This window comes from Chryseobacterium sp. ZHDP1, assembly GCF_018603435.1.
GTDB classification, from domain to species: Bacteria; Bacteroidota; Bacteroidia; order Flavobacteriales; family Weeksellaceae; genus Chryseobacterium; species Chryseobacterium indicum.
In genome coordinates this window covers 1,960,833-2,076,175 of record NZ_CP075682.1, presented here as the reverse complement: position 1 = coordinate 2,076,175, position 115,343 = coordinate 1,960,833, and the positions used below count along the sequence as shown (strand labels likewise).

General features: G+C 36.4%; 108 protein-coding genes and 1 tRNA gene (2 of these 109 cut by a window edge). 71 read left to right on the top strand and 38 right to left on the bottom strand.

The genetic code is table 11. The annotated features are described in order from the left end of the window. On the bottom strand, positions 1-252 hold the 5' portion of the coding sequence (locus KKI44_RS09540; protein ID WP_214590787.1) for a hypothetical protein. Its footprint begins 255 nt before the window's first position; only the first 252 of its 507 coding nucleotides appear in the window; the start codon lies at positions 250-252; the stop codon falls past the left edge of the window. Positions 253-485: 233 nt separating this feature from the next. On the opposite strand from KKI44_RS09540, the gene KKI44_RS09535 reads away from it, so the two are divergent. After that, positions 486-1,490, top strand: a complete 1,005-nt coding sequence (locus tag KKI44_RS09535) for an LLM class flavin-dependent oxidoreductase (RefSeq protein WP_214590786.1) — start codon at positions 486-488, stop codon at positions 1,488-1,490. A gap of 68 nt (positions 1,491-1,558) precedes the next feature. After that, positions 1,559-2,680, top strand: coding sequence for a 3,4-dihydroxy-2-butanone-4-phosphate synthase (gene ribB, locus KKI44_RS09530; RefSeq protein ID WP_214590785.1), 1,122 nt, complete (start codon positions 1,559-1,561; stop codon positions 2,678-2,680). Positions 2,681-2,796: 116 nt separating this feature from the next. Here the strand turns inward: ribB and fmt are convergent, their stop codons facing one another. The 5 genes from fmt to folK all read right to left on the bottom strand — a co-directional run bounded on the left by fmt (position 2,797) and on the right by folK (position 8,878). Continuing rightward, on the bottom strand, positions 2,797-3,744 hold the full coding sequence (gene fmt, locus KKI44_RS09525; protein WP_214590784.1) for a methionyl-tRNA formyltransferase: 948 nt from the start codon (positions 3,742-3,744) through the stop codon (positions 2,797-2,799). Between the two features lie 99 nt (positions 3,745-3,843). Further along, positions 3,844-5,745: an ATP-dependent DNA helicase RecQ gene (locus KKI44_RS09520; RefSeq protein WP_214590783.1), complete on the bottom strand. Its 1,902-nt coding sequence runs from the start codon at positions 5,743-5,745 to the stop codon at positions 3,844-3,846. 78 nt (positions 5,746-5,823) lie between these two features. Beyond that, positions 5,824-7,284, bottom strand: a complete 1,461-nt coding sequence (locus tag KKI44_RS09515) for an OmpA family protein (protein WP_214590782.1) — start codon at positions 7,282-7,284, stop codon at positions 5,824-5,826. 41 nt (positions 7,285-7,325) lie between these two features. Then, complete coding sequence (locus KKI44_RS09510; protein ID WP_214590781.1) at positions 7,326-8,441, bottom strand: outer membrane beta-barrel protein; 1,116 nt, start codon at positions 8,439-8,441, stop codon at positions 7,326-7,328. Between the two features lie 17 nt (positions 8,442-8,458). Beyond that, positions 8,459-8,878: a 2-amino-4-hydroxy-6-hydroxymethyldihydropteridine diphosphokinase gene (gene folK, locus KKI44_RS09505; protein WP_214590780.1), complete on the bottom strand. Its 420-nt coding sequence runs from the start codon at positions 8,876-8,878 to the stop codon at positions 8,459-8,461. A gap of 20 nt (positions 8,879-8,898) precedes the next feature. Here folK and sppA point away from each other — a divergent pair, with 20 nt between their 5' ends. After that, complete coding sequence (gene sppA, locus KKI44_RS09500) at positions 8,899-10,656, top strand: signal peptide peptidase SppA (protein WP_214590779.1); 1,758 nt, start codon at positions 8,899-8,901, stop codon at positions 10,654-10,656. A gap of 77 nt (positions 10,657-10,733) precedes the next feature. Here the strand turns inward: sppA and KKI44_RS09495 are convergent, their stop codons facing one another. From KKI44_RS09495 to lnt, 6 genes are all read right to left on the bottom strand, one after another. Then, positions 10,734-11,003, bottom strand: coding sequence for a GlsB/YeaQ/YmgE family stress response membrane protein (locus KKI44_RS09495; RefSeq protein ID WP_214590778.1), 270 nt, complete (start codon positions 11,001-11,003; stop codon positions 10,734-10,736). 63 nt (positions 11,004-11,066) lie between these two features. Further along, a complete protein-coding gene (gene ftsY, locus KKI44_RS09490) occupies positions 11,067-12,020 on the bottom strand; it encodes a signal recognition particle-docking protein FtsY (RefSeq protein ID WP_087712363.1) in 954 nt (317 codons plus the stop codon). Positions 12,021-12,206: 186 nt separating this feature from the next. Then, positions 12,207-12,356: a DUF4295 family protein gene (locus KKI44_RS09485; protein WP_087712364.1), complete on the bottom strand. Its 150-nt coding sequence runs from the start codon at positions 12,354-12,356 to the stop codon at positions 12,207-12,209. Between the two features lie 20 nt (positions 12,357-12,376). Next, the gene (gene rpmG / locus KKI44_RS09480) at positions 12,377-12,559 is read right to left on the bottom strand and encodes a 50S ribosomal protein L33 (protein ID WP_027379950.1); all 183 of its coding nucleotides are present in this window, start codon (positions 12,557-12,559) and stop codon (positions 12,377-12,379) included. 3 nt (positions 12,560-12,562) lie between these two features. Continuing rightward, the gene (rpmB, locus tag KKI44_RS09475; RefSeq protein WP_002976757.1) at positions 12,563-12,805 is read right to left on the bottom strand and encodes a 50S ribosomal protein L28; all 243 of its coding nucleotides are present in this window, start codon (positions 12,803-12,805) and stop codon (positions 12,563-12,565) included. A gap of 191 nt (positions 12,806-12,996) precedes the next feature. Then, entirely contained in the window at positions 12,997-14,631 is a 1,635-nt protein-coding gene (gene lnt, locus KKI44_RS09470) for an apolipoprotein N-acyltransferase (RefSeq protein ID WP_214590777.1), read from the bottom strand. Between the two features lie 55 nt (positions 14,632-14,686). Here lnt and KKI44_RS09465 point away from each other — a divergent pair, with 55 nt between their 5' ends. Beyond that, positions 14,687-15,109 (top strand): VanZ family protein, encoded by a 423-nt coding sequence (locus tag KKI44_RS09465; RefSeq protein ID WP_214590776.1) that lies wholly within the window; start codon positions 14,687-14,689, stop codon positions 15,107-15,109. Positions 15,110-15,504: 395 nt separating this feature from the next. On the opposite strand, the gene proC is transcribed toward KKI44_RS09465, so the two are convergent. The 5 genes from proC to KKI44_RS09440 are packed head-to-tail and all read right to left on the bottom strand — an operon-like array spanning position 15,505 to position 19,616. After that, positions 15,505-16,308: a pyrroline-5-carboxylate reductase gene (gene proC / locus KKI44_RS09460; protein WP_214590775.1), complete on the bottom strand. Its 804-nt coding sequence runs from the start codon at positions 16,306-16,308 to the stop codon at positions 15,505-15,507. A 15-nt stretch (positions 16,309-16,323) separates the two neighbouring features. Then, positions 16,324-16,887 (bottom strand): hypothetical protein, encoded by a 564-nt coding sequence (locus KKI44_RS09455; RefSeq protein WP_214590774.1) that lies wholly within the window; start codon positions 16,885-16,887, stop codon positions 16,324-16,326. Positions 16,888-16,896: 9 nt separating this feature from the next. After that, positions 16,897-17,910, bottom strand: a complete 1,014-nt coding sequence (gene murB / locus KKI44_RS09450) for a UDP-N-acetylmuramate dehydrogenase (protein ID WP_214590773.1) — start codon at positions 17,908-17,910, stop codon at positions 16,897-16,899. A gap of 4 nt (positions 17,911-17,914) precedes the next feature. Then, positions 17,915-18,394 (bottom strand): hypothetical protein, encoded by a 480-nt coding sequence (locus tag KKI44_RS09445; protein WP_214590772.1) that lies wholly within the window; start codon positions 18,392-18,394, stop codon positions 17,915-17,917. A gap of 16 nt (positions 18,395-18,410) precedes the next feature. Then, positions 18,411-19,616, bottom strand: coding sequence for a pyridoxal phosphate-dependent aminotransferase (locus KKI44_RS09440; RefSeq protein ID WP_076390929.1), 1,206 nt, complete (start codon positions 19,614-19,616; stop codon positions 18,411-18,413). A gap of 199 nt (positions 19,617-19,815) precedes the next feature. Here KKI44_RS09440 and KKI44_RS09435 point away from each other — a divergent pair, with 199 nt between their 5' ends. From KKI44_RS09435 to KKI44_RS09405, 7 genes are all read left to right on the top strand, one after another. After that, a complete protein-coding gene (locus tag KKI44_RS09435; protein ID WP_214590771.1) occupies positions 19,816-21,000 on the top strand; it encodes a hypothetical protein in 1,185 nt (394 codons plus the stop codon). Positions 21,001-21,010: 10 nt separating this feature from the next. After that, positions 21,011-22,435: a hypothetical protein gene (locus tag KKI44_RS09430; protein ID WP_214590770.1), complete on the top strand. Its 1,425-nt coding sequence runs from the start codon at positions 21,011-21,013 to the stop codon at positions 22,433-22,435. A 737-nt stretch (positions 22,436-23,172) separates the two neighbouring features. Then, positions 23,173-23,445 (top strand): hypothetical protein, encoded by a 273-nt coding sequence (locus KKI44_RS09425; protein ID WP_214590769.1) that lies wholly within the window; start codon positions 23,173-23,175, stop codon positions 23,443-23,445. A gap of 76 nt (positions 23,446-23,521) precedes the next feature. Then, positions 23,522-24,370 carry a GLPGLI family protein gene (locus tag KKI44_RS09420; protein WP_214590768.1) on the top strand — a complete coding sequence of 283 codons (849 nt, stop codon included), beginning with the start codon at positions 23,522-23,524 and terminating at the stop codon, positions 24,368-24,370. 467 nt (positions 24,371-24,837) lie between these two features. Then, positions 24,838-25,296, top strand: a complete 459-nt coding sequence (locus KKI44_RS09415; protein WP_214590767.1) for a DUF1801 domain-containing protein — start codon at positions 24,838-24,840, stop codon at positions 25,294-25,296. After that, positions 25,271-25,930: a YiiX/YebB-like N1pC/P60 family cysteine hydrolase gene (locus KKI44_RS09410; protein ID WP_214590766.1), complete on the top strand. Its 660-nt coding sequence runs from the start codon at positions 25,271-25,273 to the stop codon at positions 25,928-25,930. Before KKI44_RS09415 ends, KKI44_RS09410 begins: the two co-directional genes overlap by 26 nt. Before the next feature lie 247 nt (positions 25,931-26,177). Next, positions 26,178-26,489 (top strand): NIL domain-containing protein, encoded by a 312-nt coding sequence (locus tag KKI44_RS09405; RefSeq protein WP_214590765.1) that lies wholly within the window; start codon positions 26,178-26,180, stop codon positions 26,487-26,489. A 479-nt stretch (positions 26,490-26,968) separates the two neighbouring features. Here the strand turns inward: KKI44_RS09405 and murA are convergent, their stop codons facing one another. Together murA and KKI44_RS09395 are read right to left on the bottom strand one after the other, a co-directional pair. Further along, a complete protein-coding gene (gene murA / locus KKI44_RS09400; RefSeq protein WP_214590764.1) occupies positions 26,969-28,276 on the bottom strand; it encodes a UDP-N-acetylglucosamine 1-carboxyvinyltransferase in 1,308 nt (435 codons plus the stop codon). Between the two features lie 2 nt (positions 28,277-28,278). Continuing rightward, positions 28,279-28,941 (bottom strand): DUF4290 domain-containing protein, encoded by a 663-nt coding sequence (locus KKI44_RS09395; protein ID WP_214590763.1) that lies wholly within the window; start codon positions 28,939-28,941, stop codon positions 28,279-28,281. A gap of 190 nt (positions 28,942-29,131) precedes the next feature. Here KKI44_RS09395 and KKI44_RS09390 point away from each other — a divergent pair, with 190 nt between their 5' ends. Continuing rightward, a complete protein-coding gene (locus KKI44_RS09390) occupies positions 29,132-30,568 on the top strand; it encodes an alpha-amylase (RefSeq protein ID WP_214590762.1) in 1,437 nt (478 codons plus the stop codon). 86 nt (positions 30,569-30,654) lie between these two features. On the opposite strand, the gene KKI44_RS09385 is transcribed toward KKI44_RS09390, so the two are convergent. After that, complete coding sequence (locus tag KKI44_RS09385; RefSeq protein ID WP_214590761.1) at positions 30,655-31,068, bottom strand: thiol-disulfide oxidoreductase DCC family protein; 414 nt, start codon at positions 31,066-31,068, stop codon at positions 30,655-30,657. A 12-nt stretch (positions 31,069-31,080) separates the two neighbouring features. Then, positions 31,081-31,542 carry a heme-binding domain-containing protein gene (locus tag KKI44_RS09380; protein ID WP_214590760.1) on the bottom strand — a complete coding sequence of 154 codons (462 nt, stop codon included), beginning with the start codon at positions 31,540-31,542 and terminating at the stop codon, positions 31,081-31,083. A 335-nt stretch (positions 31,543-31,877) separates the two neighbouring features. Here KKI44_RS09380 and katG point away from each other — a divergent pair, with 335 nt between their 5' ends. Further along, positions 31,878-34,157, top strand: coding sequence for a catalase/peroxidase HPI (katG, locus tag KKI44_RS09375; RefSeq protein ID WP_214590759.1), 2,280 nt, complete (start codon positions 31,878-31,880; stop codon positions 34,155-34,157). 139 nt (positions 34,158-34,296) lie between these two features. Then, positions 34,297-34,899, top strand: coding sequence for a hypothetical protein (locus KKI44_RS09370; protein WP_214590758.1), 603 nt, complete (start codon positions 34,297-34,299; stop codon positions 34,897-34,899). A gap of 57 nt (positions 34,900-34,956) precedes the next feature. On the opposite strand, the gene KKI44_RS09365 is transcribed toward KKI44_RS09370, so the two are convergent. Further along, a tRNA-Gln gene (locus KKI44_RS09365) sits at positions 34,957-35,027 on the bottom strand. A 310-nt stretch (positions 35,028-35,337) separates the two neighbouring features. Here KKI44_RS09365 and der point away from each other — a divergent pair. The 9 genes from der (at position 35,338) to KKI44_RS09320 (ending at position 43,238) form a co-directional block, all read left to right on the top strand. Continuing rightward, a complete protein-coding gene (gene der, locus KKI44_RS09360) occupies positions 35,338-36,648 on the top strand; it encodes a ribosome biogenesis GTPase Der (RefSeq protein WP_214590757.1) in 1,311 nt (436 codons plus the stop codon). An 87-nt stretch (positions 36,649-36,735) separates the two neighbouring features. Next, positions 36,736-37,389 carry a uracil phosphoribosyltransferase gene (gene upp, locus KKI44_RS09355; RefSeq protein WP_116097520.1) on the top strand — a complete coding sequence of 218 codons (654 nt, stop codon included), beginning with the start codon at positions 36,736-36,738 and terminating at the stop codon, positions 37,387-37,389. A gap of 132 nt (positions 37,390-37,521) precedes the next feature. Beyond that, the gene (locus KKI44_RS09350; protein ID WP_214590756.1) at positions 37,522-38,049 is read left to right on the top strand and encodes an RNA polymerase sigma factor; all 528 of its coding nucleotides are present in this window, start codon (positions 37,522-37,524) and stop codon (positions 38,047-38,049) included. After that, positions 38,039-38,323, top strand: coding sequence for a hypothetical protein (locus KKI44_RS09345; RefSeq protein ID WP_214590755.1), 285 nt, complete (start codon positions 38,039-38,041; stop codon positions 38,321-38,323). Before KKI44_RS09350 ends, KKI44_RS09345 begins: the two co-directional genes overlap by 11 nt. Beyond that, a complete protein-coding gene (locus tag KKI44_RS09340; RefSeq protein WP_214590754.1) occupies positions 38,316-38,765 on the top strand; it encodes a Spy/CpxP family protein refolding chaperone in 450 nt (149 codons plus the stop codon). Before KKI44_RS09345 ends, KKI44_RS09340 begins: the two co-directional genes overlap by 8 nt. Beyond that, the gene (locus KKI44_RS09335) at positions 38,762-39,439 is read left to right on the top strand and encodes an MbnP family protein (protein ID WP_214590753.1); all 678 of its coding nucleotides are present in this window, start codon (positions 38,762-38,764) and stop codon (positions 39,437-39,439) included. The genes KKI44_RS09340 and KKI44_RS09335 overlap by 4 nt, the downstream gene beginning before the upstream one ends. 22 nt (positions 39,440-39,461) lie before the next feature. Next, the gene (locus KKI44_RS09330; RefSeq protein WP_250902187.1) at positions 39,462-40,532 is read left to right on the top strand and encodes a cytochrome-c peroxidase; all 1,071 of its coding nucleotides are present in this window, start codon (positions 39,462-39,464) and stop codon (positions 40,530-40,532) included. 66 nt (positions 40,533-40,598) lie between these two features. Then, on the top strand, positions 40,599-41,945 hold the full coding sequence (locus KKI44_RS09325; RefSeq protein ID WP_214590752.1) for a YHYH protein: 1,347 nt from the start codon (positions 40,599-40,601) through the stop codon (positions 41,943-41,945). Between the two features lie 93 nt (positions 41,946-42,038). Continuing rightward, on the top strand, positions 42,039-43,238 hold the full coding sequence (locus tag KKI44_RS09320; RefSeq protein ID WP_214590751.1) for a cytochrome-c peroxidase: 1,200 nt from the start codon (positions 42,039-42,041) through the stop codon (positions 43,236-43,238). A gap of 40 nt (positions 43,239-43,278) precedes the next feature. On the opposite strand, the gene KKI44_RS09315 is transcribed toward KKI44_RS09320, so the two are convergent. Next, positions 43,279-43,932 carry a ComF family protein gene (locus tag KKI44_RS09315; protein ID WP_214590750.1) on the bottom strand — a complete coding sequence of 218 codons (654 nt, stop codon included), beginning with the start codon at positions 43,930-43,932 and terminating at the stop codon, positions 43,279-43,281. Between the two features lie 346 nt (positions 43,933-44,278). Beyond that, the gene (locus KKI44_RS09310) at positions 44,279-45,754 is read right to left on the bottom strand and encodes a helix-turn-helix domain-containing protein (RefSeq protein WP_214590749.1); all 1,476 of its coding nucleotides are present in this window, start codon (positions 45,752-45,754) and stop codon (positions 44,279-44,281) included. A 125-nt stretch (positions 45,755-45,879) separates the two neighbouring features. Between KKI44_RS09310 and aceB the strand changes: the two genes are divergently transcribed. From aceB to KKI44_RS09295, 3 genes are all read left to right on the top strand, one after another. Beyond that, entirely contained in the window at positions 45,880-47,454 is a 1,575-nt protein-coding gene (gene aceB / locus KKI44_RS09305; protein ID WP_214590748.1) for a malate synthase A, read from the top strand. A gap of 114 nt (positions 47,455-47,568) precedes the next feature. After that, a complete protein-coding gene (gene aceA / locus KKI44_RS09300; RefSeq protein ID WP_214590747.1) occupies positions 47,569-48,849 on the top strand; it encodes an isocitrate lyase in 1,281 nt (426 codons plus the stop codon). Between the two features lie 99 nt (positions 48,850-48,948). Next, positions 48,949-49,335 (top strand): acyl-CoA thioesterase, encoded by a 387-nt coding sequence (locus KKI44_RS09295; protein WP_214590746.1) that lies wholly within the window; start codon positions 48,949-48,951, stop codon positions 49,333-49,335. Here KKI44_RS09295 and KKI44_RS09290 read toward each other — a convergent pair. Then, entirely contained in the window at positions 49,327-49,830 is a 504-nt protein-coding gene (locus KKI44_RS09290; protein ID WP_214590745.1) for a TlpA family protein disulfide reductase, read from the bottom strand. The genes KKI44_RS09295 and KKI44_RS09290 overlap by 9 nt on opposite strands. A gap of 100 nt (positions 49,831-49,930) precedes the next feature. Between KKI44_RS09290 and KKI44_RS09285 the strand changes: the two genes are divergently transcribed. The 4 genes from KKI44_RS09285 (at position 49,931) to KKI44_RS09270 (ending at position 53,289) form a co-directional block, all read left to right on the top strand. Then, positions 49,931-50,377, top strand: coding sequence for a 6-pyruvoyl trahydropterin synthase family protein (locus tag KKI44_RS09285; protein WP_087706037.1), 447 nt, complete (start codon positions 49,931-49,933; stop codon positions 50,375-50,377). A 27-nt stretch (positions 50,378-50,404) separates the two neighbouring features. After that, positions 50,405-51,217, top strand: coding sequence for a UDP-2,3-diacylglucosamine diphosphatase (locus tag KKI44_RS09280; protein WP_214590744.1), 813 nt, complete (start codon positions 50,405-50,407; stop codon positions 51,215-51,217). Positions 51,218-51,371: 154 nt separating this feature from the next. After that, positions 51,372-52,352 carry an acyl transferase gene (locus KKI44_RS09275; RefSeq protein WP_214590743.1) on the top strand — a complete coding sequence of 327 codons (981 nt, stop codon included), beginning with the start codon at positions 51,372-51,374 and terminating at the stop codon, positions 52,350-52,352. 391 nt (positions 52,353-52,743) lie between these two features. After that, positions 52,744-53,289, top strand: coding sequence for a hypothetical protein (locus tag KKI44_RS09270; protein WP_214590742.1), 546 nt, complete (start codon positions 52,744-52,746; stop codon positions 53,287-53,289). A gap of 52 nt (positions 53,290-53,341) precedes the next feature. On the opposite strand, the gene aqpZ is transcribed toward KKI44_RS09270, so the two are convergent. Beyond that, a complete protein-coding gene (gene aqpZ / locus KKI44_RS09265; protein ID WP_214591129.1) occupies positions 53,342-54,076 on the bottom strand; it encodes an aquaporin Z in 735 nt (244 codons plus the stop codon). Between the two features lie 218 nt (positions 54,077-54,294). On the opposite strand from aqpZ, the gene KKI44_RS09260 reads away from it, so the two are divergent. The 6 genes from KKI44_RS09260 to KKI44_RS09235 all read left to right on the top strand — a co-directional run bounded on the left by KKI44_RS09260 (position 54,295) and on the right by KKI44_RS09235 (position 59,275). Beyond that, positions 54,295-54,915, top strand: coding sequence for a DUF5715 family protein (locus KKI44_RS09260; protein ID WP_214590741.1), 621 nt, complete (start codon positions 54,295-54,297; stop codon positions 54,913-54,915). An 80-nt stretch (positions 54,916-54,995) separates the two neighbouring features. Then, the gene (locus tag KKI44_RS09255; protein WP_214590740.1) at positions 54,996-55,739 is read left to right on the top strand and encodes a hypothetical protein; all 744 of its coding nucleotides are present in this window, start codon (positions 54,996-54,998) and stop codon (positions 55,737-55,739) included. A 19-nt stretch (positions 55,740-55,758) separates the two neighbouring features. Beyond that, complete coding sequence (locus KKI44_RS09250; RefSeq protein WP_214590739.1) at positions 55,759-56,367, top strand: hypothetical protein; 609 nt, start codon at positions 55,759-55,761, stop codon at positions 56,365-56,367. A 50-nt stretch (positions 56,368-56,417) separates the two neighbouring features. Beyond that, positions 56,418-57,143: a sensor histidine kinase gene (locus KKI44_RS09245; protein ID WP_214590738.1), complete on the top strand. Its 726-nt coding sequence runs from the start codon at positions 56,418-56,420 to the stop codon at positions 57,141-57,143. Further along, positions 57,112-57,789 (top strand): response regulator, encoded by a 678-nt coding sequence (locus tag KKI44_RS09240; RefSeq protein WP_214590737.1) that lies wholly within the window; start codon positions 57,112-57,114, stop codon positions 57,787-57,789. The genes KKI44_RS09245 and KKI44_RS09240 overlap by 32 nt, the downstream gene beginning before the upstream one ends. 136 nt (positions 57,790-57,925) lie before the next feature. Next, positions 57,926-59,275 carry a T6SS phospholipase effector Tle1-like catalytic domain-containing protein gene (locus tag KKI44_RS09235; protein WP_214590736.1) on the top strand — a complete coding sequence of 450 codons (1,350 nt, stop codon included), beginning with the start codon at positions 57,926-57,928 and terminating at the stop codon, positions 59,273-59,275. A 73-nt stretch (positions 59,276-59,348) separates the two neighbouring features. Here KKI44_RS09235 and KKI44_RS09230 read toward each other — a convergent pair whose 3' ends face one another. From KKI44_RS09230 to KKI44_RS09220, 3 genes are all read right to left on the bottom strand, one after another. Beyond that, positions 59,349-59,690, bottom strand: a complete 342-nt coding sequence (locus KKI44_RS09230; protein WP_214590735.1) for a hypothetical protein — start codon at positions 59,688-59,690, stop codon at positions 59,349-59,351. A 33-nt stretch (positions 59,691-59,723) separates the two neighbouring features. Next, positions 59,724-60,143: a hypothetical protein gene (locus tag KKI44_RS09225; protein WP_214590734.1), complete on the bottom strand. Its 420-nt coding sequence runs from the start codon at positions 60,141-60,143 to the stop codon at positions 59,724-59,726. A gap of 103 nt (positions 60,144-60,246) precedes the next feature. Continuing rightward, positions 60,247-60,780: a TetR/AcrR family transcriptional regulator gene (locus KKI44_RS09220; RefSeq protein WP_214590733.1), complete on the bottom strand. Its 534-nt coding sequence runs from the start codon at positions 60,778-60,780 to the stop codon at positions 60,247-60,249. 186 nt (positions 60,781-60,966) lie between these two features. Here KKI44_RS09220 and KKI44_RS09215 point away from each other — a divergent pair, with 186 nt between their 5' ends. The 7 genes from KKI44_RS09215 to KKI44_RS09185 all read left to right on the top strand — a co-directional run bounded on the left by KKI44_RS09215 (position 60,967) and on the right by KKI44_RS09185 (position 72,230). After that, a complete protein-coding gene (locus tag KKI44_RS09215; protein WP_214590732.1) occupies positions 60,967-62,898 on the top strand; it encodes an ABC-F family ATP-binding cassette domain-containing protein in 1,932 nt (643 codons plus the stop codon). Between the two features lie 157 nt (positions 62,899-63,055). Next, complete coding sequence (locus KKI44_RS09210; RefSeq protein ID WP_214590731.1) at positions 63,056-63,412, top strand: hypothetical protein; 357 nt, start codon at positions 63,056-63,058, stop codon at positions 63,410-63,412. Positions 63,413-63,710: 298 nt separating this feature from the next. Next, a complete protein-coding gene (locus tag KKI44_RS09205) occupies positions 63,711-66,095 on the top strand; it encodes a TonB-dependent receptor (protein WP_214590730.1) in 2,385 nt (794 codons plus the stop codon). 48 nt (positions 66,096-66,143) lie between these two features. Continuing rightward, the gene (locus KKI44_RS09200; protein ID WP_116097566.1) at positions 66,144-66,731 is read left to right on the top strand and encodes a hypothetical protein; all 588 of its coding nucleotides are present in this window, start codon (positions 66,144-66,146) and stop codon (positions 66,729-66,731) included. 153 nt (positions 66,732-66,884) lie between these two features. Further along, entirely contained in the window at positions 66,885-68,219 is a 1,335-nt protein-coding gene (locus KKI44_RS09195) for a trigger factor (RefSeq protein WP_214590729.1), read from the top strand. Between the two features lie 114 nt (positions 68,220-68,333). Next, positions 68,334-69,029 (top strand): hypothetical protein, encoded by a 696-nt coding sequence (locus KKI44_RS09190; RefSeq protein ID WP_214590728.1) that lies wholly within the window; start codon positions 68,334-68,336, stop codon positions 69,027-69,029. Positions 69,030-69,368: 339 nt separating this feature from the next. Then, positions 69,369-72,230, top strand: a complete 2,862-nt coding sequence (locus KKI44_RS09185; protein WP_214590727.1) for a M16 family metallopeptidase — start codon at positions 69,369-69,371, stop codon at positions 72,228-72,230. A 383-nt stretch (positions 72,231-72,613) separates the two neighbouring features. Here KKI44_RS09185 and KKI44_RS09180 read toward each other — a convergent pair whose 3' ends face one another. Both KKI44_RS09180 and KKI44_RS09175 read right to left on the bottom strand, forming a co-directional pair. Beyond that, positions 72,614-73,198, bottom strand: a complete 585-nt coding sequence (locus tag KKI44_RS09180; protein ID WP_214590726.1) for a DUF3109 family protein — start codon at positions 73,196-73,198, stop codon at positions 72,614-72,616. A gap of 5 nt (positions 73,199-73,203) precedes the next feature. After that, positions 73,204-74,109 carry a DUF6427 family protein gene (locus KKI44_RS09175; RefSeq protein WP_214590725.1) on the bottom strand — a complete coding sequence of 302 codons (906 nt, stop codon included), beginning with the start codon at positions 74,107-74,109 and terminating at the stop codon, positions 73,204-73,206. Positions 74,110-74,151: 42 nt separating this feature from the next. On the opposite strand from KKI44_RS09175, the gene KKI44_RS09170 reads away from it, so the two are divergent. Continuing rightward, positions 74,152-74,385 carry a DUF6341 family protein gene (locus KKI44_RS09170; protein WP_214590724.1) on the top strand — a complete coding sequence of 78 codons (234 nt, stop codon included), beginning with the start codon at positions 74,152-74,154 and terminating at the stop codon, positions 74,383-74,385. A 77-nt stretch (positions 74,386-74,462) separates the two neighbouring features. On the opposite strand, the gene KKI44_RS09165 is transcribed toward KKI44_RS09170, so the two are convergent. The 3 genes from KKI44_RS09165 to KKI44_RS09155 all read right to left on the bottom strand — a co-directional run bounded on the left by KKI44_RS09165 (position 74,463) and on the right by KKI44_RS09155 (position 76,798). Beyond that, positions 74,463-74,900: a universal stress protein gene (locus KKI44_RS09165; protein WP_214590723.1), complete on the bottom strand. Its 438-nt coding sequence runs from the start codon at positions 74,898-74,900 to the stop codon at positions 74,463-74,465. A 59-nt stretch (positions 74,901-74,959) separates the two neighbouring features. After that, positions 74,960-75,565 carry a fumarylacetoacetate hydrolase family protein gene (locus KKI44_RS09160; protein WP_214590722.1) on the bottom strand — a complete coding sequence of 202 codons (606 nt, stop codon included), beginning with the start codon at positions 75,563-75,565 and terminating at the stop codon, positions 74,960-74,962. An 834-nt stretch (positions 75,566-76,399) separates the two neighbouring features. Next, a complete protein-coding gene (locus KKI44_RS09155; protein ID WP_214590721.1) occupies positions 76,400-76,798 on the bottom strand; it encodes a hypothetical protein in 399 nt (132 codons plus the stop codon). Positions 76,799-78,738: 1,940 nt separating this feature from the next. On the opposite strand from KKI44_RS09155, the gene KKI44_RS09150 reads away from it, so the two are divergent. The 14 genes from KKI44_RS09150 (at position 78,739) to KKI44_RS09085 (ending at position 97,869) form a co-directional block, all read left to right on the top strand. Then, a complete protein-coding gene (locus KKI44_RS09150) occupies positions 78,739-80,340 on the top strand; it encodes a T9SS type A sorting domain-containing protein (protein ID WP_214590720.1) in 1,602 nt (533 codons plus the stop codon). 5 nt (positions 80,341-80,345) lie between these two features. Next, on the top strand, positions 80,346-83,741 hold the full coding sequence (locus KKI44_RS09145; protein WP_214590719.1) for a hypothetical protein: 3,396 nt from the start codon (positions 80,346-80,348) through the stop codon (positions 83,739-83,741). Positions 83,742-83,748: 7 nt separating this feature from the next. Continuing rightward, the gene (locus tag KKI44_RS09140; protein ID WP_214590718.1) at positions 83,749-87,498 is read left to right on the top strand and encodes a DUF6443 domain-containing protein; all 3,750 of its coding nucleotides are present in this window, start codon (positions 83,749-83,751) and stop codon (positions 87,496-87,498) included. Between the two features lie 2 nt (positions 87,499-87,500). Next, positions 87,501-87,818, top strand: coding sequence for a hypothetical protein (locus KKI44_RS09135; protein ID WP_214590717.1), 318 nt, complete (start codon positions 87,501-87,503; stop codon positions 87,816-87,818). 88 nt (positions 87,819-87,906) lie between these two features. Then, the gene (locus KKI44_RS09130; RefSeq protein WP_214590716.1) at positions 87,907-90,015 is read left to right on the top strand and encodes an RHS repeat-associated core domain-containing protein; all 2,109 of its coding nucleotides are present in this window, start codon (positions 87,907-87,909) and stop codon (positions 90,013-90,015) included. After that, complete coding sequence (locus KKI44_RS09125) at positions 90,015-90,443, top strand: hypothetical protein (RefSeq protein WP_214590715.1); 429 nt, start codon at positions 90,015-90,017, stop codon at positions 90,441-90,443. Before KKI44_RS09130 ends, KKI44_RS09125 begins: the two co-directional genes overlap by 1 nt. A gap of 28 nt (positions 90,444-90,471) precedes the next feature. Further along, the gene (locus KKI44_RS09120) at positions 90,472-92,193 is read left to right on the top strand and encodes an RHS repeat domain-containing protein (protein ID WP_250902186.1); all 1,722 of its coding nucleotides are present in this window, start codon (positions 90,472-90,474) and stop codon (positions 92,191-92,193) included. 77 nt (positions 92,194-92,270) lie between these two features. After that, positions 92,271-92,651 carry a hypothetical protein gene (locus KKI44_RS09115; RefSeq protein ID WP_214590714.1) on the top strand — a complete coding sequence of 127 codons (381 nt, stop codon included), beginning with the start codon at positions 92,271-92,273 and terminating at the stop codon, positions 92,649-92,651. Between the two features lie 212 nt (positions 92,652-92,863). Continuing rightward, positions 92,864-93,775 carry an RHS repeat-associated core domain-containing protein gene (locus tag KKI44_RS09110; protein ID WP_250902185.1) on the top strand — a complete coding sequence of 304 codons (912 nt, stop codon included), beginning with the start codon at positions 92,864-92,866 and terminating at the stop codon, positions 93,773-93,775. Beyond that, the gene (locus KKI44_RS09105) at positions 93,741-94,397 is read left to right on the top strand and encodes a hypothetical protein (RefSeq protein ID WP_214590713.1); all 657 of its coding nucleotides are present in this window, start codon (positions 93,741-93,743) and stop codon (positions 94,395-94,397) included. The genes KKI44_RS09110 and KKI44_RS09105 overlap by 35 nt, the downstream gene beginning before the upstream one ends. A gap of 258 nt (positions 94,398-94,655) precedes the next feature. Beyond that, positions 94,656-95,876: an RHS repeat domain-containing protein gene (locus KKI44_RS09100; protein ID WP_214590712.1), complete on the top strand. Its 1,221-nt coding sequence runs from the start codon at positions 94,656-94,658 to the stop codon at positions 95,874-95,876. Next, positions 95,876-96,325 (top strand): hypothetical protein, encoded by a 450-nt coding sequence (locus tag KKI44_RS09095; protein WP_214590711.1) that lies wholly within the window; start codon positions 95,876-95,878, stop codon positions 96,323-96,325. Before KKI44_RS09100 ends, KKI44_RS09095 begins: the two co-directional genes overlap by 1 nt. Positions 96,326-96,580: 255 nt before the next feature. Beyond that, the gene (locus tag KKI44_RS09090; RefSeq protein WP_214590710.1) at positions 96,581-96,757 is read left to right on the top strand and encodes a hypothetical protein; all 177 of its coding nucleotides are present in this window, start codon (positions 96,581-96,583) and stop codon (positions 96,755-96,757) included. Next, complete coding sequence (locus KKI44_RS09085; RefSeq protein WP_214590709.1) at positions 96,754-97,869, top strand: RHS repeat-associated core domain-containing protein; 1,116 nt, start codon at positions 96,754-96,756, stop codon at positions 97,867-97,869. Before KKI44_RS09090 ends, KKI44_RS09085 begins: the two co-directional genes overlap by 4 nt. A 497-nt stretch (positions 97,870-98,366) precedes the next feature. Here KKI44_RS09085 and KKI44_RS09080 read toward each other — a convergent pair whose 3' ends face one another. Further along, positions 98,367-99,131, bottom strand: a complete 765-nt coding sequence (locus KKI44_RS09080) for a 3'-5' exonuclease (protein WP_214590708.1) — start codon at positions 99,129-99,131, stop codon at positions 98,367-98,369. A gap of 74 nt (positions 99,132-99,205) precedes the next feature. Continuing rightward, a complete protein-coding gene (locus tag KKI44_RS09075) occupies positions 99,206-99,919 on the bottom strand; it encodes a CDP-alcohol phosphatidyltransferase family protein (protein WP_214590707.1) in 714 nt (237 codons plus the stop codon). A gap of 125 nt (positions 99,920-100,044) precedes the next feature. Between KKI44_RS09075 and KKI44_RS09070 the strand changes: the two genes are divergently transcribed. The 11 genes from KKI44_RS09070 (at position 100,045) to KKI44_RS09020 (ending at position 112,911) form a co-directional block, all read left to right on the top strand. Beyond that, positions 100,045-101,976, top strand: a complete 1,932-nt coding sequence (locus KKI44_RS09070; protein ID WP_214590706.1) for an LTA synthase family protein — start codon at positions 100,045-100,047, stop codon at positions 101,974-101,976. Positions 101,977-102,172: 196 nt separating this feature from the next. Further along, on the top strand, positions 102,173-102,589 hold the full coding sequence (locus KKI44_RS09065) for a DUF2147 domain-containing protein (protein ID WP_214590705.1): 417 nt from the start codon (positions 102,173-102,175) through the stop codon (positions 102,587-102,589). Between the two features lie 110 nt (positions 102,590-102,699). Continuing rightward, positions 102,700-103,680: a pyruvate dehydrogenase complex E1 component subunit beta gene (locus KKI44_RS09060; RefSeq protein ID WP_076396100.1), complete on the top strand. Its 981-nt coding sequence runs from the start codon at positions 102,700-102,702 to the stop codon at positions 103,678-103,680. A 123-nt stretch (positions 103,681-103,803) separates the two neighbouring features. Continuing rightward, on the top strand, positions 103,804-105,798 hold the full coding sequence (locus tag KKI44_RS09055) for a KUP/HAK/KT family potassium transporter (protein ID WP_214590704.1): 1,995 nt from the start codon (positions 103,804-103,806) through the stop codon (positions 105,796-105,798). Between the two features lie 67 nt (positions 105,799-105,865). Beyond that, entirely contained in the window at positions 105,866-106,339 is a 474-nt protein-coding gene (locus KKI44_RS09050) for a Fur family transcriptional regulator (protein WP_076396095.1), read from the top strand. A gap of 7 nt (positions 106,340-106,346) precedes the next feature. After that, positions 106,347-108,086, top strand: coding sequence for an OstA-like protein (locus KKI44_RS09045; RefSeq protein WP_214591126.1), 1,740 nt, complete (start codon positions 106,347-106,349; stop codon positions 108,084-108,086). 447 nt (positions 108,087-108,533) lie between these two features. After that, positions 108,534-109,709 (top strand): aspartate aminotransferase family protein, encoded by a 1,176-nt coding sequence (locus KKI44_RS09040; RefSeq protein ID WP_214591125.1) that lies wholly within the window; start codon positions 108,534-108,536, stop codon positions 109,707-109,709. 50 nt (positions 109,710-109,759) lie between these two features. Further along, positions 109,760-110,824, top strand: a complete 1,065-nt coding sequence (locus KKI44_RS09035) for a hypothetical protein (protein ID WP_214590703.1) — start codon at positions 109,760-109,762, stop codon at positions 110,822-110,824. Between the two features lie 61 nt (positions 110,825-110,885). After that, entirely contained in the window at positions 110,886-111,449 is a 564-nt protein-coding gene (locus KKI44_RS09030) for an outer membrane beta-barrel protein (protein WP_214590702.1), read from the top strand. 190 nt (positions 111,450-111,639) lie between these two features. Beyond that, the gene (locus KKI44_RS09025) at positions 111,640-112,026 is read left to right on the top strand and encodes an START-like domain-containing protein (protein WP_214590701.1); all 387 of its coding nucleotides are present in this window, start codon (positions 111,640-111,642) and stop codon (positions 112,024-112,026) included. Positions 112,027-112,101: 75 nt separating this feature from the next. After that, the gene (locus KKI44_RS09020) at positions 112,102-112,911 is read left to right on the top strand and encodes an aminotransferase class IV (protein WP_214590700.1); all 810 of its coding nucleotides are present in this window, start codon (positions 112,102-112,104) and stop codon (positions 112,909-112,911) included. A gap of 319 nt (positions 112,912-113,230) precedes the next feature. Here the strand turns inward: KKI44_RS09020 and KKI44_RS09015 are convergent, their stop codons facing one another. Continuing rightward, on the bottom strand, positions 113,231-113,779 hold the full coding sequence (locus KKI44_RS09015) for a YqgE/AlgH family protein (protein ID WP_214590699.1): 549 nt from the start codon (positions 113,777-113,779) through the stop codon (positions 113,231-113,233). 24 nt (positions 113,780-113,803) lie between these two features. Between KKI44_RS09015 and pdxH the strand changes: the two genes are divergently transcribed. After that, entirely contained in the window at positions 113,804-114,448 is a 645-nt protein-coding gene (gene pdxH / locus KKI44_RS09010) for a pyridoxamine 5'-phosphate oxidase (RefSeq protein WP_214590698.1), read from the top strand. Positions 114,449-114,510: 62 nt separating this feature from the next. Here the strand turns inward: pdxH and KKI44_RS09005 are convergent, their stop codons facing one another. Then, positions 114,511-114,822, bottom strand: coding sequence for an HU family DNA-binding protein (locus tag KKI44_RS09005; RefSeq protein WP_214590697.1), 312 nt, complete (start codon positions 114,820-114,822; stop codon positions 114,511-114,513). A gap of 399 nt (positions 114,823-115,221) precedes the next feature. Between KKI44_RS09005 and panD the strand changes: the two genes are divergently transcribed. Beyond that, positions 115,222-115,343, top strand: partial view of an aspartate 1-decarboxylase gene (gene panD / locus KKI44_RS09000; protein ID WP_048511083.1) — the beginning only. Its footprint extends 229 nt past the window's final position; only the first 122 of its 351 coding nucleotides appear in the window; it begins with the start codon at positions 115,222-115,224; the stop codon falls past the right edge of the window.

The following is a 115,343-nucleotide window of genomic DNA, read 5'->3' as shown; positions in this document are numbered from 1 at the left end:
TTCTTTAATATCTTTTGAGAAAATATCCTTCTCCTTACTTAAAGGATAATATTCTTTATAAGGTTCCATGCTCAAAACGCGGTATTCATATTTATTGCCATTTTCTTTCAGTTCTAAAATAATTTTTGAACCTAAAGGAAAAGTAAATGTTCCATATTCGGTGGGAAATGTAGTAGGAATATTCAGTTTTTTTTGAGAAAATATTTTTCCTGTAAAAATTAAAATGATAATAAGAAATAAGAGTTTTTTCATGGTTAAATTTTGAATTGAAATCAATACCAAATATACAAAAAGTGATTATTCAAAAAAGCAATTTAATATTAGCCTGATTTCTCATAGTTTTTCCCTGAACCTCACCATTAATCCTATCGATTACAAAAAGTAACTAATGCAGTTTATTAGTCTTATCTTTGTTGCGTAAAATTTAAAATAATGAAACCGACAAAAGTTTACGAAATGCTTTTGTCTAAACAGAATATCCCGATATGAAAAATTTTGAAATATCAGTATTGGATCTTGCTCCCGTAAAACAGGGGAAAACTGTTCATGATACCTTTCAGGACAGCTTGTCTTTAGCAATCCATGCTGAACATTTAGATTATAAAAGATTCTGGCTTGCCGAACACCACAATATGGAAAGCATTGCCAGTTCTGCAACCTCCGTTCTGATTGGTTTTATCGCCAACGGAACCAAAAAAATAAGAGTGGGCTCCGGAGGAATTATGCTTCCGAACCACAGTTCATTAGTGATTGCCGAACAGTTCGGAACCCTTGAATCACTTTTTCCCGGAAGAATTGATCTTGGTTTGGGAAGAGCTCCGGGAACTGATGGTTTAACCGCTCAGGCTTTAGGAAGAAATCCGGCAATGATCAACAAACAGTTTCCAAGACAGATTTTAGAATTACAGAAATATTTTTCCAAAGAAAACCGTGATGCCTTGGTTCGTGCCATTCCGGGAGAAGGACTGGATATTCCGATGTATATCTTAGGTTCCAGTACAGATAGTGCATTTCTAGCCGCGGAATTGGGACTTCCGTATGCTTTTGCGGGACATTTTGCGCCGGAGCAGATGGAAATGGCTTTCAATATTTACAGAGAACATTTTGAACCGTCAAAATACTTAGACCAACCTTATATCATTGCCTGTGTCAACGGAATTGCTGCGGAAACTTCGGAAGAAGCGCATAAAATGTCGACAACTTTGTTTCAGGCTTTCATTAATATTGTAAGAAACGACAGAAAGCCTTTTGCGCCGCCGGTTGATGATATGGACGACATCTGGTCGCCCATGGAAAAATCCATGGTGTTGCAGAAACTGAGATACACTTTCATTGGAGATCAGAGTGAAATAGAAGAGAAATTGAAAGGTTTTCAGGAAAAATTTAATGTGGACGAACTGATGATTAATTCTCATATTTACGACCATCAGAAAAGACTGGAGTCTTATCATATTTTCAGAAAAGCTAAAAACTCCGTATTTGGCGAATAATAAAGAATTTATAATATTGGGAGATGCATATTTTTATAAGTATCTTTGCAAAAATTTAAAAAGTAAAAATGTCTGATATTAAGTTAAATACTATTCCAGAGGCGATAGAAGACCTTAAAAATGGTAAAATAATCATAGTAGTGGATGATGAAGACAGAGAAAACGAAGGCGATTTTCTTTGTGCGGCAGAGCTTACAACACCTGAAATTATTAACTTTATGGCACTTCACGGAAGAGGGCTTATCTGTATGCCGCTTCCTGAAAAAAGATGTGATGAGCTTGGTCTTGAAGTAATGGTAAGCCGAAGCAGTGATCCGAAAGAAACAGCTTTCACCGTTTCTGTAGACCTATTAGGAAACGGAACTTCTACCGGAATTTCTGCAAGCGACAGAGCAAAAACCATTCTGGCTCTGATGGATGAAAAATCCAAGCCGACAGATTTCATGCGTCCCGGTCATATTTTTCCTTTAAGAGCCAAAAAAGGAGGTGTTCTGAAAAGAGCCGGGCACACAGAAGCTGCAATAGATTTAACTTGTCTTGCCGGTCTTAAAGAAGGAGGGGTAATCTGTGAAATCATGAATGAAGACGGTTCTATGTCGCGTTTGCCGGAGCTTTATGCTTTTGCACAGAAACATGATATGAAAATAGTTTCCATTGAAGATTTAATTCATTATCAGCTTAAAAAAGGAAATCTTATTGAAAGAATTGAAGAAAGAAAAGTAAAAACCGCTTACGGAGATTATGATTTCTTTGCTTTCAGAGAAACATCCAACGATCAGATCCATTTTGCTTTAACCAAAGGTTCATGGACGGTTGATGAGCCTGTTTTGGTAAGAGTTCAGTCATCAGATTCTTATTTTGATGTGTTAACGAGACTGAATAACGGAGAAAAACCTCAGTTGGAAAAAGTAACCTCTATGGTAAATGCAGCAGGAAAAGGAGCCATTGTTTTCATTAATAATGTTTCAAACTCTGAAAATACATTAAGAAAACTACAGCAGTTTCTTAATTATCAGGACGGACAACAGCAGCATCCGACTTTGGCATTCAATTACAGAGATTACGGAATCGGAACTCAAATTCTTAAAAATCTGGGAATTAATAAATTTAAAGTAATTACCCAGAATCCTAATGTGAAGCCGCAGGTTGGCGGATATGATGTTGAGGTAACTGAAATGGTGCAGCTATAAAATGTGAATTGTGAATGGTCAATTTTGCTCTGCAAGTGAATACAATGCTAAAATTGATAATGAAGTGAATTCACTGTTGACAATTCACTTCGACGAAATAAAAATGGCTTGATTTCTCAAGCCATTTTTATTTCGTCGAAATTCCTGAAACCGTTCAGAAAATCTTTTATGTTCATTCTCTTTTTTCCTTCAAGCTGTAATTCTGATGGAAAATATTCTCCGTCTTGGGTAAAAATCTTAAATCCGTTTTTAGAGATTTCCAAACTTCCGGCTGTTTTTCCATGATCCGAAATTTCAAATTTCCCACCGAAAATTTTAAGCCCTTTTTCTTCCTCGCCTATCTTTAAAGTGGTGAAAGCTGCAGGATAAGGAGACATTCCCAAAATAAACTGATGAATTTCTTTCGAATTTTTTGTCCAGTCGATTCTTGTATCTTCTTTAAAAATTTTAAATGCATTTTTCGGATGCTCAACTTCCGGCTGTGGTTTTTCTGTAATTGAGTTTTCTGCCAATCCGTTTAATGTTCTTACCACGAGTTCAGAGCCCATTTCCATGAGTCTGTCATGAAGGCTTCCTGCGTTTTCGTCCGGTAAAATGGGAAGTTCTTCCTGAAGCAGAATATTTCCTTCATCAATTTTTTCATTGATAAAAAACGTTGTAGCTCCGGATTTTTCTTCTCCGTTGATAATTGCGTAATTGATGGGTGCTGCACCTCTGTAATCGGGAAGTAGAGAAGCATGAAGGTTGAAAGTTCCCATTTTTGGCATTTCAAACAAAACTTTCGGCATCATTCTGAAAGCGACCACTACAAAAACATCGGCTTCCAGTTTTCTCAATTCCTCTAAAAACTCGGGATTTCTAAGCTTTTCAGGCTGAAAAACAGGAAGATTATTTTCTACGGCAAAAACTTTTACCGGAGACTGATTGATTTTCTGTCCTCGTCCGCTCGCTTTATCCGCAACCGTTACAACGCCCACAACTTCGTGATGAGAATGATGAATGGCTTCCAGAGAAGCTTTGGCAAACTCCGGAGTTCCTAAAAATACAACTTTCAATGATTTCATAGTGCAAAGATAAGGTCTTTGAAGAAGGATTGAAAGATTTGAATTTTAAAATTGGCAGTTGGAATCAGAAAAATGTAATGCCGAGCTTACTGAAGTATCTTAAGCCAAAGCATACGTTCTGAAATTCAGCATTTTTACTTTTCCGGTATCCAGAAGAAAAATTAAATTTTCCAGAATATTCTCTTTTGAATGATAGCTCAGCTGGATAGAAAGTTCTTCAATCGTTGCTGGTCTTTTGCCGAGCAGATTCAGAATCTGGTGTGAAATGTTTTTCCCGAAGATTGACTGTTTATTTCGCTCACAAACAGAGCATTGCCCACAGTTTTTAGTATTTTTTTCACCGAAATAGTTTAGGATGAGCTTCATTTTACAGTATTTTTCATCTTCGATATAAAATTTCATTTCTTCCCACTTTTGGATTTTATTTTTCTGAATATGTTCAAAAAGTTTCCAGTACACAGAGCTGTTTAATCTTTCATCTCTTGGTTTTAGAAATTTTACGCTGGTTAAAGCCCCATCAATATACTCCACATATCCTTTTTGCTGAAGCTCTTTTAGTCTTTCTTTTATTAATTCAACACTTGATCCGATTTTTCCGCTTACCTGCTGTTCACTGAACATCACTTTATGTGTAGTAATTCCGGAAATCGTACGAAGCATCAGTTCTAAAAAATAGGCATCTTTTCGAGGAAGCTGATCGATTTCATGGGCTTCCATCAAAAGTTGTAGTGATGAAAGACTTTTATGTTCGTTAAAATAGATAATTTCCTGATTGTGAAGAAAATTGAGAACATTTCTGATCTTCGCATTCGAAAGTTTCGTGAAATTATAAATTCCGTTGATATTCAGTTGAAAAACTTTTTCCGGAAGTTCAAATTCGGCAACCTGAAAAATAGAGTAGAGGTAAGTAACGATTTTTAAAAACTCAGCTTTATTTGGAATCTGGTTCTTTAAAATTTGGTCAAAGTTTAAAAGTTCCTGCTTATTCCAAAGCAGAAATGCAAAACTTTCTTTTCCGTCTCTTCCGGAACGACCGATTTCCTGATAATAATTTTCAATGGAAGGAGCAGGAGAGTAATGAAGTACAAAACGTACATTATCCTTATCAATTCCCATCCCGAAAGCATTGGTGGAAATTAAAACATGGTTACTGCTTCTGTTCCATATTTCCTGTTTGGTATTTTTTTCTTTTGTGGATAAACCTGCGTGAAAGTAATCTACATTTTTAAGCTGATTTTTTTTCAGAAATTCACTGAGAAGTTCAGCCTCTTTTCTGGTTCTTACATAAACGATTCCCGATTCGTTGGAGAATTTTAAAATATCGAAGACTTTCTGAAATTTATCCGAAACTTCTTCCATGAAAATTTTAATATTGTCTCTTTTAAAACTTTTCTGAAAAACCTGCGGATTTTTTAATTCCAGTTTTAATTTTATTTCCTCCAGAACTTTTGGCGTAGCGGTTGCCGTTAAAGCCAGACAAGGAATTTCAGGATTGTTTTTTCTGAATTCTTTGATATTCTGATAACTCGGACGGAAATCCTGTCCCCACTCTGAGATGCAATGCGCTTCATCTACTGCAATGAATGACAGTTCAATTTCTTCAATATTCTGCAGAAACTGTTTATTGGTAATTCGTTCAGGAGAAACATACAGCAACTTTGTCAGTCCTTCTTTGCATCGGTCATAGATATTTTCAGCATCATATTCATCCAGTTCCGAAGACAGATATTCTGCTTCAATTCCTCTTGATTTCAATTGGTTTACCTGATCTTTCATCAAGGCGAGTAAAGGGGAAATAACCAGACAGGTTCCTTCTTTTAATAAAGCAGGAAGCTGATAGCAAAGCGATTTCCCGGCTCCGGTCGGCAGAAGAACAAGAGTGTCTTTTTCATTGATAACAGAATCGATAATTGCTTCCTGAGAATCCCGAAAACCATCATAACCCCAGAAATGTTTCAGGGTTTTAAATTTTAGCTCTTGAAAATCTTGCTGAGAAATCATGGGATAAAAGTAATAAAAGTATTCCGACAAAAAAAGCCACGCAATGCATGGCTTTTATGTATTTAATAATAAATTTAATTATTTAGCTTCGAAGTAAACTCTTCTGTTTGCTCTGTTTTTCCATTCAGGGCATTTTGTAGCAGGGTTACATTCAGGATACTTAAGATCTTTTTCACCTCTACCTACTGCATTTAATTTACCAGATTGAACTCCGTTTTTAATTAAATAATCTTTTACGTTGTTCGCTCTTCTTTCAGAAAGTTTTTGGTTATATGCATCAGAAGCTCTCGTATCTGTTGCTCCAACTACTGTGTAAGATCCACTGGAAGAATTAATATAATTTACTGCGTTGTTAAGAATTGGAGTGTTAGAAGGTAAAATTCTGTCTGAATTCAGATCAAATTCAATTCCTTCCAGAGTTCTTGTAGAATCAGTTACAGGTCCAATCGGAGTAGGAGCTGTTGTAGGACAGCCTTGGTTTTCAACTGGTCCCGGAACGGTTACACACTTATCGTAAAGATCGATTACACCGTCAAGATCAGTATCAAGAGCTACACCTGCACCGTCCACTCTTGCACCTGCAGGAGTATCAAGCTGTCTGTCCCAATCGTCGCAAACACCGTCGTTATCAAGATCTCCTTTCTTACAAACTTCAATATCCTGGTTTTTGTTAGCCAAAACATCTAGTTTATAGTAGATCTCCTGAAGCGGATCATGCCACATTAAGTGAGATTCGTGTTTTCCAAGTTTTAGAGAAACCCCTAAAGTAGCATTAAAGAAGTTATCAGAAACCTGTTCTTCACGCTGGTTGATCGGATCGTATTTACGGCCTCCACCATCGAATTCATCATCTCCGGTCATTACATACATTAATCTACCTTCTATGTCGATTCTTCTGTTTACTTTAAATTTCACACCGGCACCTGCCTGAGCGAACATTGAACCAAGCTGGAACGGCTTAATTTCCGCAGCCAGTCTTTGTCCTTTTTCATCCTTCTGGAAAGCTCTGTATGCTATTGTTCCCACACCTGCATATCCGTGTAAAGCCCATCTGTAAGGAGAATGGTTATCAACTCTTCTGAATAGGTTTGAGAAGTTAATATCTCCTAATAATGAGATCGCATCATATTGCGTTCTTGCACCTACGTGCTGAGTTGCAGAGGCATCACTAGGGGCAGAATCTTTGGTATTGAACCATCCTTGTCTGGTTTCACCTCTGTCATATTGTAAATTAATACCAAAAGCATGAGTAATAGCTTTATCAATACTCACATATGCAGAATAACCAAAAAGGTTTTTACCGTTTCCGTTTTTTATAGATGTTAAATCTGAAGACTGCATTAAAGGTACACCAGCACCGAAAGAGATTGCCCAATCGTTAAAACGTTTAGATTTATTGGTAAACGGGGAAACATTTGCAGAGCCCGATGAGAACGTATTTGGATATTGCCCGTTTGAAACTACCGCAGTTGAGTCCTGTGCAAAGGCAACTGTAGGAACAGTAAGTGCTAATGCAACAATTGCTAAACTTAATTTCATAGTGTATTTTTTATTTAGTTAATTAAATGATTTAGTTATAGTTATTTAGTTGTAGTTGGACAACCTTGGTTTTCAACCGGCCCCGGAACCGTTACACACTTATCATATAAATCGATTACGCCATCCAGATCCATGTCTAAAGCAACTCCGGCTCCGTCTACTCTTGCTCCTGCAGGAGTATCAAGCTGTCTGTCCCAATCGTCACATACTCCGTCGTTATCAAGATCTCCTTTTTCACAAACTACAAGATCTGTACTTTTATTTTCCAGAACATAGGCTCTGTAATAAGCTTCCTGAAGCGGATCGTGCCATGCAAGGTGAGAATTGTGTTTTCCTAATTTGAAAGAAACTCCCAGGTTAACAGTCCATGCATTGTCTGATCTTCTTTTATTAAGCATATTATATTTTGAAACTTTTGAAGTAACATCATAATCTGCCGGACCTGCGTTACCGCCACCGTCGAATTCGTCGTCTCCACTGATGATATACATTGTTCTTGCTTCAATGTCGATAAGTTTCGAAACTTTATACTTCAAACCGGCACCAAACTGATAATAAACCGAGTTGATGTCTAATTTTTGGTTGATAAATAAAGGTATTCTGGCAGGAGTAGTGCTCCATCTGAACTCATTATTATCGTACAAAGAGGTATTATAGTTCATTAAACCGATACCTGCATAACCGTGCAATGCCCATCTGTATGGAGAATGATTGTCTACTCTTCTTAAGAGATTAGAAAAGTTAACATCTCCCATTAAAGCAACCTGATTATATTTTGTTTTTGCTTCTGCAACTCCGGCAGCTACACCTGCAGCACCTTCAAGCTGCCCTCTCTGATTGGTTTCACCTCTCTGATAAATAAGGCTGATTCCTACAACGTGGTTAATCTGTTTGTCTAAGCTTACATAAGTGTTGTATCCCCAGTTGATCTTTTTATCTGTAATAGATTTAAGATCGGAGTGTACCATAAAAGCAGCACCTCCACCTACTGATACAGACCAGTCGTTAAATCTTTTAGCTTTTGTGTCGAAAGGTTGAACATTGGCAGAACCTGAAGAGAATGTATTTGGATACCTATCATTTGAAGTAACAGCTATACTATCTTGTGCGTAAGCAGCGATAGGCAACGTAGCCAATAATAATAAACCTAATTTCATACAATATGTTTTATGTTTTATTTGATAAAATGCTTTAATAATGTTCTGGAAAATTCTCTTTCAAAAAGATGCTTTTTGTGAGGGATTTCCAATCTTTCTGAGACAAATTTTAATTCATTATATGTAACGATATCTATGTCTATTACTCTATCAGAATATCCTCCTGAAGCTTTAGAATCGTTAGTTCTTCCCATTTCTTGTTCAATACTTTTAACAAAATCAAGCAGTTGAATAGGCGAAAGATGAGTCAACATTATCAGTGCAATATTACAAAAAATATTAGAACTGGCAAATTCTACAGGCTCGGATATTAAAAATTCACTTAATTTTAATATTTCATTTCCACCATTTTGCAGTTTTTTTATAGCGGTTTCAAGATTTTTTTTTTGATCTCCAAGATTACTTCCGAGTAACAAAACGACTTTATGTTGCGACATATTATTAAAATGATTGATTTATGAAAAGTTTTTTTAAAAATGTACTGGCAAATATAGTGGCAATTGTCATTTTATGCGCTGTGTTTTTCTTCTTTTTCGTCATCATGCTTGTGTTCAGCGCGATGGGAAGTGAGAAATCCGTAGTGGTAAAGAAAAATTCTGTCCTTACGATTAATTTAAAAACCAATATAATAGATAGTCCTACAGAAGAGCAGAAAGGACTTTTTAATATTAGCGAACAAACAAAAAATGTGTTGATTTATGATGCTATTGAAGCCATCGAAAAAGCAAAAACCGATGATAATATTAAAGGAATAAGTATTGAAGCCGATTATTTAAATGCAGGAATTACTCAGATTGACGATCTCAGAAATGCTATTCAGGATTTTAAAAAGAGTGGGAAATTTGTTTATGCTTATGGAAATACGGTTTCTCAGGCGGCTTATTATTTAGGATCGGTTGCAGATCAGTATTATCTTAATCCTTCGGGAATGATCGAGCTTAAAGGTCTGGCAACGGAAGTCGCTTTTTATAAAGATTTTGCCGATAAATACGGAATCGGGATTGAAGTTATCCGTCACGGAAAATTTAAATCTGCTGTTGAACCTTTTTTGAGAAACGATATTTCTCCGGAAAATAAAGAGCAGTTAAGCACACTTTTAAATGATATCTGGAAAAACACTTCTTCAAGAATGGCGGTTTCAAGAAAAATAGATACGGCACAGTTCAGAACGGTTGTGGACAGTCTTTACGGAATGATTCCTGATTTAAGTTTAAAATATAAACTGGCAGATAAGCTTATTCAGAAAACAGAATACGATCAATTAATTAAATCGAAGTTAAATTTATCAGGAGACGATAAGTTAAATAAAATTTCTTTAGGTAAATATATTGCTTCTTATTCTGATGATGAAAAATCAGGAGACAGAGTAGCAGTTCTGTATGCTTCAGGTTCTATTAATGGAGGAGACGATTATAATGATATCCATTCCGAGAAATATATTAAATACATTAAAGAACTTCAGGATAATGATAAAGTGAAAGCGGTCGTTTTCAGAATTAATTCTCCGGGAGGAAGTGCAAACGCTTCGGATGAAATTTTGTTTGAACTTCAGCAGTTGAAAAAGAAAAAACCATTAATTGTTTCCTTTGGAGATTATGCGGCTTCCGGAGGGTATTATATAGCAATGGCGGCAGATAAAATTTATTCTGAACCCAATACACTTACGGGATCGATCGGAGTTTTCGGAGTAATTCCTTACTTCAAAGATATTGCGAATAAAAACGGAATCCGTTCAGATATTGTCTCTACCAATGCGAATTCTCAATATTATTCTTCTCTAAACGGAGTTACGCCTTATGGGGTGAGTTTGATTACAAGAAGTGTGGAAGGAACTTATAAAAGATTCGTGCATTTTGTAACGCAGAATAGAAAACAGACTTTTGAACAGATTGACAGTGTAGGAGGAGGAAGAGTATGGAGCGGAACAAGAGCCAAACAGATCGGTCTTGTTGATGAATTGGGAACATTGAATGATGCCGTAAAATTTGCTGCTCAGAAAGCAGGATTAAAATCTTACGAAGTTTCTTCTTATCCTAAAAGCATGACCCCTTTCGAGCAGATCTTTAAAGATCTTAATGAAGATGATATTTCTGCAAGAGTGGTGAAAAACAAAATCGGAAAAGCAAATTATGAACTCTTAGAACAGATCGTAGAGGAAAGAAAACTACAGTCTGAAGTGAAAATGGAAATGCCTTACCAGATCAAAATCAACTAACTAAATTATATATATTTTACAAGAAACGGCGGATTTGAATTTCAAATCCGCCGTTTTAATTTTTATCCTAATCAAGTTTAGCTTTTTTTGGTAAGCATTCCGTAGATCCACAGAACAATTAAAGCGCCTCCCACTGAAAATATAATGGGCCAGAAGTGAAACATTCTTTCGTCGCTTGCTCCGCCTCCTCCAAAAACAGCATTGGCAATAAATCCGCCTACTAAGGCACCTATAATTCCTAAAATACAGGTCATTAACCAACCCATGTTTTGTTTGCCAGGCATAATCATTTTAGCCAAAGCTCCTACAACTAGTCCAAAGATAATCCAAAGAATAAATGTAAACATAATAATTATTTTTTTAAAATTAGTGTTAATAGATACAACTAATTTATAAAAAAATATTAGTTGTTATCTTTTCTTGAAAAATGAATCTACAAACTCCGTACCATTAAACAACTGCAAATCCTGCATCTTCTCTCCAACGCCAATATATTTCACAGGAATTTGGAACTGGTCTGAAATTCCGATAACAACCCCTCCTTTTGCAGTTCCGTCTAATTTTGTTACCGCTAAAGCATTAACTTCCGTGGCTGCCGTGAATTGTTTTGCCTGTTCAAAAGCATTCTGACCGGTAGAACCGTCAAGAACCAGTAAAATCTCATGAGGAGCATCCGGAATAACCTTCTGCATTACTCTCTTGATTTTAGAAAGTTCATTCATTAAATTAATCTTGTTGTGAAGTCTTCCCGCCGTATCAATGATAACCACGTCTGCATTTTGGGCAACCGCACTCTGTACCGTATCAAAAGCAACGGAAGCCGGATCTGATCCCATTTCCTGCTTTACAATAGGAACTCCGACTCTCTGACTCCAGATCACCAACTGATCTACTGCAGCGGCTCTGAAGGTATCTGCCGCTCCTAAAACGACCTTTTTCCCTTCTGAGGTAAACTGATGTGCCAGTTTTCCGATGGTGGTCGTTTTTCCTACGCCGTTTACACCGACAACCATAATGACGTAAGGCTTTTTGGAAGTGTCGATATTTCCGGTTCCGGCGTGTGGATTTTCAAGAAGAAGACCTGAGATTTCTTCACGAAGGATTTTATCAAGTTCGTTTACACCAACGTATTTGTCTCTTGCAACGCGTTCTTCAATTCTTTCTATAATTTTGATGGTGGTAGATGCGCCGACGTCGGATGCAATGAGTACTTCTTCAAGATCATCAAGAACTTCATCATCTACTTTGCTTTTGCCGACTACGGCTTTCGTCATTTTTTCAAAGAAACCCTGGCTGGATTTTTCCAATCCTTTATCTAACGTTTCTTTTTCTTCTTTTTTAAAAATATTCTTAAACCAACTCATCTTATGAATTATGGAATTTAATGTTTATGGGAAGTAGGGGAGACCTGAAGTTTAAAACCTGATTTTTAAGTTTTATGATGAACTTCCGGCACCCGGCTTATGACTTCCAGATTAGATTAAAAGCAAAGATAACAAAAAAACTACCCAAAATATGAGTAGTTTTTTATATTGTAAATAAAGTGGAGATTATTTTTTCAAATAACCGTCAACTTCGTCTGCATTCATTACTTTTTCTTCGAAAACGTAAGCTCCTGATTTTGGAGACTTCACCATTTTCACCACTTTGGTCATTTTTTTAGACCCGGTTTGTAGGGTTGCTACTACTTTCTTTGCCATGGTAAATTATATTTTATAAATTACTTGATTTCTTTGTGAACTGTAACTTTCTTAAGAACAGGATTGTATTTTTTCAATTCCAATCTCTCTGTAGTGTTCTTTTTATTTTTTGTAGAAATGTATCTTGACATTCCTGGCATACCGCTTTCTTTGTGCTCTGTACATTCAAGGATTACTTGAACTCTGTTTCCTTTTTTTGCCATGATTTAGTTCTTTTTTATCAATCCGTTTCTAGTAGCTCTTTCAATAGCTTCCTCGATTCCAATCTTGTTAATCACTCTCAATCCATGAGCTGATACTTTCAGTGTTACGTGCTTATCCTGCTCCGGAAGGTAAAATTTCTTCTCTAATAAGTTAATTTCAAAACGACGCTTCGTTTTGTTATTAGCGTGAGAAACGTTGTTACCAACCATTGCACGCTTTCCTGTTATTTGGCAAATTCTTGACATATCTCGATGTTCTTATTTGTACTATAATATTTGAGTGTGCAAAATAACGAAGAATTTTTCAGATAGACAAATCTTTTACAAAATTATTTATAAATAATATACAGATTATTAATCCCGATTTCTGGTAATATCACTCACAGCACGCACTGGCTTTAAGAATGATCTGTTTTATATTCCGGAAATAATAATTTTTAAGCCTTCTGTGTCTTTCTCTGAAACCAGCGGATTAAAAAATAAAACAGCAGAAATCCTAAAGCAAAAACAGAAAATCTCGACAGAAGATCTCCTGATCTCGTATAAAAAGTCATCCCGTCATACAGGTTTATTTTAGAAAATAAAGCGGTTTTATCGCCGTAAAAAGTATCTTCCATGATTTCCCCTTTCGCATTAATATGTGCTGAAATTCCGCTGTTTGCAGCTCTTGCGATTTCTCTTCGGGTTTCAATCGCTCTTAATTTTGCGTAGGAAAGAAGCTGTTTATGCCCTTCTGTAACGCCCCACCAAGAATCGTTGGTCATGATGGCTAAAAAATTCGCTCCTTTTTTTACATACTCTCCCGTAAATTCACCATAAATGCTTTCATAACAAATGATCGGAGCAATTTTTCCTTTGTTGAAAGGATTCGAAAAAGCAACCCTTTCTTTATCGGTTCCCAGAGAAGCAACCGTTCCGCCCAGATTAATCATTGCATCGCCCAGAAGTGGTTTTAAATAATTCATATAGGGGAAGATTTCCACACCCGGAACCAGTTTTCCTTTGTGGTAGACTTCTACTTTCTGGTTCGGAATAACCTGCACCGCCGAATTAAAACTTTCCACCCAAAGTCCTGTATGAATCTGGTAAGCTTCTTTCGGCAGATTTTTTTCACTTGTAAAAAAACGATGCGAAGAAATTCCTGTTGCGAAAACCGAACCCGGATGTTTAGTTAAAAATCCTTTAAGATTGTTTAAAATAACACTCTTTTCAAAAGCGGTTTCTGAAATAGAACCTCTTCCCGGAAGCGCAGTTTCGGGCGCAATGTAATAATCTATTTTTGTTTTAGAATTTCTTTCGGCAAGACTTAGAAGATCGTTTTCGATGGTTAAGCTGTCCTGCGTATATTTTTCTGCATACGGATCCAGATCAGGCTGAAGCATCAGAACATTAACGCTTCCGATGGGTTTTTCGTCAAAATTATTATATTTCACCACAGAAATAATCATCGGAATAATGATTAAAGCGGCGACAATGGAGGTGTTCTTAATAAGTTCTTTTCTTTTTCTTCCTGCTTCCCAGATTCTTACAGTGTAGAAAATCAATACATTAATGAGCAGGATCCAGAAGCTTCCGCCGGTTGCGCCTAAAGTATCGTACCACTGGATAAGTTTAGGATAATCGGAAAAAACATTTCCCAGATTCAGCCATGGCCACGTTAATTCCCATCCTAAATGGAACTTTTCAAAGCTCATCCAGATCGCAATCAGAAATCCTAATCCCCAATACGTTCCCTGTGCATTTTTGTACCAGTGATAGCATTGGAAAACCAATGAATACAGGAAAGAATTGACTAGAACCGGAAATACAACCGCCATCATAGAATGGCTTCCGTCCGGATTTTTGGAACCATAAAGCCAGCCTGTTGTTACCACATTCCAGATCACAAAACAGAGGTAGGAAAGTCCGAAAACCACCCAGCTTTTTCTGTTGTAATCTGAAAATTTAGACACGCCGTGTTCCATCATCAAAAGCGGAACAAGCGCAAAAAATATAAAAAACGGAACGCCGTAAGTAGGCCACGAAACGGATAAAAGCATCGCTGAAATGAGCGTAAGTAAAACGTATTTCATTAAATTGATTTAACATACAAATTTAATGTTTTTGAAATGAATAAATTTGCAAACGATGTTAAAGAAATCTTATAAAATTATTATTGTTCCTTACACGCTGTTTTTGCTGTATCTCATGTTTTTCGGGATGGGCAGAACGAAGATGGAAGATAATCTGTTAACCATAGAGCCGATATTTTCTACCATCAATTTCATTAAAGGATGTATTTCATGGAAAGAAATAGTGACTATTGTTGCAGGAAATGTGGTAATGTTTATTCCCTTCGGATTTCTAGGCTGGATTTTTCCTAAACTTCAGGATTTACAGAATCTCCTTTTTACGTTTATTTCGGCAATTACCATTGTAGAGGCACTTCAGTACTTTTCCAGAATGGGGATTTTTGAAGTGGATGATATTATTCTGAATACTTTTGGCGTATTTTTAGGGTTTTTAATAAAGAATTTTATCGAAAAACGATTTCCAAGCGGGATGGTTTGAAATATTTAAGAATACATCAATAGAAATGGATTTTAGTTTATTATAATGATAAAAAAACTCAGTTTGGATAAGAAATAAGTTTAAATAATTGATTTGTAGTACTGTATTAATTTATCGCAAAGCAAAACAAAAGATTTTTTTACCTATTAAAAGTTGATAAGCTAAACAAAGGCACTTCGTTTATTTAAAAAAGACAAAATGGTATTACTTTGATCAGTTTTACGCCTTTGCATATCTTAAAAGCTGAATTCCTGATAATTGAATCTCTTTATTTAACCTTGCGGTTAAGAAGACTTATCCCGAACTCAGATTAAAAAAAGAAAATCGGCTTTAGCCGAAACTTAGTATAAATTCAGGCTGAAGTCGATTTTGATTTATCCTCTGAAAAAGTCTGATTATCCGTTAAGTTCCTTCGCACGTTTTTCTGCATTCAGGATACCGCTTTTTAGAATTTCTTTTAAATTATTTTCATTAAATGATTTCAGGGCAGCTTCAGTGGTTCCGCCTTTGGAAGCCACATCTTTTATAAGTTCTTCCAGACTTTTATCCGAATTGTTGATTAAATGATACGCTCCCAACATCGTCTGTTTCACAAAAAGCTGGGAAAGATTTTCTTCGATTCCCATTTCTACCCCTGCTTTTATCATCGCATCAATAATGTAGTAAAAATAAGCAGGTCCGCTTCCCGAAAGCGCCGTAACACTGTCCAACAATTCTTCATTTTCCAGATAAACAGATCTTCCGGTAGAATTTAATAGTCTCTCAATATTAATCAACTGGCTGAAAGAAATTCCTTCCGCAGAAGTGTAGCCTGTAATTCCCATTCCGAGAAGAGTAGGAGAGTTGGGCATGGCTCTTACAACCAATGGATGATTTAATAATTTCTGAATTTTTTCGATTTTAATTCCTGCCATAATCGATAAAACCATCTGGTTTTCTTTTAACTGAAACCGGAAATTTTCCGCAACATGCTGAAAATCCTGAGGTTTTACGGCAATGATAATTAAATCTGCATCTAAATCTTTCACTTCATCAAAAGTAGAGATCTTAGACTTTGGAAATTCTTCCGAGATTTTTGAAAATTTAGACTGGTTTCTTGTAATTAAATGCAGGTTTTCAGGCTTTATCAGTTCGTATTTCAAAAAAGACTTTGAAAAGGATAAGCCCATATTTCCGGCTCCGAGAATTGCTATTTTCATATTTGTGTGTTTTTATTATTCTTTTAAATATTTTCTGAAAGTTAATGAATACTTATCATTGAAAGTTACAAACTCTATATTTTTGAAAAATATTTTACTTGGTTTTTTATCAATTTTTCCGGTTGCGTCATAATTTTTTACAGTTACTGACTTTTCATTTACCTCCAGTATTTCTCCTATTGTAAAGGTAAATTTATCTTTTTTTATGCCTTCAATGATGCAGTGGAAATTTTGGTCTTTTATTGATTTAAATAAAGATTCAAAGTGTTTTAAAGAAGTGTTTTTTATAATGTCTTGATCGAATTTAATCAGCATTTCTTGAGAAAATATTCGTTCTGATGCTTTTTCGAATTTATTATGACGGAAGCCCGAAATTCTGTTATATGGAATCACTTTTATTCCGTCCAGAGTAAAGTGACATTCCTGAAGCATCAGAAAAGTATCAGAAAATTTAATGATGAAGCCCGATGTCAAATCTTCCGAACTATCGTCAAAAAAGTAAATTTTTATGTAATGTTTTTTACGAAAATGTTTTTCGATCTGCTTTTTGAATTCTTTTTCTGATAAATTTTGTGACATGATGAGTTTTTAAATAATATTCACCTCCCTTTCCAGTTCAATCCCGAATTTTTCTTTCACGGAATTAATAATCTCCGTCGAAAAATCAAAAATTTCCTTTCCGGTTGCGTTTCCTGTTGCGTTAACGATAACCAGAGCCTGCAACTTGTGAGAGGCAACATTTCCTATTTGTTTTCCTTTCCAGCCGGATTGTTCGATCAGCCATCCTGCAGGAACTTTTACAGAATTTCCGTTCGGATATCCCGGAATATTTTCAAACTTCTGCTGTAATGCTTCAAACTGAGCCAAAGGAATCGTCGGATTTTTAAAGAAACTTCCCGCATTTCCTGTTTCTTTCGGATCAGGTAATTTGCTTTGCCGGATATTGATAACCGCTCTGGAAACATCCTGAATCGTAGGATTTTCAATACCTGAACTTTCAAGTTCGGATTGTATTGCGCCGTACTCTGTTTTGATCTTATGATTTCGGAAGGTAAGTCTGAACGAAACTTCTAAAATCACATATTTACCTTTTCCTTCCTGCTTAAAAATTGAGTCTCTGTACCCGAATCTGCATTTTTCAAGATCAAAAGTTTCAATTTCCAGTGTTTCAAGATTTAAAACCTTGCAGTCATAAAAAACATCTTTAATTTCAGTTCCGTAAGCTCCGATATTCTGCATCGGCGAAGTTCCTACGTTCCCCGGAATTAAGGAAAGGTTTTCCAGTCCGCCAAAATTCTTATCCAGACAGAACATCACGAATTCGTGCCAGTTTTCGCCTGCTTTTGCGGTAACCAAAACTTCGTTCTCATTTACAGGCAGCACAGAAATTCCTTTCAGGTTTAATTTAATCACCAGTCCGTCAAAATCTTTTGTAAATAAGACATTGCTTCCGCCTCCTAAAAATAAAGTATTAAGCGAATGAGAATTGGAGAAACTAATGGCTTCTTTCAGTTCTTCAACGGTTTGTATTTCGGTAAAATATCTAGCTTTTACATCTACTCCGAAAGTATTGTATGGCTTTAGTGAATAATTTTCGTGCATTGTTTTAGTTATATTCTGTTGGAAGAAGGACGTTAATCTGGTCTTTTAATTTCTGAAGCTGTTGATAATAAATGGTATCTGAATACGAATTTACATAAACGTGGTATTTTTTCGGTGTTCTGATCTGGAAAGTTTCATCAAATCCGTCAACCGGCTGTTTGCTGGGAGAGCTTTCGATTTTGTCTAATGTTTTTATATTAAGAGACGCCGTTACTCTTTTCCAGATTTGCGGGGTTATTGCAGATTTCCATTCTTTATGGATTTTCTTTGCTGAAACTCCCTGTTCTGCAAAAACAGAATCCTTGTTGATTTTTACGATTTTGTAATTTCCGAGATCTCCGCCGATATCCGAATAGCTTATTGAAATAATTTCGTTGGGGTTTCCGGAATAATTTTCTTCCTTTTTGCTGTTACATGAAAAAAATATCAGCAATAAAATAAATAGTGAGAACAATTTCAAACTATGATATTTTATTGCTGACATATTATGTTAGTTTAAATTAAAGACTGAATTCTGATTTGTATTTTTCAAGAGCATCTTTAAGAATTGCTGCGCTTCTTCTTAAATCTTCCTCTTTCAGAACGTAAGCAATTCTTACCTGCTTTTTCCCCAGTTCCGGATTGCTGTAGAATCCTCCTGCAGGAGCCACCATAATGGTTTCGTTATTGTGGGAATAGCTTTCCAGAAGCCATTGTGCAAACTTTTCAGTATCGTCTACCGGAAGTTCCGCAACGCAGTAGAATGCGCCTTTCGGTTTTGGGCAGATTACTCCCGGAATGGCGTTCAGTAAATCGACAAGAACATTTCTTCTGTGGGTGTATTCTTCTCTTACCGCTCTGATGTAAGCTCCGTCATTCTGGTGAGCTGCCGTTGCCGCGATCTGTCCCAATAAAACAGGGCTTAATCTTGCCTGTGCAAAAAGCATTGCCGCATCGTGAATTTTTTTAGAACGCGTGATCATACATCCGATTCTTACGCCACACATTGAGTAACGTTTGGATTCTGAATCGATAATGATGCAGTTTTCTGCCAGTTCAGGAAAAGCCAGCATAGAAACCTGCTGTTTTCCGTCGTAAACATACTCTCTGTATACCTCGTCTGAAATAACTACGATGTCATATTTTAAAGCAATCTCTGCCAGTTTCTGAAGTTCTTCACGGGTGTAAAGATAACCGGTAGGATTTCCGGGGTTGCAGATAACGATGGCTCTTGTTTTTTCGGTGATTTTTTTCTCAAATTCTTCAACCGGAGGAAGCGCAAAACCAGTATCAATGGTAGACGGAATCGCTACTACATTTACATTGAACGTACTTGTAAATCCGTTATAATTCGCATAATAAGGTTCAGGAATAATAACTTCATCACCATCATCACATAAAGTAGAAATGGCGAAATTTAAAGCTTCTGATCCTCCGTTGGTTACAATGAAATTATCCGGTGTAAGATCTGTGAAATCCAAAGAATGATAATATTCTGTAAGTGCTTTTCTGTAGTCGATATTTCCTTCAGAAAGCGCGTATTCCAATACTTTTAAATCGATATTTTTTAAAGCATTAAGTGCCGTTTCCGGAGTTTCAATATCCGGTTGCCCGATATTAAGGTGATAAACTTTTGTCCCTTTCTGCTTCGCTTTTAGCGCAAAAGGAACCAATTTTCTTACCGGCGATGGCGGCATGTGGAGTGCTCTGTTTGAAATATTCGGCATTGTTCAAAAAATTTGTATGGCAAAAATAAGATATAATTTCGCAATAAAGAAATAAAGCTTATAAAGAAAGAATTTTAACGGGTTAAGTTGAATGTTTTGCTTTAAGGGTTCCTGTAAAATGAATATTTCCTTAATAATAGATACAGAAAGTGTTTTGTTAATAAATTATTTTACTTTTGCGCGGAACTTAAATAGATATATGAAGAAATTAAATTTACTTTTTCCTGTCGTTTTGTTTTCGGTTCAGTCTGTATTCGGACAGAGAATTGATAAAGAAACCATCAGTTTTCAGTTGCTGAAAGAGCCTGTTTTTACAACAGATCTTGCCAACAGAAATTACACCATCACGGTAAAATCTCCTTATAATATTACAAAAGATGATGTTTTAAGGATGTCTAAAGAAGAGTACCAGAATCAGGTAAATAATTATCAGACGAATGTAGAAACAGCAAAGATCGAACATCAGGAAAGGCTGAAAGATTATGAAGCTGAAGTAAAAAAGCTTCAGGAGAAATTCAAGCTGGAATCTGCCGAGTACAATAAATTATCTGCGGTTGAAAAAATAGCCGCTGTAAACGGAGCGCCAATTTTAAGACTGCCTTCAAGACCTGTTCTCAATATTCCGCCGATGCCTGTGTACAGACAGCCCGATCTTAAAGATGCTCTCATTGTAGACAATAAAATTCTTGCTTCACAGATGGATGTAGCGGGTTTTTCTAAAGGCGGGAACTATCTTGATGTGCTTGTTGAAATGGAAAGAACCAATTTTCAGGACAATCAGGGAAAAACATTTGCCAATCAGCCGGTGCGAATTGTCGGAAAACAGAACGGAGTGGTGAAATTAGACAAAACCTATTTTTCAGACTTTGCCGAAATTGCAAGTGTACCTACAAACGAAATCAACCTCAATGTCCACGAAAAAAGGTATCTGCAGAGAACAATGGACCGTACAAGGAATATCATCAACGACAATTTCGGATATCAGACCATCAATTCATCGGTAACTTTAGAAACGGTAAAAAATAAGGGGGATTACGACGATCTGGAAAAAGCATATATCTATGTAACCACCAATCTTAAAAAGCTTCAGGCAAAATCCGATTACGCTCCCAATAAGGTAGCCATGGAAAATATGCAGAAGGGAATCGAAATGTGGAAAACAGCGCTTGGAAAAGTCAATTACAACGATAAAAAAGCCCTTTACAACCAGAAAATAGGAGAGTACCTTTACTTCAATTTAATAAGGCTGAATCTTGCTTTGGGAAATTACACGGAAGCAGAAAAATATTTAAACGAACTTCAGGAACATTTGGTAGACATTAAGCTGTCTTATGATGCCAACCTTGAATTGAAAAGATTAGAAGAAAAAATTTATAATAACTAAAGAAAATAATATGATTAAACAGATTATTGCCTCTGTAATGATTACCGCTTCTGTATGCGCATTTGCACAGGTAAAAGTGGTGGAGGGAACAAAATTTACTACGGACGACAATCTTGAAACGGACGAAAAGCTGGTTTTGGCAGACGATTACAATTCTTATATGTTCAGCGCGATAAATATCGACGGATTGATGAGAAACGTATTCCCACACAAAAAGCTGCTGATGAGAAAACTCGATCAGAACGGAAGCCTTGTAGATACTTACATTCAGGATTACGCGAATAAAACCAATGGTGTTCTTCACAATTATCTGGGTTCTCAGCAGATTGATGAAGACCGATTTGTGGCATTTACGGAAGAATATTTCGGAAAAGAAAACAGAAAAGAAGTTTTTCAGCACGTCTTCAGTAAAAAATCGGGAACGTTTACCACAAAAAGTATCGCGAAATATACAATTGAATCTACGAACAAATCGGGAACGACCTACGTGGTTTTTTCTGAGAACGGAAAATATGCTGCCGTTTTCAACGACCGATATGCCACGAAAAAGACAGATAACATTAATGACGTTCTGGTTCTCGATTTAAGAACATTAACGCCGCTTTGGAACAAAGAAATTTCTTTAAGCAGCGATTATGTGGAAAAATCTTTGACCTTAACCAACTCCGGAAAAATTGTACTGCTTCGTAAAGCTGCAGGCTGGAAAGAATCCTATAAAATAGAGATGGTTTCCAACACGGAAGATAAAGATCTGCCTTTTAACGATAAATATATTCCTGAAAAATTATATGCCATCAGCAAAAATGACAGCGATTATCTGGTAACCTTCGGAAGAAAAAATCAGGCAGTTACGATGGGCGGAAGTACCTTCGGAACAGTGATGTTCTACGACATCAAATCCGGAAAAGCTGTAATCAGTAATACCAATCTTGCGGGTGCTAAAGATATGAACGATGTGAAAGTGATTAAAACCATCGTAAAAGGAGATGAGGTTTTAATGGCGGTTCAACAGGAAACAATTTCGAGACCGATGCCGACTGCAATGAACCGTTTTCCGGATCCTGAATATAAGCTTGATGTGGGCGTTTTAATGAAATTCAATAAAGAAGGAGAAGTAAAGCAGTTTGTACCGCTTGGAAGCAATCCTTCGGGAAGAAGAGTTCAGGTAATTGAATCCGGAGACAATCTGTATGTTTCTGCATTCTATCCGAAAGGAGCATTCGGAAATACAGGTTTCTCCATGAAATCTTTCGATTTTGGCAGTCTGGCTCCGAAAGAACTTACACTCGATTATAAAGGGAGAAATTTCTTCCAGAATTATGGTTTTACAGACGGAAACTTAGTGCAATTTGTTCCGGCAAACAATAAATTGTTGTTTCTGGACAAAAACGGGAAGGATGTTCAGATGTTCAGCGTTTACAATTTTGTAAAATAATTTAATCAAAATAATATTGAAAGAATCAGCCTTAAATTTTTAGGGCTGATTTTTTTTTTGACTTAAAAATAGTTTCAGTTTGAAGATGAGAAATCGTTTCAAAACCCTTATTCTTCATTAAGTGGAACGGCTTTGTGAAACTAAAAAGATTTAATAATTAAAAAATCCTTAGTGAGCATTGTGTTCAATTAAGCAATCGCCTTTCCAGAGCCACCGCCGAAAGGAGGAAGCTTTCGGGAACAGCCGAAACCATCTCGCCAAAAGGAATAAACTTTCGGAACTCTCCGAGTGTATTCCGCCCAAGATGATATACTATCGCGAACAGCCGAAATCATCTCGCCAAAAGGAATATGATTTCGGAAACCTCCGAAGCTAAAATGCCAGAGTGAGCATATTTTAGGAACTTGCTTAAATTAATTTCGGAATTAACCGCAAAAGATGCAAAAGATAATGATAAAGCGAATTTCCGGAATAATCAAAGCACTCAAAAGAATAAAAAGCAAAGATTTTTAAAAACTATTGTGATCTTTTTCATTTATAATCACCAGCTTTAAATAAACATTTAGTTTATCTTTTGTGACTTTTGTGGTTAAATAAACTTCTCATAAAAAGTTAGCAGTAAAATAAAATAATGTTTTAAAACGGCTTCTGTCAGGGGTTTAACATAATAAAATTTTTCTCTTTTGTTTGATTTATAGCCATATATTTGCTGTTCAATTGTAAAAAAATATACAATTATGAAAAAAGTATTTTTTGTCGCTATGCTTGGTGTAGCGGGTCTTGTTAGTGCTAAAGGAACACCTGTAAAAAACTTAAATCTTAAGGCTGCAAAAACAATAGTAAGTACTAAAGAGGTAAAAAAGACAAAAAAAGCGGCTAAATTCAAGAGCACCTTTGTTACTTATACTTCTTGTGGTGTAGCTGCTACCACAACTCAGGACTGGACTAATGAACAAGGACAAATTTGGGCTAATATGGTTGAAGCAATTTATTGTGGACACGGTTATTAATAGTTAAGACATAACAGATCTTCATTTGCACATATGGTTTTATATGTGCAATTTTTCATAATAAAAAGCAATATCAATGTCTTATCATAAAAAACTATTTCAACTATTCGTTTTATTTTATAGTATTTTATTTTATTCTCAACTGAATACTCAAGATTCATTGCGAGGAGATTTTATTTACTTATTGAAAGCTAAATTAAATACGTTAAATCCCAATCAGACAGATGAAGAACTATTCTCACTTCAGGTAGCTGATTATCGTACATTTTTTAGTAGTCTTAATTCTTTGAAAAGAGATTCTGTAGCCGGAATTGTTTCAAGAAAAGCAATTAATAATGGGGGAGGGGTTTTTGATTTCAGAGGGACATCAATGCCACAAACAAAGTTTTCTTATACGATCATACAAACCAATGAAAATATACAGTATTTTCAAAGAGTTGCCATGTCTTTACTATCATATAAAGAATCGGTAATAAAAGATTGGAAACTTATTGACGAAACAAAAATAATAAATACAATTAATTGCAAAAAAGCAGAGGTTTCATATAAAGGCAGAAATTGGACTGCATGGTATTCTGCAGAAATTCCATTGCCTTATGGTCCTTATAAATTCAGTGGATTGCCGGGATTAATCATAAAAATAACTGATGATAAAGGGGATTATGATTTTGAACTGGTAAGATCTGTATCTAATTCCAGATTGAAAGGCAGATTGGTAAATATATATGAAAACAGATACAATAATTCAACGGAAACAACTAAAACAGAATTAGAAAAAACGTTACAAAATTTCAGAGAAAATTCATTAGGAATATTGGAAAGTCTTGGAACAAGTGTTACTCCGGAACAAAGAAAAATCATCATGGAAAGACAGAAAGAAATGCAGTTAAGGAGAAAGGGAGATAACCCTATAGAATTAAATTAGTATAATAAAACAGGAATGAAAAATATTTTACTATTATTCAAAATGATAGCCTTTATTCAGTTAAAAATCGTTTTTCAGCTTTGTGTTCAATTAAGCATCAAGATTAAAACCTACGAATCAAAAAAGTTAAAACAAACTTTCCCTTATTCTTTGTTAAGTGTAACGGCTTTGTGAACCTAAAAACGTTTCATAATTAAAAAAAACTTCGTGAGCTTTGTGTTCAATGAAGCATCATGATTAAAGCTTTCGAATCAAAGAAAGTTAAAAAAATTACCTTATTCTTTGCTAAGTGTAACGGCTTTGTGAGCCTAAAACGTTTCATAATTAAAAAACCTTCGTGAGCTTTGTGTTCAATGAAGCATCAAGATTAAAACCTTCGAATCAAAAAAGTTAAAACAAAGTAATTCATTTAAAATCCTGTTCCGCTAAATTTTTGTTAATTTGAAGAATTATTAAAACTGAAAAATATGCAGATTCCATCCATTTTCGTTGACGACTATATTTCTCAAATTCCCGAAGAAAGACAGGAGATATTCAGAAAAATGTTTAATACAATTAACGATAATTTACCCGAAGGTTTTACGCAGGGCTCAAGCTACGGAATGATCGGTTGGGCAGTTCCTCTGGAAACGTACCCTGACGGTTATCACTGTACACCCGGATCACCTTTGCCTTTCATCAGCATTGCTTCCCAGAAAAATTTCGTTGCGTTGTATCACATGGGAATGTATGCGAAACCCGAACTGCTGAACTGGTTTGTAGAAGAATTTCCGAAACATTCCAAAAAAAAGCTGGATATGGGGAAATCCTGCGTCCGCTTCAAAAAAATGGAAGATATTCCGATGGAATTACTGGCAGAAATGAGCAAAAAAATGACTGTTGAAGAATGGATTGATATTTATGAAACCAATTTTAAAAAGAAATAATTTTTTATTGAAAGTTTTTACTGTTTTTTTCCTTTTTGTCCTGATTACAGTCTGTAAAAACTCGCAGGTTTCAGGTTTGAAAAACGGAGATTTACTTTTTGTAACGGCAAAAGAAACGGGACTTTCAGGGGCAATCAATAATGTCACCCAAAAGCAGAAAAATGCTTCCTTCGACCACATCGGTATTGTGGAAAAAAGTAAAGACGGAATTTTCGTGCTTCATGCCGCTCCAAAAGGCGGTTCGCAAAAGCAGGAGATAAAAGATTTCCTGAAAGACCAGTCTGAGGAAGGACAGCGGATTATAGTATACCGTCTGAAATCCGAATACCAGAAATCGATTCCTTCCGTGCTTGAAAAGGCAGAATCGATGGTAGGTAAACCTTACAATTTCAATTATATTCTGGACGAAAATTCCTATTACTGTTCAGATTTCATAGAAAGAGCTTTTCGGCAGGATCATATTTTTAAATTGGAACCGATGACGTTTATTGATCCGAAAACAGGAAAAACCAATGTTTTTTGGGAAGAATTCTATCAAAAGAAAAATCTGAAAGTTCCTGAAGGAGAGTTAGGCTGTAATCCAAATGGTCTGGCTGCTTCCGAAAAGCTGGAAAGAATAATGGAACTTAAATAAAAAATAAATTATATTCAGATTGAATAAGAACGGGCTAAGCTCGTTTTTTTTATGAAAAAAAATCAAATGATTTTAACCTAAAATTAAACATCACCGCAAAAATTTGAATAAAATTAAAAAATATTACCCTACTAATTTGGTAGACTAATATTTTTTTCTATTTTTGTCATACAATTAACGCAGAGAAATAAGATGCAGATTCTGAAACTCAGTTTTCTCTGAAAGTCTAACCTTAAAATATTGAGTTATGATTACACCAAATCCGGGACTACAGGTTTTGCCAAACCCATTAAATGTGCCAAAAAAAGAGTGGATACTTGAAATAGAGCTTAATGGTAAAATGAAATTTGAACATTTAATGAATACCATTTACCAACAGTTCGGGATTTGTCACAAAGTGTTATCTGCAAATGTTGAGTATGTGGACGGAAGAAGTTTCGGTACAGTTCAGTTATATATTAATGTAACTTCAGAAGATTTTAAGAAGTTAGAATTTTATCTTGAAAAAAATAGGCTTTTGAGTACTACTGTAGAATATATCTGCAGAAAGTACACTTAAGAGATTCATATAGTTTTAATTACGACAAACGACCGTTGCATTTTTGTGAACGGTCGTTTTTATTTTTCATTAAAAATTAAGATTCTCTTAAATTTTTTATAATTCTTTTTTACATCTTATTTTAACCTGAGTTCGGGATAAGTCTTTTTAACCGCAAGGTTAAACAAAGAGATTCAATTATCAGGAATTCAGCTTTTAAGATATACAAAGGCGTAAAATTGATCAAAGTAATACCATTTTTATTTTTCTTTGTGATAAATTAATATAATTCTATAAATCAATTATTTAAATTTATTTCTTATCCCGAACTGAGGATATTTTAGAAGAAAAGGCAAATAAATTTGCTTCACGAAGCCAGAGATCAGAGGCTGATCAAATCAGCTTATTCTTTACTCACTTTATAACAAGAAATGTAAGTGTAATTTTTGTGTAAAAAAAAGACCACTCAAAAAAGTGGTCTCAATATTTTAAAATAAAAATTAAATTCTTTCAATATCCGCTCCGATTGCTTTCAGTCTGCCGTCGATATTTTCATATCCTCTGTCGATCTGTTCAATATTGTGAATAATAGATTTTCCTTCTGCGGAAAGCGCAGCAATTAACAGTGCATTTCCTGCTCTGATGTCAGGAGAAACCATAGTGGTTCCTCTCAGCGGAGTTTCCTGATTAAGCCCGATTACTGTTGCTCTGTGCGGATCGCAAAGGATAATCTGCGCACCCATATCAATCAGCTTATCCACGAAGAATAATCTGGATTCAAACATTTTCTGGTGAACGAGAATGCTTCCTTTTGCCTGAGTTGCCACGACTAAAATAATCGATAATAAATCGGGTGTAAATCCTGGCCATGGAGCGTCGGAAATCGTTAAAATAGATCCGTCGATAAATTTTTGAATTTTATAATTTTCCTGAGCAGGAATAAAAATATCGTCATTGCTCTGCTCAAGCTGAATCCCGAGCTTTCTGAACGTATTCGGAATAACACCAAGCTGATTCCAGTTGACGTTTTTAATGGTGATTTCAGATTTCGTCATCGCAGCAAGACCAATCCAGGAACCGATTTCCACCATGTCCGGAAGCATTGTGTGTTCCGTTCCGTGAAGATGAGAAACGCCTTCAATAGTTAATAAATTGGAACCGATTCCTGAAATATTGGCTCCCATTCTGTTCAGCATTTTACAAAGCTGCTGAAGATAAGGTTCGCATGCAGCATTATAAATTCTGGTTTTTCCTTTTGCCAAAGCGGCAGCCATTACAATATTTGCCGTTCCCGTAACGGAAGCTTCTTCAAGCAAAATAAATTTCCCTTTCAGTTCCTTTGCCTTTAAAGAGTAAAAATACTCCTCCTCATCATAATGAAATTCAGCACCAAGCTCTACAAGCCCCTGAAAATGGGTGTCTAATCTTCTTCTTCCGATTTTATCACCTCCCGGAGTCGGCATGTACGCTTCACCATATCTTGCTAACATAGGACCCATCAACATGATCGAGCCTCTCAGTTTTGCGCCGTCTTTTTTGAACTCGCTGGATTTTATATAATCAAAATTTACTTTGTCTGCTTTAAAAGTATAATCTCCGTGTCCGTTTTTGGTAACCTTTACTCCAAAATCACCCAGAATCTCAATTAATCGATTAACGTCATGGATATCCGGAATATTTTTAATTCTAACTTCCTCATCAGTCAACAAAACAGCACAAAGAATCTGAAGAGCTTCGTTCTTAGCCCCCTGTGGAGTAATTTCGCCTTGCAGTCTTTTTCCTCCTCTTATTTGAAATGTTCCACTCATGTTTACTTTCTTTTATTATGATTGTTATTGTTGTTGTGTCTTCTTTTGTTGTTTTGGTTGTTTCGGTTGTTATTCCTGTTGTTATTGTTATTATTTCGGTTGTTATTGTTGGTGGTGTAATAGATTTTGCTCTTTTCAAGAGAATCTATTCCGGTAAGATCCAGCCTGTTTTCCGAAAGTTCTTTCAGATGACGGAAAATAACATCATCTGTTACGTGTTCCTTATTATATACATTGTAGGACTTCTTCATATTATTGGCAATCACTTCGATTAGCGCTTCCTTTTCGTCGCCCTGTTCCAGTTCGATTGCTTTTTCTATTAACTGAAGAATACTTTTCCCGTAAAATTTAAAATCTCCCTGAAGTTTAGGATATTCCATCCTTTTTGGTTTTTCTTCAAGTTCTTCCTTTGTAGGGAAAGGATAGGGAGAATCTACATCCAGATCATGGTTGGCTAAAATGTATAGATGATCCCAAAGTTTATGTTTATAATTTTCTTCGTCTCTCAATTGCGGGTTTCTCTGACCCATAAAATCAATGATTGCCATTGCCATTTCGCTTCGCTCTTCTTTTGTAGGAAGCTCTTTGCAACGTTCAACCAACTGTTGTATAATTCTGCCGTATTCAGGCAAATGAAGCTGAGTTCTTTGGGTATTGTATTCCATAGTATGCAAATATATGGAATAATGGAAAAATTGTACCGAAAATCTTAAAAGTTTATGATTTTTTAATGATTGGTCCTGTTAGCGATTTGATGGGATTTTTAAAGAAAAAATAAAATTATTTCACGTGGTTTAGAATTTTTTTAATAAAATTGTAATTTAGTTAATACTTTAATAATTAAAAATTTTTAACATGAAAAAAACACACATTTTACTTTCATTGCTGGCTTTAGGTATGGTAAGTTCTTGCCAGAACAATGATGAAACAATTAGCGAAAGCTCAAAACAGTTAGAAATTCATGATAAAATCGTGAATGTTACAAATCACGACGGGCGTCCTTTCAGTACGGGAGCCGGAACTTCTTCAACTTCAAAATTCGTAGCCGGACCGGGCGGAAGTGTTCTTATGCAGGGATTTTACTGGGATGTTCCCGATGGCGGAAACTGGTGGAATACCGTAAAAGCAAAAGTAACCGACTGGTCCAATGCCGGAATTGGCGCAATCTGGCTTCCTCCGGCGTCAAAAGCACAGAACGGAGCTTATTCTATGGGATATGATCCTACAGATTATTACGACTTCGGAAACTTTAACCAGAACGGAAGTGTAGAAACACGTTTCGGATCCAGAGCAGAACTGGAAGCATTAATTACGCAGGCTCACACTGAAAACATGCAGGTGTATGCTGATATTGTCATCAATCATAACAGCGGTGGTCAATCGGAGGCGAATCCTTACACGGGAACCAATACATGGACCAATTTTTCGGGTGTGGCATCAGGAAAGTTTACAAGAAATTACAACGATTTTTACAAGAATGCCTATGGTAATAATGATGAGGGCGCTTTCGGCGGTTTTCCGGATCTTTGCCATGCCAATCCCTATGTGCAAAGCTGGCTTTGGGAAAGAGATGATTCTGTTGGTAAGTATTATAAAAACGTTATGAAGTTTGATGGATGGAGGTTCGATTATGTAAAAGGTTTCGGACCATGGGTGGTGAATAAATGGAATGCGAATGTGGGAGGATTTTCTGTGGGAGAATTATGGGATTCTAACGTAAACACGCTGGAATGGTGGGCGAATAATGCCAACAGTTCCGTTTTCGATTTTGCAGCCTATTATAAAATGGATGAAGCATTTGATAATAATAATTTAAATGCTTTGAATGATGATATGATGTGGAAAAGAAACCCTTTCAAAGCAGTGACTTTCGTGGCAAATCATGATACGGATATCATATACAATAAAATGTTGGCTTATGCGTATATCTTAACTCACGAAGGGTATCCTACGATTTTTTACAGAGATTATGAAGAATGGCTAAACAAAGAGAGATTAAACAATCTGATCTGGATTCACAATAATAAAGCTACCGGAACAACTTCTATTCTGTATACGGATAACGACGAGTATATTGCAAGAAGAAACGGCTATAACGGGAATCCGGGATTGGTAGTCTACATCAACAATTCTTCAACGTGGCAGGAAAGATGGATTCAGACGAACTGGGCAAGTCAGCAGATTAAAGATTTTACCGGAAGTTCAGGCTGGTATCCTACAACTCAGGGCGATAAATGGGTGAAAATTCAATGCGCTCCGAAGTCTTATTCTGTATGGTCTTTAAACCAATAATAGAATCAAGGTTTTAAAATGAAAAAGACTGTTTCGTAATTGAAACAGTCTTTATTTATTTACAGCGTTTATCATTTAAAGATAAATCAGACTTCTATAAATTTTTTTCTTTCATCGGGAGTCGGAAGATAACATTTCTGATTTGACAGTTTCATTCTGTTTCTTGATACAGCATCATAAATTTGATCGCTTAAAAATCCGGGAATGATTTTTCCGATGGCTGAAAGTTTATAGATCCCTCCTAAAAGATGGGCAATTTGCAGAACGGCTTTGGATTTTTCGAGATAATAATGATTCGGTTTCCACAAATAAAGCGTATTGAAAACTTCCGTATTCAGTTTTCTTTCGGTTAAGAACTGTTGTCCGAAATCCGACTGTAACGAAGCAAAAAGAAACCGGTCTTTCTTATCTCTTTTAAGAATCCACTGAACCCAGAAATTGCAGACTCCGCAATCACCGTCAAAAAATACAATATGTTTCCCCATCCATTTTTCCTCCATGATTTTTGATTTTTAAAGAGCCATTTTTCTTTCAGTCTCAGCTTTTTCTTTTTTGAAATAATCTACCAGTATTTTTCGCTGCTCATCCGTAAGTTTTGCATCCTGATGTCCGATATAATACGATTCCAGAGGCATTTCTTTTTTTTCGATCATTTCAATACATTCATCAAGCTTATGAGCCTGCTGTTTGGGAAGGTACGTGGCAAACGTAGAGAAATTGAGTTCTTTTCTCCCTTCATCGATATGATGCTTCAGAATCCATGAAGCAGGGGCAATGTTAGAATACCACGGATATTTTGATTCATTAGAATGGCAGTCGTAGCATGAATTGGTAATCAGTTGAGCCACTTCCGGCTGTACATTTTTAATCTTCAAAAAATCCATTCCGGGAGTAGGAGCAGGATTTGTTTTGTCGATCGGAAAAAACTGTATGATGATAAAAGCGACAAGAACGATGACCAATATTTTTTTCATTGCTAAAATTTTATGTTTTCTGAATAGATAAAGATAGTCAAATTTTTGAGATATAAGAAGTTTAAAATGCAGTACACATTGCCTTGTCTTTAATGTTTCTAAATATCTGTATCAGAGATTGAATATTATTCAAATTCAGATAAAAAATGCTTACCTTAAATGAATTATTACAGATTCATCTATTTAAAGAATTGCAAAACAGTAATTTAAAATTAATTATTGTTTTTAGCTATCATAAAAATAATTTCAATAGATTGTATTTATTTTATAACAGTTGTATGTTTGCATTGTTCAATATTTAAAAAATTGTTAATCAACATAAAAATTTAAACGATATGGAAAATACTTCAGGAGACATCAGCAAATGCCCTTTTCACAACGGAACGATGAAAAAAGAAAATGTAGCAGGAGGTGGTACTAAAAATATAGATTGGTGGCCGGATCAGTTAAGAGTAGATATTCTTCGTCAGCATTCTGATCTGTCTAATCCGATGGAGAAAGATTTCAATTATGCAGAAGCTTTTAAAAGCCTCGATCTGGAAGAAGTAAAAAAAGACCTTCATGCTTTAATGACGGATTCTCAGGATTGGTGGCCTGCAGATTTCGGACATTACGGACCTTTGTTTATCCGTATGGCTTGGCACAGCGCAGGAACGTATCGTGTAGGTGACGGGCGAGGCGGAGCAGGAGCCGGACAGCAGCGTTTTGCCCCTTTGAACAGTTGGCCGGATAACGTAAGTCTGGATAAAGCGAGAAGACTTCTTTGGCCCATTAAACAAAAATACGGGAAGAAAATTTCCTGGGCAGATTTAATGATCCTTACCGGAAACATTGCCTTAGAATCCATGGGATTCAAAACGTTCGGATTTGCGGGAGGTCGTGAAGATGTTTGGGAGCCGGATCAAGATGTGTATTGGGGAACAGAGAAAACATGGTTGGGCGGAGATCTTCGCTATGCACATGGCTCAGACGGAGTGGTAGAAAACAGAGGAGTTCTTCCTACTGATGATAATGCAGACGGAGATATCCATACAAGAAATTTAGAAAAACCGTTGGCTGCGGTACAGATGGGACTTATTTATGTAAATCCTGAAGGTCCGGACGGAAATCCTGATCCTATTGCAGCAGCAAAAGATATTCGTGATACGTTTGGAAGAATGGCAATGAATGATGAAGAAACCGTTGCTTTAATTGCGGGCGGTCACACATTTGGTAAAACACACGGAGCAGGACCTGCGGATCATGTGGGAGAAGAGCCCGAAGCGGCAGGAATTGAAGCGCAGGGATTTGGATGGAACAGCACCTATAAATCTGGAAAAGGACCGGATGCTATTTCCAGCGGACTGGAAGTAACATGGACGGAAACTCCGACGGAATGGAGTAATTATTTCTTTAAAAATCTTTTTGAAAACGAATGGGAACTTACAAAAAGTCCGGCAGGAGCGCATCAGTGGGTTGCCAAGAACGGAGAAGAAATTATTCCCGATGCTTTTGATCCTAATAAAAAACACAGACCAACAATGCTTACAACGGATCTTTCGTTGAGGTTTGATCCTGTTTATGAGAAAATATCAAGAAGATTTTATGAAAATCCGGATGCTTTTGCGGATGCTTTTGCAAGAGCATGGTATAAACTGACGCACAGAGATATGGGCCCTAAAGCCCGTTATTTGGGACCGGATGTTCCTGCGGAAGAATTAATATGGCAGGATCCGATTCCAGAAGTGGATCACGCGTTAATCAATAATTCAGACGTTGAAGCTTTAAAATCAAAGATTTTAGCTTCAGGTTTAAGTGTTTCAGAATTGGTTTCTACAGCCTGGGCATCGGCTTCTACATTCAGAGGAAGTGATAAAAGAGGAGGAGCAAACGGGGCGAGAATTCGTTTAGCTCCACAAAAAGACTGGGAAGTAAATAATCCGGCACAGCTTCAGAAAGTTTTAAGTATTCTTGAAAATATTCAGAGAGAATTTAATGAGAACCAAACAGGCGGTAAAAGAATTTCTTTAGCAGATCTTATTGTTCTTGCAGGAAGTGCTGCTGTTGAAAAAGCTGCAAAAGACGGTGGCTATCAGATCATCGTTCCTTTTGCGCCGGGAAGAATGGATGCTTCACAGGAACAAACCGATGTAGAATCTATGGGATATCTTGAGCCTGCAGCAGATGGATTCAGAAACTATCTAAAGAAAAAATTCTCGGTATCTACAGAATCTTTATTGATTGATAAAGCACAGTTGTTAACGCTTACAGCTCCTGAACTTACTGTATTAATCGGAGGAATGAGATCTCTTAATGCGAATTTCGACGGTTCTTCTCACGGTATTTTTACGCAGAATCCGGGAGTGCTTTCCAATGATTTCTTTGTTAATTTACTGGATATGAGTACTCAGTGGAAATCTGCTTCTGATGATAATGAATTGTATGAAGGGACAGACCGAAAAACCGGAGAGAAAAAATGGACAGCCACGAGAGCGGATCTTGTTTTCGGATCGAATTCCGAACTGAGAGCTATTGCAGAAGTATATGCAAGTTCGGATGCCAAAGAAAAGTTTGTGAATGATTTTGTTTCAGCTTGGGTAAAAGTAATGAATCTTGATCGGTTTGATCTGATTTAGTATAATTAAAATATTTAACATAATAATTGAAAAGGCAACGGTTTTTGTTGTCTTTTTTTTGTTTTTATTTAATTTTAACAACTAAAAATTAGGATTTGTTTAAATAAAATATATTTTTGCTAAAAAAACAAATCTAAACATGATAAAAAAATTATTTCCTGCCTTATTATTGGTAGGCTCTTTTAGTTACGCTCAGATAGGAATCAATAATGAAAATCCCAGTGCAACATTAGACATTACAGGTAATCCGGCAGATCCGGCAAAATTTGATGGCATTATAGCACCGCGAATTACAGGAACACAACTAAGAGCAAAAAACTATACCGGCTCACAAAACGGAGCCGTTGTTTTTGTTACTCAGGAAGATACTTCTCCTGCAGGACAGACGGTAGATGTTACAGCTTCCGGGTATTATTATTTTGACGGAAGTTCCGGGAAATGGATAAAGCTATTGTCGGCGGCAGCAACTCAAAAAATAAAGTCAATGTCTTCAGGAACTGTTGCAGCAGATGATTATACTGTTTTAGTAGGGGGAAATATTACTTTACCTTCTGCAACCTCTACAAACAGAGGAAAAGTTTACCAGCTGATCAATGATACTTCCGGAAATGTAACGATAACAGGAACATTCAGGATTAATGGCGGAAATTTTTCAAATTACGGCTTAAATAACAGCGATTTGGGTAGAGGAATTGTCGTTCAGAGTACGGGATCGGCTTGGGTGATTATTTCGAGATATTAAGGAAGAAAAATTGGACAAATAAAAAACCGTTAATTATTTATAATTAACGGTTTTTTGTAGACCCACAGGGATTCGAACCCCAGATGACTGAACCAAAATCAGTAGTGTTACCGCTACACCATGGGTCTGTATTTCTATGACGCGAAATTATATAAATTATTTTAAAAATAAAAATGATATTGAAAGAAAAAGTGCTTAGTTATCGATTATTAATTGATTTACAAAGATTTATTTTTTAACTTTTTTATTCAAAATAAGCAGCATACGGTATTTTAGCTGAACTGAAGTAATACACACATCCCACATTACGATTTCTTGAACAGTCTACAGTACTGTTATTAACGGAATATCAAATTAAATAAAAAGCGTATCTTTGCAAAAAATTGGGCTCCAAAAGTTGGAGAAACCCATTAATAATCTTAATTATTAAACATTTTTATGTCGAATATTGTCGCAATCGTTGGGCGTCCCAACGTAGGAAAATCCACGCTTTTTAATCGTTTACTGGAAAGAAGAGAGGCCATCGTAGACTCTACAGCCGGTGTTACCAGAGACCGTCACTACGGAAAATCCGACTGGAACGGAGTAGATTTTACGGTAATTGATACCGGAGGATATGATGTAAACAATGATGACGTCTTTCAGGGAGAAATTTCAAAGCAGGTTCAGCTGGCGATCGATGAGGCAACTTCTATCATTTTCATGTTAAATGTGGAGGAAGGTCTTACAGATACGGATTTCGAGATCCACGAGATGTTAAGAAGATCAAACAAGCCGGTTTATATTGTAATCAATAAAGTAGATTCTTCCAAAGAAGAACTCGCTGCTACAGAATTTTATCAGTTGGGAATTGAAAAATATTACACTTTATCTTCTGCAACAGGTTCAGGAACAGGAGATTTACTGGACGATGTGGTAAAAGATTTCCCGACAACCGAATACAAAGATCCTTTCGAAGGTTTACCGAAAATTACCATTGCAGGTCGTCCGAACGTAGGAAAATCTACGATGACGAACGCTTTGCTGGATACGGAAAGAAATATCGTAACAGATGTTGCCGGAACTACAAGAGACAGTATTCAGACGCTTTACAATAAATTTGGACACGAGTTTGTATTGGTAGATACGGCCGGAATGAGAAGAAAATCCAAAGTTAGCGAAGATTTGGAATTCTATTCCGTAATGCGTTCTATCCGTTCCATCGAGTATTCTGATGTGGTAATTATCATGGTGGATGCTACTCAGGGATGGGAATCTCAGGATATGAACATATTTGGTCTGGCTCAGAAAAACAGAAAAGGAATCGTGATTTTGGTGAACAAATGGGATTTGATTGAAGGTAAGGAAACGAATACCATGCGTGATTTCGAAAAACAGATTAAAGACAAGATCGGGCAGTTTCAGGATATTCCTATTTTATTCGTTTCTGCATTAACGAAGCAGAGAATCCTGAAAGCGGTAGATATGGCAATGCAGGTGTATGAAGACCGTAAGAAAAAGATCAAGACATCTAAACTTAATGAAGTAATGCTTCCTATTTTTGAGCAGACACCTCCTCCTGCAAACAAAGGAAAATACATTAAAATTAAATATTGCGTACAGCTTCCGACGCCGTCGCCACAATTTGTATTCTTCTGTAACTTACCGCAGTACGTAAAAGAACCATATAAAAGATTTACTGAAAACCAATTGAGAAAAGAATTCGGGTTTACCGGAGTTCCTATCGAAGTGTATTTCAGACAAAAATAAATTACAGTCCCTTTCAGATTTTTCTGAGAGGGATTTTATTCTTCATTAAATATATATATATATTTTAGATAAAAGCTTTTCAAAATAATGAACACAATCGTTTTATCAGAACAATTTTCTTTAGTTAATTCATGGATCAATGAGCTTCGAAATGTTGAAATCCAGCACGACCGTATGAGATTCCGCAGAAATATGGAAAGAATCGGCGAAATTGCTGCTTTCGAGATCAGCAAAACACTGGAGCAGAAAGAAATTGAAATTCAGACACCTCTGGATACGATTAAAGTGAAGGAAATTGCTGTTCAGCCGGTTATTACGACCATTTTGAGAGCCGGAGTTCCTTTGTTTGAGGGAATTTTGAATTATCTTGATAAAGCAGACTGCGGATTTGTTGCCGCTTACAGAAAACACGACGCCAACGATTATTTTTCTATCAAGCAGGACTATTTAACGTGTCCGAATATCGAAGGCAGACCCTTAATTGTTGCAGATCCGATGTTGGCAACCGGAGCTTCTCTTATCGAAGCCATCAAAGATTTATTAACGCACGGAAAACCTACAGAACTGCATATTGTTGCAGCAATTGCTTCAAGACAGGGAGTTGAAACCATAGAAAAAGCGTATCCTGATGCTAAAATCTGGGTAGGAGCTATTGATGAAAACCTTACCTCAAAAGGCTACATCACTCCTGGATTGGGTGATGCCGGAGACTTAAGCTATGGCGAAAAACTACAGCGATAAATTTCTGATCATTTTTTTTCGGAATCATTTTTACATGTGAATTTCTTTTATTTTTACGGAAACTAAAAAAAACGAAGGAAAAAATATTTTTTTTCGTCTAATAAAAAAAGTGACCGTAATGAAAACCGGAATATGAATTTCGAGTTTATCTTCCGCCAGCATCAGAAGATGGTGTATAATCTCGCATTGCAGTATACCCAGAATACCGAAGATGCAGAAGAAATAACTCAGGATGTTTTTGTAAAAATATCACAAAAAATGGATGGCTTTAAAAACGAGTCATCCTTAAAAACATGGATTTACCGCATTGCGATTAACACCTCTTTAGATTTTCTTAAACATAAAAATTCCAGGAAAAGATTCTTTTTCGGTCTTTTCAGAGATTCGGATGCTGAAAACAGACAGAATGAACCGGTAGATTTCAATCATCCCGGTGTGGTTCTTGAGCAGAAAGAAGAAGTGATGAAAATTTTCAGTTTCATAAATAATCTTCCCAATGATCAGAAAACGGTGGTTATTTTAATGAAAATTGAAGGCAATTCTCAGCAGGAAACCGCTGAAATTATGAACCTCAGTCAGAAAGCAGTAGAGTCTCTTTTTCAACGTGCCAAAAAAAATCTTATCCAAAAACTAAATCAACAGAAGGAATATGAAAAATAAATCGTCTAAGTATGTAATGGAAGATCAGTTGCAGATATTAGAAAAAATTCAGAGCGTAGAGGCTCCTTCAGAATTGTACGGAAAGATTCTCGGTAAAATTGAGGATCAGAAGAAAGATATCGTTTCTCCAAAATGGATTTTTGCAGCGGCTGCCGTGATTGTTATTCTGATCAGTTTGAACGTAAAAGTTATTCAAAACACTAAAGATAATTCAAAATCAGATTTTGATACCTTATTTATGATGAAATCACAAAATACTTTTTCGTATGACTAAAAGCAGGTTTTACATTTTTATCATTATTGGTCTGTTGATTTCCAATCTTTTATTGGTAATCTTCATGCTCACGCGAAAACCTCCGCATCATTCAGGGCCGAGAGATCTCATTATTGAACGGCTGCATTTGGATGAAAAACAGATACAGCAATATGACGGGCTTATTCAGCAGCACAGAATGCAGATCCGGGAAAAAGAACACGAAATGATGGATGCGAAAACACAGTATTATTCATTATTAAAAAATAAAGATCAGAAAAACGGAGATTCTTTGGTACAGCAGATCGGGAAGATAAGCATGGAAACGGAGAAAATTAATTTTAAACATTTTCAGGACATCAGAAAAATATGCCGTCCCGACCAGTTGCAGGATTTTGATCATCTTATTGATGAATTTGAATCTCTTTTTGCTCCGGGACCGAAACCTCCACACGAGCGATGAAAAAAAATTATTTCGTTTTTATTTTCCTGGCTTCGGTGAATTTTCTCTTTTCGCAGAACATCTTTACCGGAATACAGTTCAGTCCGGTTTGGGCTTCTGAAAAGCTGGAAATAGAAAAAAAATATACATTAAAAGATGATGTTGTTTCCCTATCTAAATTAAAATTTTACGTTTCGGATATCAATCTTAAAAAATCAGGAAAAACAGTTTACAAAACACCGGAAAAATCTTATTTAATTGATTCTGAAAACAGATTGAAAATAGATTTTGATAAAAATATCACAGATGATTTTGATGAAATACAATTCAGTATCGGAATAGACAGTCTTACCAATGTTTCCGGAGCAATGGGAGGAGATCTTGATCCCGTGAACGGAATGTACTGGTCTTGGCAAAGCGGATACATCAATTTTAAAGTAGAGGGAAATTCAGAAAAATCCGGCGCTGTTCATAAAGATTTTCAATTTCATGTCGGAGGATATTTAAAACCTTTTGAAACATTGCAGACAGTTATTTTGCCCTTCAAAAGAAACCAAAATGTAATTTTTGTAGATGTTTCACGGTTTTTATCGGAAATTGATCTTAAAAAAACACATTCCGTCATGTCACCCGGAGAAAAAGCAACGGCTCTTGCCCATGTATTTCAGAAAATATTTTACACAGAATCTAAATAATTTTTCAGATAAAAGCATGATCATGAAAGATAAAGGTGAATCTCATCCGGTCATAAAAGGAATGCTGAAATACATTCCTGTTTTTTTATTTCTGGTTCCCTTATTGGCTTTTACCTTTAAAGATCTTTATCCTCTTTACATACCCGAATATTTTCCGAAACCCGTTTACGATTTTAAAAAAGAACCGTTAACCAAAGAAAAAGTGGAGTTGGGAAGAGTCTTATTTTATGATCCCATTTTATCAAAAGACGGAACAATTTCCTGTGCTTCCTGTCATACTTCATACAACGCTTTCGCACATAACGATCACGCCTTAAGTCACGGAATCGGAGATTCTATCGGAAAAAGAAATGCTCCGGCGCTGTTTAATCTGGCGTGGCAAAAAGATTTGATGTGGGATGGAGCGGTTAATCACATCGAAGTTCAGGCTTTGGCTCCGATAAGTAACAAAAAAGAAATGGGAGAATCGATAGAAAATGTCGTTAAAAAACTTCAGGCTAAAAAACTGTACAGAACCCTCTTTTATAAAGCTTTTTCAGACAGCACCATTACAGGACAGCATTTGCTGAAGGCTCTTGCTCAGTTTCAGCTTACCTTAATTTCTGCAGGCTCGAAATACGATCAGGTAAAAAAAGGGAAAGATAGTTTCACAGAGCAGGAACAGAAGGGCTATGAGATTTTTAAACGGAACTGCAATTCCTGTCATCAGGAGCCACTTTTTTCATCCTACCAATTTGCCGCTAACGGATTGCCGATGGATTCATACCTGAAAGATCAGGGACGATTTGGGATCACAAAACAGCCCAAAAACAATCAGATGTTTAAAATTCCTTCACTAAGAAATCTGAGCTATTCCTATCCTTATATGCATGATGGAAGATTCACAAGATTGAGTCAGGTAGTTAACCATTACACCAACGGAATACAGCAGAATTCAAAAGTTTCAAAAGAACTCAGAAAAAAAATCATCCTTACAGATAATGAAAAAGTTGATCTCATCGCATTTCTGCTTACTCTTAACGATAGAGAATTTGTGAAAAACCAAAATTTTCAGTTTCCGAAAGAAATTTTACTGTCCTCCGAAGGAAAATAAATGTATTGTCGTCTAATAAAGTAATGAGACTTTAATATTTTAAAGTGAAAACCTCAAAATATCGGCATGAGAAAAAAAATTACCTACTTGTTTTTATCTTTATTGGGAACTTTGATTAATGCTCAAGGGCCCGCAGTAACTTCATGGCTGCAAAACACAACGGCAACAGGAACTTACTACCCGAACGGAAACTCTACTCCGCAGGGGAACAGCATTCTCGTAAATTGTCAGGCGGTACAATATTCTGCAAGCAATGTTTATATTTCTACCAAAGGAATTCCGGCTTATCCTACAGGTCCTTTTCAGGATGGAAATCCCAATCAGGCAGGAAATCAGAATGCCATATTTAAATTTCCTTTGGCTCCGGTTCAGAATACAGGAACTCCAACGGCGACCGCACTTGGAAATATTGCTGTTTTTATCAATGGGGTCGCAGGTTTCGATCCTAAAGACGGGGTTTCATGGAAATCTTCCACAAACGCTTGGGCAGGAGGTCCAATCGGGGGAACCGGCGACGGGGTCTGGCAGCGCGATGCAATTGTTTATGAAAAGCTTGGCTTCGATTGTTCCAAAGGTCATCCTGCCGGTACAAATTATCATCATCATCAGAATCCTTCAGCTTTTAAATATGATCTGAATGTGATTTCTACGGTATGTAATCCTTATGATGCGAACGGATTATACACAATTAATACTTCACAGCATTCTCCACTTATAGGTTTCGCTTACGACGGATATCCGATCTACGGAGCTTATGCCTACAAAAATGCAGACGGAACAGGAGGAATTACCCGAATGAAATCCGGGTATCAGCTGAGAAGTATTACAACAAGAAATACGATTAACGGAGTTTCTGTTACAGCGGGACCTCCCGTAAACTCAACATATCCTTTAGGATCATGCATTCAGGATTATGAGTGGATTGCTCATACAGGGCAGGACGATTATCTCGATGAACACAACGGAAGATTCTGTAAAACACCAGAATATCCCAACGGAACGTATTGCTATTTTGCAACGGTGGATGCCAATCACAATTCAGCTTATCCTTATTTGATAGGACCAACTTATTATGGAGTTTATGCAAACCGAAAAGTAACTTCAATAACGGAAACAACAACAACTTATACTTCAAATCTTGCCGTATCCGAAGCTGAATTTAAAAATATCAGTACAGTTTTATATCCCAATCCGGTTAGCGATTTACTGCTTGTTCAGGTGGATCATTTACTGAAATATGATTTAGATATAGAGATGTATGATATATCTGGGAAGTTACTCATGAAAACCCAGATGATCAAAGGAAGTACAATTGCTTATTTCGATACGCAGACTTTATACAACGGAACTTATATGGTTAAAATTTCCAACGGTAAAAATACAATCTCAAAGAAAGTAATTGTAAAGCATTAAAATAAAAATAAATCTTCACAAAAACTCACAGATATTTCTTAATCCGGAATTATCCTGCAAAAACTTTTAAACGAACTATTCTAAAAACCTCTTATGAAAAAAGTTAAATTACTGCTTATTCCCGCTTTCTTCGCAGCATTAGCTGTATACTCCTGTTCAGGCGGCGATGTTTATGAAGCCACTCCTGTTACACAAGACAGCTATCCCGGAATTTTGGCTGCTTTTGGTTCCAATATCAATTTGAGCAGCCTCGAAAATTATGCAAATCAGCCCAAACCGGCTTATATTACAAGAGATAATACCGCCGGAAATCCTATTACTGATAAAGGGGCAACATTGGGAAGAATGTTGTTTTACGACAAAAATCTTTCAAAAAACAATACCATTTCATGTGCAAGCTGTCACAAACAGGAACTTGCTTTTGGAGATAATGCTGTTGCGAGTACCGGAGTAAACGGAACTACAGGAAGGCATGCCATGAGACTGGTGAATGCGAGATTCGGAAATGAAATGAAATTTTTCTGGGACGAAAGAGCCGCTAATCTGGAAGCACAGACTACATTCCCGATTCAGGATCATAATGAAATGGGCTTTAGCGGAACAAATGGCGACGGCACACTTCAGGATTTGATTACCAAACTTCAGAACATTAAATACTATCAGGAAATGTTCACTTTTGTTTATGGAGACGCTACGGTTACACAAACAAGAATTCAGAATGCACTGGCGCAGTTTATCAGAAGTATTCAGTCTTTTGATTCTAAATATGATGCAGGAAGAGCCGCAAGTGCAAATGATCAGCAGCCGTTTGCAAATTTTACAGCACAGGAAAATCAGGGGAAAAATCTATTTCTGGCTCCTCCTGTTTTTGATGCGACAGGAAACCGGACCGGTGGCGGATTAGGTTGTGCAGCTTGCCATGCCGCTCCTGAATTTGATATTGATCCGAATTCCAAAAACAACGGAATTATCGGTAAGATCAGCGGAACCGGAATCGACATTACAAATACCAAAGCTCCAAGTTTAAGAAACATTACCAACAGCAGCGGAATAGAAAACGGACAGTTTATGCACAACGGAAATTTCACAACGCTTCAGCAGGTGATTGGTCATTACGGAAATATCAATATTGCACCGGGAAACACCAATCTCGATCCTCGTTTAGCGCCTAACGGAAACGGACAAAAGCTAAACCTTACATCAACCGAAGTAAATGCAGTAATCGCATTTCTGAAAACACTTTCCGGAACCGATGTGTATACCAATAAAAAATGGAGTAATCCTTTTAAATAATTACAATTTCTTAAAGCTGTTCTTTGTGGAGCAGCTTTTTTTATTCATCAATCGCCATAACGAGAACACTCACTTTGTTATCTCCCGATTTCAGGATTTCCCACGCAATCGAAGCCAGCGTATTTCCCGTTGTAAAAACATCATCAATTAATAAAATATGTTTGCCTGAAATACCTTTAGTCATCGAAAATACATTTTCAGTTTTCAGCCGGTTCACTTTATCCTTTAAAGCCTGAGCTTTGGAATAATGATTTCTTTTCATCACTTCATGATCAAACGGAATAGCATAAAATTCTGAAAGCGTTTCTGCAAACAAATGCAATTGGTTATACCCTCTTTCTCTTAATTTTTTCGGATGGAGCGGAACCGTCACCAAAAGATCAGGCTTCTGATCATTAAAATCAAGTCTTTCGGTCGTCCATTCAGCTAAAGTTTTTCCGATTTTCTCTCGACTCCGATACTTCAGTTCGTGAATTAATTTCCGGCTCACATTCTCTTTTTCAAACTGCATTAATGCAAAAGCATTTTCGATGGGAAAGAGCAGTTTGCATTTTTCTTTAACGAAATTATCTTCAGAATAATTGTTGTGGGTAAAGTGGATCTGATCAAAACAAAGATTACAGACCGGAAAATCAGCATCAATAATCCGGCTGCACCGAATACAGCGATTCGGAAATAAAATATCGAACATCATTTGCGCATGAATAACTTAAGATGATTATTAATTTTTTATAGCAGGAATAGACAGACTTCTTATTGATTAAAGTAAATATCTTCAAATAATTAATTTGTTTTTTTATATCCCTAACTGGAGTAAAAATAATCATTTCAACTGAAAATGAACCGAAGAATTAAAAAATTGAAAAAAATATGATTGTCCGTAATTTGTCATAATTAGAAAACCTTTGAGTTCTTCGCTTTATGCTGAGCTTGTCGAAGCACCTTTGCGAACTTAAAAACAGTTGGTATATAAAAGAATCTTAGCGATTCTTTGCGTGAAAATTAAGCATTATGATCAATAACGGATAATCATAAAAAAATTACAAAATATCTTTCCTGATCTTTTCAATTGCATTTTTCATACCTGAATTAAAATACTCCTTTTCCAGACGGATAGGCGGAGATTGCCTTATTTCACAGTCTGCAATGCTGCACGATTCACAGGTAACTCCTACATTGATGGTTTTTAAAGTCGGAGATTTAATAAAATTGATTTTTTTGATGGTCTGAGAATTCAATAAAATTCCCAAACAGTAACTTCTATTGCTTCCATCGGAAAAAGGATTTTTCTGTGAAGTGGAAATCACCAGATAACTGATTCCCTGATCTTTGTAATGTGAAATCTGGGCGTCCGTTAAAGTTTCGTTTTCTTTTAAATGATGAAGGTTTTTCACGGCAATCCATCTTCTGCAATAATGCTCGTTGGTTGCATTCGCATGAGGAGCCTGCTGATGGTTGAGGTGTAACTCTTTTAAGATCTGTATTTTATCTGAATTTTTCTTTTTAACAAGGCATAAGTAAAACAAATCTTTTATTCCCAGTTCAGAAGAAAGAATATTGGTCAGGCGATAATAAAATGTTTCGGGAGAATTGGTGAAATTTTCGATGAGACTTTCAAAATTCTGAGGATTCCATTCGTTTTGCAGGAAAAAATCTGAAGTTTTTTCAATCGTTTTCTGTTTTGAAATCAACAAAGCTCCCGCAAAATACGAAGCATAAAAATTATTTAAAATTTCTTCAAAACTTCCGAAATCCAGCCACGAATAAGTATTCGGACGGTTTTTTAATTCCAGAACACAGAATCCTATTTCTTTGGCGAGAATAAAGGTTTTCTGATCTTTTTCTAATTTCCGGTTTAAAAGCAACAGCTTTTTTTCAGGGATAAACAATGACCGTAAATTATCCAGCGTTCCGTATCGTTCAAAATCTTCCGACTGAATCTGATAATTAAATTTTTCATTCAGAATAGTCTCCAGAACATCAGACTGTAAATTTTTGTCGATCTGCAGTCCGTTTTCCTCAGCAAAGAACTGGACTTTTTCTTCAATTTCGGGAAAATAATTATCATAAAGTTCCTGAAAAGAACGTAAAACGGCAAAGTAAAATCTTTCCTTTCCTAAATTATAATTTTGTGAAATTTCGATCAGGGCATTGATAAAAGCGGTGACTTTCTTTGGCGCATCACTAATGATACTGATTAGGTTATTTTTATTGATCCCGAAAAGATCCAGAGGAATTTCTTTAAAAAAATCAGACTGAAGAATCTCATTAAAAGGCGTAAGACTTTTGTCCAGCTTCGTGGAAACCAGATCGTCAAAAGTACAGTTCAGTGCTTCCGAAAGCTGAATGATCTTATCGTGTTTCGGATATTTTTTTCCGTTTTCAATTTCATTAAGGTAAGATTTGGATAAACCTGTTTTTACCGCAAGATCCTGCAAAGACCAGTTTTTCTTCTGTCTCTGCTGTTTCAGTTTCAGCCCGAAAACCGTTTTAATAAAGTCGCTGTCCGAATTCATAATTCAAAGATAATATTTAGAAGCGATTATTCGCATAATAATTTTTAAAATAATTTAGCGAACGTTCGCTATTTGTGAAAATTTTTGTTTATGTTTGCAATGTTGAATTACAAATTTAAAACGATATGGAAACTAAAATTCAATTGAGAATCAGCGGTGAACAAAACTTTCAGGAAGTTTTCACTACAGATTTAATCGATTTTTTGGTTGAACTTCATCAGAATTTTAATCCGAAAAGAATAAAACTTTTAGAAGACAGAAAAATCAGGCAAAAAGAATTTGATGAGGGAATTCTTCCGAAATTTTTAGATGAGACAGAAGAAATAAGAAACGGAAACTGGATCTGCGCTCCGCTTCCGGAAGATTTACTGGATAGGAGAGTGGAAATTACAGGACCGGTAGACCGGAAAATGATTATTAACGCTTTAAATTCCGGAGCTTCCACTTTTATGGCGGATTTTGAGGACAGCAATTCTCCGACATGGAAAAACTGCATAGAAGGTCAGCTGAATCTGTCTGATGCTGTAAATCGAAGAATTGATTTTACGACTGCGCAGGGAAAATCTTATCAGCTAAATGAAAAAACGGCTGTTTTATTGGTTCGTCCGCGAGGTTTGCATTTAAATGAAAAACATATTGAGATTAATGAGGAGCAGGCTTCGGCGTCATTAATCGATTTCGGAATTTATTTTTTCAGAAATGCTAAACAATTACTGGAAAACGTCAGCGGTCCGTATTTTTATCTCCCGAAATTAGAACATTATCAGGAAGCAAGATGGTGGAACGAAGTGTTTGTTTTTGCTCAGAATTACTTAGAAATTCCGCAGGGAACCATTAAAGCTACAGTTTTAATAGAAACAATTACGGCTTCTTTTCAGATTGATGAAATTTTATTTGAATTAAAAGATCACAGCTCCGGACTCAACTGTGGAAGATGGGATTATATTTTTTCTTTCATTAAAAAATTCAGAAACCTTCCCCGATTTATTGTTCCCGACAGAGATCAGGTAACCATGGCTTCTCCATTTATGAGTGCCTATTCAAAACGCGTCATTGAAATCTGTCACAAAAGAAATGTTCACGCGATTGGAGGAATGGAGGCACAGATTCCGGTTAAAAACGATTATGAAGCGAACAGCATCGCTTTCGGAAAAGTAAGAAGCGATAAAGAACGTGAAGTAAAAAACGGACACGACGGAACCTGGGTAGCGCATCCTGCTTTAGTTTCTGTGGCAAAAGATGTTTTTGATAAATATATGCCTGCCAAAAATCAGATCGATAAAAAATTTGAATACCATATCACCGAAAAAGACCTGCTTGAAGTTCCGAAAGGTGAAATCACCGAAAAAGGGATCCGAAAGAACATCAACGTCGGAATCCTTTACATAGAATCCTGGTTAATGGGAACGGGAGCAGCAGCCATTTATAATTTAATGGAAGATGCGGCAACCGCAGAAATCTCCAGAACCCAGATCTGGCAATGGCTGAAAAATGATGCGGTTTTAAATGACGACCGCACTTTAACCAGAGAAATGATCCTTCAGTGGGAATTTGAAGAACTGGAAAGAATTGAAAAGTATGTGGGTGAAGAACGTTTCCGTAAAGGGAAATTCAATCTTGCTAAAGAACTTTTTAATGAGCTGATATTCAGTGAGAAATTTGATGAATTTTTAACTCTGAAAGCGTATCCTTTTATTTAAGTGGAAGAGTAATAAGAGTGGGAGAGTTTTAGGGTTTGAGCGTTTAATGTGATTGCAACGATCAATTATCTAACATCCATCAACAAGTAACAATTAACTAAACAAAAAAATAGTATGAAAACAAAACAAGAACAAATTCAGGAGATCGAAAAAGACTGGCTGGAAAACCCACGCTGGAACGGAGTTAAACGTCCTTACACAGCGGAAGATGTTTTAAAACTTCGCGGTTCTTACAAACTGGATTATACCATTGCAACGGAAATGTCTAAAAAATTCTGGAATTTACTCAACACTCAGGATTTCGTTGCAGGGCTTGGTGCGTTAACCGGAAATCAGGCGGTTCAGGAAGTGGATGCAGGCTTGCAGGCAATTTATCTTTCCGGATGGCAGGTTGCAGCAGATGCCAATTTATCAGGAGAAATGTATCCCGATCAGTCATTATACCCTGCCAATTCAGTTCCTTCCGTAGTAAAGAAAATTAACAATGCTTTATTGAGAGCAGATCAGATACAGTCTGTGAACGGAGGCGGCGAAAAGGAATATCTTGTTCCAATTATTGCCGATGCAGAAGCAGGTTTTGGCGGAAATTTAAATGCCTATGAACTGATGAAACAGATGATTGAAGCCGGAGCTGCGGCAGTGCATTTTGAAGACCAGCTTTCTTCTGCTAAAAAGTGCGGTCATTTGGGCGGAAAAGTTTTGGTTCCTACACAGGAAGCCATCAATAAATTAATTTCTGCCCGTTTGGCAGCAGATGTTTTGGGAGTTCCAAGTTTAATTATTGCAAGAACAGATGCAGATGCAGCAGATTTGTTGACTTCTGATATTGATGACAGAGATAAAAAATTTGTAACAGGCGAAAGAACTTCCGAAGGTTTCTACGTCGTAAAGAACGGAGTGGAGCAGGGAATCGACAGAGGTTTATCTTATGCACCATACGCTGATCTTATTTGGATGGAAACCTCTAATCCGGATCTTGAACAGGCAAGAAGATTTGCAGAAGGTATTCATGCGAAATTTCCGGATAAAATGTTGGCGTACAACTGTTCTCCATCCTTCAACTGGGCAGCAAGACTTTCTGTGGAAGAAATGCAGAATTTCCGTGAAGAACTGGCAAAATTAGGGTACAAATTCCAATTTATTACTTTGGCAGGTTTCCACGCATTAAATACTGCGATGTTCGAGCTGGCTTTAGCTTATAAAGAAAAGGGAATGGCAGGATATTCTGAATTGCAGGAGCGTGAGTTTGCGTTGCAGCAAAAAGGTTTCAGAGCAGTAAAACATCAGTCGTTTGTAGGAACAGGCTATTTTGATGAGGTACAGAATATTGTTACCAACGGCTCTTCCGCAACGGTTGCTATGAAAGATTCTACCGAAACCGCACAATTTCACTAAAAAAGTTCCGTTTTTAATTAAATTTAATTGTTAGAACCTTCTCGATTTTGGGAAGGTTTTAATTTTTATGTACTAATTTTGAATTTATATTTGAAGGAGATGAGTTTGATTTTTGAAAAACAGATACAGGTTACAGAGCAGCATATTGATGGAAATAATCATGTAAATAACGTTCAGTATGTGCATTGGGTGGAAGAAATTGCAGCAGCGCACTGGGATTTTGTAAAGCATAAAACAGAATATCCGAAAGATATCTGGATGCTTCTGGATCATCATATTCAATACAAAAAGCAGGTCTATCTTAACGACATTATTACCATAAAAACCTATCCGAAAGCTCCTGAAGGAATTCGTCAGCCTCGAAAAGTGGAGTTTTACTGTAACGATCAGTTGGTGGTGGATTCTACCACATTGTGGGTTTTGGTAGACGTTGAAACGCAGAAAATCAAAAGACTGGAAAGTGACTGGCTGGAAAAGCTAAAATGATTCCTTTAAAATTGTTTGCAGGATGTCAAATTTTGTTTCCTCGATGGTTCCTGTGATTTCCAGAATATTTCCGTTTTTGTCAACAATAAAAGTCATTGGATTTCTCAGGATTGTAAAATAGGATTTCAGCTCCCGTCCGGAATCCGTAATGTGTTGAAAATCGAAAGGTCTTTTGGTTAAAAATTGATCAACTTTTTCTTTGCTGTCATAGGTAATAGCTATAAAATTGACTTTTTCTCCTGACAGTTCTTTCAGTTTATTAAGATAGGGAAGCTCTTTAAGACAGGGTTCACAGTGAGTTGACCAAAAATTGATAAAAGAGATTTTCCCCTTTAAATCATCCGGACTGAAATTTTTTCCTTCAGAATTTTTATAGTTTTCAATCGGGAAATGGGTTCCTATTTTGCTTTCCAGATCTGGGTAGGTCCAAAACTGTCTCTTTTGAGCATTAAAGATTACGCTGAAAAAGATTAATAAAAAGGTTATTGTTTTCATGATGAAGTAACGGTTCTTCTTCAATATTATTTTCAGGAAGATCATTTTCTTGTACTCAAAGAACATTAACAGAACAAACCAAATTGCTTATCTTTGCATTATGATACGTATTACAAAAATTTTTACATTCGAAACCGCTCACGTTTTATACAATTACGACGGGAAATGTAAAAATATGCACGGACATTCCTACAAGCTGTTTGTAACGGTGAAAGGAAAGCCTGTTAATGATTTGGAAAACCCTAAGAATGGGATGGTGGTGGATTTTGGTGATATTAAAAGTATCGTAAAGTCTGAAATTGTAGATGTTTGGGATCATGCCGTTCTCATCAACGGACTTTCGCCACACAGAGAACTTGGGGAAGATCTTGAGGAAAAAGGGCATAAAGTGATCTACTGTACATTTCAGCCGACCTGCGAAAATATGCTGTATGCTATTGCTGCAAAAATAAAATCGAAACTTCCTGAAGGAATTTCTTTGGCTTATCTTAAACTTCATGAAACCGAAAACTCTTACGGAGAATGGTTTGCGGAAGATAATCAGTAATTTTTTTATTCAGAAAAACTCAGAACGGTGTTAAAAACAACCATTAATTTAGAACCCGGAAAAAAAGTATATTTCGCTTCAGACCAGCATTTCGGTGCGCCGAATCCAAAACAAAGTAAACTGCGCGAAGAGCGGTTTATCCGTTGGATGGACGAAATAAAACATGATGCACAGGTTCTTTTTTTAATGGGAGATCTGTTTGATTTCTGGCACGAGTGGAAGCACGTAATTCCAAAGGGATATGTTCGGGTTTTGGGAAAAATTGCCGAACTGAAAGACCGTGGAATCCACATTTACTTCTTTGTGGGAAACCATGACCTTTGGATGAAAGATTATCTTGAAGAAGAAATCGGATGCACGGTTTTCTATAAAAAGCAGTATTTTGAGATGGGCGGAAAGCAGTTTTTACTGGCTCATGGTGATGGATTAGGACCGGGAGATAAAGGATATAAAAGAATGAAAAAAGTCTTTACCAATCCTGTCGCGCAATGGTTCTTCAAATGGCTGCATCCTGATATTGCGATGAAGATTGCATTGTATATGTCCCAGAAAAATAAAATGATTTCGGGAGATGAGGATAAAGAATTTCTGGGAGAGGATAAAGAATTTCTGATCATTTATTCAAAAGAAAAGCTTAAAACTCAGCCAATCGATTATTTTATTTATGGACACCGTCATCTTCCGATGATTCTGGATCTTGAAGGAAAAGCAAAATACATCAATCTGGGAGACTGGATTTCTTATTTTACCTATGGTGTTTTTGAGCATGATTTTGAGCTGAAAACGTTTGAAGAAAGCACAAAAAAAATTACCCCAAAAACTGAGGTAATTTCCGAATGAACCGAAATTCATTCATGTTTTTAATCCATATTCCGCATTACCCATTGCAATAACCTGACCAATTTTTTAGTTTTCAGATTAAAAAGTTATTAAAAATGATCTTTTTTATGGTAAGTGATTGTAAATGAGGTTGAGAATAAAAATATTTTTAGAAGTGAAAAATATATTCGGCATACAGACAGAGCAGGATTTTTTGGCTGCATCACTGGAAACCTTCCGTTATCAGTATGAAAATATTGAAGTTTACAGACGTTTTGTAGATTATCTTAACATCAAACCTGATCATGTTGATGAACTGACAAAAATTCCTTTTCTGCCCATTGAAATGTTTAAAAACCATCAGGTTTTGGATAAAAATGTAACTGCGGATCTTTTTTTTCAAAGTTCCGGAACCACACAGATGAATTTATCAAAACATTTCATTGCCAATCCTCAACTGTACGAAGAAAGCATCTATAAAAGCTTTGAACAGTTTATCGGAAAACCGGAAGACTTCATTTTCCTCGGACTTTTGCCAAGTTATCTCGAAAGACAAAACTCTTCGCTGATTTATATGGTAGATTATCTGATGAAAAAATCCGGAAAACCTGAAAACGGATATTTCCTGTACAATCATGAAGATTTATTTACCCTTTTAAATGAATTGCAAAGTAAGAAAGTTATTCTGTTCGGTGTTTCTTTTGCACTGCTGGATTTTTTAGATTTCTGCGACAGCAACTCAAAAACGCTTCAATTCTCCGACTCATTAATGGTAATTGAAACCGGAGGAATGAAAGGCAGAAAAGAGGAAATGACCAAAGACGAACTGTTGAAAATTTTACAGGAAGGTTTTAAAACCGATAAAATTTATTCAGAATATTCGATGACAGAGCTTCTTTCACAGGCATATTCTTTAGGAAATAACGAATATCAATGTCCAAACTGGATGCGCATCATGATCAGAAATGCAGAAGATCCTTTTAATTATGAAAAGGAGGGAAGAACGGGAGCGATTAATATCATCGACTTGGCAAATGTACATTCCTGCGCATTCATCGCCACGCAGGATTTAGGTAAAATTATCGGGAATAAATTTCAGGTTTTAGGCAGAATCGATCATTCAGATATTCGTGGATGCAGTTTGCTTGTTAGCTAATTGATGTTGTTTAAACTTCAGCTATCATTTGCTTAGTGAAAACGCCCTTGCGAACGAACTATGCAGAACAAATTTCAACTAAAATCTTTGCGACTTCCGCGTTAAAAACAAAGAGTTTTATCAAAACAGGATTTTTGTTTAAATTTAAAACTTCAGCTATCATTTGCTTAGTGAAAACGCCCTTGCGAACGAAATAGGGAAGACAATAGTAACTAAAACCTTTGCGACTTCCGCGTTAAAAACAAAGAGTTTTATCAAAACAGGATTTTTGTTTAAATTTAAAACTTCTGCTATCATTAGCTTAGTGAAAACGCCTTTGTGAACGAACTATGCAGAGCAAATAATAACTAAAATCTTTGCGATCTTCGCGTTAAAAACAAAAAAACAAAAAGTGTTAAAAATAGAAGAATTGGTTCACGCATTTATTCATTCTCAATGCAATTTTGAGAAAGAAATTGTTTTGACCAATCATTTTCAGGCAGATTGGGAAGCCGATATTCTGATTGTTGATTCAGAAGGATACAGTCATGAGATTGAAATCAAGCTTTCGAAGGGCGATTTCAAAAACGATTTTAAAAAATCCTATACCAATTCAAGTACAGGCGAAAAATTCTTAAAACACGATAAAATTTCCTGTGGAGATTATGCCTGCAATGCGTTCAGTTTTCTGCTTCCGATGGGAATGGTAGATCATGAAATCATTCCCGAACATTGCGGAATTATAGAATTTTACCATAACGTAGATTCTTGGGAAACTGAATTCTATGTCATAAGAAAACCCAGAAAAGTACATGATGATTCTTACTGGAAACTGAATGATAAAGATCTTTTTATCCGGAAAATGGCTTTAAGTTTACTATATAAGAAAATGGAAATCAAAGGAAAACACGAAGAGCTTATTTTTAAAAATCCTTTTGATATCAAAAAGTTAAAGTAGTCTTTCAAAATGTCAAACATAAAAAAATCCTGTCGGCTGACAGGATTTTGTTTTAGCTATCTAATTCTTCCGCGCCGTTTCGCTGCAGCAGGAATCTGTAAATTAATCCTCCTGTAATTCCTCCCAAAATCGGGGCAACCCAAAACAGCCAAAGCTGAGACATGGCATTTCCGCCTACGAAAATCGCCTGAGAAAGCGATCTTGCAGGATTCACGGAAGTATTCGTAATCGGAATAGAAATTAAATGGATTAACGTTAATCCTAAACCGATGGCAATACCTGCAAATTTTCCGTTGGCAAACTTATCTGTAGCGCCAAGAATAATGATCAGGAAAAAAGCCGTCAGTAAAAATTCTGTTAAAAATGCAGCACTCATGGAATAGCTTTTTCCAAAATATACCGCTTCACCGTAGAAATTGGTGGCAAAAGCTCCCGGTCCCGAAAAATCCGGAGTTCCGGAACCGCTCAGGATAACGTACAAAGCGCCTGCGGCTCCAATTGCTCCTAAACATTGTGCCACAACATACGGAACAAGATCTTTGGCAGAGAATCTTCCACCTGCAAGAAGTCCTACGGAAACAGCAGGATTGAAATGTCCTCCGGAAATATGCCCTACTGCATAAGCCATTGTAAGAACAGTAAGCCCGAAAGCCAAAGATACTCCCAGAAGAAGAATCCCTAATTGTCCATTAGATGCAGCAGCAATCTGTGAGGCGAAGATTGCACTTCCGCAACCTCCGAAAACAAGCCAGAACGTACCGAAAAATTCGGCAAAAAGTTTTTTTATCATATTGTTTATTTTAATAAATTATCTCAAATTTATAATTAATATGTTAAATAAGAAAGATTAATTTTAAAATTGTTATGGTATAAATTTATTTTTTATTGTTGATTTAGTAATTTAAAATTAAATTAACGGTTAATTATTTTCACATATATGTTTATTGAAGTTTATATTTATTTCATAAATGATTATTTTAGTTTATAAATTTTAAAACATCTTTCATGAAAAAGTTTCTGTGTGTGGTTTTTGCTTACGTTCTTCATGGTACTTGTTACGCGCAGGCGGCTCAAAAAACATTGCCTTGCTATGATCTTACAGAAGTTTTAAGAGTAGAACCTACGCTGCTGTACAAACCGCATCTTGATGCTTCTAAAAGTTTTGGGGTTAAAATTCTGAAGGATTCTAAAACGGTACAGAAATACATCAGCAACGGAAAATTTCATAAAATAAAAAAATCAGGAACTGGGTATCGCGTTGAAAAGCTGGATTACAGTAGGGCTTACATGGTTTCTAAAGGCAAACTTACACTGGAAAAAATGGGTGCCCGTTTCAGTAAAGAAACCAAAGGAAATGTTTTTACGGTTTCTTCTATCACCAGAACACTGGAAGACCAATGCAGACTGAGAAGGGTGAATTCCAATGCCGCACTTGGAATCAGTTCCCATAATTACGGAAATTCGTTTGATATCTCTTACGTTCGCTTTAATGGTGTTCTGAAGCATAATCCGAAAATGGAAGCTGCTTTGGAAAAAGTTCTGAAATATTATTATGATCTCGGCAAAATCTACTATATCAAGGAAAAACAGCAAAGTTGTTACCATATTACGGTGAAGAATTATTAACTAATTTTCAATTATGCGTGAGATACTTGCATAGATAATTTAGTTTCTATAATTTTATGCCTTAGAAAAACCGTGAAAATATGAATACATTCAACAGAGAACAATGCGAGATAGCATTTGCAGCGTGGGATAACTGCCGTGGAAATTACAATGCCATTAAAGATCTGATTCCTACCAATTATGTTTTTGATTTTGATGCAGAACAGATCAACTGGATGAAGACCGAAAATAAATGTACTGAGTTTTGTGCTCAGATCGGTATTTACGAGAATAAGATGGTTGCTGTTCTTTGTCCGATGGATGAAGGAGGACATAAAAAAGAAGTACAGGGCTATCCTTACAGCTTTTTAGCCGAACTGAAGGAAGATCTTAATCTGGTAGAAACGGAAGAATATACGCTTGTGAAAAATGCGGTTCTTTCCAAAGATCTTAAAACAGTCGATAACAGTTCGGATATGTTCTGGCCGATTGCCAATAAGCCGATGATGGAGCAGGATAAAGCAATCGAAGCAATTGAGTCGTGGAGAAACGATGCGATGATTTGGTTCTACAGAGAATGTACAGAATTTCAGGGAGCAAGAATTTTCAGACAGTTTTATGTACCTGCAGAAAATCTTAATCCGCCGAAAGCCGGGCTTTCTCATATGGTTTGCTCATTCGGACTGAAATTTTCTCAGGTGTATCAGAGAGTTTTGCCTACGCTTATTTTCATTTCTTTTTATACTACAGGTCTGGAAGGCAGTGAAAATGGAGTAAGCGTTGAAAAAATCTCCAATACATACGATTGGTCAAACGCATGCCCGCCTATCTGCCAGTTTACGTAATTTATAACTAAAATATATTGTGGATATTTACCAGGTAATACTTTATCTTAATAACAGTTTACTTGTTATTTGTGCTTTAATCGGGATTTTAAAGTACAAAACTCTTAGAAACACAGAAAAATGGTATGTATATTATATCATTTTTCTTTTTTTGATAGAAGCGGCAGGAAGAGTTTCTATAAGTCTCTTTCATGTAAAGGGTCTTGATTTTCTGTTTCCTTATTATGTGGCAGGAGAATTTCTCATCTTAGGAATTCTTTTCGTGAAAAAATTGGCATTGCCGTGGTATTGTTATATTCCGGTAGGATTATTGGCGCTCTTCTTTTTGCTGGATACGGAAATGGTAACCAATGAAGTAAAGAAGGTGATTTCAAATATTATTGTGATCTGCTTTGCCGGTTATGCGCTGCTTATGGAAATTAAAAATACTCAGGTGAATGACCGCTTCATGGCTGTAGACAGCCTTATTTTCCTGTATTATGGATTGTCGGTTTTTTTATTTTTCCTTCTTCGCCAGCTTGCGGATTTTGGGGTAAAACAGGCGGGAATGATCTGGAGTATCAATAATATTCTCTGCAGCTTTTTATATATATCAATCATATATACCTTTTTAAGATTAAAGAAATAACCTTAAATATCACTTTTTTTGTTGCACTGATTGCTGTTCTGGTAATCATTATGACTTTTATTCTGCTTGCGTACCGGAGTTTTATCCAGAGAATTATTAAAGAACAAAATGCACAGCATGAAGCGGAAGTACGGCATCAGAAAAATCTGGCACTGGAAAACATAAAGGCGCAGGAATCTGAGCGAAAAAGAATTGCGGTAATGATTCATGACGATATCGGAAACCGTCTGAATATTCTTTCCTTATGGCTGAATAATTTAGACACCAAAGGAGATGAGCTGATTAAAAAAAATATCACCACTCAAATGTCTTCTCTGATAGATTCTGCAAGAAGCATCTCTCATTCATTATATCCCGTAAATCTGGAATCCGTAGGTCTGGTTCTGTATATTGAAGAACTGATAGCCAATTTAGCAGGAAGAATAAACATTTCACTGAATGTAAGTCCGAAATTTCAGAAAAAAGAAATTTTTATAGAAGTTCAGCTGTACAGGATTATTCAGGAATTTACCACCAATGTTCTCAAACATTCGGAAGCATCAAGAATCTGGATCTATATTAAAGACAATAAAACAAATCTTGCGGTTATCATTTCGGATAACGGACAAAGTTTTGAATATGATGAGGTGAAAAAAGGGATGGGTATCAAAAATATCGAATCCAGAATAAAATCTATGAACGCGGCGCACAAATGGAAAAATACCTTAGGTAAAGGCAGCCGGTTAATTATAAAAATTCCATACCATGAACTCCCAGATCAAAATAGCGTTAATTGATGATGAACAGCTGATTCTCGAAGGCGTAAAAATGTTATTGTCTTCAGAACCCAATATTTCAGTAGGATCTACTTCTACCAATGGCCCGGATTTTCTGGAAACTTTAGAGAAAACCTCCGAAGAAGATTTCCCCGATATTGCATTGGTTGATGTACAGATGCAGCCCATGAACGGGTTTGAGCTGGTTGAAATTTTAAAAGAAAAATATCCCCATCTTAAAATCATTATTCTTTCTTCCCATTACAAAACAACCATTTTGGGATATATGGTGAAACTCGGCGTTTCAGCATTTCTGCCGAAAAATTCTAACAGGAATGCTTTTATCGAAGCCATTACAATGGTGTACAAAAACGGAATTTTCTTCACTCCGGAAGATCATCAGATGATTTTTTCTTACATGAACAGTCCTACCAAAAAAAGAACGCTCTTTGAAATGGATGACGAACTTTCCGACCGCGAAAAAGATGTGGTGAGGCTGATCTGTCAGGAATGCACCAATAATGAAATTGCAGAAAAACTATATATCAGTCCAAGAACTGTCGAAAGCCACAGGCAGAGAATTGTAGAGAAAATCGGCGCTAAAAATACAGTGGGAATTGTAATTTATGCCATTATCAACAATATTCATCCCCTGGAAAGAATCTGATTCCGTAGAAATACGGAATTTTTTATTTGGTACTTTCTACTCTATTATCACGGTTTTTTTCATCGTTACTTTGGAGTGTTCATATAATAAGTGCTTCATTTTTAATAATGAAGACAAGATAAAACCACAAAGTGTAATGGAAAACAACATCATCTCTGTCGGAATTTTCTTCGATGGAACAGGAAATAACGGGATGAATGCTACTTCTCATGAAAAACCACTTAAAAATAACGAAAGCTATTACGGTAATATTACCAATATCTATAAATTATTTAAGCTGTTTAATGGCAATGAGAAAAAATATGTAGAAGGAATCGGAACTGTTACAGGAAATGAAGATAGTGATTTTGCGATGGCTACGTGTAAAAATCCTGCGGGATACTACGGATATTCTTCTGATGATAAACTGGAAGACGCTTTATTATTTATTAAAAATACAGTTCACGAAAAGGATAAAGAATATCATTTATACGTCTATGGTTTTAGCAGAGGCGCCATGCTGGCAAGGAATTTTTGCAATGAAGTAATGCATCATACTTCCGAATTTTCAGGAAAAAAAGTTAAAATTAAATTTCTTGGAATTTTTGATACCGTAGAATCTGCCGCTTTCAGCGATTATGATGTGGCAGTTTTGCCCGAAACGGAAAAAGTTCTTCATATCTGTGCAGTGAACGAATGCCGTTACTTTTTTCCTTTAACAGGCATTTTCGAAGAATCGAAAGAAAGAACAGATAAAAAATGGGAGAACGGAGGCTCTGTCTGGAAAGAAATTTTTGTTCCGGGTGCACATGCAGATGTTGGAGGAGGATATTTAGAAGGCTCTCAATCGGTGTATGTTTCCCCGAATTTTATTAAAAATACGGAGTTGTATTATTATGTGGAGAACATCAGAGGAACTGCTTTAGATTCAGAAAAAAAGAAAATATGGAGTCATATTTTACAGGATTATAAAATTGATAAGGGCGAAGTTTTTTCTCAGGCATACGTTGCAAGAAATCTGGTGTACAGTGAGCTTTCAAAAGTGTATGGAAAACTGATGCTTATGGAAACAAATTCTCAGGAACCTGTATTTGATACGGATTTTGATGAGGACACATTTGCTGTTCATTCTGAAGAACATTCTTATCTGTCAGAACTTTCGGAGATTTTGGGAAATTATGTTAAAAACCTTTCACCGGATCTTAAACCAGATTACAATTACGAAAAACTGGCAGATTATATCCATATTTCGGCTAATTTCGGCTTATATCATCCTGCTTTGATGATGGATTCCAAATCGGAAACCCATACGGAAATCATCAATAACGGACTGAATGTTCCGAGCAATTCGGATGATCAGTTCAATAAAAACCAATCCAGATTACAGTCGGAAATACATCATATTGAAGATTCTGTGGTTGATTATGCCTACGGAACCAATATTCCGAATAACGATAATTGGAGCCGTACGATATTGATCAAAGAAAATTTTTATAATAAATGTTAGTACATTTTCAGTTTTAAATTTAGGTGTTGAGCTGTCTTTAGTGGACAGCTCAATTTTTATATCAGCTATATCGTTAACGACTTCCGATTAACGTTAATTTCAGATCTCCCTTTTCTTTTATCAATAGAAATAAAAAGTAAGGAGCAAAAACCATAATTCCTACAATGCTTGCTGTAATCGCAATAAAGACAGAGTTTAAACTGAATTTATTACGCCACACAATCCATAAACCCGAAAGAAGTAAATAACAGGAAAAATCCAGATTAAATTGTCCGCTCCAGCCAATAGCAGCAATGTTATTAACGAAAACACTGAGCAAATCTGCGCCTTCCTTTTGAAAACAGAATATTGTGTACACAAACAGTGTTAAAGATTGAACAATTAAAAGAATTTTAAGAAAATTTGAATTTTTCATTGATGAATTTTTTGACATAAATGGGTAAATATTTTAATTTTTAGCTTTTTTCCACAGAGGTCCTGTAGCAATGAGTAAAACAATAATATTAATAAAAGCATTGCTTGAATTCCCGGATGTTACAGAACCTGCACTGTCTAGAAAAAACCATGATAAAAGTCCGGCTAAAACAGACCTTCGGACTTCATCGGGAGCTTTTGGATAAACCCATTTTTGCAGAAACCATATACAAATTCCCCAACCGAATAGAAAACCTCCTGTTAAAGCACTTAAAAATCGTGTGGTAGGATCATGAAAAGTCTGCAATCCGTCCAAGGGAAGACTCAGAAGATCCAAAGACCATCTTGCAGGTTCGGAAGTAGGTAACATGGTTCCCAAAAAGAAAACAGGACCAAATGAACCTATGACAATTGCTGTTACTTTTAAGTAGAAATGATGAAGTTTTTGCGTCATGGAACGAATAATTTTTTTTGCAAAATTACTCAGGAAACAATGTTAATGTTAGACGCTTCCGTACAATATAAAGGATTTATAAAAAGTATGTGCGAAGGATTTTTTATTCAAAGTTTTTTGCAATTCTTTTTAAATTTTCAAAATAAGAAGTAAGCCATTCTTTAGTTATATTTTCAGGATTAATCTGTAGGAAAAAGTTTTCCAGAGCCAGTTCAAAAAGGCTTTCCAATTGTCGCTGAGAAAGTTTAAGCTGAAGATCTTCTGCCCAGATTTTTACAAACTCGTTTCCTACAATCTGGTTGGATTTCTCCAAAGTTTTCCGGAAATTTTGCTTCTGCTGATGAAAACGCAGTTGGCGGTTGAAAAGAAGGTCTATCTTATGTTCAGCCAGAATTTCAATAAGTTCAGGATGTATATTTCGGGCATTTTTTTCTTTTTCTGCAATAATCTCAGATCTTTTTAAGTGAAAACGGAGTAATTCTCCCATAAATCCTTCTGTATCTGCAAAATGATGATAAAAGGAAGATTTACTTTTTCCGGTTTCTCTGGCAAGCTGCTCTATTTTCAATGCATTTTCACCAAGAATTGCAAAAGCTTCATAGCCTGTTTTTATCCAAAGGGATTGAGTATCTGTCATTATTGAAGTTTGTGTTTTGTTGTATTCAGTAGTTTATGTTCTGAAACGGGAGTATAATTTTCTTCAAATTTAAAAATTAAAATTAAGGTTCAGCTCTATTAAATTTTTAACAAGTTTACAATTGCTTTATTTTCCGTATTTTTGCACCCGAAAATTCATTATTCACTATTAATCATTATTTAACACATGCTTTCGGTTCAAGGTTTAGGATTACATCATTCAGGAACATATCTGTTTCAAAACGTGAATTTCACGATTAAAAAGGATGATAAAATTGGTTTGGTCGGTAAAAATGGAGCGGGGAAATCCACTTTATTGAAAATGCTTTCCGGAGAAATTAATTTCTACGAAGGAAACGTGGTTCCGGAAGGAAACATCACCATCGGGTTCCTTAAGCAGGATCTCGATTTCGTAAAAGGAAGAACAGTATGGGCAGAAACCATGCAGGCTTTCGAACAGATCAACGCATGGAAAAATGAGCTTGAAGAGGTGAATCATCAGATGGCGACAAGAACCGACTACGAAAGCGATTCTTACACAGATCTGATTAATAAAATGACGGAACTGAACGATCTTTTGATGAACCACGATGCCTACAATCTGGAAGGCGACATGGAAAAAGTATTGTTCGGGCTTGGTTTCAAGGCGGATGATTTCCAGAAAATCACCGATGAATTTTCCGGAGGCTGGAGAATGAGAATCGAGCTGGCAAAACTGCTTCTGCAAAAGAACGACATCATGCTTCTCGATGAGCCTACGAACCACCTGGATATGGAATCCATCATGTGGCTGGAAAACTTTTTGAAAGATTATCCCGGAGCCATTGTTCTGGTAAGTCACGATAAGCAGTTTATGACTGCGGTTTGTAACCGTACTTTTGATATCAACAACAAAAAAGTTGACGATTATAAAGCCAATTATTCCAAATATCTTGTGATGCGCGAAGACCGCCGCGAAAAACTGATTCAGGCTAAAAAGAATCAGGATGCGGAGATCAAGCAGATGGAAGATAACATCAATAAGTTCCGTGCAAGTGCCACAAAAGCATCTTTTGCGCAGTCTTTGATTAAAAAATTAGACAAGATCGAGCGTATTGAAGTAGATAATGAAGACGTTTCTAAATTCAATATCCGTTTCGTACAGTCGCAGGTTCCCGGAAAAATTATCTTCGAAGCTGAAAATCTTGGAAAAGCTTACGGCGAAAAACAGATTTTTGATGATGTGGATTTCATCGTTCAGCGAGGAGACAGAATTGCGCTTCTTGGACAAAACGGACAGGGAAAAACAACGTTGGCGAAAATTCTTGCAGGAGACATTAAAGATTACTCCGGAACATGGAATCTTGGACATAACGTAAACATCGGTTATTTTGCTCAGAATCAGGAGGAAGTTTTAACCCCGAATAAAACCGTTCAGGAAGAAGCGGAAGACGCTGCAACCGAAGAAACAAGACCAAGAGTCCGTGATTTGTTAGGATCTTTCCTTTTTCAGGGAGAGGCGGTGAACAAAAAAACGAAAGTGCTTTCCGGAGGAGAAAGAAACCGTCTTGCGCTTTGTAAATTGTTGCTTCGTCCTTTCAACACGCTTATTATGGACGAACCTACGAATCACTTGGATATTCAGTCTAAGGAAATCATCAAACTGGCGCTTCAGAAATTTGAAGGAACGTTAATTGTAATTTCGCACGACAGAGAATTCTTACAGGGACTTTGCGATAAGATCTACGAATTCCGTGATGGAAGAATGAAAGAATTCTTAGGAGATATCAACGAATATCTTGAATTCAGACAAAAAGAATCGATTCGCGAAATCTCTGCTGAAAAAGCAAAACTTCATGGAGAAGATACTAAGGTTGAAGTAAAGGCAAAAAAAGAGGAAAAGCCTGCAACAGAAACTCAACAATCAACCATTGTAAGCAAAGAGCAGAAAAATATTCAGAATAAACTGAAAAAAGTAGAAGAAAAAATTACTGAACTGGAAACAAAAGTTGAGGAATTTGAAGCTTCTTTCACTAAAGAAAATCCTTCGGAAGAAACACTGGAAAAATACAACAATACCAAAGAAGAACTGGATCTTGCTTTGCAGGAATGGGAATATTTGGGGACTCAGTTGGATTAATTTCTAAGAAATACATAAAATAAACCTTATAGGTTTTTAAAACCTATAAGGTTTGATTACAGTTTGTAACAAAATTTCATATCAGCTTACTTATCAATTAATATATTTTAATAAAACTTTAATCTCAGTTTTTAAATTATTTTTATAATTTTGACGAATGATTTTTAAAGAAAACAGAAATCTGAAGAATTTTATTTCCAAATTATTGTTTGGAATCTATTTTCTTGCGATGTTTTCCCAGAATTTCCACAGTCACAGTTCTGAAGAAGTTTTTAAAAACTTCAGCTTCAAAAAATCAGAAAATACACTTACCAAAAATACAGCGAAGGAAAAAGCAGCAGACTGTCTTGCCTGTCATTTCTTAGCTACCGGACATACTTTAGTTCCTGAAGAATTCAGTTTTTCTTTTGCACATTACACGCATGAAGTAAAGCAGATTATTACCGTTCAGGAAAAAATATGGTCTCAGACCAAATTTACCTTTCAGCTTCGCGGTCCGCCCGCAATTTCATAATTCATAGATTTTTTCGGATTTTTTGCCAGATAATTTTAAATACATGATGTATTTTAATTAAGCCAGCTGATGTTTTTTAAGTCATTAAGATGATTTAGAAATTAAGTTTCGTTAAGAAAAATCATATAGATTTTTTGTATCCCTTAAAAGCAAGGTTAAACTTAATGACTCTAAATTCTTAAAATAAATCTTAACGGTTCAAAATTGAGCATTGAGATTCATCGTCTGAAGCTAAAAAATCCAATTCAAATTTTAACGAAAAAGTACCCTGAAAAGTACACAATCAATCTATTTAACAATGAAATTGATCTATAGCTTTATGCTTATCCTTTGCGGATTTGCATTCACCAACGCACAGCAGACTTATACGGTAGAAGGAACAGTTCAGGATTTTCACGATAAAACCATGCTGGAAAATGCATCCGTGAAAATTGGAGATTTTTCTGCAAAAACCGATAAAAACGGTAAGTTTTCAATCAATAAAATTCCTGCGGGAAAATATATACTCATTGCTAAACATCCTGATTGTAATGATTATACTGAAAATGTAGGAGTTACACAGGATTTGCATTTAACAATTACGCTTGAACATCATATTCAGGATATCGAAACGGTGACCATTCACGGAAACCATAAAAGCAACGGATCTTTAGTAATCAAAACACTTGATAAATCTGAAATTCAAAGAAATTCCACAGATAATTTAGGAAATTTACTGACGAAGATTTCGGGAGTCAGTGCTTTGAAAACAGGAAATAATATCTCAAAACCTATTATTCACGGGCTTTACGGAAGCAGAATCTCTATCTTAAACAATGGAGTGAGACTTGCCGAACAGGAGTGGGGAGTAGAACACGCTCCAAATGTGGATATTAATAATTTCCAGCATATCGACGTTATCAAAGGTGCTTCTGCATTGAAGTACGGAAGTGATGCGATTGGCGGAGTCGTGGTGATGGAACCTGAAATTTTCCCTAAAAAGGATACTTTAAAAGGTTCAGTCGGTCTTACCGGAATTTCAAACGGAAAAGGAATGGCTCTGGATGCGGATGTTGCGAAAATCTGGAAAAACGGATGGGCGGTAAAAACCGGAGGAAGCATCAAAAAACTGGGAGATCAGAATGCTCCAGATTATAACCTGATGAACACAGGAATGGATTTTTCTTCGTTTAATTTTACCGTTCAGAATAATACTTACGAGAGAGGAATTTCTTTTGATTATTATTTAACCAACCAGAATATAGGAATTTACAGAGGTTCTCACGTGGGAAACAATGAAGATTTTTACAACGCAACTACTACGAAAATTCCGGTTTACACAGGAACTTTCAGTTATGATATTGATAATCCGAGACAGGTAATCGAGCATCATATTGCGAAAGTTTCGGCTTTCAAAAGATTTGAAAATATCGGGAAAGTTTCTGCGACGTACAGTTATCAGTACAACCACAGACAGGAATATGACATCAGAAGAGGAGAACTGAAAGATACGCCTTCTCTGGATCTGGAACTGATGACGCATCAGTTTAATCTTAATGATTTGCTGGAAAGAGGGAAGTTTTCTCTGGAAACGGGAATTGATGCGAGTTTTCAGAACAATTATTCGGATCCGGCGACAAAAGCAAGACGTCTGATTCCGAACTATGATAAATATGCGGCAGGTTTTTATTCCGTTTTTAAATATAAAATCTCCGGCAATTTCAATGTGGAGGCAGGAGCGCGATACGATTTTACGCGTTATGATGTTACCAAATGGTACGATAAAAGCGATTGGGAGAAGAGATATGCAGATTCTTATCCTCAGTTTTATGTAAAAACGGATCAGAACAGGATTCTTACGCGTCCTCAACTTAATTATAACAATGTATCATTCAATGCAGGATTAGAATATCGTCCGAATTCATCTTTTGATCTGAAATTCAATTATGCAAAAGTGGGCAGAACACCGAATATTGCGGAACTATTTTCAGACGGACTGCACCATTCAGCCTCTGTGATCGAAATCGGAGATATGGGACTGAAAAATGAACAGGGACATCAGTTTAATCTTACGGTGGATTCAAAATTCAACGTTTTAAAAGGATTGAATGTTTCTGTAAATCCTTACTTTTTTATCACCAAAAATTTCATCAACGAAGTTCCTACAGGAGTTCAGAATACGATCAGAGGAGTATTTCCCGTGTGGTCTTATCAGCAGATCGATGCCAAAATGTATGGGGTAGATCTGGATGTTAATCTTAAACTTACGGATCATCTTACTTATGTAGGAAAGGGAAGTTATGTTTACGGACAGGACGACACAAACAATGTTCCGTTGATTTTAATGATGCCTCCGAATTTTTCCAATGCATTACAGTTTAAAAAGGAAAACTGGAATCAGTTCTATTTTACTTTAGAAAACCAGACTTTTCTTAAGCAGAACAGATTTCCGGTGTATAATGCAACCATACCTATATATATAGACGGAGATGAAGTGGAAAAAACGGTGGATCTGAGTACTCCGCCAAACGGTTATTCTCTCTGGAATATCCAGACAGGAATCAACATCAGCAAAAATCTTTCTGCGGGACTTATCGTGAACAATCTTTTCAATGTTTCGTACAGAGATTATCTGAACAGGATGAGATTTTTCTCGGATGAGGCAGGAAGAAACTTTATTCTCAACTTTAGATACAGATTCTAAAGATTTTTAAAACCATCAGACAAAATATCAACCTTAAAATTTAAAAAAATGAAATTATTCAATACTAAAAATATCATCAAATTATTAGCTGTTTTATTCATCGCCATTACCGTAGTTTCCTGTCAGAGAGACGGATCTGCAGCAGAAGACGATCTTCCTCAGGAAGACCTTACCAACATTATTTTGAATGTGAAAGATGTTGCGGCGGGAACTACCCAAACGTACAATTACAGCATGGGAGCGGGAGGAGCTCAAGCGATTAAATTAACCGACGGAAAAACCTATCAGGTAACTGCACAGTTTAAAAACGGAAACGAAGATGCCACTCAGGAAATTAAAGATGCAAAAGACGAACACTTTTTAATTTTCAATTTCCCGAATTCAGATATTACTTTAACGCGTACAGATGATGCTTCTTCTACAAGAGCAGACGGAAAACGGGTAGGTTTAAAAACAGAATGGGTGGTCAACAAAGCCGTTAAAAATCCTTCTGCAACAAGCCAGCTGATTTTCACTTTATATCATGAACCGGCAAGTGTAACTGAAGATTCCCAGACAACCACAAACGGCGTGATCTACGGAACTCAGGTAGGAGGAGAAACAGATGCACAGGCAAACTATACTATTACGAATTAAAATAACCTTTTAATATCTTTAATCTTGTTAGTAAAACCATCGGAAATTTTCCGGTGGTTTTTTAATTTAACAATATTTAGCTTTTAAGTTGATTTTAAATGAACGATTTTCATAAAATTTTTATATTTTTGCAACCTAAAATTTTAATCAATAATGAAGGTTACTGCAAAAAACCATGATGATGTAAGTGCATTGCTTACAGTGACATTGGAAAAATCTGACTATAAAGAAAAAGTTGATAAGCAATTGATTAATTATGCTAAAAATGCGCAAGTTCCTGGTTTCAGAAAAGGAAAAGTGCCTTTGAGTATGGTTAGAAAACAATATGAAGCAGGTATTGCTTTTGAAGAAATCAACAAGCAGGTTTCTGATGCTTTAAACAGCTACGTAAACGAAAACAAACTAAGATTAGTTGGTCAGCCGGTTCCACAGCCAGTAAACGAATTCGATTACAATGCGGATCAGCTTGAAGTTGCTTTTGAAGTAGGATTTGAGCCTGAATTCACTATTGACCTGGCTAAATATGAAGCTCCTCACTACAAAGTAGAGGCTTCTGAAAAAGAAATCAACAAAAGTATTGAGAACATGCAGAAGCGTTTCGCAGAGCAGGCTCCTCAAGAAAAAATCAATAAAGATTCTTACATTGCTTTAGAAATTTCTCAGGTTGTGGAAGAAGATGCAGAAGGAGAGCACCACCACCATCCGAAGAACGTTACCATTACTGCTGAAAACAAAGAAGCTTTCAAACTGGTAAAATCTTTGAAAATGGACGGTTCTGTAAAAGTTTCTAAAGAAACGCTTGCTGAAAACGAAGAACTGGCTAAAGAATTAGGATTCTCTAAAGAAGAAGTTGAGCATTTACACCACAACGAAGTGGAAGTAAAAGTAAAAGATTTCTACGGTCTTAATCTGGCTGAACTTAATCAGGAATTATTCGATAAAGTGTACGGAGAAGGAAACATTAAGTCTGAAGAAGAACTGAAAGAAAAAGTAAAATCTGAATTAGACGAATACTTCCAGCAAAATGCTGATGTTCACTTTGTGAATAAAGTATTGGAGCAGGTTTCTGAAAAAGAAGAAGTAAAGCTTCCTGAAACATTCCTTGTAAAATGGTTAATGTTCTCTAACCAGAACATCCAGTCTGAAGAACAGGCAAAAGAAATCCTTGAATCTGAGAAAAACCAGTTGAAATATCAGATCATCGAAGGAAAATTGATGAGTGATAACGATATCAAATTAGATTATGCTGATGTTTTAGGACAGGCTGAACAATTGGTAAGAAATCAATTGGCAATCTACGGAATCCACCATTTAGGAGACGAAGAGATCCAGAAATATGCTGTTGAAATGCTTAAAGATCAGGAGCAGGTAAGACAGATTTCTTCTGAAGTTGCGATGACGAAGCTGAAAGATGTAATCCTTGAAAAAGCAACGAAAAAAGAAACTGCAATTTCTCACGACGAGTTTTTGGAAGAGCTTAAAAAGTAATTTATTTTACTATAAATATTTGAAAACCACTGTTTTTACAGTGGTTTTTTTATTGATAAAACATCTGCATTTATTTGTTTAATATTCCTATATTTACGATTATAAACTTTATTTATGAAAAAGATCATCATTCCGTTTTTTTGCGCCGTGCTTTTTTCTACTTCGGTAGCTGCACAAAATACTACTGCTGCTCCGGCTAAAACGGAAGCTGTAAAATCTAAGCTTACTCCAAAAGAAGTTATCGATAAATATCTTACAGCACTTGGAGGAAAAGATAAACTTGAAGCAGTGAAATCCATTGTGATGGAAAATACAATTTCGGGGGCTGCGCTTCCGGGAGAAATCACAATGACGACCAAAAAACTGGGCAATAAGTTCAAATCTGAACAGTTTTTTATGGGACAGAAAGCGGCCTCTCAGTATTTTGACGGAGAAAAAGGGTACATGGAGCAGATGGGCAACAAAAGCGAAATTCCGGCAGAGAAACTGGGAGATTTAAAGAAAGGAAAAATTATTGATGCTTTAGGATACGATTATACGAAGTTCAAAGATGTTACTACGGAAAAAATAGACGGAAAAGATTATAATGTATTAACTTCGGATAAAGGAAAATTCTATTTTGATGCTTCTACAGGTCTTTTATATAAAGCAGATGCAAAAGAAGGAACTGCCTTTACGAAAGATTATTTAACGGTAGACGGAATTAAATTCCCGTCACTAATTGAAGCACAGGGAGGAGGGCAGACCATGACTATTAAAACAACAAAGGTTACTCTTAATGCAGGAGTTACAGATGCGGATTTTAAATAAAACAACTTTAATTTAACATAATAAAATCGGGTTTTGCCCGATTTTTTTGTTGATATACTATTTTTAACTAAAGTTTAACTAAAAAAAGAAATTCTTTACATTCTGAATTTATATTTTTGCGGTATTAAACACAAAAACATACTGATGAGAAAAGATGACATTACTTTGGCTTGGGCTTTCCCTTTTAAAGCTGTTCTCATTTTCTGAAATTCAAATCTTTTATCGGAAATTATTAACGATAATTAACTCAATTTTAACTTAAAATAATAATTTAAACATTTCCACGTTAAGTGAATAAATTATATTTTTGAACCATAAAAATTAATAATCGAAACAACTATGAAAAAAATGTTTTCGTCGCTTGCAGTTGTCTTTCTGATGTCTGCCAATGCATTTGCACAGAATATTCCTATGGATCCTTCTGTAAAGACCGGTACACTTCCGAACGGGATGAAGTACTATATCAGAAAAAATACATTACCCGAGAAGAAAGTAGATTTCAGACTGGCAATTAATGCAGGATCTATCCTTGAGGATGAAAACCAAAGAGGACTGGCTCATTTCATGGAGCACATGAACTTCAACGGAACAAAAAACTTTCCTGATAATAAACTTGTGGATTTTCTTCAGTCAATCGGAGTAAAATTCGGACAGCACTTAAACGCTTACACCAGCTTTGATGAAACAGTTTATATGCTTCCCGTTCCTTTAGACAAGCCCGGAAATCTGGATGCAGGTCTTAAAGTGATGGAAGACTGGGCATTTAACGCCACACTTTCCGATGAGCAGATCAATAAAGAAAGAGGAGTTGTTCTTGAAGAATTAAGACTTGGTTTGGGAGCAGACAAAAGAATGTCGGATAAATACCTTCCGAAATTACTGTACAATTCTCAGTACGCCAACAGACTTCCGATCGGGAAGAAAGACGTTTTGGAAAACTTCAAACCGGATGTCATAAGACAGTTTCATAAAGACTGGTACAGACCGGATCTGATGGCAATTGTAGTGGTGGGAGACATCAATGTGGACGAAGTTGAAAAGAAAATTAAAGATAATTTCAGCAAATATAAAAATCCTTCAAAACCGAGAGAAAGAAAGAGCTTCGATCTTCCGAACCATAAGGAAACTTTGGTGGCTGTCGAAACAGATCCGGATGCTACAAGATCTATGGTGCAGTTCATCATGAAAGATTCTGAAGCATATCAGCCGGATGTTACGGTAGAGCAGTACAACCAGAGTCTAGTAGAACAGCTTGCTTCCACCATGCTGAATAACAGATTAGGAGAGCTGGTAAACTCAAATAATCCTCCTTTTACGTACGGTTATGTTTATCACGGCGGAACCTATGCAAGAAGCAAAGAAGCTTTTCAGGGAATGGCAATGGTGAAAGACGGAAACCAGCTAAATGCGTTAAAAGTTCTTTTGGAAGAAACGGAAAGAGCGAAAAGATTCGGTTTCACCCAGACAGAATTAGACAGGGCAAAATCTCAGATAATGTCTAATATCGAAAGAACCTACAACAACAGAGACAAAACAGAAAGTGATGTTTTGGTTGATGAATATGTAAGAAACTTTCTGGAGCAGGAACCAATGCCGGGAATCGCATGGGAATATGAAGATACTAAAAAATTCTTACCTTCCGTAACGTTGGCTCAGACCAATGAAGTCATTAAAAAACTGGTAAAAGACGACAGCAGAGTAGTGGTAATCACCGGCCCTAAAAAAGACAACGTTCAGATGCCGACAGAAGCTATGGTACTGAATACTTTTGAAGGAGTGAAGATGGCAGATCTTAAACCGTATCAGGAAAAAGCTACCATTAAAAATTTAGTAAAACCTTTCAAATCTGAAGGTACAATTGCTAAAACAGAAACCGATGCCAAATTAGGAACCACAACATGGACACTGAGCAATGGCGCAAAAGTTACTTTCAAGAAAACAGACTTTAAAGACGATGAAATTGTTTTTGCAGCGAGAAGTCTGGGAGGAAGCTCAGTAATTAGTGATGCCGACTTTATTAAAACCCAGTTTGCTTTTCCTGCCTTATCAGAAGCCGGAGTTAATGGTTTCTCCAAAGCAGATCTTACCAATTATCTTGCAGGAAAGCAGGTAAATGTAAATCCGTCAATCGGAAACGTAACAGAAGGACTTTCCGGAAGAACAACCAGAAAAGATCTCGGAACAGCAATGGAGCTGATGTATGCTTATTTTACAGGTTTGAATTACAATCCTGATGCATTTAATGCGTACAAAACGAAACAGTCTGCGATGATGGATAACCTTTTGTCTAATCCTCAGTTTTATTTCTCGAGTGAGCATGCAAAATTCATGAATCAGAAAAACCCGAGATTCGTAGGAATTATCCCGACGGAAAAGGAATGGGCAAATACAGATTATAAAAAAGCGTACGATATTTATAAAGAGAAATTCTCCAATGCCGGAAACTTCCAATTTTATTTTGTAGGAAATATTGATGAGGCAACATTCAAAAATGAAGTGTTGCAGTACATTGCGAGTCTTCCTTCAAACGGAAAAACTTCAACGTTTAAAGATACCGGTTACAGACAGATTACCGGAGATTATTCTAAGGTCTACAAAAAAGGAAAAGATCCTAAAAGTATGGTAACGATCTCCTATACCGGAGAAACGCCTTACAACGAAAAAGAAGCATTGGCATTAGAAGCTCTTGGAGAAGTGGCAACCATTAAAGTGATTGAAAAGCTGAGAGAAGATGAAAGCGGAATTTACGGAGGCGGAGCAAGAGGAGGAATGTACAAAGTTCCGTTCAGCAATTACAGTTTCAGCATCAATTTCCCTTGCGGACCTGAAAATGCTGAGAAGTTAACAAAAAGTGCAATTGCAGAGCTTCAGAAGTTAATTGATAAAGGACCTGAACAGAAAGACCTTGATAAATATAAGGAAGGAGAGTACAATGATGATAAAACCAATATGAAAGACAATATGTATTGGATGAATGCGCTTACCAAAAACCAGTTGGACGGAAGCGATAAATATGAAATCCTTAACTATCAGGAAAAAGTAAAAGCTTTAACCGTAAAAGACCTTCAGGATGTAGCTAAGAAATATCTTACAAAAGGCAGAATCGTGGCAACCCTGATGCCGGAAGACGGTTGGGAAAAAGCCAAAAAAGAGGAAGCTAAAGCTGAAACAGCAGTCATAAAAGCCGGAGCAGCAAAATAATTTTCGATATAAAGTTCAATTAAAAACCGTTCTGTAGATTTTACAGAACGGTTTTGCTTTATTAAAGTAAGATTAATTTAGATCACCAAATTATTGCATTTTGTCAATTACCTAAGTTTTAATCTGATTTAAAACCTACAAAAATCAGCTTAAGACATAATTGATGATTAGTTTTGGCTAAAGCCAATTCCTATTGATATATTTATCTTGTCCTTCTATCAAGTCCATCTTTACTGATAAGGCTGAATGCAATTCAGTTAAAGTTGAAAAAAATCTTAAAACCTAAAAACCTTACAACTCTAAACCCTCAGACTCTCAGACTCTCAAACTCTTAAACTCTCAAATCCTCAAACCCTATCACTCTTTAAGCCTTTTACCCAAAATTAAGATCCATACTCCTTCTTCCATTCATCTGCCACTTCGCTCAGAACCTCGTAAAATTCTTCACCGTATTTTCGGATCAAAGGCGTTTTCAGGAATTTATACACAGGAACCTGCAATTCTTTGCCTAAAGTACAGGCATCGCTGCAAATCTTCCAGACATCATAATTCAATGCTTTAAAGGTAGAATATTCTTTAATACGGATCGGATAAAGATGACAGGAGATCGGCTTCTGCCAGTCTACTGCACCGTCCTCATATGCTTTTTCAATACCACATTTTGTAATTCCTTTTTCATCAAAAGTTACGTATGCACATTCGCGGTTTTCTACCATCGGTGTTACATACATTCCATCCATCGGATCGGTTGTCCAGGTTCCTGTTTTTTCGATGGATTTAATACCTTCCTCAGTAAGATAAGGCTTCACTTTTTCAAAAATACCATCTAAAATTTCCAGTTCGTCCTTATCCAAAGGAGCACCTACATCTCCTTCCACACAACACGCACCTTTACATTTAGAAAGGTTACACACAAACTCTTCAGAAAAAATATCCTCAGAGATCAATTTATCGTCTATCTGAATCATAATCTTTAAAATAAATTAAAATAAGTTCCGGCTTTAAAACCGATTAAACTGAAAATAAGCAGCCACAAACCAACTTCCTGCATCCAGTATTTTGGCAGAAACCGAAGCATTCTGCTGATGATAATAGTAGACGGAAAGGCAAGAAGAAGTAAATATTCATAATTTTTATTCATGTAAAGAATAATCGTAATCAGCTGCGCCATCGAAAAAACGAGCAGGAAAGTATATTTATATCGGCTTATCGGGCTTTTTTTATTATAATTTCTGAAATGATCGTACACAGCGTAGATCAGCATACCAATTACCGGAATTAAAGGCAGAAGCTCTGTGTAATCTGTCATAGGTTTCATCTTTCCGAAAGGAAAATAATCCATGTTCCAGCTTTTAAAATCAATAAAAAACATTACCGAAAAATAGCTGAACACAATTAAGATAATCCCCAGCAAAAACCTGAAAATATTCAGACTGATTCTCTCGGAAGTAGCAATGACGTGAATAATCACAAAAACCGCCATAGGCCATGTCGTCGGAAGAAAAATAAAATTCAGCGCAACAATAGAACCTACCAGAACGTAAGATTTCTTTCTGATATCTTCGTTTGTACTGGTTAAAAGCAGTAAAAGAAAAGAGTTGGTAAGAAGAGCGACTGCGATTCCTATATCTAAATGTCCCGGATAAAGCCCGAAAACAAAAAAAGTATACAAAAATAACGGAAGGTGCGTCTGGTAATTGAGTGCAATACTGTGAAAACAGAAATATCCCAGAGCAATTCCCAGAAAAGTAATTCCGGCAATAATCCCCTCATAAGTGTTGAAATTCAATAAATTAAAAGTTATTACTATTAAAAGAAGAAAACCAATATAAACAGGAATTGAAAAAATATTGCTTTCTTTTGAAAGTAATTTAAACATTTTTTATAAATTTGTACAAAGTTAATTTAAAAAAGGAAAATAATGACGTCTTTCTTTCTATTCTTAAGCAAAGTTTTCAAATGGTCTTTCGGTTTCTTTGATGCTTTCGGTAATGTTTTGAACTGGATTCTGTTTATCGTTTGCTGCGCACTGTTCACTTACTGGTGCTACGTTTTGGTAGTTACTCTGGGAGGTGATAAAGATAAAGACTACTATTCTCCAACGGAAGGTAAGCATCCTTACTACGATCCGAAAATCTACAAAAATGAAGGTTAATTAATTGGTTATATAGTAAAAAGCCGATCAAATAATTTATTTGGTCGGCTTTTTTATTTAACGGTTAAAATTACTTTTTAGTCATGTATCGGAAGAACCAGAACAGGAACTTTAGAATCCTTCGTGATTCCTTTTGTTAAGCTTCCCACGAAAACATCATAAATCCCGCTTCTTCCGTGTGATCCCATCACGATAAAATCTGCTTTTTTATCTTCTGCATGTTCCAGAATAATATCCTTGGCAATTCCCTGTTTAAGAATATGTTCGCAGTCTACATCATGAGCCAGAATTCTTTGCTGAATCTTGTTCAGCTGAACAAGCTCTTCCCGGATCTCGTTTTCCTCAACTTCCGGAAAATACTGAAACCCCATATCTCCTATGGCAAAGCCAATATCCGATGGCGCAACGTGAATGATATAAATTCTGCCGTTAACCTGCTTAGCAAATTTTACGGCTCCTTCCAGAAGCTGTTCTGTTTTGTCCCCAAAATCTACGGGTAATACAATATTTACCATAACCTTTAATTTTGTTTACTAAAGATAGGAAAATTATGCCAGAAATTATGTTAAATTACTTATAATATTCGGATATCAAGAACTTTTTCTTCTTCCAGATAAGCTTCCAGAATATCATTTTCCTCCACTTTACCTACCCCTTTCGGAGTTCCGGTGAAAATAAGATCTCCCACTCTTAAAGTAAAATACTGTGATACAAAAGCAATAATATCATCAATGGTGAACATCATGTCTTTCGTATTTCCGTCCTGTACCTTTTCCTTGTTCTTCAGTAAAGAAAAATTCAGGGAATCCAGATTAAAATTTTCCTTTTTAAAGAAATTTCCCACCACTGCAGAACCGTCAAAACCTTTCGCTAGTTCCCAGGGCAGTCCTTTGGATTTTAATTCACTCTGAAGATCTCTTGCGGTAAAATCAATTCCCAGCCCGATTTCCTCATAATGTTTGTGTGCCGTTTCTTTCTGGATGTATTTTCCGCCTTTTGATATTTTCACAACAACCTCCAGTTCGTAATGTACATCCTCTGAAAACTCAGGAATGTAAAAATCATTTCCCTTCAAAACCGCTGTATCCGGCTTCATAAAAATAACCGGTCTTTCAGGGATTTCGTTGCCCAGTTCTTTTGCGTGTTCGCTGTAATTTCTTCCTATACAGATTATTTTCATACTCTTTTATTTTGTCTTTGCGAGAATCGAATGCGACGAAGCAACCTCAGTCTCACATTATTTAATAAATTTTTATTTTAATGATCGTATACTTCCATCCTCCATCTTCCAACTTCCTTCTTTTTTAGGAGCTTTTTCCCGCTTTCCGCTGTATCTTTTGTTCCGCTTTGCTTCACAAAAGGATGCCGCTGCAATCGAGGCTATGAGAAGGAAACGGTTAATTTTTACGAGTTAATCATGAATTTTCCAATATATAATATTTATTTGTAAAAGAAAATTCATTCCTCATCGATTATAAATCATCAATTATCAGTCATCACTTATCACTTATCACTTATCAATTATCAATTATAATTAAAGACCACCCCGTCAAAAATTCATTCGAATTTTTGCCACCCCTCCAAAGGAGGGGAATTGTTGCTGCTTTTTTTCAATATTATCCTTATGATATAATAACAATAACAAAGATACTGTCATTTGCTGAGTGAAAAGCCTTTAGGAAAGGAAAATGTACACAATATTTTATTGTTTTTTTTAATTGATTTCTTGCTTTTCACTGTATCTTTCAATCATCAATCATCAATCATCAATTATCACTTATCAATCATAGTTAAAGACCACCCCGTCAAAAATTCATTTGAATTTTTGCCACCCCTCCGGAGGAGGGGAATTGTTACGTCTTTTTCAACATTATTTTGTCGTACAAATACGGAGAACAAATATACTGTCATTTGCTGAGTGAAGCGCCCTTGCGAACGGAAAATATCCACAATACCTTCAAAAAAATATTGCGATCATTGCGTTAAAAAAACATTACGTCACTTTCTAAAACCATTAATGCGTAAACTCATTCCCGCAATAATAACAGACAAATTTATGACTCGCTAAAATCGAAATTCCGAAAAAACTCGTTGCGCTGTCGTCCCTGTAAATGTGATTGGAACCACATTTCGGACAAACGAAATCAAATTCAGGATCTGCAATGGTGTGTTCCACCTCCAGAGAAAATTCTTCGTTTTCCTTGTAATCTTTCAATGCCTGATTGGCTTTTTCAAGATCCACTTCAAAAACCTGAAGCTGAATTCCGCCAACCGCCTGAGAAAGCAGCCAGTCCGACTGGATCAGCTGTTCATTCGCGATAAAGCTGTTGATGCCGCTTTCCGCCAGAATCTGTTTGTCACGGTTCGCCTGAAGCGCCGTTTCGTAAAATTTGAATTTAACCAATTCACTCATCGTCTTTTTACTTTTTCCATGTTTTTTATAAATATAGTTATTTTTATTTTTTTAAGTGAATGAACTTACGTAATGTAAGCGCAACAGATTCAAATTTATTTTCTTATAAAACTTTAAACAAATCATTGTAAACCCAACCACCACCGTGGGCTGAGCGGAGCCGAAGTGCACATCATTTTCACCCCATTTTAAACAGATCATTGTCAATCACACCCGCCACCGTACGCTGAGCAGAGTCGAAGCGCACATCATCCTGAATTAACCATTCCAAAATTGTTTAAACCCGCAAAGGACGCAATATTTTTTAACACACTCTATCTGTTTAGGGCGCAAAGATTTTATCTCCGATAAAATTTTAATGAAGATATTTCTAAGGCAACCGTACGCTTCGGCTCCGCTCTGCGTACTTTTTGGTTGATTTGTTTGATTGACTGAATTTCTGAAAATCTGTTTTTTTTGCTTGTTTTTGAATGATGTTTTTTGATGAACGGAGTAAAATTACCAAAGAAATGTCCATTCTCCACCATCATAAAAAATTCTGACTGGTTTTGACTGCTTTTGACCGGTTTTGACCGGTTTGAAAACCCATTTCTTCGGATCATGTTCGGGTCTTCTTCGGATTGGCTTCGGAAAAATGGGATTTTTTCCGAAGAAACACCGAACAACAGCCGAAGGATTCCGGAAGAATTTTATGAAAGTATTTCTGCTTTTGTACGCTTCGGCTCCGCTCAGCGTACTTCATTGCTACTCCATTTTAAACAAATCATTGTCAATCAACCCGCCACCGTACGCTTCGGCTCCGCTCAGCGTACTTCAATGATACTCCATTTTAACAAATCATTGTAACGCAAACCTGCCACCGTGGGCTGAGCGTAGCCGAAGCCTACGGTGTTGCAATTCCATTAAACGGATCATTGTACCCACACCCATTACCGTGCACTGAGCGGAGCCGAAGCACACATCATCCTGAATAACCCTCCCCAAAATTGTTTACAATCGCAAAGGCGCAAGATTTTTAACATCAAAGTTGTTTAAAGTAAAATGGCAGAAAACTCTATAGAGTTTTATCTGTGTAGACACCATATTCGCAAGGCGTTCTGCGTTCCGTAGGAACGCTATCTTTAGAAAATTTATCGTATTTAAGATATCAATCCTATGGATTGATTGACGGATTTATTCTTATTTCTACACAGATTCTGCTCCTAAAGGAGCAAACTCTTTACTTTAAACAACTTCATGCTCTATCTATTAAGGCGCAAAGATTTTATCTCCGATAAAATTTTAAGGCGGATATCTTTCGCTTCGACTCTGCAGAGCGTACATCAATGCAACTCCATTTAAACAGATCATTGTCAATCAACCCACCACCGTACGCTGAGCGGAGTCGAAGCGCACATCTTTGCCACACTATTTTAAACAAATCATTGTAACGCAAACCTGTCACTGTAGGCTGAGCGGAGTCGAAGCCTACGGTGCTGCAATTCCATTAAACAAATCATTGTCAATTACACTCACCATCGTGCGCTGAGCGGAGCCGAAGCGCACAATAAATAAATTTTGCGTTGAAAAATATTTTCTCTAATTTCGTTTCCAGATTATAACGGGAAAATGGGAAGCTCCACGCTTTCTTTTTTTTTCGATTAATTTCCAACCTTTTTAAAAATATTTGCATCTTTAAAATAAAACGACACCTTTTGTCGTTACAGGGGTGTAACTTTGCAGAAGATAAAAAGACTAAAAGCTTTTTACCATTCTGATTTTTAAAAAAACTAAAAACAGGCTGTCAAAAGCCGATAAAAAAACAAAAACCATGAATACAATAAATGATTTTCGAGCAGATTCTATCCGGGATAATTTTTTAAGAATGAGGGTTTCCTTATTTTTTTAACCCGTTCTATTCTTAATTTCACCTTTACAATAACGTTAAAATTACACTAAGTATGAAAAAACTCAGCATGAGTGTCTTCACTCTGTGCAGCATTCTGGGGGTATATGCCCAGGAAGTAGTCTGGCAGAAAGACATCCGGTCCTCTACGCAGGACTTTCTCTCACAGGTCACCACGACCATCGATCAACAGTATTTAATTACCGGAAGCAGCATCCGTCCTGACAACCATCAGCCAGCATCCGGCAGCCAAAAGCAGAACAACGGTTACGATTTCCATGTGGTAAAACTCAACCAGCAGGGCGAAGAGGTATGGGAAAAATATTTCTCTGGGAAAAACCATGATTTTTTGTCGGCAACGGTTAATACGCAGGAAGGAGGATTTCTTCTGGCAGGTTCCAGCTATTCGGGGAGAGGGCTTGATAAAAAAGACGATTCCAAAGGCGGATCGGATTTCTGGCTGATCCGCATCAACGAATTCGGCGATGAATTATGGCAGAAAACCATAGGCAGTGCTGCGGATGAAGAAGTAAGGGCGGTGATTCAGACCACAGATATGGGATTCTTTGTCACTGGCAATGTGCAGAACCCACCGAAAGGCTACGGCTCCAAAGATGTTCTGGTAGTACGGCTGGATAAAAACGGGAAGGAACTATCCCAATTGGTATTAGGAGGTAAAGGTCTGGATGAAGTGGAAAAGATGATTCCTACCAAAGACGGGGGAGCCCTGTTAGGGATCTATTCGAGAAGCGGGGCTTTGGTAGGAAGCGGGAAGGCAGAAGCTGGAAGTAAAGCCAAGCAGACAGAAAATTTTGGCGAAGGCGATTACTGGATCGTGAAACTTTCGAAAGACGGAAAAGTGGAATGGGAAAAGAATTTCGGAGGAAAAGGCGATGATCATGTAAGAACACTGGCACTAACTTCAACAGGCTATCTGATCGGTGGGGAATCCAGATCGGAAAGATCGGGAAATAAATCCGTCGGTATTGAAGAGGGTACAGACCTCTGGTTGATCTCCATTGATGAAAGGGGCGAAGAACTCTGGCAGAAATCCTACAGCTTTAAAAACAGGGATGTTCTGATGGGAATGAGCGTCATTGCCGGAAAGCAGGAAGACGGAGGCGGGAAGTCTAAGGGAATTCTCTTGGGCGGTTACACACAGGCGGAAGGCAGGATTGAAAATGATGACGAGACTTTCTGGATGCTGTATCTGGACCAGAACGGAAACGAGCAGTGGAGAAAGCACGTAAAAGGAGAATCCCGAAAGAAAGAGGAACGGTTATCTGATATTAAGCTGAACCGTGACGGATCGATTGTTCTCGCAGGAACCAGCGCAGAGGAGTTGGGCAAAGAAAACTGGAAGATCGTAAAGCTGGGTGACAAACAGGTTGACCAGCTGATCGAAAAGCAGGATATCAGGATCTACCCGAACCCGGTAACGGATTATGTGTATGTGGAGCTTGGGTTTGAGGGCTTGAGAGAAGGCGCATTTGAGGCTGAGATTGCGGTGTATGATATGGGCGGAAGAAAGCTCGAAACGGTAAAAACAAAAAACAAGATCACCAAGATCAATACCCAGCCTCTGATTCAGGGGGCATATCTGGTGGTGGTGAAAACCAATGACAAAACGGCGAATGCCAAATTGATTAAAAAATAATACAAATGAGAAAATATTTAATAGGAATTGTCTTTTGTCCTGTAATACTTATTTCAGGACAGGAGTTAAGCTTTATTCCAAGTTCTCCCCAGTCTTTTCAGTTTACAAGAGAAAAAAGTGTCTCTGAAGATGAGCATACCGGAAAATTAAATATAAATATTCCGCTGCTCAGCTTAAATGGCAATAAAATTTCAACCGCTCTATCATTACAATATTTTGGTGCCGGGGTTAAGGTAGATGACCTTCCCAATGATACAGGAATGACATGGATGATAAATGCCGGAGGAATTATAAGCCGCACCGTAAATGGACTTCCCGATGAAAACACTGATAGATTAACTAAAAATTATAATGAAATTACTCAGAATGCCGCTTCTGACTGCGCAGCAGATGATATCTTAAGAAAAGTCTGCTATCAGCCTACGGCAATAGATTCGGAAAGAGATGTTTTTAATGTCAAAGTACATAATATTTCTGCATCTTTTTATTTGGACGAAAACTTTAACCCTTACTTTATGAAGAATGATTCTGATGTAAAGATTAAGACAATTAACGCTGATCCCAACTTAGGAAACAGAAGCTTTACAGGGTTTGAAATGACGGATACAAACGGGATAAGATACATTTTCGGAGGTTCACTGGATTACAGAGAAATGACGGGATCTAAGATGATGCCTGCTCCCGGCGGAATAAGCAATTATGCCGATACTTCTTATTTCTTAAAGGAAATTATCCATCCTAATAATGAAAAAATCTCTTTTACATATGAAAACTCCGATTTTGAAACCCATACGGTTTTCGAAAATGATATCTGCTATTTATTTTCAGGAAACAATTTAGATCCATCTAATAATCCTGTTTCTGTTCTTTCACCGGAGATAAAAAAATCTTTTCAGACATTATATGTATTAAACAAAAAAAGAATTAGCCAGATCACTTCAACCGAAAGCAATCGGATGATAAAGTTCAATTATGATACAAAGATCAATTCTGAATTCAAAACATATTTATCGTCCATTGAACTGAAAGAAAATAATACGGAAAAAGAGAAGATAGTATTTAATTATGTTTTTGACGGTGCCAAAAATAATAACAGATCCCAACGTTTCTTTCTTACCTCTGTTCAGCTGTATAAAAATAATGTCTTTGAAAAAAAATATAATTTTTCTTACAATGATCCTTTAGAACTCCCCAAGAGAATTTCTTACGAACAGGATATGTATGGCTATTATAATAACAAAACCTTGAATCAGTCTTTAATTGCTTCTTTTCATAATTATATGCTGCCGCTTTCACCGGCATATACCCCTGCTGTTTTAAATTCTTTCGGAGAAAGAACACCAGATTTTTTCTATGCTTCCAAAGGTCTGTTAACCGAAGTGAATTATCCTACAGGAGGTAAAACCACCATTGAATATGAAGCTCCTCCTATGAGAGATCTGCAGCAGATAAACGGAGGAGTAAATCTGCTCTTCAATAATAATGTTATGGAGCCTGACCGTTTATATGGTGAGTGGATCATAGAAAATATTTATCAGCCTCAAACAGTTAATATTAATTATTCAATGGGTTCTGATAATTATAACGGGAATCATACCCAACAGTTTTCATGGAAATTAATTGATCTTGACACGGGACAGACACTATTAACCGGCGGCCGTATATTAGGATACAGCAGCCAGATACAAACCCAAACATTTCAATTTTTACCCGACAAACATTATAAGCTGATTGCACAGGCAGGAGCCAATAATCCTCCTATATCTGTAAACAGTTATGTTATGGCTAACGTTGCATTAAGCTACACCCAACTTTCTGACAATTCTGTAGACGGCTATGGAATAAGGGTAAAATCTATAAAAGATACCGATCAGGGAGTGGTGAAAAGCTATAAAAGATTATATTATAATCCTGCCGAAATTTACGATCATCAAAGTTTACCTGTTTTAAAAACAATTCCTCAGATAAGCACTGTTTCTATAGGAGATCATCATGCTGCCGGTCCTGCTATAACGTATGCTTTGCATAGTTCAAATAATACGAGTGATATGTACAACAGCAATCTTCAGGAGCGTTATGAGTTTGTAACGACCAGTGTGGGGGGAGACCATTTTGAAAACGGTGGTTATGAAAAAATGTTCAGAAAAGATTATAACGAGCCTAATCAGGTTTTAACAATTGATCCGGGACCCGGATATTGGTCTTCAAGTGTATCTACAGGACTTAACTATAGTGCTTTTATACAGAACGTTATTACAAGCGCATTTTTCAGTGCAAAATCCAACCGTTTGACGTTCAGTGGTAATGTGTTGAGAACCAGGGATTTTGTAAAGGTAGGCAATAATATTTTCAGAAACAGACAAACCAATTATTCCTATAACTATCAGATTTTAAAAGCACAGCCTAATCTCATTGTGTTTAAAATGTATGATGAAAGCACATTGGCGCTTTGCAGCTATGGAGATGTTCAAAGAATTTCTAATTATCATTTGGGATTATACAATCATTACACGATAGATGCTAAGCTTCGCAAAGAGGAAGTGGTAGAGTATATAGATTATATGCCTTTAGAAACCTCTCTTTCTGACCCATCCTATGATGATTATCTCAACCCTAACTACCGTAAACTGATTACCACAAAAAATTATGACTACTCTTCAATGCACAGCCAGGTTACCAAACAAACCCTCACAACCCCTGAGAACAGCATCACAGAGACAAATTATAAATACGCCCACGAAAAAAACAACCAGCTGATGATCTCTAAGAACATGATCGGTATTCCATTGGAAACCACCGTTACGCAAACCGTTGGCGGTGTTACCAAAACACTGGGCAAAACAGAAACGGTTTATCCGGTTTCCCTTCCTACGCCTCAGGCAGGAAACCTCGTGCTTCCGTTATCCCAGAAATCGTACGATAAACTCAGCGGTACTTCATCCACGGATGTTACCTACGACAAATACGATGAAAAAGGAAACATCCTTCAGTACACTACCAAAGACGGAATTCCGGTAGCCATTGTCTGGGGATACAACAAAACCCAGCCCATTGCCAAGGTGGAGGGAATCACTTACGATCAGCTGACTTCCTCAGTTCCGGTTTCAGGGATTGTAACAGCTTCCGACAATGATGCCGCAGATCCTGCACAGGAAAGCCTTCTTCTCGATGCCCTAAGCAGCTTCAGGAAACAGCCGGCTCTTTCAGGAAAGCTGATCTCCACCTACACCTACGATCCGCTGATCGGGGTAACCAGCATCACGCCACCGTCCGGAGTAAGACAGACCTACACCTACGATTCGGCAAACAGGCTGAAAGAAACAGGAGTAAGAGGAAAAAACAGCGCAGGAAGCTATATCAACAAAAAAATGTCTGAAAACAAGTACAACTACAAACCATAACACAAACATGAGAAAATACAGTACCACCAAAACATTCTCCCTGTTGGGGCTGAGCATTGCCGCGATGTCCTTCGCACAGTCCCAGAACGAGAACTACATACAGTCCCGGAGCTGTCTGAATGACGACTGCAGCCGGAAATCCGAGACCATCACTTACTTTGACGGTCTGGGAAGACCCAAGCAGATCATCAGTGTAAAAGCGACACCCGGCGGAAAAGACCTGGTAACCCCCGTTACCTATGACGGCTTCGGAAGACAGGTGAAAAACATCCTTCCCGTTCCTGCTACGACCCAGAACTCCTCCATCCATACCGGAATTACCGATGAAACGGCAGCCAACTCCTATTACGGGGTTTCCAATGCATATTCTGAAAAGGAAATGGAAAACTCCCCGCTGGACAGGGTATTGCAGCAGGCAAGCCCGGGAGAGCCATGGAAGATGAGCTCGGGACACACCCGGAAGCTGAAGTACGAAACCAACCTGGGAACAGAGGTGAAGAAATTTATCACCAGTACAACCACCAGTACCGTGAACAATGTTTCCACCATGGTTTCCACGCTTTCGGTTTCTACGGATAATTCGGGATATTATCCCGCATCAACACTGTATAAAAACACCGTAACCGATGAAGACGGAAACCCTGTAACGGAATTTAAAAACGGACAGGGACAGACGATTCTGATCCGCAGAAATGACGGGGCACAGAATGTGGACACGTATTACGTGTACAACGAATACAACCAGCTGGCTTTCGTCCTTTCCCCGAAAGCGGTAAAACAGATTTCAGATAACAGTAACCTGATTACGGATGCGATTTTAAACGAGCTCTGCTACCAGTACCGGTACGACGGCAGAGACCGTCTGGTTGAAAAAAGACTGCCCGGAAAAGAGTGGGAACTGATGGTGTACGATAAACAGGACCGTGTGGTGCTCACACAGGATGCGATCCTGAGAACAGTAAACAATAACTTCGGAAGCAAAGGCTGGCTTTTTACCAAATATGATGAGTTCGGAAGAGTGGCGTATACCGGTTTCTTCTCCAACACCGCATCGAGACAGGTAATGCAGAATGCCCTGAACAGCATGACCGCCAATCCTTACAATACCGAAAGAAGAACCTCCACCTCCTTTAATCTGCAGGGACTGGATGTGTACTACGACAAACAGGCATTTCCTACAGGAAGCATGACCCTGCTTTCGGTTAATTATTACGATACCTATCCTCCCGAAGCTCCGGCAGTTCCGGCAACGGTTCTGGGACAGCATACGATGAAACAGACGCTGGGAAGCAGTGAAGATGCTTCCACGATGGGAATTTTAACCGCTGCCTACGTTAAAAACATCGAGGACAACAACTGGACGAAAACCTACAGCTATTACGATTCGATGGGAAGAGCCATTGCCACCAAAAGCACCAACCATCTCGGAGGGTATACCAACACCGAAACTGAACTGGATTTTGTTGGGGTTCCTTTAAAAACCAATACCTATCACCTCAGAAAGCAGGGCGAAGTCGGGGTAACGGTACAGGAAAGATTTGAGTACGATTCCCAGAACAGGTTGGTAAAACATTACCATCAGGTAGATAATAATGCTGAGATTCTTTTGACCGAAAATACCTACAACGATCTGTCCCAGCTTGTGAACAAGAAAGTAGGCTCTACATCGGGTTCTGCGCCCCTGCAAAGCATCGATTACGATTACAACATCCGCGGCTGGATGACGGAGATCAACAAAAACCAGATGGCGGCTACCGATCTTGGAGGAAAACTGTTTTCCTACAAGATAAAATATACCAGTCGCGACGGGATCGAAAATCCGGATACAGCACAGTTTTCAGGAAAGAATGTTGTCCCGAAATACAACGGAAATATTGCCGAGGTAGATTGGAGAGCTGTAGAATCTATTGGTGCCAATCCATCAACAACCCCGAAAAGATACGGGTATGCCTATGATAAAATTAACAGGTTAACGGCAGGGTTTTACCAGAATCCCCAAAAACCAAACAGTAAAGAAAATACGGAATCGTTAGCGTATGATCTGAACGGAAATATCACCAGTCTGTACAGAACCTCGGTTCTGGAATATGGGAATACAACGCCGACCATGATTGATAACCTGCAATACATCTATGCTTCCGGCAATATCAGCAACAGGCTTACCAACATCAATGATCATGCACAAAATGCAACAGGATACGAAGGCGGCGGACAAACCATCGGGTATGATGTGAACGGAAACATGATCAGTATGCCGGATAAGGGAATCAGTATGATTAAATACAATCATTTAAACCTTCCCCATCATCTGGAATACAGCAGGGACGGCATTGAAATGGTGAAACTGGACACAAAATACCGCGCCGACGGAACAAAGCTCCGTAAGGTAAACACCACAACGATTTCCGGAATTAATGGCTACACAACCTCTGTAAAGACCATTGATTACCTTGACGGCTTCCAGTATCAGAACATCACTAATTCAGGTGGCGGAGGCGGAGGAAGCTCGTCTTTTTCAGCATCCAATCTTGAGAGTTCCAGAGCGATGGAGACGCAGGCGTTCAGTCTTGTGGACATCGGAGGTCTGGAACCTATCGGAATGATTAAAAATTCTGACCTACAATTTTTCCCAACTGCAGAAGGATTTTATGATTACCAAAAAGATCAATATATTTACCAGTATAAAGATCACTTGGGAAATACAAGGGTAAGTTTCGGAAGAAACAGCGCAGGCGCTCTTGAAATTGTGGATGCTAATGATTATTATCCTTTCGGAATGAATCACCTAAAAAGTGGAAATTCTTTCTTTGGATCAAGTTCGTATAAGAATTATAAATACAACGGAAAAGAGTTGCAGGAAAGTGGCATGTATGATTACGGCGCAAGGTTTTATATGGCAGACATCGGACGCTGGGGTGTAGTGGATGAACTGGCAGAAAAGTCAAGACGATTTACACCTTATAACTATGCTGTCAATAATCCGATTATGTTTATTGATCCTGATGGTAGAGAAGCTCAATGTTGTGGAAAATATTGGAATAGCGTTTGGACAGGCTTTAAACAGGAAGCAAAAAATATAGTCGTAGGTAGTATTCAATTGGCAGCAAGACCAGGGAAAGTAATTGGAACAACTATTGGCACAGCAATAAATGATGCAAAAGCTGGTAAATATAGTTCTGCTGTTGATAAAATAACCAATTTGACCCATATGGGTACGACGGATATGGTTAAAAATGTGTTTAAAGCAGCGAAAGGAGACGGTAAAGCTTTAGGTACTCTTGGAGCTCAAGGTTTAGCAGTAGCAGTAGCAGAGGGTACAGGGCGAATTGCTGGAGCTGCTAAAGGAGCGAGAGTAGTGGAAACTGAATCATCGACTAGCTCTTTAAATGGATCGCAACTTTCCAGATCACAAATGAATTCTTTAATTGGAGGTGGTGGTGCTGAAAGAGCTGCGCAGTATTCTTCTCAATGGGAAAGTGCTAGTTTATCAGAGACAATACAAAAAATTGCCCCAGAATCACAAGGAGTAACAACTACTACAGGGAAGACTATTTATAATAATTCTGAAACAGGATTACAGGTTGTTTATGATAATGCAGGAAATTACTTTAGAATAGAAGATACTAATTTATCTGGAAGAAGAGTATATTTGGATCTAGATGGAAATGTTCCGAATAATAAAACTGTAAATGGAAAACAATTAGGAAGAAGTCAAGGTGAATATAATCAAGTAACTCATTTTAATAATATTGATTAAATATGTCAAAAATAATAATAGTACCAAAAAATAAAGAAGCTGAAATTGCTTTGGATTATGATACAGCAAATCCAGATCAACTTGTAGAATTAAATCTTGAGAGTGATGAATTTGAAAAGCTATTGAATGCAAATATATTTACTCTTATTAATAAAGTAGCAAACAGTAATATTGATGATTTTGAAGATGAACATATTACAGATTTAAATTTAATACGTCTTTCATTGAATGAATTGAAGAAAACTAACGACGCAGAAGAGATCAATAAAATGTTTGAACTCGCTTTATTATATGAAACTAGTATTCATTTCTATTTTTAGGATTTGTAATCCGTGAGCAATAATAAATAACCCATCGCGAAGCAGTGGGTTTTATGTTATAAAGAGCAGCACAGCAGCACAAGATAAAATGCTTTTCATTTTTAACCTCAGAAAGCAGGGCGAAGTCGGGGTAACGGTACAGGAAAGATTTGAGTACGATTCCCAAAACAGGTTGGTAAAACATTACCATCAGGTAGACAATAATCCTGAAGAACTGCTTGCCGAAAACACCTACAACGACCTGTCACAGCTTGTGAACAAGAAAGTAGGAAATAATCTTCAGAGCATCGATTACACCTACAACATCCGCGGATGGATGACAGACATCAACAAAAACCAGATGGCGGCAACGGATCTTGGCGGAAAACTGTTTTCCTACAAAATAAAATATACCAGTCGCGAGGGGATCGAAAATCCGGATACAGCTCAGTTTTCAGGAAAGAATGTTGTCCCGAAATACAACGGGAATATTACAGAGGTAGACTGGAGAGCCGTAGAATCTATTGGGGCAAATCCATCAACAACCCCGAAAAGATACGGGTATGCCTATGATAAAATTAACAGGCTTACAGCCGGGTTTTACCAGAATCCACAGAATCCTTACAGCAAGGAAAATATGGAATCTCTGGTGTATGACCTGAATGGGAATATTTCCAGCCTTTACAGGACTTCGGTGATGGAAAACGGAAGCACTACAGCAACGGTAATTGATAATCTTACTTACGATTATACCGGAAACAGAGCAACTAAAATTAAAGACATCAGCGGAAACTCTACCGGATATGAAGGAACAGCGGGAAATACCATTGGGTATGATGTGAACGGAAACATGAAAAATATGATCGATAAAAGCATTACAGCCATCGGTTATAATTATATGAATCTGCCCAATTCGTTAACAATTAATCTGGGACAGCTAACCACCGATATTGCCACAAAATATAGAGCAGACGGAAGCAAGGTAAGAAAGGAAACTACGAAAACTTCGATAGGAATTATAGGGACAACTACCACTAAGGAAACAACAGATTATCTGGATGGTTTCCAGTATTTCAGTACAACAGGTGGAAATACAGGCGGTGGCGGAAGTACTGAAATGATGATGACTTCAAGAGCTTTTGAGCCGCAGGCTTTTAGCTTGGTTGATCTTACAGGCACCAATACACTGCTTACCATAAAGACTCCTGACTTACAATTCTTCCCGACGGCAGAAGGATTTTATGATTATGTAAAAAATCAATATATTTACCAGTACAAAGATCACTTGGGAAATACAAGGGTAAGTTTCGGAAGAAACAGCGCAGGAGTTCTAGAAATTGTGGATGTTAATGATTACTATCCTTTTGGAATGAATCACCTAAAAAGTGGAAATTCGTTCTTTGGGGCGAGTTCGTATAAAAATTACAAATATCAGTCACAGGAATTACAGGAGACTGGTTTTTATTCGTTTAAGTGGCGAAATTATATGCCGGATGTAGGAAGATTCTTTAATATTGATCCTTTAGCAGAATCCTTCCCATATAATTCTACTTATGCCTTTGCAGAAAACAGAGTTGTTGATGGTAGAGAATTGGAAGGTTTAGAATGGGTTGCAAGTAGAAATTTAGAAGATAAAACGGTCAATCTTCACCTTACTTATAAATTGACTAATAATACAATTAATGCTCTCACAAATCAGCAAGTAGCAACATTAGCAAAAGAACGAGAGCAACAAATTATTTCCTCTTTTGGGGGCAAGGATTCTGAAGGAAATCAAGTAAACATTACTTTCACTCAAAGCGATAAAGCATCTATTATCTGGGATTATAATATGGGATATGATTTAACAGGTGTAGAAGGAGCAGAGAATTTAAACGAAAATGATCGTACTAGAGTACTTGCAACTACAGATGGCTTGACAGATAAAATTGGAGATACACAATCAAATAGAACACAAATAGGTGTTGGAAGAACAACAGGAATAGAATGGACTAAAGACGGATATATTGATTTTACAAAAGATCGTTCAGCAGTTGCAGTTACAGGAGCTCATGAAGATGGTCATGTTTTAGGATTAAAACATAATGATAAAGAAACTGTAAAAAATCCAAAAAGTTTAATGCGAGAATCACAATCGCCAGGGGGTACTCAGATCAGTCCAACTCAAAGAACGCAAGTTATTAAATTAGTAGAAAAACAACAAAAAAAGACTAAATAATGAAAGTAAATAGTAAAATATTTTTGTTTTTAATTTTATTTTTAATAAGTTGTCAAGGTGTAAGATCAATTTATGAAAAGAGATTAAACGTCGATAAAAGCGATATTAATTCAGTTTCTTTACTTGAGAAAACAAAATTAAATAACAATCAGTCAATAATATATTTTTGCGAATCATTTGATAATAAACTTCAAATAGAAGTAAACGGTAAAATAGTATTCGATAGAAAGCTAAAAACAATTGAACAGTTAGGCTATGCAGGTTCTTGCATAGTAGAAAACGATAAAGATGTTTCAATTATAGTTGATAATAAAAAATATATCAAATTAAATTCTGAAAAATTGCCTAAATATAAATTTATATATGTTGCAAAAAATAAAAGGAATTATAAAATTGAATATACTAATAAAGCAAAATCTTTTCGATAGTATACCTGTTCTCGCGGATTTGTAATCTGTGAGCAACAAAAAGAACCCACCGCAATTCCGGTGGGTTTTGTTTCCGAAAAGATACGGGTATGCGTATGATAAAATTAACAGGTTAACGGCAGGGTTTTACCAGAATCCCCAAAACCCGAACAGTAAAGAAAATACGGAATCGTTAGCGTATGATCTTAACGGAAATATCACCAGTCTTTACAGAACCTCGGTTCTGGAATATGGGAATACAACGCCGACCATGATTGATAACCTGCAATACATCTATGCTTCCGGCAATACCAGCAACAGGCTTACCAGCATCAATGATTATGCACAAAATGCAACAGGATACGAAGGCGGCGGACAAACCATCGGATATGATGTGAACGGAAACATGATCAGTATGCCGGATAAGGGAATCAGTGTGATTAAATACAATCATTTAAACCTTCCCCACCATCTGGAATACAGCAGAGATGGCATTGAAATGGTGAAACTGGACACAAAATACCGCGCCGACGGAACAAAGCTCCGTAAGGTAAACACCACAACGATTTCCGGAATTAACGGCTACACAACCTCTGTGAAGACCATCGATTACCTTGACGGCTTCCAGTATCAGAACATCACTAATTCAGGTGGCGGAGGCGGAGGAAGCTCGTCTTTTTCAGCATCCAATCTTGAGAGTTCACGAGCCATGGAAACGCAGGCATTCAGACTTGTGGACATCGGAGGTCTGGAACCTGTGGGAATGCTGAAGAATTCTGAACTGCAGTTTTTGCCGACTTCAGAAGGATTTTACGATTACATAAAAAATCAATATATTTACCAGTATAAAGATCACTTGGGAAATACAAGGGTAAGTTTTGGGAAAAACAGCGCAGGCGCTCTTGAAATTGTGGATGCTAATGATTATTATCCTTTTGGAATGAATCATTTGAAGAGTGGAAATTCGTTCTTTGGATCAAGTTCATATAAAAATTACAAGTACAATGGAAAGGAGTTGCAGGAAAGTGGCATGTATGATTATGGTGCGAGATTTTATATGGCGGACATCGGTAGATGGGGCGTCGTGGATCCGCTCGCGGAGAAAATGAGAAGACACTCTCCATATAATTATGCGTTCAACAACCCGATTATGTTTATTGACCCTGATGGGCGTGGACCTTTAAAAATTGGAAATCCTGAAAGTGCCGATGCAAAAAGATTACAAGGTGCTCTATCTAAATCAGAGGCTGGAAGACAAACTTGGCAGAAAATGGTTGACTCAGAAAGGACTATCTATATTCATTATGTAGGTGGTAATGATACAAAAACTGAAGCAGGCTATCTTTCCCGATCTGGAGCTAATGGAGAAACAATGACAGGAAAAATGTATAATGAAATGAAGAGTACTGGAAGTGTTTCTTCAAAATCAATGAATACAATAGGGACATTTAACAAAAATACGGGAGAATATGATAAAACGTCTGATTGGAATGAGACACATATTGTTTTAAGTGAAAAACAAATAGGTATAGCTAATGCTGTAGGAGAGATGACTGATGGAGAAAAAGGAAATAATATGGGAGATATAAAAACAGGGGGAGAAGAAGCTGTGCATTCTATTCAAAATTCAATGGATTTTACGGAAAAAATAAAAAATTCTGATACAGGGGAATATATAGAGAATCAAAATAGTAAACCTTACAATGAGAGACAGCACGAAATAGATGCTAAAAAAGAAGCACAGAAAATGTATAATCAATCAATTAATTAGATATGCAACTAAGATTATTTAAGGTTTTTCTCTTTTTATTAAGTGGCATTTTTTATTCACAAAGTAAACAACAACCTATGAAAGACTGTATTTGTTACACAAATGCAGATTCTACTTTATCCAAACCTTATTATAACCCAGCTCATTCACTTGTCATTAAATCTAAAAAACCTAAAGTTTTTTCATTATCAGGCGGAAGAGTTTCTAAAATAATAAAAGACAATAATTTATATACTATTATTATACAGAGCAATAATTTATTTTACATATATTCAAATCTTGCTTTTATTCCTAAAAAAATAAAAATGGATAAATATATTAGGAAAAATAAGTGGCTTGGGAATGGAAGTTTATTAAAAAATAATTATTCAATAGAATTACAAATTTACAATAAGACAAACATATTATCTGATATAAAAAAATATGTTAAATGTACTGAAGCCCCCCAATCTCGCTGATTTGTAGTCCTTGAGCAATAATAATAATAATAATAATAATAATAATAATAATAATAATAATAATAATAATAACCCACCGCAAAACGGTGGGTTTTGTGTTTTATAGCGTAGCTTTGTTTTAGCAAAAAACTCCTGACTTAGAGTTTTTCCCGACGGCAGAAGGATTTTATGATTACAAAAAAGATCAGTATATTTACCAGTATAAAGATCATTTGGGAAATACGAGGGTAAGCTTCGGAAGAAATAGCGCAGGAGCTCTTGAAATTATAGATGTAAATGATTATTACCCTTTTGGAATGAATCACCTAAAAAGTGGAAATTCTTTCTTTGGGGCGAGTTCGTATAAAAATTATAAATACAACGGAAAGGAATTGCAGGAGTCCGGTATGTATGATTATGGTGCAAGGTTTTATATGCCCGATATTGGACGTTGGGGTGTAATTGACCCACGAAGCCAATACACCCACGAAGCTTACAGTTATGTTTGGAACAATCCAATTAATTTTTGGGATCCTACAGGAATGGAGGGGGAAGATCCGGATCCTAAAAAAATATATGGTCCTAAAGGAGGTAAGCTTATTGAAGAAGTTGTAGTTACCGCATCAAAACCTCTACAAAAAAACACAGCAGGACTTTCTTTTACACATAAGGCTTTTGCGCCAGCAATACCTGTTGCGGCTTATCTTTTGGAAGCTGCTTATTATGCATTAGTAGGGTATGCGGCTTGGGATATTGCTGATAAAGCTTCCGATGTCATTAAAAATAGAGATTTGTCTGAACAAAATGATGCAGAAGAAACTGCCTCTGGTACACCTGATGTATTTCCTGATGCTGGAGAGGAAACAGATATTAATGGCGTTCCTGTTCCTGTTGACGATAGTGGTATTAAAAAACCTATAGACTTTTTGGCTTTTTCAAAGGTCGCGAGAGGAAACCAAAGAGATACAGGATTAATTGGATGGTCGGATGAAGATATTGCTACAGAATTAGCAGGTTTGAAAGGTAATTTGTCAAAGGAACAAAAAGCATTAAAGCAAAGACTTGTCAAAGAACAAAAAGCACGTACAACCCGTAATAAACAGAAAAAAAGTGGAGAAAAAGGTACAGGAACAGGCAGAAGATAATAACTTGAAAACTCATTTTGAAAGCAGATATTTAAGTGAAAGAATAGATTTTTTGCAAGAGTATGATTTTGTTAAGGATGAGAGTAATTTTGAATATTTCAAATCCTTTATATTTGATTTTGAACTCACAAAAAATGATTGGTATAATTCTCTCATAATTAATTTAGCTGATGAATTAAATATTGTTCATAATAGTTTTTATAAACGATATTTAAATTATTTAACCAATAGGAAGTATTATCTATTTAGACTTTCAATTTTAGATTACTTTGCAAACAACCATATATTTTACAAGAAGATTTATAGACAAAAAGATTTTGAAATAATTAAAAATAGTCGAAACCTTAAGCGGATAGTCAAGAACCAAGTAATTGTTAATGATTTAATATTTGATTTAAAAAATAAAAGAATATACATTGATGAACTTAAGAAAAGTTATAGGGTAACACAAGATTACAAAAGTCATATAAGACTTTATAATTATATTATGAATTTTGAACTTGACGAGATAATCAGCAAAACTGATTTAAATTATTTAGTTGAAACTACTCAAAATAAAAAATTAGGAAGAGCGGTGGATCTTAAGCTTTTAGAATTTGCAAATTATTTTAATGGAAAATAAAAATAAGCAACACAAAAGAGGCTGCCCGATTACCCCGCTCTCGCGGATTTGTAATCCGTGAGCAATAATAAATAACCCACCGCAAAGCGGTGGGTTTTGTGTTTTATAGTGTTGCTGCGTTTTTGGCAAAAAAATCTTTAAACTTTTTATTGGTAAGCATTTTTTCCACGAGGCGAAAAATGGTTTGCTTGTCTTCCTCCTCGAGCTGCTGTATTAATCTGATCTGTTCGAGTTCCGTTTTATCTTCAAAATTATCCGATGGAAGCCATGATGATGATGACTCCCCAAAGCAGGGCTATGGAGATGCAGGCATTTAGTCCTGATGACATCGGAGGGTTTCAGCCTGTAGGTGCGTTTAACGTAATGAAAAATCCTGACCTAGAGTTTTTCCCAACCGCAGAAGGATTTTATGATTACAAAAAAGATCAGTATATTTACCAGTACAAAGATCATTTGGGAAATACGAGGGTAAGTTTCGGAAGAAATAGCGCAGGCGCTCTTGAAATTATAGATGTAAATGATTATTACCCTTTCGGAATGAATCATTTGAAGAGTGGAAATTCTTTCTTTGGGGCGAGTTCGTATAAAAATTACAAGTATCAGGGACAGGAATTACAGGAGACTGGTTTTTACAGTTTTAAGTGGAGAAACTATATGCCGGATGTAGGAAGGTTCTTTAATATTGATCCTTTGGCAGAAAAATATACTTACAATTCTACGTATGCATTTCAGGAAAATAAAATGGGAATGGGAGTCGAGTTGGAAGGCTTGGAACTATTGAAAAATCATACTGGATTTTTTGCAATCCATGGTAATGCAATGAGAGTTGTCCGAGCACCAATATCACAGATAAGTAATGGATATGCAACCTTCACACCAGCGGATATTGGATTATCCACGCAAGGATATAATCCGGGTGCTGCAAGAATGTCTGATGGCTCCAGCGGTTTAAAATTAAAATCTTATGCTTATAGCGGTCCTACTCCAAACGGAGGAACTATGGAAAATGTAAAGGAAATGCCGGAAAGTGCTGACAGCCAAAAATTTAAGACCTATAGAAGGAATAAAGAAAGGGTAATTACTAACCCAAGGATTAAATTCTATGATAAATTAAGCGCAGGACTGGGAGGCGCACAAGAATTGTTAGGATTATTAGATCTGGCTGCTAATGTTCCTGATGCCATTAAAAGTACAAAAGCATATGTACAGGCTTCTAAAGATGTGAAACTTATTAATTCTCAAGCTAAAACAATGGATAGAGCTATAGATTTGGTAAATGAAAGTGGAATTGAAATGAACCAACAAACAAGAAATGATGTGATCAATTTTGTTTTTGATGGAACTGTACCAAATCCGGGAGCAGGATTGATGCCAAATTCATTAATCATCCAAAATGGAACGCAAATTCTAAGAAATAATAATTTGCCTGTGCAGCCTCTTAACGAGCAGTTGAACACCAATAAAAAAGTTTTACCATAATGAAAACAATTAAATATATTTCATTTATCTTAATATTATTAAGCATCAGTTGCTGTGTAAATCAGAAACAAAAAGATGAAGAGCAAATCAAAAATACTGTTCGAGAATATTGGACTGCTGTTAAGAATAATGATTTGCAATCATATAATGGTTTAATCTACGAATCTGAAAATTTTCCTGGTGTAACAGCAGGTGATTTGTATTTTTTACACAAGCATTACAAAGCTTTAAATATACAAGAAAAATTAAAAGATGAAATAAAAATTAAAGATACAATAGGTTTATCACCAGATATAAAGATGAAATATGTACAATATATATTTAAAAAAGAAGATTATAGTAACATGAAAAAACCTTTGACTGTAACATTAATTTTTTATAAGCCAATAGGTTTTAATAAAATATCAGATCCGGTAATTTTAGAAAATCACATAGGTTGGGATAAATAATCCCGATGACGCGGATTTTTAACCCCAATCTCGCGGATTTGTAATCCGTGAGCAATAATAAATAACCCACCGCAATTGCGGTGGATTTTGTGTTTTATAAAGTTGTTTCGTTTTGTCATACAAAACGAAACTATAGCGTAGCAATATTTTTCTGTAGATAATCTTTAAATCGTTTTTTAGAAACGAAAGTTTCGATTAGTTTTAGAAGAATGTTTTTTTCTTCGGCATCGAGTTCATTGATAAGTTTTAACTGTTTTGTTTTTTTCCATTGAAGAAAATAATATCATCTACGGAAATCCCGAAATGTTTAGCGACAAAAACCAATTTATCAACAGGAATACTCCGATGGAAGCCATGATGATGATGGCTCCCCAAAGCAGGGCTATGGAAATGCAGGCTTTCAATCTTGTTGATTTAGGAGGTGTGGAATGATTAAAACTCCTGACTTAGAGTTTTTCCCAACCGCAGAAGGATTTTATGATTACAAAAAAGATCAGTATATTTACCAATACAAAGATCATTTGGGAAATACGAGGGTAAGTTTCGGAAGAAACAGCGCAGGCGCTCTTGAAATTATAGATGTAAATGATTATTACCCTTTCGGAATGAATCATTTGAAGAGTGGAAATTCTTTCTTCGGAGCGGGTTCGTATAAAAATTATAAATACAATGGGAAGGAACTGCAGGAATCCGGCATGTATGATTACGGAGCAAGGTTTTATATGCCCGATATTGGACGTTGGGGTGTTCAAGATTTATTAAGTGAATTTTACTATTCACACTCACCATATAATTATGTTGGTAATAATCCCATTATCAGGACAGATCCTACAGGAGCAGATTGGTACACAGACAAAGATGGTAATTACCAATATAATTCCAAACTTAATAAAGATAACGCAGATCAGTTCTTTAAAGACAATAAAATTGAAGGGGCAAAATATTTCGCGGCTAGTGGTAAAGCTGTTTCTGGATATAATTTAGGAAAAGATAATCAAGAAATTACTTCAAGTTATAATTTAAATAGCGATGGCTCGGTAACTGATAATATTTTAGGTAAAAACATTGATGCTGGTTCAACAGGACAATTAGGAGAAACAGGTAAATCTGTGACTGCTGTGGATGATAGACCGACAGGTGATTTAAATAAGAATGGTGATAAATTTTATTCGAATGATAAAAATACATATCAATTAAATAATAATCATTGGGTTAAATTATCTGGTCAAATGGTTGATGCAAATGCTCTTCATGCTGGAGGAATGGGATCTATTTATTCAACTTACAATTCTATTACCTTAGTAGATCGTGCTATTTATAATGATAATTTAGCAACCATTTTTGATTATACAATTGATTTAAAAGGATTGGCAGTTGGTATGGGTTTATCTTCTATAGAGAAAGGGAAATTTGAAAAACCTTCTATAAAAGGTCTTGTAATTGGGTTTATTTATAATTTTTATTCAGGAACCTTTAATCAATTAAATTCAATAAGAGAACATGATGAAAACGCTGAGAAAAATATAAATCAGAATAAAAAGTAATGATAAACGGTAGAATTATTATAAGAGCAATTATATATTTATTGAAATTTTGTGGAATTATCATAGGGATTGATATTATATATAATATTATAGTGCATCATCAATTAAAATCTGCTAATATAATATTTGATATTATTTTTGGTTTTCTTTTTTGGATACTATTTCTTTTTTCTGACAGATTTCAGTCTCATAAATTTTGATATGCCATGATCTCGCGGATTTTTAATCCGTTAGCAATAATAAATAACCCACCGGAAAGCGGTGGGTTATGTGTTTTATAGCGTAGCTGCGTTTTTGGCAAAAAAATCTTTAAACTTTTTATGGGTAAGCATTTTTTCCACGAGCCGGAAAAATGGTTTGCTTGTCTTCCTCTTCGAGCTGTTGTATTATCTGATCTGTTCAAGTTCCGTTTTATCTTCCAAAATTACTTCTTTAGGAATAGAACCGTCATAATCAATCGCTCATTAAAGCATCTTTTTAACCGGCTCACTTATCATTTAAAACTTGCTTGATAATTGGATTTTCGTGAAAACCTTTTTGGTATACAATGGGAAATCAGCGTTCTGAAGCCATCCGTAATAGCCCAGATCTTTCTGGAAAACAGATTTTACCGTTTGTCCCTTATATTTTCCGAAAGCAAAGATTTCCTGTCCGTTTTCGTTGAAGTGAATCATTCCGGCAAGATCTGCGAATTTGTTCTGAGACGAAAAATTGCTTAATTCTGCGATTTCGTTCGGTACATCATCGTATTTTCCGACCTGCGCATCAAGTACTTCGAAAGTTGCCATAACATCGGCTTCCGCAGAATGGGCGTTTTCCAGTGTTTTTCCGCAATAAAACTGATAGGCAGCTCCCAAATTTCGGGGTTCCTTTTTAAAGAAAATGGTCTGTGCATCAACCAGTTTGAATTTATTCAAATCAAAATCAAACTCGGCACGAAGCAGCTCTTCCGCTAACAATGGAACATCGAATCTGTTGGAATTGAAACCTCCTAAATCCGCACCGGTAATCATTTCCATCACTTTTGGAGCAATTTCTTTAAAGGTGGGCGCATCTTTTACATCTTCATCATAAATTCCGTGGATTTCGCTGCATTCTTTCGGGATCGGCATTTCAGGATTTACCCTCCATGTTTTGCTTTCTCTCGACGAATCAGGATTTACTTTTAAAATACAGATTTCAACAATACGGTCTTTCCCGATGTTCGTTCCTGTGGTTTCCAGATCAAAAATGCAGAGCGGTTTATGTAGTTTTAAATTCATTTTTTATAATTTGAAAATTTGAGAATGTGGTAATTTGAAAATGGATTTAAATGTCCATTATTCAACACATAAATTTATTTTAGTTGTTTTTGAAATATAATTGAGATTAAAATATAATAAAGAATCACCATCGGGATTCCGACCGTTTTAAAGATAGCTAAAATAATAACAGAACCAACCAATAACGCAATTTTAGGATAATTATCCTGCAGTTTCATCGATTTGAATTTCATCGCGATCATTTTTATCGGCGAGATCAAAAGCCAGGAAGAAATTACGTTTAAAACAATCAATGCAAGTTCATTATTCATGAGAAATTCAAAGCTCTGATTTTCTTTGAAAGCGTAAAACAGTCCGAAAATTAAAATCGTATTACTCGGCGTATTCAGTCCTTTAAAATAATATTTCTGATCTTCGTCTAAATTAAAAATTGCCAGTCTTAAACAGGAAAATAATGTAATCAGCAACCCGAAATATTGAATCCCAAACGGTAAGGTCATCCCAAAGAGATCCGTTCCAAACGGTTCAAGCATTTTAAACATCGTCAGTCCCGGAACCAGTCCGAAGCTCACCATATCTGCTAAAGAATCTAGTTGGGTTCCAAGATTGGAGTTTGCCTTTAACGCTCTTGCCGTAAAACCATCAAAGAAATCCAGAACCAGAGAAAGCACGATGCAAATCGCAGTCGTCTGATAATCTCCTGAAATAAGATGAATGGCGCCGATACATCCGGAAAACAGGTTTCCTAACGTTATCGCGTTGGCAAGATTATTTTTAATAAAATTCATAGGCACAAAATTAATAAATTAAAGTAACAAAGCGTTAATTAAACGGTGCATCAATTATTGTGGATTGATAAGCCGTTACAGGGAGATATTGTTAAATTAATTCGAATTTAATGTAAATTTGCAGCATGAAATTGTTTAAAGAATTTAGAAAACAGGAAGTTCTGGTGCTTTTGTACAGAATTTTTTTAGCCTATTTTTTCTATCAGATCGCAAGATTTTTATTCTGGTACTTTAATAAAGACTTAATAAAGATCGATTCTGTTTCAGATTATTTCAGTCTGTCTTTCCATGGGATTGCGTTCGATACAACGGCAATTTTATATGTAAATGCCCTTTTTATTCTTCTGAGCATCATTCCGGTCATCATCAATACTAAAAAAAGTTATCAGAAATTTCTTTTCTGGCTGTATTTTATCACCAACGGAATTGCTTATGCAATGAATTTCGGAGATATGGTGTATTTCAGATTTTCGCAGATGAGGCTTACTTCTGCCGCGTTGCAGGTTGCGCAGCACGAAAGCAATATTTTTAAGGTTTTTACAACTTCTGTTGCTCAGAATCCTTTTGTTCTGATTGGATTTGTTGGTTTAATGATCCTTTGGATTTTTCTTTATAAAAAAGTAAAAGTTCAGGAAAACAAACCAGAAAAGCTGGTTCCGTATTTTGTGTGGTCTGTGATAACGCTTTGCATAACGGCTGTTTTGGCTGTCGGTGGAATCCGTGGAGACTTTAAGCACAGCACAAGACCCATCAATCTGGTGGATGCCAATCGTTTCGTGAAAATTCCGGCGCAGGGAAATGTCGTTTTGAACAGTACGTTTTCCTTTTTCCGAACTTTAAATACGAATAATTTTAAGGAAGTTCATTTTGTAGATGAAAAATTTATTGAACAGAATATTCATCCTTATAAAGAATATAATAGGGAAGTCGCAGAAAAACCAAATATTGTTATTTTTATTGTAGAATCCTTCGGAAGAGAATATTCAGGAGCATTCAATAAAGACAAAAATATCAAAGATTACGTTTCTTACACTCCGTTTATCGACAGTTTGGCAGGGCAGAGTCTTATTTTTCCGAACACTTTTGCCAACGGAAGACAGTCGATTCACGGGATGAGTTCCGTTCTTGCCGGAATTCCGAGTTTAACCGACGCTTTTACAAGTTCGCCGTATTCCAACCAAAAAATCCAGTCCATTGTTTCCGTTTGCAACGAAATGGGATACGATACTTCTTTCTATCATGGCGCTCCGAATGGTTCCATGGGATTTTTGGGCTTTGGAAACATCTTAGGCTTCAAACACTATTTTGGAAAGACAGAATACAATAACGATAAAGATTTCGACGGAATCTGGGCAATCTGGGATGAACCTTTTTTACAGTATTTTGCGAAAAATGTAGGGAAAAAGCAGCCTTTTATGACAACCGTATTCACGGCATCTTCACATCATCCGTTTAAAATTCCTGAGAAATACAACGGAAAGTTTAAAAAAGGAAAAATTCAGATGCATGAACCGATCCAATATACAGATTATGCGATCAGAAAGTATTTTGAAACGGCTAAAAAACAACCGTGGTTCAATAATACCATCTTTGTTTTTACGGGAGATCATACCAACGAAATTTATTATCCCGAATACGATAAAACAATGAATCGTTTCGCAGTGCCTTTAATCTTTTATTCACCAAATCCTGCATACAATTTAAAAGGCGTAAATCCTGAACTCGCGCAGCAGATTGATATTTATCCTACGCTTGCAGATTTAATCGGTTATCATAAAAAAATCAGAAGCTGGGGAAGAAGTCTGGTGAGCGAGAAGCAGTATTCGCCCATTATTGCCAATTCAGACGGAACGGTGGAGCAGTTTATCATCGGGAATTACATCTACCGTTTCGATGGAAAAGAGATTGTGGGGATCTTTGATCAGTCTGATTTAGGATTGGAAAAAAATCTGATGGATCAGTTGAGATCTGATCCGGAAGCGCAAAAAGGAAAACAAATTGCCAAAGCCTGGTATCAGGATTATATGGATCGGGTAATAAACAGAAAAATGAATTAAATCATAATGAATTGATTCTCATTACTGAATGTTGTGCTGGATATTGCATTTTACCACTTTTTGTCCTGTTTTTTTGGTATATATCTTGTAATCTATGTGAAGGATAATAAAATTTTTTGTTGTTTTAAAATTAATTTATATTTTTAGCAATAATAGACAACGAAATTATTTTATTGAAATTAAAACTATAAGAAATATGAGAAAATTATTGTTAACCTTCGCGCTTTCATTATTCGGAGTAATGTCTTTTGCGCAGATTGAAGGAAAATGGAAAACCATAGATGACGAAACAAAACAGGCTAAATCTATTGTTGAGATCTATAAAAAAGGAGATCAGTATTTCGGGAGAATTTCCCAGTTGCTGATAAAACCGGCAAACCCGAACTGTACGGAATGTAAAGACGACAGAAAAAATAAGCCTATTCAGGGAATGGAAATCATCAGAAACCTAAAAAAGGATGGGGATGAATTTACAGGAGGAACCATTACAGATCCTAAAACAGGAAAAACGTACAAGTGTACGATCACAAGAAGCGGCGATAACCTGAATGTGAGAGGATATATTGGTTTATCTTTCATCGGAAGATCACAGACCTGGCAGAAAGTTAATTAACCGGAATTAAATAAAAATTAATAAGCGGCATTTCATTAAATGAAATGTCGTTTTTGTTATGTAAATAATAAAAAAACACTACTTTTGTACTCTAAATTTTTCAAATAAATATGGCAGAATATACTTTTCGTGAGGTAATTGCACAGGCAATGAGCGAGGAAATGCGTAAAGACGAATCCATCTATTTAATGGGGGAGGAAGTTGCAGAATATAACGGTGCATATAAGGCTTCAAAAGGAATGCTGGATGAATTTGGTGCTAAAAGAGTAATCGATACACCAATTGCTGAGCTTGGTTTCGCAGGGATTTCTGTGGGAGCTGCAATGAATGGTAACAGACCGATCGTAGAATTTATGACGTTCAACTTCTCTTTGGTGGGGATTGATCAGATTATCAATAACGCTGCAAAAATCCGTCAGATGAGTGGAGGACAGTGGAACTGCCCGATCGTTTTCCGTGGTCCTACAGCTTCTGCAGGTCAGTTGGGAGCAACGCACTCTCAGGCTTTCGAAAGCTGGTATGCCAACTGTCCGGGATTAAAAGTGGTCGTTCCTTCAAATCCTTACGATGCGAAAGGATTATTAAAAACAGCAATTCAGGATAATGATCCGGTAATTTTCATGGAATCTGAGCAGATGTACGGAGACAAAATGGAAATTCCTGAAGAAGAATACTATTTACCTATCGGGAAAGCAGATATCAAAAGAGAAGGTTCTGATGTAACGCTGGTTTCTTTCGGAAAAATCATGAAACTTGCCATTCAGGCTGCTGAAGACTTGGCTAAAGAAGGTATTTCTGTAGAAGTTATCGATCTTAGAACAGTTCGTCCGTTGGATTATGATACTGTTTTGGCATCCGTTAAAAAGACAAACAGACTGGTTGTTTTGGAAGAAGCGTGGCCATTTGGTTCTGTTGCATCTGAAATTACCTATATGGTACAGCAGAAAGCATTCGATTATCTGGATGCTCCAATTAAGAGAATTACAACTCCTGATGCTCCTGCTCCTTACTCTGCAGCATTATTTGCAGAATGGTTCCCGAAACTTGAAAAAGTAAAAGAAGAGATCAAAAAAGCAATGTACGTTAAGTAATTACACGATTATAGAGAAAAACTTCCGAAAGGAAGTTTTTTCATTTATTATATTCATGAAGAAAAATTCATGGGGATGTAAATTTGGCTTAAATTTGCGCGTTTAAAAATTAAATTAGCTGGTATGGCAGAAGTTACAGAAGGCGGTCATCATTTTGACATCAAAAAGCTTTCTTTCATTGGAATTTTAGTGTCACTCGGAATTGTATTCGGAGATATCGGTACTTCCCCGCTTTACGTTATGAAAGCGATTGTTAACGCAAGAGGAGAAGGAAGTACGATGCCTTTCAATGAGTATATCGAAGGGGCGTTGTCCTGTATTATCTGGACACTTACACTTCAGACAACAATTAAATATGTGATCATTGCTCTTAGAGCAGACAACAAAGGAGAAGGGGGAATTTTAGCATTGTTTTCTCTGGTTAAAAATCTTAAAAAAGGCTGGCTCTATCTTATTGCTATCGTAGGAGCTGCCGCGCTTATTGCGGACGGAGTAATCACACCTTCGCTTACGGTAATGTCTGCAATTGAAGGTCTTGAAATTTATAATCCGGATACACCGGTTGTTCCGATCACCATTGCGATTCTTATTATGATCTTCGTGGTTCAGCAGTTTGGTACGAGCTTTATCGGGAAATTCTTCGGACCTGTCATGGTAATCTGGTTCCTCGTTTTGGGAGGTTTGGGATTGTCTCATTTGAGCGAAAATCTTGAGATTTTAAGATCTTTCAATCCTTATTATGCCTATAAACTTATTGCCAACTCTCCGAGCGCAATTGTAATTTTAGGAGCGGTTTTCCTTTGTACGACCGGAGCGGAAGCTCTTTATTCCGACTTAGGACATTGCGGTGCCAAAAATATCCGTGTAAGCTGGGCATTTGTAAAAATCATGCTGATCTTAAATTATTTGGGACAGGGAGCGTGGCTTTTAACCAATTACGGTAAACCCGGCTTTTCGGTAATAAATCCTTTCTTCGGAATCATGGAAGAGTGGATGGTTGTTCCGGGAGTTATTCTGGCTACAGCGGCGGCAATTATTGCCAGTCAGGCTTTAATTACAGGATCATTTACCATTTTCTCAGAGGCAATGTCCTTAAATTTATGGCCTAACCAGAAAATTGATTATCCTTCCGGAGTAAAAGGACAAATGTACATCCCAAGAATTAACTGGGGGCTTTTACTATTCTGTATTGTGGTGGTTCTTCACTTCAAAGAATCAGGAAAAATGGAAGCGGCTTACGGTTTATCCATTACGGTAACCATGTTAATGACCACGGTTCTTTTAGTTTATTGGTTATTAAAACATAGAGTAAACAAAGCGTTAATCCTTGTTTTTGCGTTTGTTTATATGGCAATCGAATTAGGTTTCTTCAGTGCAAACGTAATCAAATTCATGGAAGGAGGATGGATTACGGTCGTATTGGCTGGATCTATCGGAGTTTGTATGTATGCTTGGTACAACGGAAGATCTATTAAAACAAAATTCATCAAATTTATTAAGCTTGAGACCTATATTCCGATCATTAAAGATATGAAGCTTGATGAAACAATTCCTAAATATGCGACTAACTTAGCGTATTTAAGCCGTGCGAAGAGAAATGATGAGATCGAATCGAAGATTATTTATTCAATCATCAAAAAACAGCCGAAAAGAGCCGATCATTATTTCATATTAAGCATTACCAATCAGGAAGATCCGTATACCTTCAAGTATGCGGTGGACGAAGTTCTTCCGGGAACGATCTATAAAATTAACTTCATGTTAGGATTTAAGATAGACCGAAGAATTAACGATTATTTCGACATGGTTCTCAGAGATCTGATGGCAGACGGAACAATTCCTTCAAGAAGCAGCCATCCTTCATTAAGAGCGCATAATATTCCGCCGGATCTGAAGTATGTGATTATAGACAATACCTATATCAACGATATTCTTCTTACGGTTAAAGAAAAAATCATTCTTAATATTTATAATTTTGTTAAATATATCGGAAGCGACGACTTTAAAGCATGGGGAATCACTTCCCACAACGTTGTGGTAGAATCTGCGCCTATGACGGAAGACTGCGTCGGAAAATCCAAAATCGAGCAGTGCGAATTTATCCGCCACAAAGGTTAAATTCTTTAACACAGTATGACAATTTGTATTTAAATAAAAATCAATAAATTTGTAGATAAATTTTTTGATGGATACGATACAAAAAGAAAAAAATATTGCGCTGATAAAGGATGTTTTAAGAAACTATTTATTGGAAAAAGGTTTCAGAAACACGCCTGAAAGATATACAATACTTGAAGAAATATACGGTATGGATCATCACTTCAATGTGGATGATCTGTACCTTTTAATGTTGCAGAAAAAATACCACGTTTCCAAAGCAACAATTTACAATACAATTGAAATTTTCCTTGATGCAGGACTTATCCGTAAGCATCAGTTCGGAGAAAAAACACTCACTTCTTCCTCTTACGAAAAATCTTATTTTGATAAACAGCACGATCATTTAGTCGTGTATAAAAAAGATTCAGATAAGGAGATTGAAGAGATCATCGAGTTTTGTGATCCGAGAATTCAAGGAATAAAAGAAGCAATTGAACAGGCATTTGGCGTAAAAATTGATTCCCATTCGCTGTATTTTTATGGCACAAAGAATGATTAATCAATTCATGAGACTATTTGCTTTATTCCTAGTCTCTGTTTCAACGTTTTTATTTGCACAGAACCAGCCGAAAACTCTGCAAAAAGATCCTTATTTTACCAACACGACTCCTCAAAAAAATGCTCCGCCTGCTGAAAAGGTGAAGCACATCCATTCTGATGAATTAAGAAAGGATGATAAATACGACGGAAATAATTATTTCGTGGGGAATGTACAGTTTTCGCATCAGGGTTCTTTGCTGAATGCAGATCTTGTGATCGTATATGAAGAACAGAATTTCATCAAAGCCATCGGAAATGTAAAACTGCAAAACGCCGATGGTTCAGTAATTACAGCCGATGAAATGGAGTACGATGGAAATACACAAAAAGGGATTGCCCGGAAAAATGTAGTTCTTACCGATCCGAAAGGAACGGTGATAAAAACGGAAACCATGTATTACGACAGACTTTCCAATCAGGCATATTACAACACCGGAGGAACCATTAACGACGGAAAAAGTACAACGTATTCCAAAACAGCAACCTATTTTCTGACAACCAGAACGATTGATCTTTCCGGAAGAGTGAAAATAGAAGATGCCCAGTACATTCTGGAAGGAGATAATGTGGTTCAGAATCAGAATACTAACATCGTAAACATCAACGGGCCGACAACGATCATCAACAAGAAAAATCCTAAAAACCGAATTGTTACCGATAAAGGAAATTACAATACGAATACGAAGGAAGCTTTCTTATACAAAAACTCCAGAGTATATTATAACGATAAAATCCTTACCGGAGATGAAATGTATTACAACCAGTTGTCAGGTTTCGGAAAAGCAACAGGGAATGTAACGCTGGATGATCCGAACGAAAGAAGATTCATAAAAGGAGGTTACGGAGAAATTTACGAAAAGAAAGATTCTGCCATGATGACCAAAAATCCGTATGCAGTAAAGGCTCTGGAAAAAGATTCGATGTATTTTGCGGCAGAAAAAATTATTTCTTTTCAAAAACCGGATCCAGAAGATATCAAGGTGAAGAAAAGTTTTCTTAGGGCGTATAAGAAAGGACGTTTTTATAAATCCAATGCACAGGGAAGAGCAGATTCCATTGCTTTCAATGAAACGGACGGAGTTCTTCATATGTATACCAATCCAATCCTTTGGAGCAACGGAAAACAGGTAACCGGAGATAAAGTTGAAGCTTATTTTAATACCCAAAAAGAAAATATAGATTCCTTAAAAGTTATCGGGAATGCTTTTGCCATCAGTAAAGTCGATTCTCTGAATATGAAAGACGAATTCAATCAGGTAAAAGGGAAACTGATGACGGTTTATTACGGAGAAGATAACAACATCAAAGAAGCAAAAGTAATCGGAAATGCTCAGGCAATTACTTATTCCGATGATGAAAACGAGCAGACAAAGGGAAAAGAAAGAATCGGGATTTCTCTCACTTCATGCGGTATTATTGATGCTGTTTTTGAAGAAAAAATGCTGTATGTTGTTGCCTGTAATATCGGAGCGGCATCAGATACCTATCCTATGAGTATGATAGAACCCGAAAGGCGGAAATTTCCGGATTTTAACTGGAATACAAAAGACAGGATTCTGAAATGGCAGGATATTCTCGTGGATACCCCTAATTATGAGGAAGTGAAATACGAAGCCGACAATACACTTTATAATAAAGCTCAGGAAGCAGTAGAAAAAGCTAAAGCTAAAGAAGAGGCGAAAAAACCGAAACGTGTAAGAAGATAATTCGTATTTTTTTAAGTTAAAAAGCCGAAAAATATAAATAGTCACCATTTTATTCATTTAAAATGGTGATTTATTTTTATAAAACTCCCTGAAATAAGTCGGTAGCTCATATTTTCTTTAAAAAAAATAAACTTTTTTAAAGTGTTTTATTCAAAAATCTGTGAAGCGGAAAGCCTGATGAATATTCGGTTTTTCAATTAATAAATTTTCATGGTTTGTTGAATTGATTTGCGATGTTGCTACTGAATGTAAATATTTTTTATTGAATGTGTATTTTAATTGTTTTTTTTCTATATATTTACCTAAGAATATATGAAACTATATTAATATTTTGTGATTTGGTGGTATTGCCCGCAGTTTTCTGCGGGCAATTTTTTTATTCTGTCCGTTTCATTTCGGTGTTTGCCGAATCTTTTATAGTTTTGCTAAAATTTTGGAACAATGGAAATGCAAAAGGATTTTTTTATATATCAGGCTCAGACGACAAAGTTTGCTGCTGGTTTTGAAGTAGAGAAGGCGGAAGGAAGCTATATTTATGGTAAAGACGGAAGAAGATATCTGGATTTTGTAGCGGGAGTTTCTGCCAATACTTTAGGACATTCCCATCCAAAAGTAGTTGATGCCATTAAAGAACAGGCAGAAAAATATCTTCACGTTATGGTTTACGGAGAATATGCACAGGAAAAGCCGGTGGCTTTATGTAAGCTGTTGGCAGAAGCTACTCCCGATCCTTTAGAAATTACTTATCTGGTAAACAGCGGTGCAGAAGCCATAGACGGAAGTCTTAAGCTGGCAAAAAGATATACCGGAAGAGAAGAAATTGTTTCATTCAAAAACTCTTACCACGGAAATACACACGGTGCGTTAAGTGTATCCGGAAATGAGTTTCATAAAAGAGAATTTCGTCCGTTATTGCCAATGGTTTCGTTCATTGAATTTAACAATGAAAAAGATTTCGATAAAATTACCGAGAAAACAGCCTGTGTTATTTTAGAAACCATTCAGGGTGCGGCAGGATTTTTAGTTCCTAATGATGATTATTTAATCAAACTAAAAAAGAGATGTGAAGAAGTAGGAGCATTATTAATTCTGGATGAAATTCAGCCGGGATTCGGAAGAACGGGAAAACTTTTTTCTTTTGAACATTTCGGTATCGTTCCGGATATTCTTGTCATGGGAAAAGGAATGGGAGGCGGAGTTCCTGTAGGAGCTTTTATGAGTTCACGGGAAATTATGGAAACACTGTCTCATTCTCCGAAATTAGGGCACATCACAACTTTCGGTGGAAATCCGCTTATTGCGGCTTCCAGTTATGCAACTTTGAAAGAAGTTCTGGAAAGCGGGCTGATGAATGAAGTGGAAGAAAAAGAACAATTATACAGAAGTCTTCTGGTTCATCCCAAAATAAAAAATATTAACGGTAAAGGTCTCATGTTAGCGTTAAATCTGGGATCTCCGGAGTATACTTTAGACGTAGCGAAAAGATGTATGGAAAAAGGACTGATTGTTTTCTGGCAGCTTTACAGAAATGAATATCTGAGAATTTCTCCTCCGCTTACCATTTCTAAAGAAGAAATAGCAGAAGGATGTAAAATTATCCTTGACGTATTAAATAATTTGTAGGAAACAAAAATTATTTTTACTTTCGCACCGTTTTAAAAAAATAATAACTAATGAAAAAAATTATTCTCGTTGCAGGACTAGGGTTTGCAACAATCATGGGAACTCAGTCTTGCAGTTCTTCTACGGATGATTCTATCCACACCACTACCGTTAATGAAGATAAAGCTAACATTAAAAAAACAATCGACGGTTTTTACAGCAAACTGAATACAATGGATGATGGAGATCTTTCAAAATTCATTTTGTACTCAATGTTTAACAATACCGCTCAGGAATTTGATGACAGTTATCTGAACAATGTTGTAGAAGGCTGGGAAAATCAGTTTGGAGAAGCGCTTATCAATAACAAGCTTCAGTTTGCCAACAGATTAGGAACGTATACTTACAACAATGCAAACGGAACCTGGACAAAAATTGCCAATTCTTCCAATGTTGTATTGAAATTTCCGTCCGTAGCCAATTCTTCTGTAATCGATAGTGAATTAACTCTTTCGTCGTACACAGATATTCAGACAAGTTACAATTCTGAAGTAGTATGGTTGCCTAAAACCTTTAATCTTGTATTGAAAAGAAGCGGAAATACAGTGTTTAGTATGGATTTATCCAATGTAACATTTGATAACAGTACGAATTTCAGTATGCCGATCAGTGCAAATATTCAGATTTTTGCATCACCAATGACGCAGAATATTGTATGGACAAGAAACAGTGCTAAAGATTTCCAGTTTAAGTATAACAATACAATTCCTCAGGGATCTTCAAGCGAAGTGATTGCCAATGTAATCTTAAAACATTCTGATTACGCCAATATCTCTTCAAAAGACGATTTTAAAACCATTTCAGGTTCTATTAAAGAAGGAGATCTTAAAATTGTTGCAACCATGAATGTTGAAGCTCTTGCTCCGCTTGCAGATCCTACCGATGCGCAGATTAATAATAATACAAAAGGAGAAGTATTTTATTTAGGACAAAAAATCGGAGATCTTGTTTACAAAACAGTGAATGGAGAAGGAGAGTTCTTTATTGTATATTTCGATGGATCATCGGAAAATACAGATGTTTACATCGGTGATTTCGAGCAAAAAGTTAAAGCTATTTTTGCTAATTATCTTTAATAATTAATACAAAAAACATACATCTCAAAGGTTTCACCAGATCTTTGAGATGTTTTTTATTATGAAACGAATTATTTCAATTTTTTTGCTGGTACTTTCTGCTTCAGTTTTTGCACAGGCTCAAAATGATAGTTTATTTGCTATTCCTAGAAATCAGGTCGGAATTAGTCTCAATAAATTTATTAAATCTGTATTTGCATCCGACGATAACGCAATGATTATTAACTATCGTTATTCAGGGAAAAACAAATGGTCTTACAGAACAGGATTTGATTTTAAGAATGATGACAGTGAAGGCGGATATTCTCAATTCGCTTTTAAACTTGGGATCGACAGAAATCTGAAAAGATACAGAAGATGGAATTTTTACTACGGAGCAGATTACTTCTTCAGATATTCCAATTACAAAAACATTAATAAACCGCAGTATGATAATGGTTTAGGCGTGTTTTTAGGAGTACAGTATTTTCTTTCTCCTCATTTCTCCCTTTCTACGGAACCAATGTTATATTACAAATATATTTATGTAGTAGACCGTTCGAGTTTTCAGAAAGATAATAAAACGGCATGGTCAGAAACAGGATTCGGGAGAATAGGTTTTGTGGAACTCAATTTTCATTTTTAAAATAATACAGCTCTTCATCCGAAGAGTTTTTTTATGCCCTTAAAGTAGAGTTATTATGTTAAAAGAATAATTAAACATCTATTTAAAAATCTCTGACAAATATCATGAAGATTGTGCAAAAAAGTAAACACATTTTTGTGTAATAAAAAAATTAATTTATATATTGCGGAACGATTAAAACAAAGATTATATGGCGAAACATAAAGTCCATTACGAATTCCCAATGCATTGTTTATCAGAGATTTTATATGAATATCTGGCAACGGCGGAAGGGTTGTCTGAATGGTTTGCAGATGATGTGACAGAGAAAGGTGATGACTTCTTTTTCAGCTGGGGTGGAGGTCCTTCTGAGAAGGCTACTTTAATAAGATATAAGCCTGAAGGTTTCGTACGTTTCCGATGGGAAGAAGATGAAGGAACAAAAAATTTCTTTGAAATGACGATCACAATTGATGACATTACGGAAGACCTGTCTCTGAACATTACCGATTTCTGTGAAGAAGGGGATGAAGAAGAAAATGCGATGTACTGGGAAAATCTTATCGAAAATCTTAGAATTAAATTAGGAGCAGCCTAAACGTAGGCACGCTGAATTATAAAACTGATGAACGATTTATCGTTCATTATTTTTTTGTAAATAAATCAGATTACAGTGGAAAATCAATATTTTACATCAGACGAAATCAATGTGAAAAACAGAGCTTTTCTTTCGGGGGACGCCGTAAAGGTTTCTTTTTTTATCAGAAACGGAAAATTAATCATGGATGAAGAATGCTATTTCTTCCTGATGGCTTCCATGAGAAAAATGAGACTGAATATTCCTTTAACCTACACACTTGAATTTTTTCAGACATTATTTCAGAAAGAAGTTATTGAAGGAAAAAGCATTCAGGATGCGATCATTAATTTTCAGGTTTTCAGAAATTCGGACGGAATTACCCTTTCCAAATCCTCAGTTTCTTACTATTATGAAATTACAGAAACCCAAGATCTGTTAGCATTGCATGAAAGAAATCTGGAACTTGATTTAATTAAGGAAATAAACGTTAATAACAACCTTTTAAGTAATATCAGGGTTCACAGTCCGGAAAATATTTACGGCGAAATTTATGCGCAGGAAAACGATCTTGATGATGTCATTCTTCTCAACCCGAATAAAAGAATTGCGCGTACAACTTTCGGGAATCTCTTGTTTCTGGAAGGTGATGTGATCAAAATCCCAAAACAGACAGAAGGAGCCTACATTTCGCCGCTTATGGAGAATTTTGTAACTTTTTTACACAAAAATAATCTTGCGGATATACAGGAACATGAGATTATTGCATTTGAGTCTCAGAAAGCTGAAGAAATACTCTTAATTTCGGATGAAAAAGGAATATTTTCTGTAGGTAAAATAAGAAATAAAACTTTCGGAAACCAGCGGTTCACGGAACTTATTAAAAACTGGAAAGAAAGTTTCTAGATGAAAATTGACAAACCCGGTAAACAACAAAGTTCCGAAAGTCCTTTACCGGGTTTTTATTCTGATAAATCAGAATTTGTATCTTTATTTATTGTTCTCTGAAAATTTCAGAAAATTTATCAGCAATTTGTTTTTGACTTTTCTCGTTGGTCAAATTGTTGAACTTTAATCTCTTGATCCTGTTTTATTTAGTAGTCATTTGTTCCTTTTATATCACAGAGATTTAGTTTACCAGATAACGTAAAACCTTTGCTTAAAATTGGTTAACGTTTTCTTAAAATTTGTTAAATATTTAAATAATATTAATGAATTTCTCTTGCTAGTTTAAAGAAATATTTTCAGGAGAATTTGCCCATAAAAGAAATTCGCCACCAAGATTCTGCATGATCGATTTCCAGAGGGTTTGATCGTTTGGCAAGGTGTAATCCAGATTGTAAACATCTACCACAGTCCATAATTTTCTCTGTATTTCTTCCTCAAGCTGTAAAGCTGACCATCCGGAATAGCCGGAAAATATTTTGACATTATTGATGTCCAGTTCGCCGCTGAGAACAGCGCTGATGATGTTTTCAATATCTTCGGTAAGATAAAATTCCGGGGTAATTTCTGTATACATTTCAGTTACCTTTTCCCCTTTTACAATAAAAAAAACTTTGTCATTTCCTACAGGACCACCGTCGTAAACTTCAATTCTGAAATCGAAAAAATCTTTGAATTTACCGCTCATCTGGTTGTTTTTTTTATTTAATATTAAACCAAATGCACCACTTTCATTATGTTCAATAATCAAAACAACAGATCTGGAAAAAATATCGCCGGAAATGTCGGGTGTGGAAATTAATATTTTACCTTTGTAAGAGTAATTCATACTCAAATTTAATAAAAAATATTTATGGAAAACCTGCACGATAAAAGAAAAGTGTACGAGAAATCCCAACTTATTGAAAGTGAGATAAAACAAAATCCTATTGAACAGTTTCGGGACTGGTTTATGGAAGCCAGCGAAAATCCGAACATCTCTGAAGCGAATGCAATGGCACTTTCTACACTGGAAAACGACGGTTGTCCGCGTACAAGAATGGTGTTGTTAAAGGCTTATACATACGAAGGATTTATTTTTTACACCAATTATGACAGCAGAAAAGGAAAATCCATAGAGAAGACACACAAAGCCTGTCTTCATTTTTTCTGGCCCAATCTGGAAAGGCAGATCATTATTAAAGCTGAGATGGAACGTATTGCAGAAAACCTGAGTGACGGATATTTCCATTCCAGACCAAAAGGAAGTCAGTTGGGAGCTGTAGTTTCTCCTCAAAGTGAAGAAATTCCGAACCGTGAATTTTTGGAAGACAAGCTTCAGCAACTGGAAGAGAAGTACGCAGACACAGAAATTCCAAGACCTGAAAACTGGGGCGGGTATATTGCAAAGCCTTATGAAATAGAATTCTGGCAGGGGAGACCAAACCGTCTGCACGATAGAATTGTTTATGAATTGGTGGATGGTCTCGATTGGAAAATTGCGAGATTAGCTCCTTAAAATAGATGCAATAAAAAACCTCATCATCCGATGAGGTTTTATTTTTTCTTTAATCTGAGTGATTATTTTTTCTTTTTACCCGGAGCAGGAGCATTAGCTGAAGCAACAGCTGCAGAAAGGTCTGCACCAGCTTTGAATTTAGCAACAGTCTTAGCTTCGATGTTAATTGGCTTTTTAGTTGCAGGGTTGATTCCTTGTCTTGCAGCTCTTTCAGCTACTGAGAAAGTTCCAAACCCTACTAAAGAAACTTTTCCGTCTTTTTTCTTTAAAGTAGTAGTAACGTTAGAGATAAATGATTCTAAAGCAGCTTTAGCTGCAACTTTAGTGATGCCGGCATCTTTGGCGATTGCGTCGATTAATTCAGACTTGTTCATAATTTTTAATATTAAAGTTAGTTCGTTATAATAGCAAATATAATACTATTTTCTAAATGTGCAATTTTTTTGCAAAAAAATAAATAAATTTTTTGATTTTAAGTAAAATTGGTTAAAATATGATAATTCAGCTTTTTACGAAAAATCTACGTTACCCGTTACTAAAATCATGCCAATTGCTTATCTGTATTGACTTTACCAAAAATGAAATATTATTTTTTGTATTTATTAAATCCTGAATTGTATAGTAAGTATTGATGGTTTTCAGGATATGTTTATAAATTCTGTAAATAAAATCTTTAAAAATTACGTTTAATAAAATTAAAGTTCTGGGTTTCTGCTGGTTTTAAATTCATTTTAAAAGACGGTTTTATAAATTATTATTAATAAATTTGCACCATGTTAATAGAAGTTTTTAAGTCTAAGATTCACAGGGTGAGAGTTACGGCTTCTGACCTTAATTATATTGGGAGTATCACGATAGATGAAGACCTTATTGAAGCTGCAGGTTTGGTAGTGGG

Bases quoted from the DNA above. Each gene is read 5' to 3' on its own strand.
- KKI44_RS09535 (WP_214590786.1), top strand. From the start codon at position 486: ATGAAAAATTTTGAAATATCAGTATTGGATCTTGCTCCCGTAAAACAG.
- ribB (WP_214590785.1), top strand. From the start codon at position 1,559: ATGTCTGATATTAAGTTAAATACTATTCCAGAGGCGATAGAAGACCTT.
- fmt (WP_214590784.1), bottom strand. From the start codon at position 3,744: ATGAAATCATTGAAAGTTGTATTTTTAGGAACTCCGGAGTTTGCCAAA.
- KKI44_RS09520 (WP_214590783.1), bottom strand. From the start codon at position 5,745: ATGATTTCTCAGCAAGATTTTCAAGAGCTAAAATTTAAAACCCTGAAA.
- KKI44_RS09515 (WP_214590782.1), bottom strand. From the start codon at position 7,284: ATGAAATTAAGTTTAGCAATTGTTGCATTAGCACTTACTGTTCCTACA.
- KKI44_RS09510 (WP_214590781.1), bottom strand. From the start codon at position 8,441: ATGAAATTAGGTTTATTATTATTGGCTACGTTGCCTATCGCTGCTTAC.
- folK (WP_214590780.1), bottom strand. From the start codon at position 8,878: ATGTCGCAACATAAAGTCGTTTTGTTACTCGGAAGTAATCTTGGAGAT.
- sppA (WP_214590779.1), top strand. From the start codon at position 8,899: ATGAAAAGTTTTTTTAAAAATGTACTGGCAAATATAGTGGCAATTGTC.
- KKI44_RS09495 (WP_214590778.1), bottom strand. From the start codon at position 11,003: ATGTTTACATTTATTCTTTGGATTATCTTTGGACTAGTTGTAGGAGCT.
- ftsY (WP_087712363.1), bottom strand. From the start codon at position 12,020: ATGAGTTGGTTTAAGAATATTTTTAAAAAAGAAGAAAAAGAAACGTTA.
- KKI44_RS09485 (WP_087712364.1), bottom strand. From the start codon at position 12,356: ATGGCAAAGAAAGTAGTAGCAACCCTACAAACCGGGTCTAAAAAAATG.
- rpmG (WP_027379950.1), bottom strand. From the start codon at position 12,559: ATGGCAAAAAAAGGAAACAGAGTTCAAGTAATCCTTGAATGTACAGAG.
- rpmB (WP_002976757.1), bottom strand. From the start codon at position 12,805: ATGTCAAGAATTTGCCAAATAACAGGAAAGCGTGCAATGGTTGGTAAC.
- lnt (WP_214590777.1), bottom strand. From the start codon at position 14,631: ATGAAATACGTTTTACTTACGCTCATTTCAGCGATGCTTTTATCCGTT.
- KKI44_RS09465 (WP_214590776.1), top strand. From the start codon at position 14,687: ATGTTAAAGAAATCTTATAAAATTATTATTGTTCCTTACACGCTGTTT.
- proC (WP_214590775.1), bottom strand. From the start codon at position 16,308: ATGAAAATAGCAATTCTCGGAGCCGGAAATATGGGCTTATCCTTTTCA.
- KKI44_RS09455 (WP_214590774.1), bottom strand. From the start codon at position 16,887: ATGTCACAAAATTTATCAGAAAAAGAATTCAAAAAGCAGATCGAAAAA.
- murB (WP_214590773.1), bottom strand. From the start codon at position 17,910: ATGCACGAAAATTATTCACTAAAGCCATACAATACTTTCGGAGTAGAT.
- KKI44_RS09445 (WP_214590772.1), bottom strand. From the start codon at position 18,394: ATGTCAGCAATAAAATATCATAGTTTGAAATTGTTCTCACTATTTATT.
- KKI44_RS09440 (WP_076390929.1), bottom strand. From the start codon at position 19,616: ATGCCGAATATTTCAAACAGAGCACTCCACATGCCGCCATCGCCGGTA.
- KKI44_RS09435 (WP_214590771.1), top strand. From the start codon at position 19,816: ATGAAGAAATTAAATTTACTTTTTCCTGTCGTTTTGTTTTCGGTTCAG.
- KKI44_RS09430 (WP_214590770.1), top strand. From the start codon at position 21,011: ATGATTAAACAGATTATTGCCTCTGTAATGATTACCGCTTCTGTATGC.
- KKI44_RS09425 (WP_214590769.1), top strand. From the start codon at position 23,173: ATGAAAAAAGTATTTTTTGTCGCTATGCTTGGTGTAGCGGGTCTTGTT.
- KKI44_RS09420 (WP_214590768.1), top strand. From the start codon at position 23,522: ATGTCTTATCATAAAAAACTATTTCAACTATTCGTTTTATTTTATAGT.
- KKI44_RS09415 (WP_214590767.1), top strand. From the start codon at position 24,838: ATGCAGATTCCATCCATTTTCGTTGACGACTATATTTCTCAAATTCCC.
- KKI44_RS09410 (WP_214590766.1), top strand. From the start codon at position 25,271: ATGAAACCAATTTTAAAAAGAAATAATTTTTTATTGAAAGTTTTTACT.
- KKI44_RS09405 (WP_214590765.1), top strand. From the start codon at position 26,178: ATGATTACACCAAATCCGGGACTACAGGTTTTGCCAAACCCATTAAAT.
- murA (WP_214590764.1), bottom strand. From the start codon at position 28,276: ATGAGTGGAACATTTCAAATAAGAGGAGGAAAAAGACTGCAAGGCGAA.
- KKI44_RS09395 (WP_214590763.1), bottom strand. From the start codon at position 28,941: ATGGAATACAATACCCAAAGAACTCAGCTTCATTTGCCTGAATACGGC.
- KKI44_RS09390 (WP_214590762.1), top strand. From the start codon at position 29,132: ATGAAAAAAACACACATTTTACTTTCATTGCTGGCTTTAGGTATGGTA.
- KKI44_RS09385 (WP_214590761.1), bottom strand. From the start codon at position 31,068: ATGGAGGAAAAATGGATGGGGAAACATATTGTATTTTTTGACGGTGAT.
- KKI44_RS09380 (WP_214590760.1), bottom strand. From the start codon at position 31,542: ATGAAAAAAATATTGGTCATCGTTCTTGTCGCTTTTATCATCATACAG.
- katG (WP_214590759.1), top strand. From the start codon at position 31,878: ATGGAAAATACTTCAGGAGACATCAGCAAATGCCCTTTTCACAACGGA.
- KKI44_RS09370 (WP_214590758.1), top strand. From the start codon at position 34,297: ATGATAAAAAAATTATTTCCTGCCTTATTATTGGTAGGCTCTTTTAGT.
- der (WP_214590757.1), top strand. From the start codon at position 35,338: ATGTCGAATATTGTCGCAATCGTTGGGCGTCCCAACGTAGGAAAATCC.
- upp (WP_116097520.1), top strand. From the start codon at position 36,736: ATGAACACAATCGTTTTATCAGAACAATTTTCTTTAGTTAATTCATGG.
- KKI44_RS09350 (WP_214590756.1), top strand. From the start codon at position 37,522: ATGAATTTCGAGTTTATCTTCCGCCAGCATCAGAAGATGGTGTATAAT.
- KKI44_RS09345 (WP_214590755.1), top strand. From the start codon at position 38,039: ATGAAAAATAAATCGTCTAAGTATGTAATGGAAGATCAGTTGCAGATA.
- KKI44_RS09340 (WP_214590754.1), top strand. From the start codon at position 38,316: ATGACTAAAAGCAGGTTTTACATTTTTATCATTATTGGTCTGTTGATT.
- KKI44_RS09335 (WP_214590753.1), top strand. From the start codon at position 38,762: ATGAAAAAAAATTATTTCGTTTTTATTTTCCTGGCTTCGGTGAATTTT.
- KKI44_RS09330 (WP_250902187.1), top strand. From the start codon at position 39,462: ATGAAAGATAAAGGTGAATCTCATCCGGTCATAAAAGGAATGCTGAAA.
- KKI44_RS09325 (WP_214590752.1), top strand. From the start codon at position 40,599: ATGAGAAAAAAAATTACCTACTTGTTTTTATCTTTATTGGGAACTTTG.
- KKI44_RS09320 (WP_214590751.1), top strand. From the start codon at position 42,039: ATGAAAAAAGTTAAATTACTGCTTATTCCCGCTTTCTTCGCAGCATTA.
- KKI44_RS09315 (WP_214590750.1), bottom strand. From the start codon at position 43,932: ATGATGTTCGATATTTTATTTCCGAATCGCTGTATTCGGTGCAGCCGG.
- KKI44_RS09310 (WP_214590749.1), bottom strand. From the start codon at position 45,754: ATGAATTCGGACAGCGACTTTATTAAAACGGTTTTCGGGCTGAAACTG.
- aceB (WP_214590748.1), top strand. From the start codon at position 45,880: ATGGAAACTAAAATTCAATTGAGAATCAGCGGTGAACAAAACTTTCAG.
- aceA (WP_214590747.1), top strand. From the start codon at position 47,569: ATGAAAACAAAACAAGAACAAATTCAGGAGATCGAAAAAGACTGGCTG.
- KKI44_RS09295 (WP_214590746.1), top strand. From the start codon at position 48,949: ATGAGTTTGATTTTTGAAAAACAGATACAGGTTACAGAGCAGCATATT.
- KKI44_RS09290 (WP_214590745.1), bottom strand. From the start codon at position 49,830: ATGAAAACAATAACCTTTTTATTAATCTTTTTCAGCGTAATCTTTAAT.
- KKI44_RS09285 (WP_087706037.1), top strand. From the start codon at position 49,931: ATGATACGTATTACAAAAATTTTTACATTCGAAACCGCTCACGTTTTA.
- KKI44_RS09260 (WP_214590741.1), top strand. From the start codon at position 54,295: ATGAAAAAGTTTCTGTGTGTGGTTTTTGCTTACGTTCTTCATGGTACT.
- KKI44_RS09255 (WP_214590740.1), top strand. From the start codon at position 54,996: ATGAATACATTCAACAGAGAACAATGCGAGATAGCATTTGCAGCGTGG.
- KKI44_RS09245 (WP_214590738.1), top strand. From the start codon at position 56,418: ATGACTTTTATTCTGCTTGCGTACCGGAGTTTTATCCAGAGAATTATT.
- KKI44_RS09240 (WP_214590737.1), top strand. From the start codon at position 57,112: ATGAACTCCCAGATCAAAATAGCGTTAATTGATGATGAACAGCTGATT.
- KKI44_RS09235 (WP_214590736.1), top strand. From the start codon at position 57,926: ATGGAAAACAACATCATCTCTGTCGGAATTTTCTTCGATGGAACAGGA.
- KKI44_RS09230 (WP_214590735.1), bottom strand. From the start codon at position 59,690: ATGAAAAATTCAAATTTTCTTAAAATTCTTTTAATTGTTCAATCTTTA.
- KKI44_RS09225 (WP_214590734.1), bottom strand. From the start codon at position 60,143: ATGACGCAAAAACTTCATCATTTCTACTTAAAAGTAACAGCAATTGTC.
- KKI44_RS09220 (WP_214590733.1), bottom strand. From the start codon at position 60,780: ATGACAGATACTCAATCCCTTTGGATAAAAACAGGCTATGAAGCTTTT.
- KKI44_RS09215 (WP_214590732.1), top strand. From the start codon at position 60,967: ATGCTTTCGGTTCAAGGTTTAGGATTACATCATTCAGGAACATATCTG.
- KKI44_RS09210 (WP_214590731.1), top strand. From the start codon at position 63,056: ATGATTTTTAAAGAAAACAGAAATCTGAAGAATTTTATTTCCAAATTA.
- KKI44_RS09205 (WP_214590730.1), top strand. From the start codon at position 63,711: ATGAAATTGATCTATAGCTTTATGCTTATCCTTTGCGGATTTGCATTC.
- KKI44_RS09200 (WP_116097566.1), top strand. From the start codon at position 66,144: ATGAAATTATTCAATACTAAAAATATCATCAAATTATTAGCTGTTTTA.
- KKI44_RS09195 (WP_214590729.1), top strand. From the start codon at position 66,885: ATGAAGGTTACTGCAAAAAACCATGATGATGTAAGTGCATTGCTTACA.
- KKI44_RS09190 (WP_214590728.1), top strand. From the start codon at position 68,334: ATGAAAAAGATCATCATTCCGTTTTTTTGCGCCGTGCTTTTTTCTACT.
- KKI44_RS09185 (WP_214590727.1), top strand. From the start codon at position 69,369: ATGAAAAAAATGTTTTCGTCGCTTGCAGTTGTCTTTCTGATGTCTGCC.
- KKI44_RS09180 (WP_214590726.1), bottom strand. From the start codon at position 73,198: ATGATTCAGATAGACGATAAATTGATCTCTGAGGATATTTTTTCTGAA.
- KKI44_RS09175 (WP_214590725.1), bottom strand. From the start codon at position 74,109: ATGTTTAAATTACTTTCAAAAGAAAGCAATATTTTTTCAATTCCTGTT.
- KKI44_RS09170 (WP_214590724.1), top strand. From the start codon at position 74,152: ATGACGTCTTTCTTTCTATTCTTAAGCAAAGTTTTCAAATGGTCTTTC.
- KKI44_RS09165 (WP_214590723.1), bottom strand. From the start codon at position 74,900: ATGGTAAATATTGTATTACCCGTAGATTTTGGGGACAAAACAGAACAG.
- KKI44_RS09160 (WP_214590722.1), bottom strand. From the start codon at position 75,565: ATGAAAATAATCTGTATAGGAAGAAATTACAGCGAACACGCAAAAGAA.
- KKI44_RS09155 (WP_214590721.1), bottom strand. From the start codon at position 76,798: ATGAGTGAATTGGTTAAATTCAAATTTTACGAAACGGCGCTTCAGGCG.
- KKI44_RS09150 (WP_214590720.1), top strand. From the start codon at position 78,739: ATGAAAAAACTCAGCATGAGTGTCTTCACTCTGTGCAGCATTCTGGGG.
- KKI44_RS09145 (WP_214590719.1), top strand. From the start codon at position 80,346: ATGAGAAAATATTTAATAGGAATTGTCTTTTGTCCTGTAATACTTATT.
- KKI44_RS09140 (WP_214590718.1), top strand. From the start codon at position 83,749: ATGAGAAAATACAGTACCACCAAAACATTCTCCCTGTTGGGGCTGAGC.
- KKI44_RS09135 (WP_214590717.1), top strand. From the start codon at position 87,501: ATGTCAAAAATAATAATAGTACCAAAAAATAAAGAAGCTGAAATTGCT.
- KKI44_RS09130 (WP_214590716.1), top strand. From the start codon at position 87,907: ATGCTTTTCATTTTTAACCTCAGAAAGCAGGGCGAAGTCGGGGTAACG.
- KKI44_RS09125 (WP_214590715.1), top strand. From the start codon at position 90,015: ATGAAAGTAAATAGTAAAATATTTTTGTTTTTAATTTTATTTTTAATA.
- KKI44_RS09115 (WP_214590714.1), top strand. From the start codon at position 92,271: ATGAAAGACTGTATTTGTTACACAAATGCAGATTCTACTTTATCCAAA.
- KKI44_RS09100 (WP_214590712.1), top strand. From the start codon at position 94,656: ATGGAAGCCATGATGATGATGACTCCCCAAAGCAGGGCTATGGAGATG.
- KKI44_RS09095 (WP_214590711.1), top strand. From the start codon at position 95,876: ATGAAAACAATTAAATATATTTCATTTATCTTAATATTATTAAGCATC.
- KKI44_RS09085 (WP_214590709.1), top strand. From the start codon at position 96,754: ATGATTAAAACTCCTGACTTAGAGTTTTTCCCAACCGCAGAAGGATTT.
- KKI44_RS09080 (WP_214590708.1), bottom strand. From the start codon at position 99,131: ATGAATTTAAAACTACATAAACCGCTCTGCATTTTTGATCTGGAAACC.
- KKI44_RS09075 (WP_214590707.1), bottom strand. From the start codon at position 99,919: ATGAATTTTATTAAAAATAATCTTGCCAACGCGATAACGTTAGGAAAC.
- KKI44_RS09070 (WP_214590706.1), top strand. From the start codon at position 100,045: ATGAAATTGTTTAAAGAATTTAGAAAACAGGAAGTTCTGGTGCTTTTG.
- KKI44_RS09065 (WP_214590705.1), top strand. From the start codon at position 102,173: ATGAGAAAATTATTGTTAACCTTCGCGCTTTCATTATTCGGAGTAATG.
- KKI44_RS09060 (WP_076396100.1), top strand. From the start codon at position 102,700: ATGGCAGAATATACTTTTCGTGAGGTAATTGCACAGGCAATGAGCGAG.
- KKI44_RS09055 (WP_214590704.1), top strand. From the start codon at position 103,804: ATGGCAGAAGTTACAGAAGGCGGTCATCATTTTGACATCAAAAAGCTT.
- KKI44_RS09050 (WP_076396095.1), top strand. From the start codon at position 105,866: ATGGATACGATACAAAAAGAAAAAAATATTGCGCTGATAAAGGATGTT.
- KKI44_RS09045 (WP_214591126.1), top strand. From the start codon at position 106,347: ATGAGACTATTTGCTTTATTCCTAGTCTCTGTTTCAACGTTTTTATTT.
- KKI44_RS09040 (WP_214591125.1), top strand. From the start codon at position 108,534: ATGCAAAAGGATTTTTTTATATATCAGGCTCAGACGACAAAGTTTGCT.
- KKI44_RS09035 (WP_214590703.1), top strand. From the start codon at position 109,760: ATGAAAAAAATTATTCTCGTTGCAGGACTAGGGTTTGCAACAATCATG.
- KKI44_RS09030 (WP_214590702.1), top strand. From the start codon at position 110,886: ATGAAACGAATTATTTCAATTTTTTTGCTGGTACTTTCTGCTTCAGTT.
- KKI44_RS09025 (WP_214590701.1), top strand. From the start codon at position 111,640: ATGGCGAAACATAAAGTCCATTACGAATTCCCAATGCATTGTTTATCA.
- KKI44_RS09015 (WP_214590699.1), bottom strand. From the start codon at position 113,779: ATGAATTACTCTTACAAAGGTAAAATATTAATTTCCACACCCGACATT.
- pdxH (WP_214590698.1), top strand. From the start codon at position 113,804: ATGGAAAACCTGCACGATAAAAGAAAAGTGTACGAGAAATCCCAACTT.
- KKI44_RS09005 (WP_214590697.1), bottom strand. From the start codon at position 114,822: ATGAACAAGTCTGAATTAATCGACGCAATCGCCAAAGATGCCGGCATC.